The organism is Collimonas sp. (genome assembly GCF_039923675.1).
Classification (GTDB): Bacteria; Pseudomonadota; Gammaproteobacteria; order Burkholderiales; family Burkholderiaceae_D; genus Collimonas.
The window spans coordinates 1-112,998 of sequence record NZ_JBDTCG010000080.1; the positions used below are offsets into that span (position 1 = coordinate 1).

Sequence of the window (112,998 nt, forward strand, 5' to 3'; positions counted from 1 at the left end):
CATATTCTCCCAGCGTGTGTTCGCGCAAGATTTTGAAGTCGGCAAAAAAGGGACTTACGACTACTGGAGCAATCAATACAACACGCCCAAGCCAGGCAGTTGGAGTTTCTGGTCACCGGAGTCACCAGCGGCGGAATATACAATAGGCAAAGGCATAAAGGCGAATACAACTTACTTCGGCAAGGTCATGACGGTAGTGACGTGGCCTATCATGAAAGTGGCTATTGGATTGGCCAACACCCGCATCAATGCGTTGCCACCGAAAGAGTGGTCGATCCCGCTGGACGCGCCCAATCTACCCGAAACCTTTAAGTCGAAAGCTAAGCGTTTCGGTGACGAAAGCGAGAAATTCGACCAGGGTTTCAACGCTCCTGGTCAGTCGCGTGACAAGAATCGCGTGCGCGAGGAAGACGACCCATATGCGGGAGACAATGCAATCAATCCAAAACATACCGAGGGCACGACAGAGCCGAGAGATAAAACCGACGCAGCCCAGGGCAATACGGACAGCGAATCGAGCTTACGTTATGAGTATCACGCGCTGCTACGTATGCAGGCCAAGCGCGAAGGCAAGTATGCGAACGACAAAAAGGTCACGGAAGAAGACAAGCCAGAAACCGCCTCCGATGACTACAAGGCCTGGCAGCAAAAACAAATCAAGACTACGCTGGTGGCGAATGTCAATTCCCACGCCACCGACCATTCGACTATTATGACCAACGGCATGCATGCGCAAAAGGCGCTGGCCTATGATGTGGCGATAGGTAATTGTCATATCTCGCAAATGGATTTGCACAAGTTGCGGATTGTAGCGGACTGGCGTTTCCTGAAAGGGCTGGACGATGATAACGCCCACAAGGTATTTGAGGAGTATTTCTTAAGTGGGAAGTTCGACCGTAAATCGCCATATAAATGGGCACAGACCAAAGGCAGCGGCGGAACAGACGGCAGCATACCGGATACGATCACCGATGAACGCGAATTTGCACGGGGCCATCAATGATGAATAACCTGATCGCTACCCGCAACAAGCGGCTCGGCTTGGCCGCGCTTGTTTTCCTGTTCGCTATGGGCATCGCCTTTTGGTTCAATTGGCACGCTAACGCCGGCACAACACAGATAGTCACAAATGGAGAACTCATGACCCGTATTTTAGTGCTACCAACTCTCGCTGCCGTTGGCGTGCTGGCGTTGCTGACTGCATTCGCCGGCACACCTATTCTTGCTACGGCGAACGCTGCTGCCCCGGCCACAAGTGAGCCGTCCAAGCCGTTCATGGCGCAGGTTGTCGGACTGCAATGGCTCAACCCTTTGCAGCGACGGGACTATTCCACCGAATGGCAGCTCCTTTGGACATTAGGTTTAGCTCAACCAAACAAGAACGATGATATGGTGAAAGCGCAACCCGAGAAATATGCAAAACTTCAAGTGATTGGATCTATTGCCGCAGGCAATAATGGTGAAGAAACCTTCAAGGGTTATCACCATAAATATGTTAGTGAGCTAGTGTTCCAATTTCACGACAACTACGGCGCCGACCCGCAATATTTTTATAACGTCCATTACCGCGACAATAAGAAGACCTGGCGCGAGCTGGCCGGTATCCATGTCGAATACGCGCTGCCAAAAGACATGCTCGACCCGGTTGAGGCGGCTAATTACACGAAGGACAAGATCACTCAGGCATTTGAGATCGGCAATGAAGACTCCCCCAATCTTTGGACTCGGAACACTCCACCGGATGTACGTGTGACGATGGGCGGCCCGAACGCTGGTTTCACGTCACTGACGGCAGCACTGGATTACCTGCAATCACATCCGAACGAAACCGTCTGGGCCATGAATTGGGATGCGCCAAGTCGTCCCAAAGATAAGCAGCTTAACGAAAACATGGTGCTGCTGGTCTTAGCCGGTCCCGGCTACAAGACCGAACGCGCCGCGCTCGCTTGGGTTGGCTACCCGGCCACCAAGGCCGTGGCCGACTTCAATGCGGAGAAGGGCAAGCCGTCCCGCGTCGTGCAAGCGTGGAAGGCTGTGCTGGACGCAGCTACCCACAACGCCGGCAAGCAGGATATCGATATCGGTTACGTGATTCACGACGCCAACAATACTCAGCCGGACTCGGGCGACCGTACCGCCAATCTGGCGCAGACACTCAGCACGGAACTGGTTGAATTCGATTTCAAGAAACAGATGTTCAATACGCCGGCATTGCTGGGGGAAATGGGAGCCGGTACCGCCTTGACCAATGTGGCTCTCGGCATCGCCTATGCTAACCATCTCGGCAAGAATGTGCTGGTTGCCGGCACTAGCGATGCAGCGCATCCGACTGCCGTGCTGGTCGTGCCACCGGCGACGGTCCGCCCTATCGACTCGGAAAAACCATGGTTCCGCGCCCGTGGCGAAGGGAACGCTTATTTGCCATGGTGGGGTATCCGGCACGATGCCGGCGAGCAGCAGCAAGGCTATTCAAAGTAATGTCGTGTCAATTGCGTTTAGCAGGAAAGAACACAGATGGTCAATAGTGGAGAATTCATGACCCGTATTTTAGCGCTACCTACACTCGCTGCCGTCGCCGTGCTGGCGTTGTTGACTGCATGTGCGGGTACACCCATCGTCGCCACGGCGAACGCTGCTGCCCCGGCCAAAAGTGAGCCGTCCAAGCCGTTCATGGCGCAAGTCGTCGGGTTGCAATGGCTTAACCCCTTGCAGCGGCGCGATTACCCGACCGAATGGCAACTGCTGTGGACCCTGGGACTGGTACAGCCAAACAAGAACGACGATATGGTTAAAGCTAATCCAAAGAAATATGAAAAACTTCAACCCATAGGAATCATCGCTTACGGAAATGAGGGTGAAGAAACCTTCAAGGGTTATCACCATAAATATGTCACTAAATTAGTGTTTCAGTTCCGCGATATCTATTTTTCAGATTCCAGCTACTTTTATAATGCGCATTCTCTTGACGACAAGAAGACCTGGCGAGAGTTGGCCGGCATCCATGTTGAATACGCGTTGCCCAAAGATATGCTCGATCCAGTCGAGGCGGCCAATTTCACGCGGGACACTATTATCGGTGCATTCGACATCGGGAACATCCATTTCCCCAAATCTTGGAGTAGAAACACACCACCTGATGTGCGCGTGACGATGGGAGGTGCGAATGCCGGCTTCACTTCACTGAAGGCTGGGCTTGACTACCTACAAGTGCATCCGAATGAAGCCGTGTGGGTCATGAATTGGGACGCGCCGAGTTTTCCACCCAAGGATGAACAGATCAACGAAAATATGGTGCTGCTGGTCTTAGCTGGTCCCGGCTACAAGACCGAACGCGCAGCGCTGGCCTGGGTTGGTTATCCGGCCACCAAGGCCATCACCGACTTCAATGCAGAGAAGGGCAAACCGTCCCGCATCGTGCAAGCCTGGAAGGCTGTGCTGGACACCGCTACCCACAACGCCGGCAAGCAGGATACCGGTATCGGCTACGTGATCCACGACGCCAACAATACGCAAGCTGATTCGGGCGACCGTACCGCCAATCTGGCGCAGACACTCAGCACGGAACTGGTTGAATTCGATTTCAAGAAACAGATGTTCAATACGCCAGCGTTGCTGGGTGAAATGGGCGCCGGTACCGCCTTGACCAATGTGGCTCTCGGTATCGGCTACGCCAATCATATCGGCAAGAATGTGCTGGTCGCCGGCACCAGCGATGCCGCGCATCCGACTGCCGTGCTGGTCGTGCCACCGGCGACGGTCCGCCCTATCGACTCGGAAAAACCATGGTTCCGTGCCCGTGGCGAAGGTAACGCTTATTTGCCATGGTGGGGTATCCGCAACGATGCTGGTCCACAACAGCAAGGATATTCAAAATGAAATACCTAAATTACGTTGGCGTCTCGATTGCTCTTTTTACGAGTATGTTTGTTGGAAGTGCTTCTGTTGAAACAGAAGCCAGCATGCCTGTCGCAAGGGAACTTTCTGCGCAGCCTCTGCCGACGGCCTGCACCAAAGAAGCCCGTGCAACTGTTAAATTGCGGGCAGATGAAGGAGATAAAATGGCCCAATTTTTGATGGGTCTGCGGTTTTTCAGGGGAGTCTGTGAAAGCCCACGCGAAGGTGACGACGAGAAGGAAGCTGTCTATTATTTGTCGAAGTCTGCGGCTCAGTTTCATCCTCCATCCATGTATCTTCTCACCCTTACTCATGGCTATCTGGAGGGCAAGCACGAAGAAGATGCATTGCGTCTGTTACGCGGCGCTGCAGAGCGCGGGTTTCGGAAAGCCGAGTGGGATGTCGGGAGACACTATGCCTTTGGAAAAAAATCGATTCGTAATAATCCCGAGGCATACGCTTGGCTTTCCCTTGCAGCATTACACGATCCGGCATTTCGCGACATGATTGACCCGCAAATTACTGAAGTGAAGGCTCGCATGAGTAAACGTGACATGGCAAAGGCGGAACAACTGAAAGATCAGCTTTTGGAAAAAATGAAACTTGTGCCGAAATACAGTGATGATCTTTGTTGCGGATCAGGTGGTGGGGAGCCAAGGAGAGAATGATTATTCAGCAATAAGCGGAAATTCAAGCTGAAGACCTGAGTACGTTGTTGTCGAATGGAAATAATGAGGAAGCTTGTGAAAATTGAAAAATCTAAAGTCGTAACTGGTGTCATGGCAATGCTGTCAGCTAGCCTGATTGCTGGATGCGCCTCGAATGTCACGATGGACGCTCCGTCAACTTCTTCCTATGAATGTCGCCCAAAACCAGTCGATGGCTTACCGTCGACAGGGAATGGAGCCTACGGCTGCCATTTTCAGCTACACGATACTGTGACAAAAGGAATTCTGGCCAATACTCCTTATTGGCTTGACGTTTACGCGCCATCTAAACCAGGTTCGCCAAAAGGGGAGCCAGTCGCCACGTTAAATGGTGTGACAGATTCCCAGGGACGTTCAGGATTTGTACGGGCACCATTTCCTATTACGCCGGAAATGGTTCGATTTATCAAGGTGATTGGCACCGGGCCGTATGGCAGGTCACCCCGTTTGTTGAGTCCGATAAACGGTTTGGGCGTGCCCGGTGCTCTTTATCAGATTAAATATTGCGGAGGGGAGCTCAGCGGCACCGCTGATGAACAGGGTTATGCCCCGATGTTCAATTCGGAGAGTTCATGCAAGATCGAGGCTAGATTTTACCAAAAAAGATAATGCCCGGCAGGAAATGCGATGCGCAATGAACTATGTAAGACCAAGTTGCGTGATTTGATTTGAACAGGAGAAATGAACATGCGTGGAGTTATCCGTTTGAACGATCCCACAAGCCACGGCGGCAAGGTGACGTCGGCTGCGCCGAACAGCAAGGTGATGGGCTTACAAGTGGCGCGCAAGGGAGATCGTTGCATCTGCCCGATGCAAGGCCATCAAGATTGCGTTATTTCCGAAGGGGATTCGGAGATGCTGATCGACGGTGTTCCAGTGGCCTTCGACGGCCACAAGACCAGTTGTGGCGCCGTGCTGATTTCCACTATGCCGAACAGCGGCCGCAGCTAGTGCGGCACTACGTTACGTTGTCCACAGTGTTATTTCAAGAATCGACGATGCACGCTTGAAGAAATGCAACTTCTTGCCAACGATAGAGGAGGACATTGTTTATCGAAGACCTACGTTGATGCCCATACACATCTCAGATGGCAATGCGGCGCCATCGGATACCTGCGGGAGGACGCTACCGCTGCCACCATGGTCCTCGATGATGGGCAAAACGGAACTGCTCAAATTTTACGACTGGTATGAGACCATGAAAGTGGCGCACCCCGGATGGGCTGATCCGAAAACCGATGCATTCATAGCGTGGCATCGCAACTGGCATCGCGCCCTGCTGATTCCCGGTGCTACAACTCCGCGCCGGTGAAGTAAGCTGAAATTTCCTATAAACTGTTTTTCAGTTGCTGGCGTAGAAGGAAATGTTGAACCGGTCTGGCTCGGCGCCGCTGCTGACGGTTCCAAAAAAATGAAATCTCATCCTGGTCAAAATGGCCAGCATGAGATTTTTAGAGTGCTACCACAATGCGGCGATCGCCCGATTACTGCAGCGCCGGCGCTGGCACGAACCGCCGGTTCTTGAAGTCCGTGAAGGCCTGGGCGATTTCTTCTTCGCTGTTCATCACGAACGGGCCGTGGCCGACGATAGGCTCGTCGATCGGTTCGCCGCTGAGCAACAGCACCACTGCGTCGTTGTTGGATTCCAGCGCGACTTTGCTGCCGCTGCCATCCAGCAGGACCATTTCCGATTCGCGGCCCACCGTTTCTCCGTTCACCAGCACCGTCCCGTGCAGCACGATCAGCGCCGAGTTCCAGCCATCTGGCAGCGCCAGTGCGGTAATACCGCCTGCAGCCAGCCGCAGATCCCACACATTCACGGGGCTGAAGGTGTGAGCCGGTCCGGCGTGGCCGTCGAAACTGCCGGCGATCACGCGTACCGTGCCGGCCTGGTCCGGCAACGCCACCACCGGGATGTCGGCGTTGCGGATGGCTTGGTAGCCAGGCGCCGTCATCTTGTCCTTGGCCGGCAGGTTGACCCACAGTTGCACCATCTCCAGCGCGCCGCCGCTGCGGGTGAACGCTTCCGAATGAAACTCTTCGTGCAGGATGCCGGCGCCGGCTGTCATCCACTGCACGTCGCCGGGGCCGATCAAACCGCCCTGGCCGGTCGAGTCTTGATGCGCTACCTCGCCTTTGTAGACGATGGTGACGGTTTCAAAACCGCGGTGCGGATGCTGGCCGACGCCGCGTGGCTTGACGGCAGGACTGAAATCGATCGGTCCGGCATGGTCCAGCAGCAGGAACGGGCTCAGTTGCTTGCCATGGCTGTCATAGGAAAACATGGAGCGCACAGGAAAACCGTTACCGACCCAATGAGGACGGGGAGCGCTATAGACACCGAGGACTTTCTTCATTTTCATCTCCTTGCAAAGGTTGCAAAATCTGTTGATGCAGGAATGATAAATCAGGAACGATGAAGGCGGTAGAGTGTAAAATTCATATTCAGCGTTCTATAAAGTGAACAATGAGGGTGGGACAATGAAAACGGAACGTTGAGGAGATGACATGCAAGATTTGAACGACCTCTATTATTATGTACAGGTAGTCGACCATGGCGGTTTCGCGCCCGCAGGCCGTGCGCTCGGCATGCCCAAATCCAAGCTGAGCCGCCGCATTGCGCTGCTGGAGGAAAGACTGGGCGTGCGGCTGCTCCAGCGCACCACTCGCCACTTTTCAGTGACCGAAATCGGCCAGACTTACTATGAACACTGCAAGGCGATGCTGGTGGAGGCCGAGTGCGCCCAGGATGCGATCGAAGTCACCCGCGCCGAACCGCGCGGCGTAGTCCGCATCAGTTGCCCGGTTACCCTGCTGCAAACCAATGTCAGCGCCATGCTGGCCGATTTCATGGTCAGCCATCCGCGCATCACAGTGCAGCTGGAAGCCACCAACCGCCGGGTCGACCTGGTGGCCGATGCGATAGACGTTGCGCTACGCGTGCGGCCGCCGCCGATTCCCGATAGCGATCTGGTGATGCGGGTGCTGGCCGAAAGCAGCCAATGCCTGGTCGCCAGCCATTTGCTGTGCGCGGGGCGCGAGCTGCCGCGGGCGCCGGCAGATCTGAACGACTGGCCGAGCCTGGCGCTGGGCGCTCCGCAGCAAACGCATGTCTGGAATTTGTCCGGTCCGGAAGGCGCGCAGGCCGCCGTGCACCACATGCCGCGCTACGTGACCGGCGACATGATCGCTTTGCGCGATGCGGCGCAGGCCGGCGTCGGCATCGTCCAGCTGCCGACCACGATGGTGAGCGAGCAGCTGCGCCAAGGCACGTTGTTACGCTTGCTGTCCGACTGGGCGCCGCGCAACCAGATTGTCCACGCGGTGTTTCCTTCCCGCCGCGGCTTGCTGCCGTCGGTGCGCAGCTTGATTGATTATCTGGCGCAGCGCTTCGATGCGCTCGACTTGCATTGAACCTATGCCGGCTCAAGCGATCCCGAACGGCGGCGGCCGGCGCTTGATCGGTTGCGATTTGACGATTGCCGTATTGGTCTCGGCTTTATCGGCAATGCGGTCGATAATCTTGTCGAGCTCCGCGATCGAGCGCACGAACAGCCGGGCGATATAGCAATCCTCACCGGTCACCTTGTCACACTCGCAGAACTCGGGAGTCTGTTCGATCAGTTTCTGGACGATCTGCAGTTTGCCGGGTAAAGGCCGGATGCGCACGATCGCCTGCAATTGATAACCGAGCGCTTGCGGATCGATGTCGATGGTGAAGGCGCGGATCACGCCGCGTTCTTCCATGCGCTGCAGCCGTTCCGAAACACTGGGCGACGACAGGCCAACTCGCTGGGCCAGGTCCTTCAGCGAAATGCGCGCATCGCCCTGCAGTGTTTCCAGGATGCGCTGGTCGATATTGTTCAGCATTGTCGATTCCTCGATAAATCATCGGTCTTGCCTTATATAGTAAGGCATATTGCGCATATTTCCTTTTGTCGGGTATGGAAAACGCGTTTGTAAAATGCGATTATCAACTCCTGACGATTTCCGGGACGATGCATGGACAAGAAGGTAAGCGGCACGGTCGAGATGACTGCGGCCATGGTGATTTCAGGGACTATCGGCTGGTTCGTCATCGTCTCGGGCCAGCCGGTCCTGGATGTGGTGTTCTGGCGTTGTGTGTTCGGCGCGGCGACGCTGCTGGTGGTGTGCGCCGCATTGGGGCTTCTGCGCGGCGCTTTCACTGTGCGCCTGCTGGCGCTGGCGGCGCTGGGCGGCGTGGCGATCGTGCTCAACTGGCTGCTGCTGTTTGTATCCTATTCACGGGCGTCGATTTCGATTTCCACTGCGGTCTATAACACCCAGCCCTTCATGCTGGTCGCGCTTGGCACGGTCTTTTTCTCCGAGCGCCTGACCATTGCCAAGCTCACCTGGCTGCTGATCGCCTTTGCCGGCATGCTGCTGATCGTGCTGGCGAAACCCGACGCCGCGTCCAGTGGCAGCAATTATTTTGCGGGCATCCTGATGGCGCTCGGCGCGGCGTTTTTCTATGCCATCGCCGCCATTATCACCAAGAAGCTGGCGGGCACGCCGCCGCACCTGATTGCGCTGATCCAGGTTTGCGTCGGCATCGTGATGCTAGCGCCTTTCGCGCATCTGTCGGCCTTGCCCAGCGATGTCCGTTCTTGGAGCATACTGGTGACAGTGGGTGTGGTGCATACCGGGCTGATGTATATCCTGCTCTACGGCGCGATCCAGAAGCTGCCGACCCACCTGACCGGCTCGCTGTCCTTCATCTATCCCATCGTCGCCATTCTGGTCGATTACCTGGCTTTCGGCCATCGGCTGCAACTGACCCAGTTGCTCGGCGCCGCCGCCATCCTGGTCGCCGCTGCCGGCATGAACCTCGGCTGGTCATTGTGGAAGCCGAAAGTCGATGCCGGGGATTCGCGCTCCACCCCCTGAAATCCGGGACTTGGCGCGAAATGTTTGATGGAAGGCGCTGTGCAAGCGCCTGGTTTTTGCTCAATACAGGACGGCGTCAAGCACAGCCTTGCCGGATGCTGGTTTTCAGTCGCGTACGATCAGTCTTCCCAGTAGAAAAGCGCGTCGTACTGCGTATAGGGCGGCTCCGCCAGGATAGTCGGTACTTCGATATCCAGCGGTAGCGAGTCGGAGAGGTCGTCCTTGAACGCCCTTACCAGGCCATGGCTCTCCAGAATCGCCTGCACTTCTGCCGCCAGCGCCGCAACGCCTGGCGTCGGCAGCCGGTCCAGCATGGCGCTTTCCGGCATATAGCTGCTGCCGCCCGTTGTAGTCCAGTGTTTTTCGCCTTCCATGAACACGAAATGGGGCGACAGCCGGCTAAGCAAGACAATCAGGCCTTTGTAGTGCGACCATTTCCTGAATATTCCGCTACTGCCGAATCGCCGCTCGGGTTTGTAGAACCAGGCATCGATAAAGGAGGCATATCCCGAACTGTAATGTCTCCACTCTATGCGCGAGAGCGAAGCGGTGTCACGGCAAACCGAGGCGCAGACGGTCTGGTAGAAATCCTGGATTTTCAGCTCGTCGTTACTGGCCCACGGCTGCCGTTCAGAGATGGAGCGTTGGGATAGCAGTAATTCGATTTGTGCGGGAGATAGCATGGTTATCGGTCAGGCAAAGCAGTTCAGATCCTATCGATACCTGAAATAATACAAGGCGGTGCACAAGCCCGCGCCGACAAGGTACAACATCCACGTCCTTGAAATGGCATAGGGATAAAGCATCAACGCAGCGCCGATCCATTTCGGGTAGCTGAACGAGGTTTTTTTCCCGTAGCGGTAAGCGACAAAGCCGATGATGCTGAAAATAATTACGCCGAAAAGATAGGCCGGGCTCGGCAATGAAAGGCCGCTGACTTGAAGGAGGTCTAGTTCGTCCATGTTATTCGCAGGTTTTCAACCGTTCTTGAAAAAAGCGCAGCTGCAAAATTGCCGCATTAATCCCCATTAATCCGCAATCATCCGGGAAAATTCCCCGCTGTCGATCAGACGCTGCAAGTCCGTAGCGCCGCCCACCAGCGTGCCTTTCACAAAAATCATCGGTAAGGTCGACCAGCCGGTCCACATCTTGAGCGCATTGCGCCGCTTCCACTGGCTTAGATAGCTGCCATATTCAAGATACTTGAAGGGTGTGTTAATCGCTTCCAGCGCCTTGCGCGCCTTTCGCGGAAAGGGATTTTGCGTCATGCCGACGACGACGACTTTGTTGCTTGCCATAGCTTCTTGCACTTCCTGCACGATGTCGGCATGCTTGTCGGTGATGGTCTGGCGGATGGCAGGATGAATATGGGTTTCGTCGAGAACGTTGCGGGTCATGATGGCTTTCCGGTTTGTTATGGTGTGCATGGTGCTACATAAGAGTTGCATAAGAGCTGCATCATTGCATATTATCCGTCGATCCCGGTATTCCGTGAAGAACAATGAAAAAGGCCCGATCGCAGCAGCGATCAGGCCTTTGAAAATAACGGATGAGATAGATTGAATCAATTACATTATCGATAATTATTAGCCACTAATATGTTCATGCTTCCGGCAACTGAATCCATTCATTGTCGCCAGGAACCGGATCAAAGCGCTGCTCGCGCCAGTTCTGCTTCGCGGTTTCGATCAGTTCCGGTTTGCTGGCCACGAAATTCCACCAGATCGAACGCGGGCCGTCGATCGGCGCGCCGCCCAACAGCATGACCTGGGCTGTTTCATTGGCAGCGATCTTTACCGGAATACCGGGCTGCAGTACCGCCAGCACGCCCATTTCCAGCGCTTCGCCGTCGATGGTAACGCTGCCGCCGGCGACATACACGGCTTGTTGCGGGTACTCCGGCGCCAATGTGAATTCCGCTCCTGCGGTCATTTCAGCGGCGACATACAAGGTCGGCGAATTGATCTTGACCGGTGCCTCCTGGCCGAAGGCGCGGCCGGCGATGATACGCAGTTCATAGCCGTCGCCGCGTATCAACGGCAGGCTGGAGGCAGGGTGATGGGTGAAAGCCGGTGCACATTCTTCATCGGCCAGCGGTAGCGCCACCCAGGTCTGGATGCCGTGCAGGCGCCAGCCGCTGGCGCGCTGTGCCGCCGGCGTGCGTTCGGTATGGACGATGCCGCGGCCGGCGGTCATCCAGTTGACGTCGCCGGGAATGATTTCCTGGTCGCTGCCCAGGTTGTCGCGGTGGCGGATCGCACCTTCGAACAGATAGGTCACAGTCGCCAGCCCGATATGCGGATGCGGACGGACGTCTATTCCCTGGCCGCTGGCAAATTCAACCGGTCCCATATGGTCAAAGAAGATGAACGGGCCGACGCTCTGGTGATGGCCCGCGGGCAGCACGCGGCGTACCACCAGTTCGCCCAGATCGCGGGCGCGGCCGGGGATGCGGTATGCAATCGATGAAGTCATGATGTATCCAGTCTGAATTGGCAAAAAAATCGGCTTTAGCGGGGGAGACATTAACATATTTGCATGGGCCGGGCGGTGGACAAAAAAAGGCCGGCTTGTTCCGCAAATGATTGCGAAAAGCCGACCCCAATTCTAATCTCACTGATCGCAGGTTGCCGCTAAGGCAGCGCCGGACCGGTTTGATCCGGATTTCTAGAATGCGCCGCTCAGCAGATAAGCGCCAACCGCCGCAATTGCAATGCCTCCCGCCCGCACAACCTGCGCCGCCATTTTTTGGCCGGCGACCAGCCCGATCGTCAAGCCCAGTAAATGCAGCAATGCGGTTGCGGCGACAAAGCCGGCGCCGTACCAGAGCGCAGATGCGCCATGCGGCAATTCGCTACCATGCGCGTAACCGTGGAGCAGCGCAAATACGGATACTACTGCGGCGCTAGCCCACAGTGGCATGCGAATGGCGAACGCGATCAGCAGGCCGAACACGGCGACCGAGGCGGCGATGCCGGTTTCCACCCCAGGCACGCTGACGCCGGCAAACGCCAGCAATGCGCCGGCCACCATCATCAATGGAAAGAGCAGCGGCAATACCCACAGCGCGGAGCGTTTGTTTTGTGCCGCCCACAAGCCGACCGCCAGCATCGCCAGTAAATGGTCGATGCCGGAGAATGGATGGGCAAAGCCATCGTTGAAACCGAAGGCATCGGGATGGCCGGGATGGGCGAATGCCGATGTGATGCCGCATGCGGCGATGAGCAGTGCGCTGGCGCGGCCGCAGGTTGTGGCGGAAAAACGGGGCATGGCTGGCTCCTTGGCGAAAGTGAAAATTACTGTGTATGTGTGGATTTTATTTAGGCTGGTCCAGCAAGCCTTGCTTGCGGATGAAAGCGATCACTTGCTCCACGCCGTCGCCGCTGCGCAGATTGGTAAAAATGAACGGCCGTTCGCCGCGCATCCTTTTTGCGTCATGCGCCATGACATCGAGATTGGCGCCGACATACGGCGCGAGGTCGGTCTTGTTGATGATCAGCAGGTCGGAGCGGGTGATACCGGGGCCGCCCTTGCGCGGGATTTTTTCGCCGCCGGCGACGTCGATCACGTAGATGGTCAGGTCGGACAGCTCGGGGCTGAAGGTCGCCGCCAGGTTGTCGCCACCTGATTCGAGCAGGATCAGATCGAGGTCGGGAAAGTCCGCGCTCATGCGGGAGATGGCTTCCAGATTGATCGAGGCATCTTCGCGAATGGCTGTGTGCGGGCAGCCGCCGGTCTCGACGCCCATCAGGCGTTCCGCCGGCAGGGCATCGGCGCGCAGCAGGATCTCCATATCTTCTTTGGTGTAGATGTCGTTGGTGATGACCGCCATGTCGTAATGGTCGCGCATGCCTTTGCACAGCATTTCGCAGAGGGCGGTCTTGCCGGAGCCGACCGGGCCGCCGATGCCGACGCGGAGGGGATTAGAGGTTGAGGAAGTGCTCATGTTGAGATCCGTTCAAGAATAGGTTTGTTTTCAGGAGCGATAGAGGCGGCTGTATTGTTCTTCATGCTGCATCGACAGTAGCGACAGCCCCGGCGCCCAGTTGGATAATTCATGATCGGCCAGGTTTTGCGCGCGCTGCGCCGCAATCTGTAGCTCCGGCTGTAAAGACAGCAGCAAACGCTGGCCCGCGACCTGGCCCAGCGGAATCGACTTGACGCACACCAGCACCTGGTTTTCAGCCCAGGAAAACAACATACCCAGCAACGCCGCTTCATGCGGCACCTGCAGCGCTACTGCGGCATACGCAAAAGCGGTAGGCAGCGGCAGTTCCGGCTGCGCCTGCAGGATGGCAAGCAGGGCAGCATCGCCGATCTGCAATTCGATCGCCAGCTTGCCCAGGGAAAATCCCATCTGGATGGTCTCGGCGCGGAACTCGGCGGTGTCGCGCGCGGCGATGAAGCGTTCAGTCCAGAGCTTTACCGCAACGCCGTCACGGCGCTCGAAAGCTTGCAGCAGACGCCACAGGACCGGTGCTTCAAATACCGCAACCACCTGCTGCAAGTTGTCGCAGATCCAGCCACTGGCAGATGCGGGGTCCTTGACCCAGCCTTTGTCGATGGCGGTCTCCAGCCCTTGCGAGTAGCTGTAGGCGCCTATCGGCAGCGACGGGCTGGCGAGTTGCAGTAGATGGAGTAGTGCGGTGGCTTGCATGTCATGTATCGGTTTCAGCTATCTGCCGCGTCGCCCGGACGATGGATTTTCTGGCGCAGCGGCACCGGCGCCAGCAAGCCGTCGCCATGGTGATGATGGCCACCGCCATAGGCTCCGGATTCCGGCTCGAATGCGGCCAGTTCTTCAGTAACCTTGGCGTTGAGACCTTCCAGCATTTCCTTCAGCACCGGATCTCTGCGTATCCGCAAAAAACCGTCGCCGACATGCGCTTGCGTATGGCGGTTACCCAGATGGAAAGCGCAGCGCAGCAGGGCATGCGGGCTCTGGCACTCGATGCGGTAGGTCGCTTCGGCCGCCGCCAGTATCTTGACGATTCGCTCGCGGCCGCTGTCGTCGGTACCCTTGACCAGGTCGCCATGGCGCAGCACCGTGCCGCGCACCGTGAATACGCCCACTTCTTCACCGCTGCTCAGGTTGGCGCGCAGGCGGCTTTTTTCACGCAAGTCGTAGGGCAGGATCAGTTCGCCTTCGACCAGGTCGGCATGTTCTACTTTTGTGTTGAGGATTAACATCTTGTGCCGTCAGGTGAATAGTCAGAATAGGAAATAACGCTGCGCCAACGGCAGCACGCTGGCCGGTTCGCACACCAGCAGTTCGCCATCGGCCCGCACTTCATAGGTTTCCGGGTTGACTTCCATGTGCGGCGTGGCGCTGTTGTGGATCATGTGATGCTTGCGCAGATGGCGCACATCCTTGATCGCCATCACCGACTTGTTGAGCTTCAGGCGTTCGCCGATGCCATCGTCATACGCCGCTTGCGAGACAAAGGTCAGCGAAGTCTTGAGGCCGCCGCCGTAAGCGCCGAACATCATCCGGTAGTGCACCGGCTGCGGGGTCGGGATGGAAGCGTTCGGGTCGCCCATTTGCGCCGCAGCGATCATGCCGCTCTTCAGAATGGTAGATGGCTTGACGCCGAAGAAGGCTGGTTTCCACAGCACCAGATCGGCAATCTTGCCGACTTCGATCGACCCCACCACATGTGAAATGCCATGTGTGATCGCAGGATTGATGGTGTACTTGGCGATGTAGCGCTTGACCCGGAAATTATCGGCCTTGCTGCCGCTATCCTCAGGTAGTGCGCCGCGCTGGACCTTCATCTTGTGCGCGGTTTGCCAGGTGCGCATGATGACTTCGCCGACCCGGCCCATGGCTTGCGAGTCGGACGACATCATGCTGACGGCGCCGATATCGTGCAGGATATCTTCGGCGGCGATGGTTTCGCGGCGGATCCGCGATTCGGCAAACGCTACGTCCTCGGCAATCGCTGCATCCAGATGATGGCAGACCATCAGCATGTCCAGATGCTCGTCCAGCGTGTTGACGGTAAACGGCCGGGTCGGGTTGGTGGAAGAGGGCAGTACATTGCTGTTACCGACCGCGGCGATGATGTCTGGCGCGTGGCCGCCGCCGGCGCCTTCGGTATGGAGCGTATGGATGGTGCGATCCTTGAATGCCGCCAGCGTATTCTCCAGGAAGCCGCCTTCGTTCAGGGTGTCGCTATGGATCGCCACCTGCACGTCCATGCGGTCGGCCACTGTCAGACAGTTATCGATGGCGGCCGGGGTCGAGCCCCAGTCTTCGTGCAACTTGAGGCCGATGGCGCCGGCGCGTACCTGTTCTTCCAACGGCCCGGGCAGGCTGACGTTACCCTTGCCCATGAAACCCAGGTTCATGGGGAAAGCGTCTGCCGCCGACAGCATGGCGTGCAGATGCCAGGGCCCCGAGGTGCAAGTGGTGGCGAACGAACCCGCGGCCGGGCCGGTGCCGCCGCCCAGCATGGTAGTGACGCCGCTCATCAGCGATTCTTCTATCTGTTGCGGGCAGATGAAATGGATATGGGTATCGACGCCGCCGGCGGTGACGATCTTGCCTTCGCCGGCGATGATCTCGGTGGCGCCGCCGATCACCATGGTCACGTCCGGCTGGATATCCGGATTGCCGGCCTTGCCGATGGCGGCGATCTTGCCGCCCTTGATGCCGATATCGGCCTTGACGATACCCCAATGGTCGATGATCACGGCATTGGTGATCACCGTGTCCATGACATCCTTGTGCATGCGTTGCGACTGGCCCATGCCGTCGCGGATCACCTTGCCGCCGCCGAATTTCACTTCTTCGCCGTAGGTCGCGTAGTCTTTTTCAATTTCGATGAATAGTTCTGTGTCTGCCAGGCGGATACGGTCGCCAGTAGTCGGGCCGAACATTTCCGCGTAGGCGTGGCGTGAGATTTTGCTCATAATTTTGCTCGTTTCGTTAATGCACCCATGACCTTGCCATTAAATCCATACACCACGCGGTCGCCCGCCAGTTCGACCAGTTCCACCGTGCGCTTCTGGCCCGGTTCAAAGCGGACCGCAGTGCCGGCGGTGATATTCAGGCGCATGCCGTAGGCTTCTTCGCGCTCGAACAGTAGCGCGGGATTGACTTCGTAAAAGTGAAAATGCGAGCCGATCTGGATCGGCCGGTCGCCGCTGTTGGCCACCGTCACAGAGTTGCAGCGACGGCCGACATTCAGTTCGATGTCGCCCGGCTGGATCAGCATTTCTCCTGGGATCATGAAATTCTCCAGTTATCTCACTATTAAGGAATCGGATGATGCACGGTGACCAGCTTGCTGCCGTCCGGGAAGGTGGCTTCGACCTGGATGTCCGGGATCATTTCGGCGATACCGTCCATGACGTCGGCGCGCGTCAGGATCTTGCTGCCGTAGGACATCAGCTCGGCTACGCTTTTGCCGTCGCGCGCGCCTTCCATGATGGCGGCGCTGATCAAGGCGATGGTTTCCGGATAGTTCAGTTTCAGGCCGCGCGCCAGCCGCCGCTCTGCCAGCAAGGCGGCGGTGAAAATCAGCAGCTTGTCCTTTTCTCTCGGGGTCAAATCCATGTTGTTCTTTCTTTTTGCGATGACTTCAAATATGAGTGGTGAGGCGTTTTATCACGTTCCGCAATGCCCGATGATCAGGTGTTCCAGATACGCGGTATATGCGCTGCGTGTCCAAGCAGTTCCGGCCGGACGATTTGCCATGCCTGCATCATCCATTGCCTTGCCAGTTCGCTGGAGTGTCCCAGCAGGCGCAGCACCAGCAGCGATTTGATCTGGGTCGCGCCGACGCTGGCCTTGCCGCCGGTCAGCTGGCTGGCGAGGTCGCGCAGCTGCTGCACCAAGCTGGCGGGGAAGCTCTTGCCGGCCACGATCAGGGTGGCGCAGACGGTGCAACCAGCCAGGCCCAGACGGCTCTGCATCGCAGCGCCGCCGCCGTCCAGCATGCCTTGTTCAAACCATACTAATTTACCGTCGCGGCGGATGCTGGTCTGCTGTGAGACGCGGCCGCCGTTGAACGATTCGCCCGAGGCGGTGCGGCCGAAACACAGGATTTCGCCGCCGATGTAGCGGGCGTCGCCCTGCAGCTCGACCTGGTGTTCCAGCGTCACATGGGCATGGTCGAAAAAAATCGTTTCTTGCGGCAGCCATTCCAGGGTTGCCGCATCGGCAACCTGCAGCTGTACATGCTGTCCCGATACCTTGCCGTTGGCCCGGTACCACTTGGCGGCGCCGGGCGTCGTCAGGAAGGCATGCGCGCCCTGGTCGACGCTGGCTTTGATTGTCAATTCATCACCACCCACCACGCCGCCGGGCGGATGGACGATGATGGCATGGCAGATCGAAACGTGTTCCGGATACAAGGCTTTTTGCACGCGCAAAGGGCCGTAATGGGCGCGGTCCAGCAGGCGCGTGGTGCCTTGGTCGCCGGCAAAGCGCAGCGATAGCCAAGCCTGGTTGGATGCGCCCTGAAATTGCCCTGCGAGCATAGAAGCAGGCGCCAGATCAGTTGTTGTCGATAACAGCGGTGCAGTGAAATTATCCATGCGGCACTATACCGCCAAGTGTCGTTTCACGCTCTCGTCATCCATGTTTTCATGGCTGCCGGCGGCCACCACTTCACCACGTGAGAGCACCACGAAATTATCGGCCAGTTCGCGCGCAAAATCGAAATACTGTTCGCACAACAGGATGCCGATATTGCCACGCTCGCGCAGCAAACGGATTACGCGGCCGATATCCTTGATGATGGAAGGCTGGATACCCTCGGTCGGTTCATCCAGGATGATCAGCTTCGGTTCGGCCAGCAAGGCGCGCGCAATCGCCAGCTGTTGCTGCTGGCCGCCGGAGAGATCGCCGCCGCGCCGGTGCAGCATTTCCTTCAGCACCGGGAACAGTTCATAGACTTCATCCTTGATCAGCAATGCCTTCTTGCCGGACTTGGTGGCCATTCCCATCAGCAGGTTTTCTTCCACCGACAGCCGGGCGAAAATTTCACGGCCTTGCGGCACATAGGCGATCCCGAGCGCGGCGCGCTGGTGCGGCTTCAGGCTGGTGATGTCGCGGCCTTCCAGCATCACTTTGCCGCTGGCGCTGGGCAGCACGCCCATCAGGCATTTCAGCAAGGTGGTCTTGCCGACGCCGTTGCGGCCGAGCAGGGCCAGGCATTTGCCTTTTTCCAACGACAGGGAAACGCCGCGCAAGGTGTGCGAGGAACCGTAGTACTGGTTGAGTTGGTCAACGTTTAGCATGTCAGCGTCCAAGATAGACTTCGATTACCCGCTCGTCGGCCTGGACTTCCGACATCTTGCCCGCCGCCAGCACCGCGCCTTCGTGCAGCACCGTGACCTTGCCTTGCTGGGCGATTTCGGCGACAAAGCCCATGTCATGTTCGACCACCATGATCGAATGCTTGCCGCGCAGTTCATTGAGCAGTTCGGCGGTACGTGCGGTTTCCGCATCCGACATGCCGGCCACCGGTTCGTCGAGCAACAGCAATTGCGGCTCTTGCATCAGCAGCATGCCGATTTCCAGCCATTGCTTCTGGCCGTGCGACAGCAGACCGGCCAGCCGCCGCTCGTTGCCGTTGAGACGGATCAACCTGAGACAGGCATCGATCTTGTCGACTTGCTCTGACGTCAGCCGGGAAAACAGCGTGGTCTTGACCCGCTTGTCCATCTTCATCGCCAGCTCGAGATTTTCGAACACGGTATGTTGCTCGAACACCGTAGGGCGCTGAAACTTGCGGCCGATGCCGGCGTGGGCAATGTCGTATTCGGTCAGCTTGGTGAGGTCGATGCTCTGGCCGAAGAACGCGGTGCCGGCGGTAGGCCGGGTCTTGCCGGTGATGACATCCATCATGGTGGTCTTGCCGGCCCCATTGGGACCGATGATGCAGCGCAGTTCACCCACAGAGATATCCAGGCTCAGATTGTTGAGCGCCTTGAAGCCGTCGAACGATACCGTGATGTTTTCCAGGTAGAGGATGGCGCCGTGGGTGGTGTCTACGCCATCCGGCTTGATCCGCGCATACGAAGTGCCGTAGTCGGCGTGACGGGTGTTGTCGACATTCTCAGATGGTTGTGCCGGGTTGTAAATAGGGCTGATGCGCTGGCTCATACCGCCTCCTTGCTGCCGTCAGGTTCGGGCGCGGATTTGTTTTTCATCTTGTTCTTCAAATTTTCGGCAAGCCCCAGGATCCCTCGTGGCATGAATAGCGTCACAAGGATGAAGATCAGGCCCAGCGCATACAGCCACAAGTCAGGGAAGGCGCCGGTGAACCAGCTCTTCAAGCCATTCACTGAGAAAGCGCCGATGATCGGCCCCACCAGCGAACCGCGGCCGCCGACTGCCGCCCAGATCACCATTTCGATCGAATTCGCCGGTGACATTTCCGAGGGGTTGATGATGCCCACCTGTGGTACATACAAGGCGCCGGCGATGCCGCACAAGACAGCGGACAAGGTCCAGACAAACAGCTTGAACCAGAGCGGGTTGTAGCCGATGAACATCAGGCGAGATTCGGAATCGCGCACCGCCTGCAACACACGGCCCAGTTTCGACGTCACGATCCAGCGGCACAGCACCAGCGCGCCCAGCAAAAACGCCAGCGTGATCAGATACAGCACCGCCTTGGTCGACGGCGCGGTAATTGAATAGCCGAGGATGCGTTTGAAATCGGTGAAGCCGTTGTTGCCGCCGAAGCCGGTATTGTTGCGGAAGAACAGCAGCATGAAGGCGAATGTCATGGCCTGCGTGATAATCGAAAAATACACACCCTTGATGCGTGAACGGAAAGCGAAGTAGCCGAACACGAAAGCCAGCACGCCCGGCACCAGCACCACCAGCGCCATGCAATACCAGAAATGGTCGGTCAGCGACCAGAACCAGGGATAGGTTTTCCAATCGAGGAACACCATGAAATCCGGCAGGTTGCTTTGATACACGCCGTCGCGGCCGATGGCCCGCATCAGATACATGCCATGGGCATAGCCGCCCAGCGCAAAGAATACGCCGTGGCCGAGCGACAGGATGCCGGTATAACCCCATACCAGATCCAACGCCAGCGCTGCCATGGCGTAGCACATGAACTTGCCGACCAGCGCCACCGTGTAGCTGGAAATATGCAGGGCATGGCCGCTCGGGAACGCCAGGTTGAGGATCGGCAGCAGCGCCAGAATCACGCAGCAGACTACGATGCCGGTCCACGCCGGGCGGGAAAATAACGGCGCTTTCGCCATGGAGATTTGCATGGATGCGGATGTCATTCGACGCTCCTGCCTTTCAGCGCAAACAGGCCTTGCGGGCGCTTTTGAATGAAGACGATGATGAACACCAGGATTGCGATCTTGGCCAGCACTGCGCCCGCCATCGGCTCCAGGAATTTATTGACTTCGCCGAGGCCGAAGGCGGCGATCACGGTGCCTGCCAGCTGGCCGACGCCGCCCAGCACCACCACCATGAAGGAGTCGACGATATAACCTTGCCCCAGATCGGGACCGACATTGCCCAGCTGTGACAGCGCCACGCCGCCCAGCCCGGCGATGCCGCAGCCGAGGCCGAAGGTCATCATGTCGATCTTGCCGGTGGAGACGCCGACACAAGCCGCCATGCGGCGGTTCTGCATCACGGCGCGGACAAACAGGCCGAGCCGGGTCTTGTTCAGGATCAGCCATACCGCCAGCACCACAAACAGCGCGAAGAAGATGATCACGATGCGGTTATACGACAGCACCAGCGAGCCGAGCACGGTGACGCCACCCGACATCCAGCTGGGATTGGCGACTTCGACGTTCTGCGCGCCGAAAATCGAACGCACCGTTTGCATCAGGATCAGGCTGATGCCCCAGGTGCAGAGCAGGGTTTCCAGCGGCCTGCCATACAGCCAGCGCAGCACCAGCCGTTCCAGTACGATGCCGACGGCTGCGGTGACGATGAAGGCGGCCGGCAGGGCCACCAGCAGGTAGCCGTCCAGCGCTGCCGGAAAATACTGGCGGAACAGCATTTGGCACATATAGGTGGTGTAGGCGCCGATCATCAGCAGCTCGCCGTGCGCCATGTTGATGATGCCCATCAGGCCGAAGGTGATCGCCAGTCCGAGCGCGGCCAGCAGCAGCACGCTGCCGAGCGAGATGCCGTAGAACACTTTGCCGATGAAATCGACGGTTGCCAGGTGGCGGTCCAGTACGCCTAGCGTGCGTACCGCTTCGATGCGTACCGCCGGATCGGCTTCGATGTAGCTGCCGTCGGGGTTCTTGTTGAGCAGGTTTTGCAGGGCCGGGCGGATGTTGGCGTTGGTGCTGGCGGCCAGGGTTTGTACTGCGGCTTTGCGGATCGCGGCGTCGGGCGAGTGCAGGTTGGCGGTGGCGATGACCTGCTGCAGGATGTCTTGGATTTCGGGATCGCTTTCCTTGTGGAGGGCTTTGCTGATCAGGGGAATTTGTGCCGGATCGGCGGTTTTCATCAGGTCGGTTGCGGCGGCGATGCGCAGTTTGCGGTTGCTGGAAAACAGCTTCAGGCCCGATAGCGCGCCTTCTACTACGCCGCGCAGGCGGTTGTTGACGCTGACGCCTTCGGCGTCGTCTGGTGTTGCTTCTATTTTGTCTGTGGCGGGGTTGAATGCCTTGGTGTCGTCGACGATCAGCACCGTGCCGTCTGGGCGGGCGTAGAGGGCGTCAGTGTTGAGTGCGTTGAGGATTTTCAGGGCGTCGTCGTTCGCCAAGGCGGCGATCTGGTTGACTGCGGCGATGCGGGCGTCGGGATCGTCACCGGCCAGCGGTTTGAGCAAGGCTGAATCAATCGCAGCATGGGCAAGGATACCCTGCATGCAGAAAACCGCTGCGAGAAGAATTTTTCTTGAGATTTTCATTAGTCTTTTTAGCCCCACCTGAGAAGAAACAGTTAAATGGGGTCGGAGTTTTTTTTCGCGGTTTTTGCGAAAATTACTCTGACCCCATTTAACGGGCTACGGAGTACACGCAGTTGCGTTTGTCTTTATCTAATACGGTTCCTACTCCGTGGACGCAAGCCGGGTGCGGCCCGGCAGCCGCTTACTTTCTTTGCTTCGCCAAAGAAAGTAAGCAAAGAAAGGCGACCGCACAGCCGTTGCCCTCCCTCCGGTCGGGTCCCCAAATGCGGCGCGTGGCAGTCGGGTGGGACACAAACTCGCTGCGCTCAGACATGTGTCCCACAATTCCCGACTGCCACGCGCCATATTTGGCAACGTCAGCATGCGGACTTCAAAAGCAGCGGCAACTTCAAAAACAACAGCGACTTCAAAAGTCCTGATTTTGCTGGCTTTAGAGCTTCTGCTTGCTTTCATTGCCAGGGATATACGGACTCCATGGCTGGGCGCGGATCGTGGTCTTGGTTTTGTTGACGACGTTGAACTGGCCGTCAGCCTTGATTTCGCCGATCATTACCGGTTTGTGCAGGTGGTGGTTGGTCGCGTCCATCTCCAGTTCATAGCCGGACGGGGCTTTGAATTTTTGGCCGGCCATGGCGGCGATGACTTTATCGGTATCGGTCGACTTGGCTTTTTCTACCGCTTGCTTCCACATGTAGATGCCGACATAGGTCGCTTCCATCGGGTCGTTGGTGACCACGGTGCCGGCGTTAGGCAGGTTCTTCGCCAGGGCGTAGGCTTTCCACTTCTTGATGAACGCGGCATTCACCGGATTCTTGATCGATTCAAAGTAATTCCAGGCAGCCAGGTGGCCGACCAGCGGCTTGGCGTCGACGCCGCGCAATTCTTCTTCACCCACCGAGAACGCGACTACCGGCACATCCGTGGCTTTCAGGCCGGCGTTGCCCAGTTCTTTGTAGAAAGGCACGTTGGAGTCGCCGTTGATGGTAGAGATCACCGCGGTTTTGCCGCCGGCGGAGAATTTCTTGATGTTGGCGACGATGGTTTGATAGTCGGAATGACCGAACGGTGTGTACACCTCGTCGATGTCGCTATCCTTGACGCCCTTGCTGTGCAAGAAGGCGCGCAGGATCTTGTTGGTGGTGCGCGGGTAGACATAGTCGGTGCCGAGCAGGACGAAGCGCTTGGCGCCGCCGCCTTCCTTCGACATCAGGTATTCCGTGGCGGGAATCGCTTGCTGGTTTGGCGCGGCGCCGGTGTAGAAGACGTTTTTCTCGAGTTCTTCACCTTCATACTGGACCGGGTAGAACAGCAAGCTGTTGAGTTCCTTGAACACCGGCAAGACGGACTTGCGTGATACGGAAGTCCAGCAGCCGAACACGACCGATACCTTGTCTTGTGAAATCAGCTGACGTGCCTTCTCGGCAAACAGCGGCCAGTTGGAGGCCGGATCAACCACCACCGGTTCCAGTTGCTTGCCCAGTACGCCACCGTTGGCATTGATTTCGGCGATGGTCATCAAGGCCACGTCTTTCAACGAAGTCTCTGAAATCGCCATGGTGCCGGACAAGGAATGCAGGATACCGACCTTGATCGTATCCGCAGCAAATGCGGATGGCAGCCAGGAACTGGCGGCAAGGGCGAAAGCGCCGAGTGCGGTGGCTTTCAACATGGTGCGACGTGACATGATTTTCTCTCCCTGTAGATGAACTATTTAAACTATTTCTATTTGAACTATGCGATGGCAGTAAATCAAGCTATAGAACCAGTACAAAAAAGCGGACGAAGAAAGCAATGCGCCCATAGCAGCAGGCATGAAACCGGAATGCATCGACTACAACTTCTCTATAGCAGAATGCATGCCAATCGCACAGCGCGGCGCGCGGCGTCGGTTTCGCTGCTGAAATTCGGGTTTGTACAATACAAGACGGGTTCGCAGCCCCGGATTTGTGCGCAAATTTGGTGAGATCTGATTTTGGTGCGGGAGCAATGCACCAGTGTGGTGCTAAAAAATAAACAAGCACCAGACTCTAAGGTCGATGGTGCGAATTAGTGCAAAAGTCGGGGAAATTGGCAGGCAGGGCAGGCCGGAGTGACCTGTTTCGGAGCATGGGAAGCCAGGCGGCTTGGGTTGTGCGATGTCAACCCAAGCTGCAAGATGGTGGATTTGATCAGGGGACGATAGTGGTGAACAAGTACACCGCAAAGATCACCAGATGCACCGTGCCTTGCATCACCGTGGTACGGCCGGTGCCCAGCGACAGGGTGGCGACGATGAAGGACAGCAGCAGCAGCACGGTGGACTTGATGTCCAGCCCCAGCGACAAGGTCAGGCCGGTGGTCAGCGAGACGATCGCCACCGCCGGAATGGTCAGGCCGATACTGGCCAGCGCCGAACCCAGCGCCAGGTTCAAACTGGTTTGTAACCGGTTTGCGCGCGCTGCCCGCACCGCCGCCAGGGCTTCCGGCAACAGCACCACTGCGGCGATGATGATGCCGACCAGCGTCTTCGGCGCGCCGATGCCGGCGACCGCTGTTTCCAGGGCCGGCGCCAGCGACTTCGCCAGCAGCACTACGGCACCCAGGCATACCAGCAGCAGAACGCCGCTGATGGCCGCTACTTTGCCGGATGGCGGCGGCGCATGCACGTCTTCATCGGCAACCGCTTCTTGCGGCAGGAAATAGTCGCGGTGGCGGACAGTCTGCACCAGCACGAAGGTGCCGTACAGGATCAGGGAGATGACGGCGATGAACGCCAGCTGGCTCTTGCTGTAGAACGGGCCCAGAGCGCTGGAAGTGTAATTCGGCAGCACCAAAGTCAGCACCGCAATCGCCGCCAGCGTCGCCAGCGAGGCACTCACGCCCAGCAAGCCGAAGCTCTGTTCCTTGTGATGGCTGCCGCCGACCAGCAGACAGATGCCGACGATACCGTTGAGGATGATCATGATGGCAGCGAATACTGTGTCGCGCGCCAGTCCGGTGGTTTCTTCGCCGCCGGCCAGCATCAGCGAGACGATCAGCGCCACTTCGATCAGCGTTACCGCCAGCGCCAGCACCAATGTCCCGTAGGGCTCACCGACCTTGTGCGCCACCACCTCGGCGTGATATACAGCCGCCAATACGCTGCCGAGCAGGCCTGCGACTAGCAGCAGCGTGTAGAAGCCGCCGAAATTAAAGCTGGCGCCGCCAAGCAAAAGCCAGCCGGCTACCGGGGCCGCGATGGCCCAAATGGGGAGTGCAGGGGATATTTTCATACGGCGATTGAACACGCATCGGGCTTTTTTTGCAAGTATTGCGTGAATTGCATGTTTCGCCGCCCCGAGATTTGCGGTCAACATCTGTGCTGACTGCCTGGCATGGGGAGGCCGCCATTGGAAAGCAGCTTTCTGATTTATGAGGCGCAGGCCGCCATGCAATTTGCGTAAATGACGTGGTACAAGGCGCTGATGGTGACTTCATCGCGTCTTTGCGCGGAGAGATTGCTGAAGCGGATATGCGCGATTTTTCTAGCCAGCGACGACATGATGCTGCGCCCGGCGGCATTGTCGTCGATCAGCACCAGCAGCTGCAAGCCCGTATTGCGGACGCTGACAGCATGCACGCTTGCCGCCAGCTGAGCGTCCGCCTGCGATTCATCGGCCGGGATGGCGAACAGAGCCAGGTCGGCGTTCGCCAGCACGGTATGTGAACTGGCGTCGGTGTGTTTCGGTAAATGAACCAGGATGTCGTGATAGCGGGTTTTGGCAGATGCCAGTTCAGCGCCGATATCGTTGGCGGCGATCGTACGGATTTCAGCGCCGGTCTTGATTTCCGTTGCCAGCCAGCCGGCCGCGGCGTCCGGTGTTTGCACCGTTGCCGGATTTTGATAGACCAGCAGTACATTGCGGCCGGCGCGCGCACGCCGCCGCGCCAGCGCAGTCGCCATGGAATCGGCGATAGCGGACGATGCGGTGAGCACATGTTCAGAAGCGATAGTCAGGATCATGAAGCGCTCATCTCACCAGACCCAGCTGCCTTGATTTGCCGTTGATGGAAAATTCCGGCTTTTCTATTTTCATCGCAAACGGCAGCGCCATCAGTTCGTCCAGTGCACGCGCCAGCTTGACCCGGCCCGCCGCCGACATAGGTGTCATCGGCAAACGCAGTTCGTCCTGTATGTGGCTTTGGATGGAGAGTGCGGCTTTTACCGGTCCCGGATTCGGCTCGGAAAACAGCAGTTGTATCACCGGCAGCAGTTGTTTGAAGAGCGTGCGGGCGCGCTCGATCTGTCCGGCCCGCACCAGTTCAAACAAGCGTACGAACAAATCCGGCCGGATATGCGCGGCGGCGGAAATCGCGCCGTGGGCGCCGAGGCAGAGCGTGTTGAACAGCATGGCGTCGTCGCCGCAGAGGATTTTCAGGCCGCTGTGATGGAGCAGCTCCATGGTTTGCGCCAGGTTGCCGCCGCACTCCTTGATGGCGACGATATTGCGCTGGCGCTCCAGCGCAATGACTGTGCCCGGCTCGATGTTGACGCCGGTGCGCGAGGGAATGTTGTACAAGATGACCGGGTTCTCCGCAGCGGCGGCCACTGCTTCGAAATGCAGGCGCAGGCCTTCTTGTGACGGCCGCACATATGCTGGCGACGACACCAGAAAGGCTGTCGGTTGCAGCGTATTGATGTGGGCGATTTTCTCGGCGACGGCGCGCGTATCGCTGCCGCCGATGCCCATCGCCACCGGGCAACGGCCTTGCACTGCTTCCATGACACCGCACAGCAGCTTGTCTTGTTCATGCTCGTTCAGGGTCGCCGCTTCGCCGGTGGTGCCGCAGACTACCAGGCCGTGAACGCCGGCGCTGGATAGAGTGACTGCCAGTTGCTGCGCGCCATAGAGATCCAGCTTGCCTTGGCGGAAAGGCGTGACGAGAGGAACCCAGATACCTTCAAAGGTGGTCATGATGTTCTGATTTCAATAAGAGTTGAGAATGGGTTGCGCTGTAGCGCGCGGAGAATGACGTTTATGCCGGCAGCATCGGCGTGATGCGGCCGAATTCCGCCTGTGGCAGAACCCGCATGATGTTGCCGATGACGGAGTCGATCGATTTCTTGTTGAGGCAGAGCGAGAATTTCATCTTGCTGGCATGTTCCACCGGCTTGACGCGCATGTAGACCATGAGGTCGCCGCAGGTGCTGACGATTACCCGGCGCAAATCGGTCACCGATGCGGTGTCGACGGTGATCTGCATCATGAATTCTTTTTGCAGGGGGAGATTTTTGTGCTGCTTGTTGTGCTGCTTGAAGCGCAGCGGAAAAGGCAAGACCGCCGCTTGCATTTTTTGCGATACTGCTTCGGGAAGCAATGAAAAATGCCATGTCGATGCTGCTGAAATTACCTGATTCATAGAGAGTTCTACTGGTCGTTTTGGTAGTTACAGATTAGCAGCCGGCACGTAAAGATTCTCTAAAAAGGGATGAGCCGCATGTAAACAATGCGTAAAAATTCGTTGCTTGTTTTTACGCCCTCAGCATCAGACCCACATCATCAAGGTATTGGCGGTCGCTTGCAACGCCGGCACGCAACGCGCCGTTGCTTCCGCCCGGGAGCTGTTGGAAATCATCATGGATACGCTCACGGCGCCGATCAGCGTGCCGCGCCGGCTCTTGATCGGCACCGAAATGCCGCGCAGGCCGATTTCATACTGGTTTTCGGTAACGCCGAAACCATCTTCGCGGATCGCCAGCAATTCCCGCAGCAGCTGTTGCTTGTCGAGGATGGTCAGATGAGTGTAGGCGACCAGTTCGATGCGCTCCAGGTAGGCGTGCAATTTCGCATCCGGCAGCGCTGACAGCAGCACCCGGCCGGCGGTCGAGGTATAGGCCGGCAGGCGGGTGCCGGGTTCGAAGCCGGTGGTCAGCAGCCGCGGCGCATTGACGCGGCTGACATACACCACGTCGTCGCCCTCCAGCACCGAGTAGTTGGTTGATTCCTGCAATTGCAAGGTCAGGCGCTGCAGGAAAGGCACGATGGCGCGCGGCAGGCGCGCCGAATCCAGGTACGAGCGTCCCAGGTTGAGTACTTTCGGCGTCAGCCAGAAGCTGTGGCCATCGGTCGCCGCCAGGCCGATATGCACCAGTGTCAGCAGGTAGCGGCGCGCCGCGCTGCGGCTGAGTGCGACTTTTTCCGCCAGTTCGCGGGCGGTCAGCCGCACAGTGTCGTCGTTGAAGGCGGTGATGACGTCGACGCCCTTGATCAGGCCATCGATCAGGTCGCGTTTGGCGACCTCGACTTCCAGTAATTCCGGCTTTTTCATTTGCAGATAATCTCAAAAATGCGCGCTAATCGCGCCAACTGCGCGATTAGCACAATATATCAGATTTTCGACTCTGTTTTTCGCGGCGGCGGCTTCCTATACTTGGCCTGACAATTTCAGCCAAGGACCAGTATGACTGCGCAAGAACACAATCCGGAACCGAATAATCCGCTCGGCATAGATGGCATCGAATTTGTCGAATATGCAACGGTGCAGCCGCTGGCGCTAGGCGCCTTGCTGGAACAAATCGGGTTTGTGCCGACCGCACGTCACCGTTCGCGCGAAGTCACGTTGTATCGCCAAGGGGCGATGAATGTAATCGTCAATGCCGATCCGGCTTCTCTGCCGCAGAGCGAGGGCGAGGTGCAGGCAACTGTCATCAGCGCGATTGCATTGCGGGTACGTGACGCCGATGCCGCATATCGCCACGCGATCGAAAGCGGCGCCTGGGCGATCCAGACCCGTGCCGGCGTGATGGAGCTGAATATTCCGGGCGTGCACGGCGCTGGCGACTCGATCCTGTATTTTGTCGATCGTTTCCGCGATTTCTCTATTTACGACGTCGACTTCAAGCCGATCTTCAACGCCCCTGCGAATCCGCCGGCGCTGGCCGGGATGCATTTCTTCGGCGTGGTGCAAGCCATCGGCCGTGACCGCTCGCCCGAGTGGATCGATTTTTACCAGCAACTGATGGATTTCCGGCCGCTGCCGCAAGGACGCTATTTTGGCGTGCTGCCCAAGGGCGTTTTGCTTGAAAGTCCGTGCCACAGTTTTTACCTGCAACTGGTGGAGCCGCCAGACGGCGCCGCCGGCCTGCAGTGGGACGAACAATTGATACGCGTCGGCCTTGGCGCGCCGGACGTGCTAGACGCGGTGCGGCAGTTGAAGCAGCGCGGCATTGTTTTCGTCGACCGCGAATCAGCCCAGGTGAGCGCCAAGGGCGCGCTGACGCAGCTCTACAAAGGCGGCGTCAGTTTTGAACTGGTGGTCAGCCAGCGGGAGCGGCAACATGCTTGAGATTTCCGGCACTACCCGTATTTTTCCCGTGATCGGCTGGCCGGTGGAGCAAGTCAAGGCGCCGGCTCTGTTCAATGCTTACTTCCAGCAGCACGGTATCGACGCCCGCGTGGTGCCGCTCAAGATCGCGCCGGAGGCGTATGGCGCGGCGGTGCGCATGCTGATGGCGGTTGAGAATGTGGGCGGCATTTTCGTCTCGATTCCGCACAAGCCGATGAGCGTGGCCGCAGTCGATCAGCCGACTGCGCGCGCCGTCCTGGCAGGCGCCTGCAACGCCATTTACCGGACGGCGGACGGGCGGTCGCTGGCAGGCGACCTGATCGATGGCGAAGGCTTCATCCGTGCATTCGACCGCATTTGCAGCGACACCCCGTTCGACTGGCCGCGAGCCAGGGCGCTGGTGGTCGGCAGCGGCGGCGTTGGCTGCGCGGTGGCGGCGGCGCTGGCGGCGCGTGGTATCGGCCATGTGGCGATCTACGATAACCGTCTACCGCAGGCGCTTGCCTTGCAAATGCGTTTGCAGCAAGCTTTCCCGGCGACCCGGGTGGAGATCGGTAAGCCGCGCGCCGGGGGCTACGACCTGATCGTCAATTCGACCCCGCTCGGCATGTATGCCGGCGATCCGTTGCCGCTAGACCTGGAGGGCGTGGCGCCATCCTGCATCGTCGCCGATTGCGGCATGAAAATCGAAATGACCTCCTTGCTGCTGGAAGCGCAGCGGCTCGGCTGCCGCATCCAGAGGGGCAGGGAAATGATGATCGAACAATCGCCTTTGTATCTGGAGCTGTTTGGTTATCCGGGCGTATCTTCGGATGCTTTCCGCGCTTTGGGGGTGCTATGAACCTGAATAATTTCGGTATGGACAGCATCACGCTGGCCGGTCCGCTGGAATCGAAACTGTGCGCGTCCAGGGCCGCGGGTTTTTCACAGATCATGCTGTGGGCCAGAGATCTGGCGGGCCATGCCGGTGGTCTTGATGAAGCGGTGCGGCTGGTGAAGGCCAGCGGCGTGCGGGTTACCGGCATCCAGGTGATGCGCGACTTCGAAGGCTTGTCTGGCGCTCTGCACGAATACAAGCTCGATATTGCGAAGAACTTGCTGCAGGTGTGCAAGGCTGTCGGCGCGCCGCTGCTGATGGTGTGTTCAAGCACATCGAGCCATGCCAGTGGCGAGCTGGCGCTGATCGCGCGGCACCTGGCCAAGCTGGCGACGCTGGCGGTGCCGCTTGGCGTCCGTATCGGCTATGAAGCCTTGTCTTGGGGCCGGCACATCAACCAGTACACGCAATCGTGGGAAGCGGTAGAGCTGGCAGATCATGCCAACCTGGGAGTGGTGATCGACTCTTTTCACATGCTCGCCAACCAGGCCGACTTCGATGGTTTGACCGATATTCCCGGCCATAAGATCGCCATGGTGCAGCTATCCGATTTCATGTGGAGCGATATCCGCAGCGCCGAAGAAAGACTGGAAACCGCGCGCCATTTGCGCGTATTTCCCGGAGAGGGTGCACATTCGAAAGAATTGTCCGATTTGCTGCGCCGGCTGGACCGGGGCGGCTATCGCGGTGATTACAGCTTCGAAGTGTTCAACGACGATTACTTGCAGCTCTCGCCCGAGATCGTCGCCCGCCGCGCGCATTGCGCCGCCAAGTGGGTGACCGACCAGGTGCTGCGGCGCAATCTGCAGGTGCGGCAACCGGCGGCAGACCATCCGGCCATGGCCTAGAGGACTTTCACAGCCCAGCAGACGCCAGACCAGCATAAGAACAGCCGTGAATAACAAAAAGCGCTGCAGGTAGCAAGAAAACAAAAAGGAAACGGCAAGGAGACAGCATCAACCTACACCCAAAATCCGCGCAATTTTTCCACGGCGCGCATGTTCGCCCGCTCAATTCGTGCCTCGCCAAAAATATCGAAGCCGCTAACACCGGCTCGCCTTGCGAAGATATCCCGCTTCGCTAAATACCCGGGAAAAACCGCGGCACGCCCAGGGTGGGCCGCGGCGTGCAGTCAAACATAACAATAAATCCTATGGAGATGTCATGAAGAGAAAGATCTTTGCTGCCTGCAGTTTTGCCGGCTGTTCCGCTTTTGCGCAAGCAGAGCCTAACGTTACCTTGTATGGCGATATCGACCAGTACCTGGGCTACATCCACAGTAGCAGCGGCGCCAGCGTCACCGGCGTGAACGACGGCGCCATCTTGCGCAGCCGCCTTGGCTTGCGCGGTATCGAAGATCTGGGCAACGGCTACCAGACCAAATTCACCCTGGAGCAAGGCTTGAACGCCAACACCGGCGCCGCTGCGGACGCCAGCCGCCTGTTCGACCGCCAGGCCTGGATCGGCATGAATACGCCGCTTGGCGAGTTCCGCATCGGACGCCAGAACACGATTGTGTTTTTCATCGGCGGTGCGATCGACTATACCGAACGCACCACCTATGGTTCGCTCATCAACAGTTTTGGCGTGCCCTCGCGCTACGATAACGATCTTTCCTACAAGTCGCCTCGGCTCGCGGGTTTCCAGCTGGATGTCCACTACGCATTGACTGAAACCGCGGGTGAAAACCTAGGCGCGCGTGGCGTCTACCAGTTCGGACTGGACTACAGCAATGGCCCCTACCGCGCAGGTTATGCCGGCTTGTGGGCCAAGCCGGCGGCGCAGGCGGTATTTGCCGATAAAGTGGTCTATCACAATCTGTATGCCGACTACGATTACGGCGGCGGCAAGCTTTACTTCGCGTATGTGCGTAGCAACAACGTCACTGGCAATGCCAACGGCAACAATGCCGCGGCGATTCTCAATAATGTCAGCATTCCGAACAATGCCTATGCCGGCAATAACGCCAATGTGCAACGCATGTACAACATTTATCAGGTTTCAGCCGATTATCGCCTTAGCCCTCAGCTGCGTATCGGTGCCCTGTATGGCTTGATGAAGGATAGTTCCGGCGGCGGCGCGGGTGCGCGAGGCGGCAATGTCGGCGCCTACTGCGATTTATCCAAACGCACCACGCTCTACAGTTTCGCCAACTACATGAAGAACGATCCCAATGCCGGCTTTCGTTTCAGCGGTTCCGCCGGCCCCACGGCCAATCTGGCAGGCGCGGACATCAATGGCAAGAGCCTGGTCGGCCTGCAGGCCGGCATCCTGCACCGGTTCTGAGGATATTGCCTTCTCTCCGGAAACCGAATATATATCTACAGATCATCGAGGATTGCATGTCACCATCTACCGTATCGCAACAAATTTCTCCACAAACCGCGGCCGCAGCTGCGCCGGCTTCTACCCGTTCATCGCGTAAGGCCGCGCTCGCCAGCTGGATAGGCAGCGCGGTTGAGTACTACGATTTTTTTATCTACGGCACTGCTGCGGCGCTGGTGTTCGGCAAGATATTCTTTCCGTCATTCGATCCCGCGACCGCCTCGATTGCCGCCTTCGCCACCTTTGGCGTCGCTTACATAACGCGGCCGATCGGCGCCGTGGTGCTGGGACACATCGGCGATAAATACGGCCGCAAGAAGGTGCTGACGTTTACCTTGCTGTTGATGGGCGTCTCGACTTTCCTGGTCGGCCTGTTGCCAACCTATAGCCAGGTTGGCATCGCTGCACCGGTCATGCTGGTCATATTACGGATGTTGCAGGGTGTGTCGGCGGCGGGTGAGCAGGCCGGCGCCAATTCGATGACGCTGGAGCATGCGCCGGCGCACCGCCGCGCTTTCTTCACCAGCTTTACCTTGAGCGGCACCCAGGCCGGCCTGATCCTGGCGACCCTGGTGTTCTTGCCGATTTCTGCATTGCCGGAAGAGCAGTTGCTGTCCTGGGGCTGGCGGATTCCGTTTTTCCTCAGTGCCGTGGTGGTGATGGTCGGCATCTGGGTGCGCCGCACCTTGCCTGAAACGCCGGCGTTCAACGATGAAAAATCCCGGCAATCGGACGAATTGCCACTTGCAATCTTGTTCCGTGAGCATAAAGTTGCCTTGTTGCGGGTGATTTTCGCGGCGCTGATTTCGGTGGTGAGCACCATCTTCAGCGTCTTTACGCTGTCATATGCGGTCAACACCATGCATATTCCGCGCGCTACCATGCTGACCGTGCTGATCCTGGCCAATGTGGTGGCGCTGGCCGCGATTCCGGCCTTCGCCATCTTGTCCGACCGCATCGGCCGCAAGCCGGTGTTCATCTTCGGTGCGCTCGGCTCGGCGGCGCTGGTGTGGCCTTACCTGTGGAGTATCCACCAGGCAGACATCCCGCTCATTTTTACTTTCGGCTTGCTATTATCCGGCGTGGTCTATAGCGCAGCCAATGGCATCTGGCCATCGCTTTACGGCGAAATGTTCAATACGCGGGTGCGTTTGTCAGGCATGGCGATCGGCACCCAGATCGGCTTCGGCCTGGGCGGCTTCGCGCCGACCATCAGCGCCGCGATCCAGGGGCCGGGCGCGAACGGCTGGATGCCGGTTGCCATCTTCGTCAGCATCACCGCTGTGATCGCTGCGATTTCGGCCGCGACGGCGAAAGAAACTTATCGCACACCCATGTCGGAGCTAGGCAAGCATTGAACTACAAACGACGATCGCGAATCGTGATGCGTCAGGTATTTACCCTGCGATACGAACAGCGGCGCCCGCATTAGCCGCGCACGTCGGCGCCATTCTGTGGGCGGCAAGAGAATGGCGCTGCCTGAAGCGGAATTTTATTGTTCTGCCGGCAGACACTGAAGGATGCCATTGGCAATCGCGTTTGCCGCACGATCGGCAAACTGCGGCGCCGCCAGGCGCGGCTCCTCGTCGGGATTGGCCAGCACTCCGACTTCGAGCAGCAGCGCCGGCGCTTCAGCGGTTTTCAGCACCACCAGATCATCAAAGCGATGGATCCCCAAGGCACTGTCGATCAAGGGCCGGTTTTCGCCGGCAATCGGCGTCGCGTGGTACAGCGACGGATGTTCGCCGATCGCTTGCATGCCGCGGCCGATGTTTTTTGCGCATGCCAGGCTGCGCGCGTATTGCGGCTTGCCGACGGAAACGAATAGCGCATAGCCGGAAAATTCGCGGCTCCTGCCGGCATCCAGCCACGCTTGCTGCATCGAGTCATGATGGATGGAGATGAACAGCGCGGCGCCGCTGCTGGCTTGGGTGCGCGCTTGCAGAGACTGCGGCGAACCGGCTGCAGCGACATCGGTCACGCTCAGCCCCTTTGCTCGCAAGGCCTTGATCAAGGCGATCGTCAGTTGCCGGTTGAGGTCGAATTCACGCTTGCCGTTGTGACCGATGGCGCCGGGCTTTTCGGTGGTATGGCCGGTATCGACCACCACTTGTTGCGCAGCGCAGGCACTGGCGGAGCTGTAAAGGGAAACCAGGAAAACCAGCGACAGTAGCTGTTGACGGACACTGGTATGTTTCATGGACTGGTCGCCAGCCGCTGCCGTGCCGCTGGTTTCAGGTCTGCTTCCAGATGCTGCGCCAGATAGTCGATGAAGACCCGCATTTTTGGCGCCAGATAACGCGTCGGCAGATATTGTATGTACGCCGTGCCCTGATAGGCGGAGACGAATTCCCAGTCGCTCAGCAGCGCTTTCACCAGGCCCTGTTCGAGCGCGCTGCGCGCCGTGAAATAGGGCAGGCAGCCGATCCCCAGGTGTTGCAGCACGCCTTCCAGCCGCGCGCCGCTGTGATTGACGACGTAGCGGCCGCTGACCTTGACGATGGTGGCTTCGCCTTTGCGCAAGAATCGCCAGTCGGCGTCGCCCGGGTTTTCTCCCAGCGACAGGCAGCTGTGGCCGCACAAGTCTTGCGGCTGGCGCGGCGTGCCATGCCGCGCCAGGTAGGCCGGCGTGGCGCACAATACCTGGTCAACCGACATCAGCGGCCGCGCCGCCAGTCCTTCGGCTGGTTGCTGGGTAATGTTGATCACCAGGTCGGCATCGTCGTTGATCAGGTTGAGATGGCGATCGTTGAGGATCAGCTGCACGTCGACTTGCGGATATTTTTCAAGAAAGCCGGGTATCAACGGCGCCACCACCGATTTGCCGAACGCTTTCGGCATGCCGACCCGCAGCAGGCCGCGCGGCAGCGCCACGAATTTGTCCGCAACTTCGGTTGCCGCCCTGGCGGCGCTGACCATGTCCTGGCAGCGCAGGAAAGTCTCGCTGCCGGATTCACTCAGGCGCAGTTTGCGTGTGGTGCGTTCCAGCAGCCTGATCGCCAGCGCCTTCTCCAGGCGCGAAACCTGGCGGCTGACGGCCGATGGCGTCATGCCCAGCTCCAGCGCCGCGGCAGAGAAACTGCCGGTCTCCACTACCCGTACAAACACCGCCATGTCCGGCATCAACTTGATGTATCGATGATTGCTCATTTATTCCCGTTGGGTACAAGTATTGTTCCGATTCGACAGATTATCGTATTTGTCCTGATAAAACATAATAAGCCTTCATGTCTGACGCCGAATTGACAGAGGCATCAACAGGACCTAGGTAAAACCCGATGACAACATTCTTTTCTGCTTTCTCCGCAAAAAAAATCTGGATTGCCGACTTGCTGCTGTTGTTGGTCGCCGCGGTCTGGGGCACCAGTTACGGGGTTGCCAAGCAGGCCCTGGTTTTCTATCCGGTGCTGGGTTTCGTCGCGCTGCGCTTCAGCATGACGTTTTTGCTGTTGTTGCCGAGCTTGCGCCGGCTGGCACAGCCGCAAGGCAGGGCCGCCTTGTATGCAGGATTGCCGCTGGGGCTGATCCTGCTGGCCATATTTGTATGCGAGACCTTTGGCCTGGCCCAGACCAAGGCCTCCAATGCGGCTTTCCTGATCAGCCTGTTTGTCGTGTTCACGCCTTTTGTCGAGTGGCTGGTGATGGCGCGGCGCCCGAGCGGCAGCGCTTTCCTGATGGCGTTCGTCTCGCTTTTCGGGACCTGGTTGCTGACCTATGGCGGCAGTTCGTCATTCAACCTGGGTGACGGCCTGATGCTGGCCGCAGCCTTGCTGCGCGCCTTCATGGTGTGCATGACCAAGCGCTTGACGTTCAACAAGGACATGTCGACGCTGGCCTTGACTGCGGTGCAATCCGGCGTGGTCGGACTTGGCTGTTTTCTGATTGCGGGCCTGTTCATGCAGAGTGGACTGCCGCCGTTGCCGAGCGCCGCCGGTTTCTGGATCGGCACTTTTTACCTGGTATTGTTTTGCACCATTTTTGCTTTTTTTGCACAGAATTATGGCGTGCGGCAGGGGAACCCCACCCGGGTTTCCTTGCTGATGGGAAGCGAGCCTTTATTCGGCGCCTTGTTTGTTTCGCTCTGGCTGGGCGAGCAACTCAGTCTTTTGTCGTGGATTGGCGGCGGCTTGATTGTTGCCGCAACGTTATGGGCGACTCTACCGCACTCGATATTTTTCGCGCGGCTGGCAAAATAAATCGCCGCCGGCGCGTAACACCGAGACGGGGGCGTCGCCGGGATTGCATTACATTTAATTTCTAAAAAAACGGCTACAGGATATGGCTCGTCAATTTTTCCGCAACCTGCAAAAGACCCTTCAACGCACTGAGGCGCAGGCATTCCCCCTTAAATTTCGAGCGAGAACAGCGCTCCCCCTGATCCCGCCGACATCTCCCCGCCGCGCCAATCACGCAATGCACTATTTGACATTCAAGTGACGGCGTGCACATTCAAGCTTTATCGGATGCCAACTAAATGATTTGAAGAAGGCAAAACGTTCTAATAAATTCTGTTTACTTGTGCAAAAAGCTGTCATATTATTGGTCCAGCAAAAATATACAGACCTGTATGTTTATGAAAGATTTTTCATAGAGCAGTAGATGTTATAGAAGCATGAATTTAATGTTTAGATATTTAATTCATGATTTTTTCAGCCCTTGAAAAATAGATAAATATTAAATAGTAAATTGTTTGCCCGGACTCCGCTTCAAGAGAAGAACCCTTCCGGTTTTTACGGAAATAAAGCAAGCCTTTTACAGAGACTTTGTCAGGCCCAATATCCTCGGTGCTCCCGCCGTTTGTTCCGCCTGCTCCCGCGGGCGGAACGTTTTTTTTCCAACTGTCAGTGCTGCTGGCGCTGATTTGTTTTTTTGTGCATCGGCCTATCATCTCGGCCATGCACGCGATGAAATAAATTTTTTCTGTCAAAAAGCGGAAGCGAAATACGCGCTTCGGTAGAAGAAAATATCAGAACATTTTGTATTGCTATGCAGAAATAAATGATTTACTCTGATTCATCGGAAAAACATATTCAAGTTGTAGAAGCAGGAAGCATAGCTTTGATTTTTTACACGGCGTTCGCTCCAAAAGAGTAATCGACGCCGATGTTAATCCTCAAGAGGGAAGTCCCATGATTTGCGCCAGACTCAATTTGAAATTCCCGCAGTTGCATTCGTCGCCTGACGAAATTTGCTGCTGTAAAGCTTCTCCCATCTTCCGGCACATGCAGCTTTAATGCTGCCGCCAACCCCTTAACGGACTAGTTTCAGGATTACGTTTCTGCACTAGTCTCGTTATCTGTTGCATCACGCTCCGTGATGCAGACACCAGCGCCAAGTCAACCTTTGCATTGCAGATCGCCTTGCAAGGCCGCGGCGTCCCTTATCTGTTCTTTTCAAGAGGAATAAGAGTATGAAATCGGAAACATCAGCAAAGGTAGCAGCAGGGAGAAGCAAGATTCGCCAGATTCCCCAGGTTACGGCGTTGTCGTTAGCGCTGTCACTGGTGTTTGTGTCCATGTCCGCTCATGCAGCTGCGGTGGATAACACGACTTGGGTAGCCACCAAGACGCAGGCGTTTTTGCCGCAGGTGCAAGCCAATCAAAAAAGTGTAGCGGCCGACGCCAGCGTGCAAACGCCGGCAGAATCAGCCGTGCAGCTGGCGCAAGGCGAGCCGGTCCATGTGACGTTGAGTCTGAACTTGCGTAACGAAGCTCAGCTTGATCAATTCCTGCAAGAGCTGCGTACGCCAGGCAGCGCTTCCTACGGAAAATTCCTGACGCCGGCGCAATTCGCTGAAAAATACGCACCGACGGAAAAAGATGTTGCCGCTGTAGTTGCCCATCTGAGCAAAGCCGGTTTCGTCAATATCTCGGTGTCGCCGAATCGTCAGCTGGTGTCCGCCGACGGCACTGCCGCCACGGTGCAAACAGGCTTCCGCACTGCGCTGAAACGCTTCCAGCAAGACGGCCGCAAAGTATTTGCCAACACAGATGCGGCACAAGTGCCTGCGGCCTTGAGCAACATCGTCGGTTCGGTGCTCGGCCTGCAAAACGTTGCGCTCGCCCAGACCCACCATCGCTTCGTACTGGATGCAGAAGGCGGCGTGGCGTTGCAAGCCAAGGCCACGCCAAATGCGACGCCGGTGGCTACGCCGCACAGCCCTGCGGAATTCCCGGCAATCTATAATGCCGGCAGCACGCCAACCGGTTCCAACACTACCGTCGGCATCATCTCCGAAGGCGACATCACGCCGACGATTACCGACCTGAAAGCATTCACGACAGCCAAGGGGCTCGCCACCGTCAGTACTTCTGTGGTGCAAACCGGTCCTTCGGGCAGCGACTATAGCGATACTTCCGGCCAGGTCGAATGGAACCTGGACAGCCAGACCATCACCGGTACTTCAGGCGGCGTCAAGAAACTGATTTTCTACGCGTCGCCAGACATGCAGTTCAGCAGCATCACTACCTCGTACAACAAGGTGGTGACCGACAATGTGGCGAAAGTCATCAACGTCTCGCTCGGCGGCTGCGAATCGGATACGCATAGCGACGGCACCCAGGCAGCGGACGACAATGTCTTCAAGCAAGCTGTGGCGCAAGGCCAGACCTTCTCGATTTCGACAGGCGACGCCGGCACCTACAATTGCCAGACCAGCTCGATTTCCGGCGCGCCTGGCGTACCGAAAAACAAATCGACCTATGACGTCAGCGAGCCAGCCAGTTCGCCATACGTTATCGCCGTCGGCGGTACTACCTTGTACACCAATGCAGGCGCATACAGTAGCGAAACGGTCTGGAATGAAGGGCTGAGCGCCATCGGCGTCTACGACAGCCAGGGCGATTCCGATCCGACCAAGCGCTTGTGGGCAACCGGCGGCGGCTTCAGCAAGTACGAGGCGGCGCCGAGTTACCAGAAGGGCGTGATCACTGCAGGCAAGACCACCCGTGGTCTGCCGGACATTGCCTTTGACGCCGCCAGCGCCAGCGGCGCCACCATCTACTACAACGGTCGTACCGGCACGGTAGGCGGCACCAGCCTTGCAGCGCCGATCTTCACTGGCACCTGGGCCCGTCTGCAATCGGCCAACGGCAACGCACTGGGCTTCCCGGCAGCGAGTTTCTACAAGTATTTTCCATTGGCTGCCAACGCCGCGCTGCTGCACGACGTCACTTCCGGCACCAACGGCGCCAGCAGTTCCTACGGCTATAAAGCCGCCAAGGGCTGGGATGCGACGACAGGTTTCGGTAGCCTGAACATCGCCAACCTGAACACCTTCATCAAGAACACTTCGGATTTTGCGCGTTAATTCGTACGATTCGCATAGCAAATATCCGGGTATTTTGTAGAAGGCATGTTTGACCTCACCGCTGCGGCCTTTCCGGTCTGCTGCGGTGAGCAATGGCACTAGCAAGACTGAGCGCATAAGGTGGTTTGACGGGTGTGATGAGGTACGGAGAACTGACATGAATCAATCGAATCTGGCCTGGCTGATCGCCGCCCTGGTATTTGGCCTTGGCGGCATTTATGCCGTCTGGGCAGCTGACGATGCGAATGCGGGCGACCATGCCGCAGCCGCAATCGCCGCACAAGACCATGGTAGCCATGCGGCTGGCGTGTCGGAAAAACCGAAAGATGCCGTCAACATCAATCCGTTCGGGAAATAGCAATGTCTATGGAAAATTCTGTGTTCCAGCCTGTTGAAACAGGCAAGCAGACAAGTATTTGTAGAAGGAAGAATCAGCAATGACCGCATATCTGCAACGACAAGACCGGCTCGCGCTGGTTACCCAGGCTACGGCAAACGTTACCGGCAAACGATTTTGTTCACATCATCAAGGCGAAGTGGCAGTCGCGGAGGGCGATTTTGTCATGCGCAATAAATCCAGGCGCTGGATTTGCTTCCGCTGCCAGGAACGCAGCCAGGCGCATCGCAATGCGTTAATGACGCGCACGGGATAGCGTTGGCCGGGACAAAAAAATCGCCACATCGTGGCGATTTTCGGGCGAGCGAACTACCGTGCATTTTTCAATGCTTAGCGAAATGCCGCCAGCGGATCGTATTGCAATCCTGAATTGCTGTCCTGCTCTTTGGCCGTCGTGTCATTCCGGATGAAATTTACCGATTTCACCTGCCATTCGCCACGTTGCAGTTTCCAGCCGTGGATGACTTTTTGCCAACCCGGCTTCAAGTACTGCTGGTCGGCACGGTCAAGTTCCCAATGGCCGGCTTCCCATACATACCAGCCATCGACGTAATCCCAGAAACCCGGGCTCCACACCAGTCCGGCGCGCGAGTGCGGCGCAGCTTCCGGCTTGGCCGGCGGCGGTGCGTTTTTCAAAATGACATTGGGATCTCCCTGGCCTTTTAGAGGCTGTTTCACGAAAGACGAAAAGCGTCCGGAGATGATCGCTGCGATGCTGAGTTGAGATTTTAATTTGCTCTCCTGAATGAGTCCAGTGCTATCGATTGTACGAAGCCAGGTCGATAAAAATGTGTCCTGTGCATTTACTTACACTTATCATTATTCATTTACAGAGTAAAACTTTCGCCATCGCCCGCAAAGACTGGCGTTTCTGGTGTGTTTTCTCTATGGGAAAGAAACAATTTACAGTGCGCCGGATGATGATGGAATTTTCTTGTCATTAGATTAATGACATAGAGTTTTGTGCTTGAAAAATAGAGGTTTTCAACTACGACGACAGCGAAATATTCACGGTTTGTTTCTTAATGTGTCATCGATCCATGGGATATATTACGGATTCCCGTCACCGCATAAAATTAAAAGGAAAGCGCCATGACACAAAGCCGCCACGTCACTCTTTTTCATTGCCCGAACACGCGCTCCAAGGGCGCGCGCATTTTGCTGGAAGAGCTTGGCGCAGACTATGAACTGCACCCACTCAACATGAAAATCGGCGAGCAGCGCGGCGCCGCCTACCTGGCCGTCAATCCGATGGGGAAGGTGCCGGCGATCAAGCATGGCGAGGCACTGATTACCGAACAGCCGGCGGTCTACCTTTACCTGGCCGACCTGTATATGGATAAAGGCTTGGCGCCGGCGCTCGATGATCCCTTGCGCGGCCCTTATCTGCGCTGGATGGTGTACTACGGCTCGAGTTTCGAACCGGCGCTGGTCGACCGCGCGCGCAAGGTTGCGCCGTCGTCGGCGACCATGCTGCCTTACGGCGACTTCGACACCATGCTCAAGACCTTGACCGACCAGCTGGAGAAGGGGCCATATATTCTGGGCGACAAGTTCAGCGCCGCCGACGTCTTGTGGGGCACCGCGCTGACCTGGACCACGGGTTTCCAGATCGTGCCGATGTCGCCGGTGATCCAGGCCTATATCGACAGGATCAACGCCCGCCCGGCGGTGCAAAGAGTGACCGCGCTTGACGCCGAATTGGCCGCGCAGCAAACCAAGCCGGCCGAATCAGCGCCTTAGTCCGAATCAACTCAGCTTATTTCCACCACACCGCATCAATAAATCAATAAATTAAATAATAAGGGAGTCTGTTTTGAATACTGTCATCAACCTGCTGATCGCCTTGGTCGCCTTGCTGCATGTGTATTTTCTGGTGCTTGAGATGTTCTTGTGGGATAAGCCGTTCGGCCTCAAGACATTCCGGCTGACGCCAGAGTTTGCGTCGGCATCGAAGGCGCTGGCCGCCAATCAAGGTTTGTATAACGGTTTCCTGGCGGCAGGCCTGGCCTGGGGTTTGTGCCTTGGCGTCGAAGGTTTCTCGATCAAGGTATTTTTCCTGGCATGCGTGATCGTCGCCGGCATCTTCGGCGCGCTCACGGTGAGCCGGAAAATCCTGTTCATCCAGGCATTGCCTGCAGCAATCGCCTTGGGCTTGTTGCTGGCGCTGCGATAGGCCGGCTGTTGGCGTGGTATTCGGGTATTCCGGCAACCCGGGATACCCGTCATTCTTCAGCCGTGCAGCTTCTTGTAATCGTCCGACAGCATCCCGCCGAAGCCCCAGTCATCTTCATTGATTTCCTGGATCACGATGTGCGTCTGCTCGGGCTTTTTGCCTAGCACGCGTACCAGGGATGCGGTGACATCCTTGACCAATTCCTCTTTCTGCTGGCGGCTGGCGCCCTTGGTGATTTGAATATTTACATATGGCATATTGCTGCTTCCTTATGAGGTGGCGATGGGGGAGCTGTCAGCCGGCGCCGGCTGACAGCTGAACCCGATCATACAAGGTAAAAATTATCGGCGCTCTGCGTGGCTGTCAGTCACTGCATCAACTAATGCCGCCAGCGCGGCGCGCAAGGTCGCAGCAATCTCCGGGTGCGCGACAATTTGATCTTCGCTGAGTTTTGCGCCCAGGATGGGTACCGTGACGCTAGCTTCATCAACGATCAGCGCCGACATCATTGTCACGATTTCCCTCAAGGATGCCTGCGCATGCACCGCCCGCGGCGAGGCGTTCAGCAAGGCCACAGGCTTGAGCACGAAAGCCTCGCAACCGACCATCCAGTCGAGTGCGTTCTTCATGGCGCCGGTGATGCCGTGCACATATTCAGGGCTGGCGATAAGCAGCGCATCGGCGGCCATGATGCGGGCGCGCAGGTCCGCCACTGATGGCGGATCGCTGGCTTCGATGTCGGGATTGAACAGCGGTAGGTCACCCAGGCCGCGATAGAGCTCTATGCGCAAGCCGGCCGGCGCCAGGCGGGCCAAGGCGCGCAACAGGTCGGAATTGTGCGATGCGGCGCGCAAGCTGCCTGAGATTGCAAGGAAATTCATGGTGCCCGTGGTCTGTGCAAGGGCATCCATTATGCCGACATGCGTCATCGATTGCCGGCAACGTGTAAAAAACAAGCCCGCGCGAATCGGCTTCGGCGCGGGCTTGCTGTCGGTATTTCGCCAAAGCCTGCTTGCAGCTCCGGCAACATCGAACCATGAATCTGCTGCTTACTTGGCTGGAGCCGGTTGCGCGGCAGGCGCTGCGGCATGTGCGGCCGCAGCCTCGTCAGCGGCTTTTTTGTTGGCCAGGTGTCGTCCGACGACGCAGCCGCCGATTGCGCCCACCACCGCATGGTGCCCGGCATAGTGACCTGCCACGCCACCTACGGCGGCGCCTTTCAGGCAACCCTTGGCGCTGGCTGTACCTGTAGTGCCAGCCAGTGCAAGCGCGCATAACATTACCGCAATGATTTTCGTGTTCATGGTGTTTCCTTATTTCGTCAAGTATTGGTGGTGGCGATTGCGCCGGCTTTCAGCTTGGTTTGCAGCCTGTTAACGCTAGTGGCTGGGCGGTCGGTTGACAGACTTGTAAAAAAACACCCGACAGACACAATTGTTGATCTTTCGGCGGCAGAGATCAAGTGCTCCGATGGAGGATTTTCTCATGCAGAAGAGCAATCCCAGTCAGGTACTTGACCGGACTAGCTCATACAATCGCCCTCATGCCCGGCTGCCGGGCCGTTTGACCTATTTCCATTGGAGACGATATGCGTTATGTACGTGCAGCGATGTTGGTATTGGTGGCGTTATGCAGCGTCTGGATGCAGGAGGCGCGCGCCGGCGCCGCACTGGCGAATGTCGGCATGATCACACTTACCACTACCGGTGATTATGCGGTGCCGGTCGCCATCTGGTACCCGACCAGCGCCGAGCAGGTCGAATGGCATGCCGGACCCTATCTGATCCATGCCACGCGCGATGCGCCGATAACCTCGGGGTTGCATCCGCTGATCATCCTGTCGCACGGCAGCGGCGGCGGCGAGTTCGGCCATGCGGATCTGGCCGAAACCCTGGCCAGGCATGGTTACATCGTCGCCACGCCACGCCATCTCGGCGATAGTTTCGACCAGCCACAGGGGCGCGGCAGCGACCTCCAGGTCATCGGCCGGCCGTGGCAAGTGGTGGCCACGCTCGACACCGTGCTGGCCGACCAGCGTCTCGCCCCGGCGATCGACGCCAAGCGTATCGGCATGGCCGGCTTTTCCGCCGGCGCTTACACTACCATGGTCATGGCCGGGGCCAAGCCGGACTTTTCCCTGTATGCCGCCTATTGCACGGCCCATGGCGATGACAGCGAGGTGTGTTCTGCCGGCGCGCAATCGCGCCAGCGGATTACCCGCCCGGGTTGGAAGGTGCCGGACGATAAGCGTATCCGCGCCGCAGTGGCCATGGCGCCGTTCAGCATCATGTTCGACGCCAAGAGCGTGGCCGATGTCACTATTCCGCTACGTATCTATAAAGCCAGCAACGACCAGGTCCTGCGTAACCAATGGAACACCGATCATCTGCTGAGCCTGCTGCCGGCTAGCGTCGAGCGCGGCGAACTGCCTGGCGGCCACTATGTCTTTCTTGCGCCCTGTAGCGCGGCCTTGCAGGCTGCCGTGCCGTTGATATGCAATGACCCGCCAGGCGTGGACAGAGCCGCATTGCATGCCAAACTAAATGCGGAAATCGTCGATTTTTTCGATCATAAGCTTCCGCCCGCTAACTAATTAACTAACTAACAGGCTAACCAAGAGGCTGACTGGCAGTATCGGCGCGATATTTACAATGCCAGCAGAAAATGCGTGACGGCGTCGGCAAACGCCTGCGGCTGCTCGACTGCGCTCAAATGAGATGCATTTTTGAGCACCGTCAGCTGCGCTTGCGGAATATTATCTGCCAGCGTCTGCGCCATGGCCAGCGGCGTACCCTGGTCCAGTTCGCCGGCGATGACCAGCGTCGGCACCTTGATTTGCTGCAGGCGTTCGGTAGTTTCCACCATGCCGACCGCATGGCAGCAGCCGATGTAGCCGTCGACGTCCGTACTGACCAGGCGTTGCCTGAAGCGCGCCACGGTGGCCGCCTGCGACGTGCGGAAGGTAGCGTGGAAATAACGCGCCATGACGGCATCGGCAATCGCTTCCATGCCATGTTCCCGCACCGTCGCAATGCGTTGCTGCCAGACCGTCCGTACTGTTTCGGGATAGCAGGAAGTGGTGTTGGCCAGCACCAGCGCGCCGACCAGCGCAGGATGACGCAGCGCCAGTTCCTGGCCAACCATGCCGCCCATCGACAAGCCGATCCACACCACCGGTCCGCTATCCAGCTCGCGCAACAGGCGCGCCGCATCGTCGGCCAGATCGGCGATGCCATACAAGGCAGCGGGGGCGTCGGAGCTGCCGTGACCGCGCTGGTCATAGGCGATCACGCGGCAATCACCTGCTAGCTGGTTGGCAAGGCTGTCCCACATGCTGAGGTCGCAGCCGAGCGCATGGCTGAGTACGATAGTATGGCGCGGGGCCTTGCCGTTGCGCGGCGTGCGCACGGTATAGTGCAAAGACGGCTTGCCTGCGCTGCGGGCTTGCCGGCCGATACCGGGATGACTGCTGGCGGCCGGCGCCGCGGGTATCGGCGCATAACCGATTTGCGTGCCGATCTCTGACAGGATTTTTTGCGCATGGCTAAAAGCAGTATTGGCCGCCGGGACGCCGGCATAGATCGCTGCTTGCATCAGCACCTCTTTCAACTCATCCGGCGTCAGACGGTTACCGGCATCGCCGAGCAAGGCTGCGCGCGCATGCAGTTCGAATTCCTCCCAGCGGCCAAGGGTGATGGTGGTGGCCAGCACGATGATGCGGCGATTCTTTTGGTCAAGGCCGGGGCGGCCCCAGATATCGTTCCAGGCGAAGCGGGTAATCAGGTTCTGGAAATCCGCATTGAACCCGGTGGCGTTGGCGAGTGAGCGGTCAACCCAGGCGTCGCCGAGTATCTGGCGGCGATTCACCAGGCCGCGTTCAAAATCATGGTCGATCGGGTCGTAGCTCATTGAGAAGTCTCAGCGTTGGAAGCAGCGGTGGAAAAGCAGGGATCCTCGGCGCGCAGTTGCAGCGCGGCGGCGGCATGGTGCAAGTCATGTAATTGTCGACGCGCCAGGCGCTCGGCGGCTGCAGTGGCTGCAACCGGATCGAACAGCGTTGACAGGCCAGTCAGATCGATCTTGTCGCGCAGATCGGGGCTGTTCTTGACGGCTGCGATCGTCAGCGTTGCCAGGTCCTGGTCGCCGGTAACCACTTGCTGCGTCAATTCTTCCATCAACGCGTGCGCTTGCGGCCGGCCGATCGCAGAAGCCAGATAGGCAGCGACGGCCTCGGCAAAGATCAAGCCGTGCAAACCGTTGATATTGTCCAGCATGCGGGCGCTGTCCACCTGCAAGCCGGCCATGGCTTCGTCCAACGCACCCAAGGCGCCGTCGGCGCTCAGGAACAGCGTCGGCCATTCCGCCAGTTCGGCTTGCCAGTTGCCGAGTCCGCGCTCATGTTGGTGGCCCATGCTCGCCAGCAGGGCCGCTGCGTGTTGCGGCGTGCGAGTGGCGGCGGCCAAGGCGATCATGGCCGATACCGGATTGCGCTTGTGCGGCATCGCCGACGAGCCGCCGCGGCCGTTGCCGGACGGTTCCGCCAACTCGCCGATCTCGCCTTGCGCCATCAGGCTGAGGTCAGTGGCGATCTTGCCCAGGCTGCCGGCCAGTACCGCAACTTCCAGGCCCAGCCTGATCCATTCATCGCGCTGGGTGTGCCAGGCGCCGTGCTCCACGGCCTCAAGTCCCAGGTCTTGCGCCACCCTGTGCGCTACCGCCGTTCCTTGCTCACCCATCACCGCCAGGGTGCCGACAGCGCCGCCCAGTTGCAGACGTAGCGCGCGCGCGGCGACGGCGCGCAATTGCAGGCGCGAGCGCAATAACGGCGCAGTCCAGTTCAGCAGCTTGAACCCGAAACTGGTGACCTGCGCCGGTTGCATCAAAGTGCGCGCCAACACCGGCGTCGCCAGATGCTCGCCGGCCAGATGCAACAATCGAGTGATCAAGCTCTGCAAACGTTGGTCCAGCAATGCCAGCGCCTTGCGCGTGACCAGCACCATGGCCGTGTCGATCACGTCCTGGCTAGTGCTGCCCCAGTGGACGTAGTTGGCGGATTCCGGATTGAAGAGGGCAACCGTTTTGGTGAGTTCCTTGACCAGGGGGATCGCCAGGCTACCCGCGCGGCGGCTGGCGTTGATTAGCACCGCCATGTCGTACAGTTGCGCATTGCAGACGCTGGCGATGGCGCGCGCGGCGCTTTCGGGAATCATGCCTTCCGCGGCCTGGGCGCGCGCCAGCGCTTCTTCAAAGCGAAACATGCCTTGCACGATTTCGGCGTCCTCGAAGACAGCGATCATCTCTGGCGTGGTCAGGAACCTGTCGAAAATCGAAACGCTCACGGGAGCTCCCTTGTTGTGCGCTCAAGCATAGTCGAAGAACACGGTTTCCTGCTCGCCTTGCATCTGGATATCCCAGCGATACCTGCCTTGCGCCTGTTTGCGCGCGATCAGCGTGTGGCGGCGTTCGGCGGGGACTTGCAGCAGGATCTCGGATTGCGTCAGGCCGGAATCGTCTTGCAGGAACACGGCGCAGAACTGGTGCCTGGTAAGGCCGCGCGCGAACACGGTGACGAACATTACCGGCTTGCCGTTGATGGCGGCAGTGGGTAAAGAGACTTCGAGGCTGAATCCGCCATCGTCAGCGCTGGGCACACGGCGGAAGCCAGGAATCGCTTGCGCCTGTTCCGTGCTTACGGCGTCCGGCAGCCAGGCTTCGATGATGGCGTCGTTGATGGGGATGCCGTCGCCATCGTAGATGGCGCCGCTGACGACGATGGTCGCCGCACTGCTGCGCAAGGTGGCGGTGGCGTCAAACGCCCAGCGCCAGGCCTCATGCGAAAACGGGCCGATGGTTTGCGATGTGGTGACAGGACTGCTCATGATTGTTTCTCCTCAAAGGCCCGTGGGTGTGGCGTTACGGCCGCGCAGGACGATGTCGAATTCGTAGCCCAGCATCTGGTCGCCGACGGTCTGTTCCATGCTGAAGCGCGCGATCAGGCGCTGGCGCGCAGCCAGGTCGGGAATACTCTGGAAGATCGGATCGTAATCGAACAAGGGATCGCTCGGAAAATACATCTGGGTCACCAGGCGTTGCGCATAAACATTGCCGAACAGGGAAAAATGGATATGCGCGGGCCGCCAGGCCTTTTCGTGGTTGCCCCAGGGATAAGGGCCGGGCTTGATGGTGATGAAACGGTAGCGGCCATCGTCGCCGGTCAGCATTTTGCCGAGGCCGAAGAAGTTCGGATCGAGCGGCGCATCGTGCTGGTCGCGCTTGTGCCGGTAGCGCCCGGCGGCGTTGCATTGCCAGACTTCCAGCAGCGAATTGCGCACCGGCCGACCGTCTTCATCGAGCACGCGGCCGCTGACCACGATCTTCTCGCCCAGCGGCTGGCCCTGGCCTTGCGCGCTTAGATCCATATCGTGCGGCAGCAGCAGGCCGGCGTCGGCCGCCAGATTGGTTAGCACGGCGTCGGCAGCGTGGATGCGTAGCGCCGGGTGAGTCGGGCCGCGTTTGACGGTGGAGCGGTAGGGCGGGTAAATCAGATCCGGATAGACTCCGCTGGCGATGATGTCGAATTTCACGAAAGCATTCCTTGTCGGTTGGCGGTGCAATTGTGCGTTATTCGCGCAACTGCCCGTTTCATTAGTTGGTGTGGCCATGATAAGTAATCAAAAAAGAGCGAACAAGCAGCCGAATGTCGGGTGTAATCGCATAGCGCCCTTATTGTGCGATAATCGCCCAAAATACCCTTTTATTCTTACAACCTACCTTGGTCTTGTTGGATATGCCTTCCGAAACCGACATGCCAGAGGCCGAAGGGCCATTGAAACGCGACATGATCGCCGGCCTGGAAAAGGGCTTGCAGGTGATCGAAGCGTTCGATCAGGAACGCGCGCGGCTGACCATCAGCGAAGTCGCGCAGCGCACCGGCCTGACCCGCGCCGCCGCGCGCCGTTATCTGATCACCTTGGCGCACCTGGGTTACATCCGCCACGAGCAAAAACTGTTTTCGCTGACGCCAAAGGTGTTGCGCCTGGGGCAGTCGTATCTGCATTCGGCGCGTTTGCCGCGCATTGTCCAACCCTTGCTATATCGCCTGGCCTACTCGCTGGAAGAAGCGGCTTCCGCCGGCGTGCTGGATCATGACGAACTGGTGTGCGTGGCGGCGGTGAGCGCCGGGCGGGTAGTGTCGGCGACCTTGCAGCCGGGAACCCGGGTGCCGGCGTTTTGCACCGCCAACGGCCGGGTGTTGCTGGCCAGCCTGCCGCAGCAGGAAATCGACGCCTTGCTGGCGCGTTTGCAACCAGAGCAGATTACCTCCTTCACCATCGTCAACAAGGAAAGGTTGTTGCTGGAAGTGGCGCGCACCCGTGCCCAGGGTTATGCGATTGTCGACCAGGAACTGGAGCTGGGTCTGCGCACAATCGCCGTGCCGCTGCGTAATTTCCGTGGCGATACCGTGGCGGCAATGAATATCAGCGTGCACGCGGCGCGCATCCCGGTCGAGGAAATCGTCGAGCGTTGCCTGCCGGCGTTGCTGAAGGCGCAGGTTGAACTGGCGGCGCTGCTATAGCTCGTGCGCGAGGGTGCTCACGCGCTTGCCATGATTTCGAATTTGTAACCGACGCCGTAGATGGCGTGAATGACATTGCTGCCATCAAAAAAAGGTGCGAGCTTGCGCCGCAGATTCTTGATGTGACTATCGATGGCGCGATCGGTGACGCTGCGTAAATCGTCGTGCAATTTATCCAGTAGCTGATCACGCGAAAATACCCGGCCGGGTGCGGCTGCCAATACTTTCAACAGACGATATTCTTGCGGGGTCAGATTCAATGTGACGCCATCGATGCTGGCGCAATGCAATTCTTCGTTGATTTGCAGGGTCAGTGGCGACGTACTCGCGCCGCGCCGGCGGCGCAGCATCGCCTTTACCCGCGCCACGATCTCGCGCGGACTGAACGGCGTCTTGCAGATATAGTCGTCGGCGCCCAGTTCCAGACCCTGCAGGCGGTCTTCTTCGCCGATGCGGGCGCTCAGCATGAGAATCGGCACATCGCTGAATTCTCTCAATGCGCGGCAAATCTGCCAGCCATCGCAACCTGGCAGCATGATGTCCAGCAAGATCAGGTCCGGCATCTTGCTGCGCACTTGCGGTAACGCCTGGTTGCCGTCGCTGATCCAGCGCGATTCGTAACCCGCGGCGGTCAGGTAGGTTTGCAGCAGTTTGGCCATCTTCGGCTCGTCTTCGACGATCAGGATGTCGGCGGTGGCCGGTGCGGAAAATGTGAAATTGTCAGTCGGCATGGCAGATACTCAGACCAGGCTGGCGGGCAGCCAGAGGTTGAGACGCAGGCCGCCGAGAGCGGAGTCCTCGGCGCTGATTCCGCCCTCATGCGCGTCGACGATATGCTGGCATATCGCCAGCCCGAGCCCGGCGCCGCCCTTGGCCCGGTTGCGCGACGGATCGGCGCGGAAAAAGCGTTCAAACAGGCGCGGCAGCGCTTCCGGCGTGGTGCCGGGGGCGCTGTCGTCGAATTGCAGCAGCCAGCGCTGCTGTTCGCGCCGGCCGCTGATCCGCAGCGCGCCGCCGCTGTCGGTGTAGCGCAAGGTGTTTTCCAGGATATTCTTGAACAATTGCTGCAAGCGGCCAGCGTCGGCGTGCACCAGCATCGCTTGTTGCGGCAGGTCGAGCGTCACGCTCAAGCCGTGTTCACGGTAGGTTTCTTCGTAGGATTGCAAGCTGTCGCGTAGCAGCGAGCCGATATCGACATCGGCCTTGCGGTAAGTCATGGCGCCGACATCGGTCAGCGATAGTTCATACAGGTCGTTGACCAGTTTATTCAGCGTCGCCACTTCCATCTGCAGCGATTTGACGGTATCCATGTCGGCTTCCAGCAAACCGTCTTCGATGGCTTCCAGCTGGCCGTTCAGAATTCCCAGCGGGGTGCGCAATTCGTGCGATACATCGGCCATGAAATCGCGCCGCATCTTTTCATTGCGCTCCAGCGTCAATGCCAGCTGATTGAAATCGGCGGAGAGGCGGCCGACTTCATCCTGTGTCGCTACCGCAACCCGTGTCGCGTAATCGCCGCCGGCCAGCCGGTGCGTGGCGTGCGTCAGCCGTGTCAGCGGCGCCAGCAGGACGTTGGCGATCTTGATGGCGATGAAGGCCGCGAACAGCAGCGATACCAGGCCTATCAGCAGGTGGGCGAGCAACTGGTTTTGCTGGAAGCGCTGGTCGATGACGGCGATGACGCTCTCGAACGGGGTCAGCGCCACCCAGCCGATGATGACACCGTCGCGCATCAACGGGCGCAGCAAGGCATCGGATTTCATGCCGCGAAAGCCGATCACGAATTTACGCTCTGCATCGAGCAGGGTGAAGCGCAGGTGGGCGCCGGTCAGGTCGGAACCCGATGGCGTATAGCTGGCGGAGCTATCCGCATCGAGTTCGGGGCGGGTGGTTTTCAGCAAAAAATACCATGCGCCAGGGTTCTTTTTCATAAATTCCCAGTTGCCGTGGTCGCGATAGTTTTCCTCAAGATGGGGAATCAGGTCTTCCATGCGCTGTTGCGCCTGTTCATTCAGGTAACCGAGGAAGTCGTGGGTAAAGCTGAGGCGCGCAACCACGCTCATCGCCAGAATAACGGCAAGCGCCATGCCGAGCATGGCGTAAAACAATTTGAGTCTGATGCTGGTTCCTGGCAGGAAATGGCGCACGGCAGGGTCCTTGAAGGCAAGTCGTTGTGCCGGCTAGGGTAGCAAGGAAGTCCGATCTTGGGAAGATTTGGCGGATTGCCTGCTTCTTCAATATTCCTCCACATTTTGTTTTTACCATGGCAGTTCCTACTAATTCGACGATAAACGCCGCACCGCATGCAAGCTGACGGAGCGCGGTTATCCACTGCCATGATACAAAAAAAATCGTTACTCAAGCCAAGTCTGGTACTGATTCTGGCGACTTCGTTGCTTGGCGCCTGTTCAAAATCCGCCGATGCGCCGACATCAAAAGTCGCCGCTGAAGTCGGCTATATGACGGTGCAGCCGGAATCGCAATCGGTATCGACCGAATTGCCAGGCCGGACCGTGGCTTACCTGAGTGCCGATATCCGGCCGCAGATCAGCGGCATCATCCAGCGCCGGCTGTTCACGGAAGGCGCCAATGTCAAGCAAGGGCAGGCGTTGTACCAGATCGATCCGGCCACCTACCAGGCCGCACTGGACAGCGCCAAGGCCTCGCTGGCGAAGGCAGAGGCGACGCTGCGCGCCTCCAGACTGCGCGCCGGGCGCTACAACGAGTTGAATCAGATCGATGCGGTCAGCAAGCAGGATAATGATGATGCCCAAAGCACATTGAGCGAAAACCAGGCGGCGCTCGAAGTGGCGCGCGCGGCATTGAAGACGGCGGCGATCAATCTCGACTTCACCCGTATCACCGCGCCGATTGCGGGCCGTATCGAAACCTCGACCGTGACGCCCGGCGCCCTGGTTGTGGCGCAGCAGAGCGTGGCGTTGACAACGGTGCAGAAGATAGATCCGATCTATGTCGATGTGACGCAATCCAGCATCGATCTGTTGCGCATGCGGCGCGAACTGGCAAGCGGCAAGATCAAGGCGGTCGGCCGCGACGAAGCCCCGGTCAGGCTGATGCTGGAAGACGGCAGCGTCTATGGCAACGAAGGCAAGCTCAAGTTCAGCGGCTTGAACGTCAATACCGGCACCGGCATGATTACCCTGCGGGCCGAATTTCCTAATCCTGACAACATGCTGTTGCCGGGGATGTATGTCCGGGCGCAGCTGGATGAAGCGGTTGACGACCAGGCAATTCTGGTGCCGCAAAAAACCGTCTCCCGCGATGCGACCGGCAGCGCCACGGCAATGATCCTGAACGACGCCGGCAAGGTCGAGCAGCGCGCGCTGAAGATTGTGCGCGCGGTTGGCAACCGCTGGTGGATCGGCGGCGGCTTGCAGACCGGCGACAAGGTGATCGTCGACGGCCTGCAAAGAATCAAGGCAGGTGACAGCGTGCGCGCAGTCGATATGAGCGCGACAGTCTCCAACACCGCGCAGATCAGCGCGCGCTGAGGGCCGATACCATGGCGCATTTTTTCATCAACAGACCCATTTTTGCCTGGGTCCTGGCCATCGTCATCATGCTTGGGGGCGCAATCTCGATCATGTCGCTGTCGCTGGAGCAGTATCCCGACATCGCTCCGCCGAAAGTGAATATCCGGGCAAACTATGTCGGCGCTTCGGCGAAGACGCTGGAAGATTCAGTCACGCAAGTGATCGAACAGCAAATGAAAGGTCTCGACAACCTGGAATACATGTCGGCTTCCAGCAGTTCCGCGGGCCGCACCGGCATCACCCTGAATTTCAAGGCCGGCACCAACCCCGACATCGCGCAGATGCAGGTGCAGAACAAGCTGCAGCAAGCCAGCTCGCGTCTGCCGCAGGCGGTGCAAAGCACCGGAGTCACTGTGACCAAGGCCGCCAGCGATACCTTGATGATCGTGTCGCTGGTGTCCGATGATCCCAAGGTGACGGGCGTCGACATCGGTGATTTCATCAGCAGCACGTTGACAGACCAGATCAGCCGGGTCGAGGGCGTCGGCGATGTGACCGCCTATGGCACCAACTACGCGATGCGGATCTGGCTCGACCCCGGCAAGTTGCAAAAATACGCGCTGATGCCGTCCGATATCAGCCGTGCACTGGAAGCGCAGAACGCTGAAATTTCGGCCGGCCAGCTGGGCAGCCTGCCAGCCATGCCCGGTCAGCAATTGAACGCCACCATTACCGCCCGCAGCAAGCTGAGCACGGTGGAGGAGTTCCGCAAGATCGTTGTCAAGGCGTCCAGCGATAGCGCGGTGGTCCGGTTGCAGGATGTGGCGCGCGTCGAGCTCGGCGCGGAAAGCTACGATGTCAAGGCGCAGCAGAACGGTCGTCATTCTGCCGCATTGGCGGTGCAACTGGGATCGGGTGCAAATGCGCTGGCGACCTCAAAGGCGGTGCTGGCCAAGATGAAGGAACTGGAGCCGTATTTCCCGCCTTCGCTCAAACTCAAGAGCACCGTCAGTTACGATACCACGCCGTTCGTCCGCGTATCGATTGAAGAAGTGGTAAAGACGCTGCTCGAGGCCATGGTGCTGGTGGTCTTGATCATGTACCTGTTCCTGCAGAACGTGCGCGCAACCTTCATCCCGGCGATCACGGTGCCGGTGGTCTTGCTCGGGACTTTCGGCGTGCTCTCCCTGTTTGGCTATTCGATCAATACCCTGACCATGTTCGGCATGGTGCTGGCGATTGGCTTGCTGGTCGACGACGCCATCGTGGTGGTGGAAAATGTCGAGCGGCTGATGGCTGAGCAGCGTCTTAGCGCGAAGGAGGCGACCCGTAAAGCCATGTCTGAAGTGAGCGGTGCGCTGGTCGGCATCGCGCTGGTGCTGTCGGGCGTATTTATTCCGATGGCGTTCTTCGGCGGCTCGACCGGGGTGATTTATCGTCAGTTCTCTATCACCATTGTGTCCGCCATGAGCTTATCGGTGCTGGTGGCGTTGACGCTGACGCCGGCCCTGTGCGCCACCATGCTCAAGCCGCACGCGGCAGGGCAGGGTCTGGCGCAGCAAAAGGGTTTCTTCGGCTGGTTCAACCGGGCTTTTGAACGCAATGCGCTGCGCTATCAGTCGGGCGTCGCCGGCGTGCTGGCGCGCGGCCGCCGTAATATGCTGCTGTACGCGCTGATTGTCGGCGTCATGGCGGTATGCCTGATGCGCCTACCCACCTCCTTTTTGCCGGACGAAGACCAGGGCGTGCTGAATGCGCAGATCCAGCTGCCGGTGGGAGCAACCGAGGAACAGACGACTCAGGTCATGCGCACGGTGCAGCAGTATTTCCTGAAGCAGCCGGAAGTCATCGATGCCTTGTTGTCGATTACCGGCTCCGGTGCTGGCGGCAATAGCCAGAACGGCGGCCGCGCATTCATCAAATTGCAGGACTGGAGCAAGCGCACTGATAAATCGCAAGGAGCGGCGGCGATTGCCAGGAGGGCCAACCAGGATCTGGCGAAGATCCGCGACGCCAGGATTTTCGTGACCTTGCCGCCTGCGGTGCGCGGCATGGGCCAGAGTTCCGGATTCGATGTGCAGCTGAAAGATGTCGGCGGCGTCGGGCACGAGGCCTTGGTGAAGGCGCGCGACCAGTTCATTGCCTTGGCCGCTAACAATTCCAGGCTGGCCAACGTGCGCACCACCGGGCTGGACGATACGCCGCAGTTCCGGGTCGAGATCGACGATAGCAAGGCCGGCGCCTTCAGCTTGAGCACGGCGGATATCAATTCCACCATGTCGACTGCAATGGGCGGCAGTTACGTCAACGACTTCCTCAACAACGGCCGCGTCAAGAGAGTCTATGTGCAAGGCGATGCCGCGTTCCGCATGCAGAGCGACAACCTGAATCAATGGCACGTCCGCAATGCTGTCGGCCAGATGGTGCCATTTTCCGCATTTACCAGTTCTGCCTGGACCTTTGGACCGTCTCTGCTGGAGCGCTACAACGGTGTGTCGTCGTTTGAAATCGTCGGCGAACCAGCCGCCGGCGTCAGTTCAGGCGTGGCGATGCAAGAGGTAGAACAGATCATGGCGCAGATGCCGGCCGGGATCGGCTATGAGTGGACCGGCCAATCCTATCAAGAACGTTTGTCGGGTTCGCAGGCGCCTTTGCTGTATGCGGTATCCATCCTGTTTGTGTTCCTCTGCCTGGCGGCGCTCTATGAAAGCTGGTCGGTGCCGTTCTCGGTGATCCTGATCGTACCGCTGGGTATTGTCGGAACCGTGTTGCTGACCTCGGCCAGCGGCCTGTCCAATGATGTCTATTTCCAGGTTGGCTTGCTGACCACGGTTGGCCTGTCCTGCAAGAACGCGATCCTGATTGTCGAGTTTGCCAAGCAACTGCGCGAATCGGGCAAGTCGCTGCTGGAATCCACCCTGGAGGCGGTGCATCTGCGGCTGCGGCCGATATTGATGACCTCGCTGGCCTTCATGTTCGGCGTGCTGCCGCTGGCGCTGGCCAGCGGCGCCGGATCGGCCAGCCGGCGCGCCATCGGTACCGGCGTGCTGGGGGGCACGATTTCGGCAACGCTGCTGGGGATTTTCTTCACGCCGCTATTCTATTATCTGATCGGCCGGTTGATGCAAGGACGCAAATCCGCAATCACGTCGGTGACACAACAGGACGGTGCATGATGCGCAATACATGGTTCATATCCGGCATGGCAATCCTGTTGGGCGGCTGCGTCAACCTGGCGCCCGATTATGTGCGGCCTGCGGCACCAGTGCCGGCTGCCTGGTCCGCCGCCTCGTCGCAGGGAACCACGCAGCAGGACGCCGGCGCCATCGACTGGCGCAGTTTTTTCATGGATGCCCGTTTGCGTGAAGTCATCGGATTGACGCTGGCGAATAACCGCGACCTGCGGGTGGCGGTGCTGAATATCGAGAAGGCGCGCGCGCAATACCGTATCCAGGACGCCGACAGTTATCCTTCGCTCGATATGACTGCCGCCGGCAGCGTTGCACGCAGCCCCGCCGCCGGCGCGGCTGCCGTCATCAGCCGCAGGCAGAGCGTGCAACTGGGATTTAGCAGCTACGAACTGGATTTTTTCGGACGCCTGAAAAATCTCAGCGAGGCGGCGTTGGCTGGCTATCAGTACAATATCGAGACACAGCGTAGCGTACAGATCAGCCTGGTGGCAGAGGTTGCCGGCATCTGGCTGACGCTGGCGGCCGACAGCGAACGCCTGCAACTGGCGCAGAGTACGCTGAAAAGCCAGCAGATTTCCTATGCGTTGAGTCAACGCAGTCACCAGATCGGCGCGATCTCCGGCCTCGACCTGTCGACGGCCCAGGCCAGCGTCGAAGCGGCACAGGTGGATATTGGCAATTACATCAGCCGCTTGCAGCAAGACGCCAATGCGCTCAACCTGCTGGCTGGCGTTGCCGTTCCGGCCGCTTTGCTGCCAGATAGCATTCCCGCCAGCGCTGCGCTGCTTTTGCCTGTCAAGGGCGGTTTGTCTTCCGACCTGTTGCTACGGCGCCCCGATGTACTGGCTGCGGAACAGGTCCTGATTGCCGCCAACGCCGATATCGGCGCCGCGCGTGCGGCATTCTTCCCGAGCATTACGCTGACCGCGCAAGGCGGCAGCGTCAGCAGTAGCCTGGGCGGCTTGTTCAAGGCAGGCAGCGGCGCCTGGAGTTTCCTGCCGTCGATCGATGTGCCGATTTTCAACGCCGGACGCAATCGCGCCAGCCTCGATGCCGCCAAGATCAGCAAGGACATCAATATCGCCAATTATGAAAAAGCCATCCAGACCGCCTTCAGGGAAGTCGCCGACGCATTGGCCGAAAGAGCCACGCTGGACCAGCGTCTGGGGGCACAGCAACGCCTGACCGGCGCCACCGCAAAAAGCTATCGTTTGTCCGAGGCGCGCTACCGTAGCGGCATCGACAGTTATCTCAATTCACTGGTGGCCGAACGCAGCTGGTATGGCGCTCGCCAAAACCTGATTTCTTTGCACTTGATCGATCAGGCCAACAGGATCGCGCTGTACAAGGCGATGGGAGGTGGATGGAATGGCAATTGAATCGCCGCGGATTTGCCAGGGGAACCGTCGCTTCGGAATTTGTCTATCGGACAAGGTATTACGCTTGCGGCGGCATGAGATAAGCCGTTCAAAGTATCTTTTTCTCGCTTGATGGCTTCCGGCTATAAAATGATGGTTTTCTTGAATGGAATCTGTCATGCCACACTCTACCCACATCGGCGCCGCCGCCGCCATCCAAGGTTTGCCAGGCTGGACTGCGGTTGAAGGCCGCGATGCGATTCAAAAGACTTTCCTGTTTGCCGATTTCAACGCCGCTTTCGGTTTCATGACCCGGGTCGCTTTGCTGGCGGACAAAATGGATCATCATCCCGAATGGTCGAATGTCTATAACCGCGTGGTCGTGCTGCTGACCACGCATGACGCCAACGGCGTCACCGACCTCGATGTCCGCCTGGCCACCTTCATGGATGGCGCCGGCGCCGCCGTCAAGAATTGAAGCAGACCGGGATGAACCAGCCTGTCGCCCTGATCACCGGCGCCGCCAAACGGGTAGGGCGGGTGATCGCCGAACGCTTCGCCGCCGCCGGCTACGCCGTGGTGGTGCACTATGGCGGCTCGCAGCAGGAAGCACTGGAGACGGTACGGGCGATTGAAGCCGGCGGCGTCACCGCCGTCGCGCATCAGGCCGACTTGCAGTCGCCGCCGCAATTGACGGCGATGGTGGCGGCCGCCTATGACCGCTTCGGGCGGCTGGATGTGCTGGTCAATTGCGCGGCGATTTTTTTCCCGGATACGCTGGCGGATTTTACGCTCGATGACCTGGAGCGTTCCTGGCAAGTCAATTGCCGCGCGCCTTTGCTGCTGACCCAGGCCTTTCATCGGCAAGCCGGTCAGCGCGGCCGGCAAGGCGTGGTGATTAATGTCGTCGACCAGAAGGTGCGCGCGAATTTTCATCCTGAAGATTTCAGCTATACGGTGGCCAAGGCGGCGCTCGGTAACCTGACGGCGATGCTGGCGATGTCGGCCGCTCCGGTGCTGCGGGTGAATGCGCTGTATCCCGGTTTGATGACGCCCAGCGGCGATCAGACCCAGGCGGATTTCGAGTATTCCTCGGCACGCTCGACGCCGCTCGGCTATATCGCGCCGACCAAGGAAATTGCAGATGCCATTTTGTTGTTGACCAGGCAATCCTTTAACGGCGCCGAATTCACTGTCGATGCGGGGCAAAATCTGGTGCGGGTGGACAAGGATGTCATCAATCTCTATCGGGCGCCATAGGCTGACAGGACTGAATTCGGCGGCTGTGTAAGGAAGTGAGCTGCGGTACGACCAAGCTTTACATGACCAGCCAGGAGTTTCAGATGCCTATCTTTATCAAGCTTGCAACCCCCTTTGTGCTGAGCGCGCTTGCGTTCGGTATGTCAACCGGCGCCGGCGCCGTCGAATACGCGGCGCAGAGCCCGGCCAACCGGGTGGCGCTGGTTGAGCTGTACTCCAGCGAAGGCTGCAACAGCTGCCCGCCGGCGGATCAGTGGCTATCCAGGCTTGGCGCCGAGGCCAAGCCGGATCGCGTGGTGCCGCTGGCCTTGCATGTCGACTATTGGGATAACCTGGGATGGAAGGATCGCTTTGGGGATCATCGCTTCACCGTGCGGCAGCAGGAACTGGCGGCGTATACCAATAACAAGGTGGTCTATACACCGGAAATTTTTGCCGGCGGCCGCGAATTGCGGCGCTGGAGTTCCGCCGGCGCTTTCGATGCCGCCATCGACAAGATCAATGCGCAGCCGTCGCCGGCCGATATCGCGATCAAACTGTCGGGCAGCGCGGCGCGCAATTTCGATCTCTCCGCCAGCGTCAAATTGCGCCAGGACTCGAAAGACCCCTATAACGCCTATGTCGCGCTCTACGAAAACAAACTGGTGTCGAATGTGGCCGCCGGCGAAAACGGCGGCGTGACCTTGCATCATGATTATGTGGTGCGGCGCTGGCTGGGACCGTTCGCGCTCAAGAACGGCGTGGCGCAGATTAACGAAAAGATCGCCCTCGACAGCATCGCCAAGGATCTCCGTGCCGACCACTTCGGCATCGTTGCGTTCGTGCAGAATGCAAGCAGCGGGGAAGTGCTGCAAGTGGCCAGGCTGCCGGTAGATCATTGAAAAAATGCAAATCGGCGCGGCGCAAGAAGCCAAACTACCTATGCAAAGCCGCTTCTACCGCCAGGCCGATTTCCAGGATTTTCCGGTCCTGGCCGGCGACCCCGGTCAGCATCAATCCAACCGGTGCGTCACCAGCAGCATGGCAAGGCAGCGACAGCGCACAGCCATCCAGGAAGTTGATCAGTGAAGGATTACGCAAGATCATGCCGTTGGCGGCAAAATACGCTTCATCGCTGGCTTCCAGTTCGGCAATCGCCGGCGCCACGATTGGCACGGTGGGCATGATCAGGGCATCGTAGCGCGCGACGCGCTGTTCGACTGCGGCGATCCATTGCTTGCGCGCGGCGATCAGGTCGATCAGGTCCGCTGCGCTGATTTCCTTGCCGCGCAAGATGCGCGAAATCACGCGTGGATCGTAGGCGGCGGCGCGCGCGGCGATCAGGGGGCGATGCCATGCATAGGCTTCGGCAGCGGTAAAGCCGCCTTTGGCATTGATCGCAGCAGCGCTGGAAAATTCCGGAATCTCTATCTCTTCGATCAGTGCGCCGGCAGCTTGCAATCGTGTGCGGGCGCGGGTAAACGCCGCCGCCACCTGATTGTCCATCCCGTCCAGCACCAGTGTGGTCGGCATACCGAGGCGCAGTCCGCGCAATGGGAAAGGCATCAGCACCGGTATTGGCTCGCCAGCGAGGACCGCATCAAGCACTACGCAACAGCTCACACTGGTTGCGATCGGGCCAATCGAATCCAGTTGCGGCGAGAGCGGCAGCACGCCTTCGAGCGAGACGCGGCGCGCGGTCGGCTTGAAGCCGGTCAGGCCGCACAATGCCGCCGGGATGCGCACCGAGCCACCGGTATCGGAGCCGATGCTTGCCACTGCCATGCCGTCGCTGACCGAGACTGCCGCGCCGGAGGATGAGCCGCCTGGTATCCGTCCGTTGGCCCGGTCCCAGGGATTGCGCGGCGTACCGTAATGCGGATTGATGCCGAGTCCGGAATAGGCGAATTCGGTCATGTTGGTGTGGCCAACAATGACCGCGCCGGCCGCAACCAGGCGCTGTACCACGACCGCACTCACGCTGGCGGGTGCGGCGCCGTTCAACGCGACTGAACCCGCACGCGTGGCGCTGCCGGCGACATCCAGCAAATCCTTGACCGAAATCGGCAAGCCGTCGATCGGCGAGCGCACCTGGCCGCTGGCGCGCAACAGGTCGGAGGCCTGCGCCGCCGCACGCGCCGGCGCGGCGTAAATTTCGGTGAATACGCGGTGGCCTTCGCCGGCCGGATCCAGCGCACGCGCCAGCGCCGCTTCGGTCAGCTCGGCCGAGCTGACGCTATTCTGGCGCAGCGCTGCGGATAAAGAGTGCAAGGTGGGCAGCTTGGTAGTCATAGGTTCTCGCAAGTCGGATGAAAACAGGCAGGAGCGCTGCGGCTTACGCCACTTCCGGCAGCACTTCAACCTCGTAATGATGGCGCAGCGTACGTTGCCGGCGCGGATCGAACAGCTCCATTGTAAATGACTGCGCCGAGCGGATGCCGCCGATCGCCGCCACGGTGCCGCAAGTCATGCCGCAGCCCGCCGGCAGCAGCGCGGCGCCATGGGTGTAGCCGGCGATCAGGTCTTGCGGCGTGCGCAGTGATGCCAGCGGGCCTTCCTGGTACAGCAGCTGTGCGCCACTCTCTTCAATATAGGAGCGGATCACCAGTTCATCCCAGTACTCGGCCACCTCGGTCAGGCGCCAGGCGCCGGTCGCCACCGGCTTCACGCACGCCTGCTTCGACAGTGCCACGCTATGCGCTTCCAGCTTGCGGTCGGTGTGGTCGGAGGCAATGCTGACATACAGCTCGCCCTCGGCGGCAAAGACGAAGGTTTCCACTTCGCCGGAAGAATCCGGACCCACTACCTGCACCTGCGGCGCTTGCGTCAGCTGGTTGCTGGCGATGCGGTAATACAGCGGCACTGCGCTTGGGCGCGAGATGCCGAGTGCGGCCAGTTCTTCTATGTGATGTTCGATGGCGGCGTGGTCGCGTCCGGCCCAGCCGGCTACGATCAGGGTATGGATGTCGGTATCGAGCTGGCGCGAGCCTTGTTCGGTTTCTACCTGAAAAGAGATGAGCATGATGATTCCAGCCTTAAAGAAATTGGGCGTGATGGTTCCGGCTACAGCGCCGGCCGGCACGTCGATGAAAGAGATTTAGCGGACTTTTTTGATGAACACCAGGACCAGCACGGTCGCCGTGAATTCCAGCGCGGCGACGAAGTACAGTCCCGCCGACAAGCTACCGGTAGAGGTCTTCAGCGAGCCGATCATGTACGGCGCCGCAAAGCCGGCCAGGTTGCCGATCGAGTTGATCAGCGCAATGCCGCCGGCGGCCGCGGTGCCGGTCAGGAACGCCGCCGGAATCGACCAGAACACCGGGAACGCCGCCAGGATGCCGGTCGCCGCCAAGGTCAGTGCGCACAGCGCCAGCACTGCATTGCCGAGGAAAAAACCCGTCAGTATCAGGCCGATGCTGGCCACCAGCGTGGCGATGGCGCAATGCAGCCGCCGTTCACCGCTCTTGTCGGAATGGATACCGTTCCAGACCATGGCGATGGTGCCCGCCAGGAACGGGATGGCCGAGATCAGGCCGATCTGCAGGTTGCCGACCACGCCGATTTCCTTGATGAGGGATGGCGACCAGAAAGCGATCGTGGCATTGCCGCTGACCACGCAGAAATACACTGCGGCGCAGATCCAGACCCGTGAATTCAGGCAGGCGTCACGCAGCGAGGCGTGCTTGTGGCCATGGTTTTCCTCTGCCAGCGCCTTGCTCACCGCTTGCTGCTGGCTGGCGGTCAGCCACTTGGCGTTGACCGGTTTTTCCGGAAAGTAGATCAGCACCAGGATACCGGCAAGCACCGACGGAATGCCTTCCAGCAGGAACAGCCATTGCCAGTTGGCGAAGTGACCGACGCCATCCATGGTGCTCATGATGAAGCCGGCAATCGGCCCGCCGACCACGCCGGCGATGGCGAACGAAGTCATGAACAAGCCGTTCACGCGAGCTCTGCGCTCGGCCGGAAACCAGTAGGTCAGGTACAGCACCACGCCGGGGAAAAAGCCGGCTTCGAACACGCCGAGGAAAAAACGGATGATGTAAAACGTGGTCGGCGTCTTCACATACACCATCGCCATCGAGGTCAGGCCCCAGAGTATGGTGATGCGCGCCAGCGTCTTGCGGGCGCCGATTTTCTCCAGCAGCAGGTTGCTCGGCACCTCGAACAGGAAATAGCCGATAAAGAAAATCCCGGCGCCAAGCCCGTAGACCGCTTCGCTGAATTGCAAGTCTTGCAGCATCTGCAGCTTGGCGAAGCCGACGTTGACCCGGTCGACCCAAGCCAGCACGAACAGGAACACCAGGAATGGGATCAGACGCCAGGCGATTTTCTTGTAGGTGTCTTCGAGCGCTGCGGCGCCGGTATTGATATTACTCATAGGATGTCACCCGATAATGGATTCTGCTGCGCCGCTGGCGGCGAAGAATGAAGCGGCGTTTCTTTGACGGCCGTCACCGGCGCTTATAAGCAAGTACCGGGTGAATCGAGTATGCGCAAGGGGCTTGCGGCTGTCCAACAAGAAATTGTCAGCGCAATTGATTGGAAAATCTTATGACCAAAAACGGGGCGGATTTGCAGAACTATGGGCGTTAATAGTGCGGTGATGGAATATCACGTATTACATGGCCGGAAACGGCAATTCCAGCGGTTCGGCCGGCAACCTGGCGATTTCCGGTCCCCAGTTCAGTGCGAATTCGGAGGCGGTTTCCTGGGCGATGCTGGCGATGGTTTCGGTCAGGGCGTTCTCCGGATCGTTGCGGAACGAGGCCATCAGCAGCAGTGCAGGGAAATCGGCGTCGACCCGCAACTGCTGCAGGCTGCCATCGTTGAGCTCGCGCTGGATGATCGCCGGTGGCACCACGGCGACGCCGAAGCCGTCGCTGACCAGCCGGATCATGGTGGCGACAGAAGTGATGCAGTTGATATGCAAGGAGCCGCGTTCGCTGTCGGAAAACAGTTGTTCCAGCAGCATGTGGGGGCCGGAATTGCGGGCGAAGCTGACTAGGGGGAAGGCCGCCAGGTCTGACAGGCTCAGGGTTTCGTTGCCGATATCGAGCTTTGCGCTGCCGACCCAGCGCATAGGGAATTCACATAGCTTGAGATTGCGGATATTCGGCGCGATCACCGGTTCGGCCTGCAATACCAGGTCGAGATCGCCCTTGCTGAATTGTTCGCGCAGATGGATCGTGGTGTCGCTGGCGATTTCGATTTCCAGCTGCGGAAACAGCTTGTGGATGCGGCCGATCAGGTCCGGGAACCAGCTATGCACGATCGATTCGATCACGCCTATCCGCAGTATGCCGGAATAGTGGTCCTTGGCCGACATATCGTCCTTCATCTCACGCATCAGCTTGACGATGCGTTCGGCATACACCAGCGCCTTGCTGCCGTCGGTGGTCAGGGCCACTTCGCGAGCGCCGCGGTCGAACAGGCGCACGCCGAAATCCTGTTCCAGCGTGGCGATGCGGCTCGATACCGCAGCCTGCGTGGTGTGCAGTTTTTCCGCCGTCAGCCGGAAATTCTTGAGTTTTGCCAGCCAGACGAAGGTTTCGAGGAAGCGGATGTTCATCGGCGCTGTCGGAGGTGAATGAAGGATTTGGCTTTAGTGTAACGCATTGCCACCGTCCGGTTTATTCGTCGTCCAGCGGCAGCTTGCCCTCGTCCGTCAGGGTGATGAAACGTCGCAGCAGGGTGCGCAGGGCGATGGTATCGACCGCGCCGAGGCTGTTCAACAATTCAAGTTCGGTCTGCTTGCCGCTATCGCCGATGTCCTGCGCCAGGTTGCGGCCGATGGCGGTCAGGTAAAACAGGCCGCGCTCGTTGCGCTCGCCTTTATCTACCACCACTTGCAACAAGCCGCGCGCGGTCATGTCGTCAAGGACATTGATCAGCGGCGTGTGGCCGGCATAGACGAACAAGCGGTTCAGCTCGGCCAGGCCCCGGCCGTCGCGCGCCGCCAGCGTGTTCAGCACGAAAAATTCGGCATCGTTCAAGCCTTTGGCCGCGCCGTATTCGCGCAATTTTCCGTACAGATGAAAATACGCGCTGCCGAGCAGGTAGCTCATCGAATTTTCATCGAAGCTGCTGGAGGCGGCGGTGGCCTTGATCAGCGCTTCGGCTTCATCGGCCAGTTCCTTACGGGTGGCGATGGCGTAGTTGCCGCGCTGGTATACCAGCGGCGCGATATCGGAATGTTCAAAATGCATCACCTCGCCGACCATGATGATATGGTCGCCGCCATCGTAGCGATAGGCGGTCTTGCATTCCATGCGGGTGGTGCAGCCGGCCAGCAGCGGTGCGCCGCCCATGCCGGATTCGACTTGCAGGCCGGCGAATTTGTCGTGGGAGCGTTTGCTGAAGTGGGTGGCCAGCTGGTCCTGGTCGTGCGACAGGATATGCACCGCCCAATGTTCGGCGGCTTCAAAAGCCGCCAGGCTATTGGATGATTTGGCCAGGCTCCACAGCACCAGCGGCGGGTCGAGCGAGACCGAGTTGAAGCTGTTGGCGGTGACGCCGACCAGCTTGCCATCGGCCTGGCAGGCGGTAATGATGGTAACGCCGGTGGTAAAGGTTCCCAGGGCATTGCGGAATTCACGCTGGTCGAACGGGATTGACGGCTGGTGTGCGGTGGACATCTACGTTGCTTTCTAACGAATACTTTTTGGCATCATGTTATCAGGCTCTGCGATGGAACGAAGGATTGTTTATGTATAGCCTTATTGGTGGCAAGGTTTTCGCATGCTACGATATCAATCTACCAATCCGCCGGGCCCTGATGTGCCCGGCCATATACCAAGGGTCGTCCGATGTGGATAGATACGCATTGCCATCTGGATGCAGCTGAATTCGGCGGCGAACAGACGCAGATCGCAGCGGCTGCCGCGCAGCAGCAGGTAAAGTGGATCGTGATCCCGGCGGTGGAGCGCGCCAATTTCGGCACGGTTGCGGCGCTGGCTGCGCGGCTGCCGAATTGCACCTATGCGCTGGGCATACATCCAATGTATGTAGAGCACGCCGAGGAAGCCGATTTGCTGGCTTTGCGTGAAGCCATCAGCGCCGCCATGGCGGATCCGCGCTTTGTCGCGATCGGTGAAATCGGCCTGGATTTCTTCGTCCCCGGGATGGATCGCGGCCCCTTGCGTGAAAAGCAGGAGCATTTCTATGTCCAGCAGTTAAAGCTGGCGCGCGAATTCGGCTTGCCGGTCCTGCTACATGTGCGGCGTTCGCAAGACATCCTCCTCAAGCATTTGCGCCGTATCAAAGTGCAGGGCGGCATCGCGCATGCATTCAACGGCAGTTTCCAGCAGGCGGAAGCCTTCATTGGCCTGGGCTTCCGGCTCGGCTTCGGCGGCGCCATGACGTTTACCCGCGCACTGCAAATCCGCCGGCTGGCGGTCGATTTGCCGCTGGCAGCCCTGGTGCTGGAGACCGACGCGCCGGACATGTCGCCGGCATGGCTGCATCCCGCCGCCAATCAGCCTGAGCAAATTCCCCGTATCGGCGCCGTGCTGGCCGACTTGCGCAGCATCCCGCTGGCCGAACTGGCGCAAGCAACCGCCGCCAACGCCTGCGCGGCATTGCCGCGTCTGGCCACCCTGGTCTAAGTCCGGCAATGCGCTCTCGCAGCGCGATCATTGGCTTCGTCATTGGTATTGTTGTTTTGCAAATGCAGGCTGTCTTGCCTGCGGTATGGGCACTTTGCTGTTTGATGTCATTGGCGCTGTTGTTGATCGTCGCCACCTCTACAACTATTTATTGGCAACTCAAGTTTGCCGCCAGTCTGTTGGCGGGCATGTTATTCGGGATCGTCTGGGCGGCGTTGTTTGCGCACTATTATTTGCGGCAAGAACTGGCGCCCGAATGGGAAGGGCGCAACGTCACCGTGATTGGCACGGTCGATAGCTTGCCATCGGATTTTGAAACAGGAGTTCGCTTCACCTTTGCCGTCGAAAAAGTGCTGGAGCAGGATGGTGAGTCGCCTGTGGTCCCGCGGCGACTGGCGCTGGCTTGGTATCGTACAGGCGACCAGGTGCAGGCGCCGCTGTCCCAACTCGCTGCAGGGGCGCGCTGGCAGTTGACGGTGCGTTTGAAGCGCCCCCACGGCAACGCCAACCCCTACGCGTTCGACTACGAAGCATGGCTGCTGGAGCGCAATTTGCGCGCCACGGGTTATGTCTATTCCGACCGCAGTCTGGATACCAAGAACCAGCAATTACAGCCGTTTGTATTTAGTCTCAGAAATCTGATTGAACGCCTGCGTGGCGGCTTGCGCCAACGTATCCTGAGCGCGTTGCCGGAACATCGCTATGCCGGCGTGCTGGTGGCGCTGGCCGTCGGCGATCAGCGCGCCATCGATCAATCCGATTGGGAAATATTCAATCGCACCGGCATCAGTCATCTGGTGGCGATTTCAGGTCTGCATATCACGATGATTGCAGGCATGTTCGCCGCTTGCATGGCGGCCCTGTGGCGTCGTTCCTTCTTCACCAATGCCGCCTTGCCTTTGTTGCTGCCGACGCAAAAGGTAGCGGCGCTGAGCGGCGCGCTGGCGGCCCTGGCTTATGTGCTGCTGGCGGGCTTTGGCATACCGGCGCAACGGACTCTCTACATGCTGCTGGTGGTAGCGCTGGCTTTGTGGAGCGGCCGCATCGCCAGCGTATCCCATGTGCTTTGCATTGCGCTCGCGGTGGTGTTGCTGATCGATCCGTGGGCGGTGCTGTGGCCGGGATTCTGGCTATCGTTCTGCGCCGTCGGCGTTATCTTGTACACCAGCGTTGGCCGCAGGTTCGCGGTTGCCGATGGCGGCGGCTCTGTCGGCGCCAACTGGTGGCGAGGATTGCGCGCGGCCGGAACAACCCAATATGCCGTGACCATTGGCCTGCTGCCGCTGACGGTTTTATTGTTTGGCCGCGTATCGCTGATTGCGCCGTTAGCCAATGCCGTGGCGATTCCATTAATCGGCCTGGTCGTTACGCCGCTGACGCTGATCGCCAGCGCGTTGCCGGCGCCGTTATCGACCTGGCTGTGGCGCGCTGCCCATGTGCTGGTAGAACAGTTGGCAATCTTGCTCGGCTGGCTCAACGCCTTGCCATTTGCAGTATGGCAGGCAGCCACACCGCAAGCGTGGACGTTTGCATTGGCGTTGCTTGCCACGATCTGGATACTGGCGCCGCGCGGCTGGCCGCTGCGCTGGCTGGCGCTGGCCGGCTGGCTACCGCTGCTGATGGACCATGGCAGCCGTCCGGCCGCCGGCGAGATGTGGGTGACTGCCCTCGACGTCGGCCAAGGCATGGCGGTGCTGGTCGAAACCGCCGAGCATCGCCTGCTGTACGACAGCGGTCCTTCTTATTCTCCCGGATCGGATGCCGGCAGCCGCGTCATCGTTCCTTATCTCAAAGCGCGTGGCATCGACGCGCTGGATGCAATGGTGATCTCGCATGTCCATAATGATCATGCCGGTGGGGCGATATCGATCATGGATGCGGTCAAGGTCAAGACCGTATATTCACCGTTTTCAAAGCCACACCCGATTGTATTGGCCGCAACCCATCACCAGCGTTGCCAGGAAGGACAGGAATGGCAGTGGGGAGACATGAAGTTTGAAATGCTGTATCCGGATATGGAACAATATCAAGCATCGGCAGCGCAGCAAAAAAACAAGCCGCATGCGGTTAACTGTACGCTCAAGATCAGTCATGGCCGGCATGCGATTTTGCTGCCAGGAGATATTGAAGCTGCACAGGAACAGCAATTGATTGCCGCTTATGGCGGCGGCCTGAAGGCGACTGTGCTCTTGGCTCCCCATCATGGCAGCGGGACTTCGTCGACTGCTGCATTTCTGGCGGAAGTCGATCCGCAAATTGCCTTGTTCCAGGTGGGTTACCGCAATCGCTTTCATCATCCGAAGCAGCAGATCCTGGAACGCTATCAACATCTAGGGATTGCCACCTTACGCAATGATGAAGGCGGTGCAATCATGCTCAGATTCGGCACGGACGTGGTCGCTGACAGCTACCGTAACCAGCATCGGCGCTATTGGTACGGCCGCTGACATCCAGTGTAGTGATGGGTTCTGAGCGGCAACTCTAAAATTCCCTTTGGCACACGGGCGCTTTCGGTTTTAAATGAGACCCCATACCGTTACTAGTAACCTTACAGGTTTTCTGCCTCATCTATGACCGATCCGCTCCATCCGATCTTGCACTTTATTCACGGCAATAGTTTTCCTGCCGGTACTTATCGGCAGTTCCTCGAATTGCTGGGGCGTGACTACGACGTCCGTTCTCTGGACATTCACGCCCACAATCCCAAATACCCTGTCACTGATGGCTGGCCGGCGCTGGTGCAGGAATTGATCGATGAATTGGCGGCGCGTTATACGCAACCGGTGATTCTGGTCGGCCATTCGATGGGTGGCGGCCTGGCCTTGCTGGCGGCGCAGCGGCGGCCCGACCTGGTCAGCTGCGTGGTGATGCTGGATACGCCGGTGGTGGTGGGCTGGCGGGCCACCTTGTTGCGCGGCGCCAAGATGCTGGGACTGGATAGTCAGGTATCGCCGGCGAAATTTTCGGTCAAGCGGCGCAACCTGTGGCCCAGCGCCGAAGCGGCTTACCAGCACTTTGCCAGCAAGCAGGTGTTTGCCAGCTGGGCGCCGGAAGTCTTGCGCGACTACATCACCTACGGGCTCGAACAAGAGCAGGGCAATATGGTGCTGCGCTTCCGGCGCGATATTGAAACCGCTGTCTACCGCACCTTGCCGCATAACATCGGCAGCGTACTGAAGAGCGGTTTTCCGGTGCCGATCGGCTTTGTCGGCGGCATCGATTCGGTCGAGTGCCGCCAGGCCGGGCTGGATGCGACCAAGCGCCTGGTCGGGAAATATTTCAAGCAGATCCCGGGCGGCCACCTGTTCCCGATGGAATCGCCGGAACTTGCGGCGGCCACGACGCGTCGGATGATCGAGTCCTTGTTGGCGCCGGGCTTGGCGCGTAACCGGCGTCACCGGAAATAGCCTTCAAGAGCGAAATCTGTCGTCGCGCAGTCGCGGAAGGTTCGGCTGAAATTCAGCTGAATTTCAACCGACCTTCAGCCAATTCGAGGTTTCAGGCTCAGCATGTTGTAGGATACAGGGCTATTTCCATCGAATATTGCTATGTCATCAACAAATAGAACCAAGCAAGAAGCAAACAACTCCCGCTCCGGCAATACCAGGCAAAACGGCAAGGGCAGCGTGGCACATGCGCTGCTACTCACTCTGGGCGGCCTGTTTCTGGCGGGCGTGGTCATCGGCGGGCTGTTGCTGACGTATGTGCTGGTGGTCATGACGCCGCAACTGCCGGACCTGGGCGCCATTACCGACTATCAACCGAAGGTGCCATTGCGCATCTACACCTCGGATCATGTCCTGATCGGCGAGTTTGGCGAAGAGCGGCGCAGCCTGGTCAAGCTGGATGACATCCCTGCCGACATGAAGAATGCCGTGCTGGCGATCGAAGATGCGCGTTTCTACCAGCATGGCGGCATGGACGTCATCGGCATCTTGCGCGCCGGCGTGGCCGACATCATGCATGGCGGCGCCTCCCAAGGCGCCAGCACCATCACCATGCAGGTGGCGCGCAATGTGTTCCTGTCCAGCGAAAAAACCTATTCCCGCAAGATTTATGAAATCCTGCTGGCCTACAAGATCGAGACGGCGCTGAGCAAGGACCAGATCCTTGAGGTCTACATGAACCAGATCTATCTGGGGCAGCGCTCCTTCGGTTTCGCGGCGGCCGCGCGCACCTATTTCGGTAAAGACCTGAAAGACATCACTTTGGCGCAAGCGGCGATGCTGGCCGGCTTGCCGAAAGCGCCTTCCGCCTATAATCCGGTGGTCAATCCGAAGCGCGCCCACATTCGCCAGCAATACATCCTGAAGCGCATGCTGGACCTGCAATTCATCACCCAGCAACAATACGATCAGGCTGTGGTCGAAGACATCCAGGTCAAGACCAAGGGCAACAACTACAGCGTGCACGCCGAGTACGCGATCGAAATGGTGCGGCAGATGCTGTATGCGCAATACAAGGAAGATACTTATACGCGCGGCCTGAATGTGATCACCACGCTGAATTCAGCCGACCAGACTGCCGCCTACGATGCGGTGCGCAAGGGCGTGATGGACTACGACCGGCGTCACGGTTATCGCGGTCCGGAAGCGACTGTCGAGCTGCCGGCCCCGGGCGACGAGCGTGACCAGGCGATCGACGATGCTTTGCAAGACAAGCCCGACAATGACGATATCCTGCCGGCGGTAGTGCTGAGCGCCGATCCGAAGCAGGTACAGGTGATGCTGCGCAACGGCAGCGCCGTCACTATCAGCGGCGAAGGCTTGCGTCTTGCAGCTGCAGCCCTGAGCCCCAAAGCCGGCAAGAACCTGAAGATTCAAAAAGGCTCGGTGATCCGTGTCATCAATACTGCCAAAGGCTGGCAAATCACCCAGCTGCCGCAGGTTGAAGCGACCATGGTGTCGCTGACGCCGCAAAGCGGTGCGATCCGTTCGCTGGTGGGCGGCTTCGATTTCAACCAGAATAAATTCAACCATGTGACGCAAGCCTGGCGTCAGCCGGGTTCGACTTTCAAGCCTTTCATCTATTCCGCCGCCCTGGAAAAGGGTTTCGGCCCGGCGTCGATCATCAACGATGCGCCGGTATCGTTTCCCGGCGGCCCCGGCCAGCCACAGTGGGAACCGAAGGACGACGACCAGCCTGACGGCCCGATGCCGATGCGTACCGGCTTGCAACGGTCCAAGAATCTTGTATCGATCCGCATTCTGGATGCGATCGGCGTGAAATATGCGCAGGAATTCGTCACCAGCCATTTCGGTTTCGATGTCGATAAAACGCCGCCTTACCTGCCATTGGCGCTGGGTGCGGGGCAGGTCACGCCACTGCAACTGGTGGGCGCTTATGCGGTGCTGGCGAACGGCGGCTATCGTGTCAATCCCTACCTGATCGCGCAAGTCACCGATTCCCGCGGCGCCGTGCTGTCCAAGGTCGAGCCGCAGATCGCCGGCCAGAATGCGACGCGGGTACTGGATCCGCGTAACAGTTTCATCATGACCAGCCTGTTGCAATCGGTGGCGCAGCGCGGTACCGGCGCCGGCACCAATGTGTTGCATCGTACCGACCTGGCCGGCAAGACCGGCACCACCAACGATGCGTTTGACGGCTGGTTTGCCGGTTACCAGAACAGCCTGGTGGCGGTAGCGTGGATGGGTTACGACCAGCCGAAGAGCCTGGGCAGCCGTGAGTTCGGTGCACAATTGGCTTTGCCGATCTGGACCGAGTACATGGGGCGCGCCTTGCGTGGTGTACCGGAAACCCAGATGCCGATGCCGGCTGGCATCAGCACCATCAACGGCGAGTTCTATTTCGATAATTTCACGCCAGGAAACGGCTTCATCGCCTCGCTTGGCTTGGGCGCCAGCGCTGCGCCGGTGGAAATCGGCCCGGATGGCGTACCGCTGCCGCCGGCGCCGGCCGCAAATCCGGGCGCTGCGCCAACCACGCCGCAAGAGGATGAGAAGCAGAATATTCTCAAGCTGTTCAGCGGGCATTAACGCTGCATAGAGAACGATGACAATCAAGCCGGCCTTACTCGCGACGAGTATGGCCGGTTTTTTTTGATAATGACAAATCTGGCGTAACCATGCCGGTGCTTGCCATATGGTGTTTTTCAGCAAAGACAAATACACTACAGACGCTTCTATATCCATTGATTATTTGCCGCGCGTTTTTCCTGTTCCCGCTTTTTCACTAGCCGCCCGTCCGAAGGAATGCCTGATGTCTTTTAGCCGTTTGCAAGGAATTCGCTGTTTTCCCGCGTTACTGATGCTGGCGTTGTCCGTCATGTGCGGTGCGGCTGGCGCGCAGGCAGCGCCCGGATTGCCCAGCGTCGAAAGTTTTTTTGCCTACCCGACTCTGGTCAGCGCCCAGTTGTCGCCCAACGGCCGCTATGTGGCGATGCTGGTGCCGACCAAGAACGGCTATGTGCGGCTGGGCGTGATGGATGTCGCCGAGCGCACGCCAAAAGTGATTGCCAGTTTTGAGGGCGCCGACGTCCGCCAGTTCCACTGGGTGAACAGCGAGCGCCTGGTGTTCGATGCAGGCGACAGGACGATAGCGGTGGGCGAGCAGACCCAGGCCAGCGGCTTGTATGTGGTCAATCGCGATGGCACGAATTTCCGTCAACTGGTCTTGCGCGGTCGCCAACAGCAAAACGCCGCAGTGCGCGGAGCCTTGCCGTGGAATACCTTTTTCTATTCTACTATCCGTAATTCGGACGAGATCTATGTCGGTCAGATTGACCATTCCAGCAACGGCAACATCAAGCCGGTGCACCTGCTGCGCCTGAATACCTTGACCGGGCGCGCCGCCATGATTGATCGGCCCGGCCTGACCATCGGCTGGCTCATGGACTGGCAGGGCGAGCCGCGCGTCGCCACCACTCTGGATGGCGAGATGGAGGCGGTCTTTTACCGCGATCCGGAGCAGAACAGCTGGCGCAAGCTGGTTGAATTCAATACCTATACCGGCCATGGCTTCACGCCGTATTTTCTGGGGCCGGACGGTAGTCTGTATGTGACGTCCCGCCAAGGCACGGACAAGACATCGCTGTATCGCTACGATTTGGCCAAAAACAGCATCGATCCGGAACCGATGGTATCCCTCAAGGGCTATGATTTTTCCGGAGGCATTGTGCATGACGATAAAAAATTCCTGGGCGTGCGTTTTGAAACCGACGCCGACGACACCAAGTGGTTCGATCCGCAAATGCAGGCGATGCAGAAAGCGGTCAATGACTTGCTGCCGTCCACTGTCAACCAGATCAGCGTTGCCGATCACGCCGAGACGCCGTATGTGCTGGTGCGATCGTTTTCCGATGTCCAGCCTGTGGTTTATTTTCTGTATGACAGCGCAGCGAAAAAGCTGACGCTGCTTGGAAGTTCCATGCCTCAGATTAATCCGCAGCAGATGTCGGGCAAGGACATGGTGCGTTATAAAGCACGTGACGGACTGGAAATCCCGGCCTATCTGACCATGCCTGTCAACGCTGGCAAGAAGAATTTGCCGCTGGTGGTGCTGGTGCATGGCGGTCCTTATGTGCGCGACGGCGCATGGCGCTGGAGCCGCGAAGTGCAGTTTCTGGCATCGCGCGGATATGCGGTGCTTGAACCGGAATATCGCGGCAGCACCGGTTTTGGCTGGAAGCATTTCAGGGCGGGCTGGAAGCAATGGGGGCTGAAAATGCAGGACGATGTCGCCGACGGCGCCAAATGGGCGATCGCACAAGGTATTGCCGATCCGAAGCGGATCTGCATTGCCGGCGCCAGCTATGGCGGCTACGCGACGCTGATGGGGCTGATCAATGACCCCGACCTGTATCGCTGCGGCTTTGAATGGGCCGGCGTGACCGACATCAATCTCATGTACAGCGTCAGCTGGAGCGATCTCCCCAATGAGTATCTGAAGTACGGCATGCCGGTGCTGGTTGGTGACCAGCAAAAGGATGCGGCGCAATTGAAAGCCACTTCACCGCTGGAGAATGCGGCGCGCATCAAACAGCCCTTGCTGCTGGCCTACGGCGGCTCCGACCTGCGCGTGCCGATCGTACACGGCACCAAATTCCGCGATGCGGTCAAGGCCGGCAATCCGCAGGTCGAGTGGATCGAGTATCCCGAGGAAGGGCACGGCTGGCAGCTGCAAAAAAACAATGTCGATTTCTGGACCCACGTGGAAAAATTCCTGGACCGGCAAATCGGCAAGCCATAGCCTGAGATTCAGGCCGCCCAGGTCCGTTCCAGAATCATTTTCTGCAGATGCGCCGCCGCCAGGGTGCCGTAGACCCGTCCGCCCATCGCTTCGCTGCGGCTGGCGATGAAGGCTTCGGCGATCACCGCCGGCGCGTGCTGCAGCATCAGCGCCGCTTGCACCGTCAAGATCAGGCGCTGGACAAAACGGCGGCCTAGCATTTCGCGCTGTTCCGCCGGGCTGGCCAGATCCTTCATCAGGTCGTCCAGCATGCCGCGCAGGCCGGGATGACCGCTGGCGGTTTCGCCCAGCTGCGCCAACAGCAGACCGAAGCCGGTCGGTTCGCGTTCAATTGCGCGCAGCACGTCCAGGCACATCACATTGCCCGAACCTTCCCAGATTGAATTGACCGGCGTTTCGCGATAGAAGCGCGCCATCGGTCCGGTTTCGACATAGCCGTTGCCGCCCCAGACTTCCATGCATTCGCCGCTAAATTCCAGGGCCCGCTTGCAGACCCAGAATTTGGCGGCCGGCGTAACGATGCGACGCCAGGCCCGTTGCAAGGGATCGTCGGGATGTTCGAAGGTGCTCGCCAGTTGCAGCATCAGCAGAGTCGCCGCTTCGCTTTCCAGCGCCAGGTCGGACAAGACGTTTTGCATCAGCGGCTGTTCTGCCAGGTTGCGGCCAAAGGCGCTGCGATGGCGTGCATGATGCAGCGCCTGCACCAGCGCCTGGCGCATCAGGCCGGCGGAGCCGATGACGCAATCGAGGCGGGTGTGGTTGGCCATTTCGATAATGGTCGGGATGCCGCGGCCTTCCTCGCCGACCATGATGCCGAAGGCCTCCCGGAACTCGACTTCGCTGCTGGAATTGGAACGGTTGCCGAGTTTGTCTTTCAAGCGCTGGATCTGGACCGGATTCTTGCTGCCGTCTGGCCGCCAGCGCGGTACGAAAAAGCAGCTCAAGCCCATCTCGGTGCGCGCCAGCACCATGTGCGCATCGCACATCGGCGCCGAGAAAAACCATTTGTGACCTGTCAAGAGATAGCCGGCGCCGCGTCCGCCGCCGCCTTCCAGCGGTATCGCGACCGTGGTGTTGCTGCGCACATCCGAGCCGCCTTGTTTTTCCGTCATGCCCATGCCGATCAGGATCGAGTGCTTGTATTCCAGGGCGAGGTCGCGACTATCATGTTCACATGACAATAATTTTGTCTGCAAGGCGGCAAACAGCGCAGGCTCCTGCTGCAGCACCGGGATCGAGGCGAAAGTCATGGTGGTCGGGCAGAGCGATCCGGCTTCTACCTGGGCATGCATGAAATAGCCGGCGGCGCGCACCACATGGCTGCCGCTCTGCGGCTTGATCCAGGGCAGGGCATGCAGACCCTCGCGTCGCAGCATGCCCAGCAGGGCATGCCAGGCCGGGTGGAATTCGACCGAATCGATCCGGTTGCCGATGCGGTCGAAGGTATTCAGTTCGGGCTGATGGCGGTTGGCCAGTTCGGCCAGTTGCCAGCTTTCCTTGCTGCCCAGCTCGGCGCCGTAGCGCGCCAGTTCTGCGGCGCGCCATTCACCATGCAAGCGCTGGACGCCGGTTTGCAGGATGGTATCGTCAAGATAGAGATTGTTGCCATACAGTTCAGCAACCTGGTTGGTCACTTCATGGGTTTGTCCTTGCATGCCCGGTCTCCTGATTTTGCGTAAGTCCTGAGAATAAAGGACTGTGTCGTTTGACTTTACCCCTTGCCGTGGCCCGCGGGTAGCTGCTTTCCTGCAATTATTTAGAGGCTATGTTCAGTCCCCGGGCCATTCTGCAACGGACGGATCAAGTGGTGATGGCTGCCGCTGGAAAGTTGCCGGGTTTAAAAAGCATGTTAACTTCGTCTGTCAGGTAAAATGCTGTTTGTACTTCACAACAAGCAGACCCTATTCGCCCTTATGTCCTACCAAGTTCTCGCCCGTAAATATCGCCCCAGAAGCTTCGATACGCTGGTCGGCCAGGAACACGTCGTAAGGGCTTTGACGCACGCCTTGGAGCAACAGCGTCTGCACCATGCCTATCTGTTCACCGGCACGCGCGGCGTTGGCAAGACGACCTTGTCGCGAATCCTGGCGAAATCGCTGAATTGCATCGGGGTCGACGGCAAGGGCGGCATTACCGCGGAACCGTGCGGCGTGTGCGACGCCTGCGTGGCGATCGATGCCGGCCGTTTCGTTGATTATATCGAGATGGACGCGGCGTCGAACCGCGGCGTCGACGAAATGGCGCAATTGCTGGAACAGGCTGTGTATGCGCCGTCCAATGCCCGTTTCAAGGTCTACATGATCGACGAAGTCCACATGCTGACCAACCACGCCTTCAATTCGATGCTGAAGACGCTGGAAGAACCGCCGGATCACGTCAAGTTCATCCTGGCCACCACCGATCCGCAAAAGATCCCGGTGACGGTGCTGTCGCGCTGCCTGCAGTTCAACCTGAAGCAGATGCCGCCCGGCCACATCATCAGCCATCTGGATAATATCCTCGGCCAGGAAAAAATCGAATTCGAAACTCCCGCCTTGCGCTTGCTGGCGCAGGGCGCGCACGGCTCGATGCGCGATGCGCTGTCGCTGACCGACCAGGCGATTGCCTACGCTGCCGGCAAGGTCACGCTGGAGGCGGTGCAGGGCATGCTCGGCGCGCTTGACCAGTCTTATCTGATCCGCGTACTGGATGCTTTGGCGCAGAAAGACGGCCCCGGCCTGCTGGCGGTGGCCGACGACATGGCCAGCCGCAGCTTGTCATATAGCGCGGCGTTGCAGGATCTCGGCACCTTGCTGCACCGGGTCGCGCTGGCGCAAAGCGTGCCCGCAGCGCTGGCGGAAGATTTGCCGGAGCGCGAAGAAGTGATCCGCCTGGCCACGCTGTTCGATGCCGAAGAAGTACAACTGTATTACCAGATCGCTGTCCACGGCCGCAATGAACTGGGCCTGGCGCCGGATGAATACGCCGGTTTCTCGATGACCTTGTTGCGCATGCTGGCCTTCCGCCCGCAAGCCGACGGCAGCATCGTGACGCCGCCGCCGGTCAGCCGGCCGCGGCCGCAGGCTAGTGCGGCGCCAGCAACCCCGGTTGCTGCATCCAGGCCGGCTGCAGTGGCGCAAGCCGCAGCGCCGGCAGCTGTTCCTGCAGCAGCAGCCCGTTTGAGCAGTGCGCCGCAGACTCTCAGCACCAGTGCGCCGGCAGTGCGTCCCGACACCAGCGCCATGAGCCCGGCCAGGGCGGCGCTGGAAGCGGCGCGCGCGGCGGCTTCGTCACGCAAGGGCGGCACGGCGCGACCAGCGCCGGCGCAGCCTGCCGCAGCCCCGCCCGCTGCCACGCCTGTTGTCACCTCAGCGCCTGCGGCGACGGCCAGCCAGCCGGCGGCAGTTGCGTCGCGGCCTGCAGCGCCAGCCTATGAACCGCAAAATTCCTCGGTGCCGCCATGGGAAGAAGAGATCCCGTTGCCGATGGATTTGCCGGATACCGAATTTTCCAGTTCGGTGGCTGAAAAAAAAACTGAATCGTATTTGCAACCAATGCAGCCAATGCAAGCGAAGCAAGCGGCGCCGTCCCGCTCCGCGGGGGGCAATGGCGCCGGTAATGTGCGCCAGTCGCCGCGTCCTGAACCTGTGGCGCAGCAAGCTGAAACGCCACCGGCAGAACCGTTGCCGCCATTGGTGCTGCAGCCCGACGCCAACCTGAACTGGGACGGCGACTGGCCGTTGCTGGCAGCCGGCTTGTCGGTACGCGGGGTGGCGCATCAGCTGGCGCAGCAGAGCGAACTGATCAAATGCGACAGCAGCGGCGTCGCCACGCTGATCTATTTGCGGATTCCTTTCGATACCTTGCGTTCCGCCGGCAGCGTTGATAAATTGGCGACCGCGCTGACTGAACACTTCGGCCGCCAGGTGAAGGTGGAAACAGAGATCGGCACCGTGCGCCACACCGCTAACGCCCAGGCGATGGCGGCGCAGGCAGAACGCCAGCGGCTGGCGGAACAGACCGCGAAAAACGATCCTTTCATACAAAGCATGATGCGTGAATTCGGGGCGTCGATTGTGCCGGGATCAATCAAACCATTGGGTGAAGCAAAGTAGGGCGGACTGAGAGATCGATATCGGACGCTGTTTTCTTTGCAATTGAATTATTCTTTTTTAGGAGAAATACCATGATGAAGGGCCAACTGGCAGGGCTGATGAAACAAGCCCAGGCAATGCAGGACAATATGAAAAAGATGCAAGACCAACTGGCCTTGATCGAAGTCGAAGGCGAGTCGGGCGCAGGCCTGGTGAAAGTCGTGATGACCTGCAAGAACGCCGTCAAGCGCGTGGCGATCGATGCTTCGCTGCTGGCTGACGACAAGGACATGCTGGAAGACCTGGTGGCCGCCGCGTTCAACGACGCAGTGCGCAAGGCGGAAGCGTTGTCGGCCGAAAAAATGTCGGGCCTGACCGCCGGCATGCCGGCCGGTTTCAAGTTGCCATTCTAAGCTGACATTCTGAACACCCTCGTTGTCGAGCGCTGCATGAACCAAGGCCATCCGTGAAAGCTCCTTCCAGTCTCACTTTACTCACAGAAGCCTTGCGTCACTTGCCTGGCGTCGGTCCCAAATCGGCGCAGCGCATGGCGTATCACTTGCTGCAGCACGACCGCGATGGCGCCGCCCTGCTGGGGCGAGCGCTGACCCAGGCGGTCGACCAGATCCATCATTGCGCGCTATGCAATACCTTCACCGAGAACGAGGTCTGTGAAACTTGCCTCGATCCCGAGCGCGATCCGAACTTGTTGTGTGTGGTCGAGACGCCGACCGATCAGTTGATGATCGAACAGACCCTGACATTCAAGGGCCTGTATTTCGTGCTGATGGGACGCCTGTCGCCGCTGGATGGCATCGGTCCCAAAGACATCCAGCTGGAAAAGCTGATCGGCCGCGCCACCGACGGCGTGGTGAAAGAGGTTGTGCTGGCCACCAATTTCACCAACGAAGGCGAAGCCACCGCCCACTACATCAGCGAAACCATGAAAGCGCGCGGCTTGCAGGTGAGCCGTCTGGCGCGTGGCGTGCCGGTTGGCGGCGAGTTGGAATATGTCGACGCCGGCACCATCGCCCGCGCCATGCTGGATCGTCGTTCTACCTAAATAACTTCTCCACGATAGACATCAAAACACGGATAAACCTCACCGTTTTTCTCGTGTTTTTGATGTTTTTCGCGTCTTTCGCAGATAATGTTTTTGAGCTGTCTGCATAGTTTGCCCCCACCCGACGAAAATTCTGTTATTTTGCTTGAGTTAGGCGAAAGATATCGCCAATGGAACTAGGATTGAACCTGAATAAGTATCATGAGGAGACAACATGAAATTAAGCTGGAAGCAGTTCGCTATTGCCCTTTGTTTGTTCCTGGCCGGGTACCTGACATTTAACAGCAATCTGTTTGCGCAGACGCCGGAGAAGACCAAGGTCTCCATCGCGGTCGGCGGCAAGAACCTGTTTTACTACCTGCCTTTGACGATTGCCGAGCAGCTCGGTTATTTCAAGGATGAAGGCCTGGATGTACAGATTTCCGATTTCGCCGGTGGCGCCAAGGCCTTGCAGGCCTTGATCGGCGGCAGCGCCGACGTGGTTTCCGGTGCGTTCGAACACACCATCAGCATGCAAGCCAAGAACCAGCATATCACTGCATTCGTGCTGCAAGGCCGGGCGCCGCAGATTGTCATGGGCGTCTCCAACAAGACCATGCCTAACTACAAGACGATCGCCGACCTCAAGGGCAAGAAGATCGGCGTCACCGCGCCGGGTTCATCGACCAGCATGATGTCCAATTTCGTGCTGGCCAAAGGCGGACTGAAGCCGACGGATGTCTCGTACATCGGTGTCGGCGCTTCGGCAGGCGCCTTGTCTGCGCTGCGTTCCGGTTCGATCGACGTGATCGTCAATCTCGATCCGCTGATCACCATGATGCAGCAGGATAACGAGATCCGGGTCATCTCCGACACCCGCACCTTGAAAGACACCAACGCCGTCTTCGGCGGCCCGATGCCGGCGGCTACCTTGTATGCATCCGCCGATTTCATCAAGAAATATCCGAACACCACCCAGGCCCTGACCAACGCCATGGTGCGCGCGTTGAAATGGCTGCAGAAGGCCGGCCCGGAGGATATTGTCAAAGTCGTGCCGGAAAGTTACCAGTTGGGTGATCGCGCCTTGTACATCGATGCCTTCATGAAGGTGCGCGAAGCCCTTTCTCCGGACGGCATGATCCCGGACGAAGGTCCGAAGGTGGCGTTGCGCACGCTGGAAGCCTTCGATCCTGAACTGGCCGGCAAGAATATCGACCTGTCGCAAACTTATACCAACGAGTTTGTAAAGAAGGCCGACGCCAAATACAAGTAAGCAAAGGCGTCGCGTGTCTGACTTGGGCAGCGCGCGGCGCCGCTATTGCGTTGTGGACGGCTCCCGTTGAAATTTTCTTCGGCTCAGGCCGTATCTCTTATGACTTCCGCTTTAACTCCAAGCCCGGTTCCCGCCCTTTTCCTCGACAACATCAGTTGCACGTTCGTCTCCAAGGACGACCGGTCGCAGCGCTATAGCGCTGTGGCCGACACCAGCTTGTCGATTGCGCCGGGCGAGTTTGTTTCCGTGGTCGGGCCGACCGGCTGCGGCAAATCGACCTTGCTGAATGTCGGCGCCGGCTTGTTGCAACCGTCGTCCGGCAGCGTCAAGATATTTGGCGAGCCGCTGGCCGGCATCAATCGCCGCGCCGGTTACATGTTCCAGGCGGAAGCGCTGATGCCCTGGCGCAGCGCCCTGCAAAACGTCATCGCCGGCTTGCAGTATCGCGAGACCGACGCAGTCAAGGCGCGCCAGCTTGGCGAAGAGTGGCTGGCACGGGTTGGCTTGCAGGGCTTTGGCGACCGCTATCCGCATCAGCTTTCCGGCGGCATGCGCAAGCGGGTGGCGCTGGCGCAAACCTTGATCCTCGATCCCGACATCATCCTCATGGACGAGCCGTTTTCTGCGTTGGATATCCAGACCCGGCAGCTGATGGAAAACGAGGTGCTGGAACTGTGGAGCGCCAAACGCAAGGCGGTGCTGTTCATCACCCATGATCTGGATGAAGCAATCGCCATGTCGGACCGGGTGATCGTGCTGTCGGCTGGGCCTGGCACCCATCCCATAGGCGAGTTCGTGATCGATCTGCCGCGTCCGCGCGACGTGGCTGAAATCCGCAGCGATCCGCGCTTTGTCGAACTGCACCAGCAAATCTGGAGCGTGCTGCGGGATGAAGTGCTGAAGGGCTACCAGCAGCAAAAGAAAATCGCCTAGTGTAGTGATTCGCATTTTTATGTGCCGACAAGTGTGAATCACTACGCTAACAATCACAAGGACTAACAGGATCATGTGGAAATCGATCAAACCGAATTACAAGAACCTGCGGATATACCAGTTGCTGGTGCTACTACTGTTTTTCGGCCTCTGGCACCTGGCGACGCGCAATCCGCAGACCGCGTTTTTCTTCGGTGAACCGCTCAAGGTTTTGCAGCGCGTCTGGCAATGGTTTACGGTTGGCAGCGGCACACTGGAAATCGGTTTCGGCGATCACACCTGGTTCACGCTGACTTTCCCTGCCGAGATTTATTCGCACCTGCTGGTGACCCTGACTGAAACCATGCTGGCCTTCGGCATCGGCACGGTATTCGGCCTTGCCGTCGGTTTATGGCTGGCCTTGTCGCCGCTGACCTCGGCCATCCTGGATCCCTATATCAAGGCCTCCAACGCCATGCCGCGCGTGATTCTGGCGCCGATTTTTGCGATGTGGTTCGGCCTCGGCATCTGGTCCAAGGTGGCGCTGGCGGTGACACTGGTATTTTTCATCGTGTTTTTCAATGTCTACCAAGGTGTACGTGAAGTCAGTCCGGTGGTGCTGGCCAACGCACGCATGCTGGGCGCCAACCAGCGCCAGCTGCTGCGCACGGTGTATCTGCCTTCGGCCACATCCTGGGTGTTTTCCAGCTTGCACACCTCGGTCGGGCTGGCGTTTGTCGGCGTGATCGTGGGCGAATACCTGGGCTCGGCGCGCGGCGTCGGCTATCTGATCCTGCAGGCAGAGGGCGCATTTGACATCAACACAGTGTTTGCCGGCATCCTGGTGCTGACGGCTTTTGCGCTGGTGCTGGATACGGCGGTAGGGATGATCGAGAAACGTTTGATGAAGTGGCAGCCTGAAAGCGGCGAGACGGAACGCTTGTGAAATCCATGCCATCTGGAAATTTTGTGCCCACCCTCCGGATTTGTCCCGGGTTGCGTAAGCCCCGGTAAGGCCAAGTTGCAGCAACAAAAATAGTATTTGTTCAAGACTAAGCAGATGGTGCCGGCTTGCGTTGCGGAGATTGACACTAAATTCTCTTGCGAATGCCGCCAAATCCTCTATTCTCATCATGTCATATTGCTTATGTTGTTTGTTCTTCAATATAATAAAATGCCGACCCCCAGATGAATGCCCGGCAGGGGCTTTTGATGGATCCGGAGAATATCTGTAACAGCCGCTAGTGGACGACGGTTGGGGTATTTCCTGGCTTTTGAGGAGAAACACATGACAAAACTCGACCTTTCGCGTCGCGGTTTTTTGAAGGCCAGCGTTGTGGCCGGCGTATCGGTTTACGTAGCACCGATGGGCGGCAAGGCTTTTGCCGCCCTGTTTGAAGAAAAAATCCTGACGCCCATCCAATGGAACAGCGGCAACGGCCAGTCCGGCGGTCACGTCAAATTCCGTATCGATGGCATCGCCAAGGTCACCGGCGCCAAGGTGTTTGCGCGCGATGTGCGCGCCCGCGACATGCCGCACTGGCCCAACCAGCAGGCGCATGCCTTCATCCTGCGCACTACCAAGGCCGACCGTAGTTTCCTCGGCTTCGATCTCAGCCTGCTGGGCGACGAGCTGAAGCCGGACCGGGTGGTTACAGCTGCGGACCTGGCGCGCGATGGCCTGGCGTTCCCGGCATTCTACGGCGACGATATGTTACTGCCGGCCGGCAAGACCCCGGCCTACCTCGGCCATGCCGTGGCCATCCTGATCTATAACGATTTCGCCAGATTCCGTTTCGCCAAGGACAAACTGCAATTCAAGGATGAAGTCATCCAGTACGGTCCGGTCACCGGGCCGCTGGAGCGCGATCCCTGGGGCACTTTCCGCTTCGTGCGGGTGGGCGGCGCCACTTCCTTCGATGACGATGTGTATTCCAGCCTGAAGGATGCACCGGTATTCCCGAGCATGATGCGCAAGCACCAGCCAGTCTGGCCGGACGGCAAGGAGCACGGCAAGCTGGGCGAGCAGGGCATGTTCTACGCCGCCCAGATCCAGGAACAACTCGATCATCCGCCAGCCGACTGGCTGGTCATGGAGCGCGACTACAACACGCAATCGGTGGACACCGCGGCGCTTGAGCCGGACAACGCCAACTGCTGGTACGACAGCGCCAACCAGGCCCTGCACATGGTGGTGCCGACGCAGTCGCCGGCTGAAATCGTCGACAGCACCGTCGAGATGATGAAGAAGACCAGATTCCCGCTGAAGAAGCTGTTCCTGCATCCTTGCTACACGGTCGGTTACGGCTCGAAGGATCACTATAATTTCCCGTTCTACGGCCTTCTGACCTCGCTGTATGCCGACGGGCCGGTACGCCTGGCCAACGACCGCTACGAACAGTTCCAGACTTCGATCAAGCGCCACGCCTTCAAGATGCATTACCGGATTGCGGTCGACCGCAAGACCGGCTTGCTGCAATCGTTCAAGGGCGAGTTCGAAGCCAACGGCGGCGGCCGCGCCAACTTCTCGCCATCGGTGGCGATGGTGGGCGCCACCGCAGCGCAATCGATTTACTATTTCCCGAAGAACGACCTGGCTGCAGTCGCCATCGCCACCCGCGCCATCGACGCCGGCTCCGCGCGCGGCTACGGCACCTTGCAAAGCATGGCGGCGACTGAAATGATGATCGACGAGATGGCTGAAAAGCTGGGTCTCGATGCGATCGATTTCCGCCTCAAAAACGCACTGCGATCCGGCATGAAGAATACCCAGGGCGCGATCCCTGCCGGTGCGATCCGGGTCGACGAAGTCCTGCAAAAGGCTAAGATTCATCCTTTGTGGATCAATCGCGCGAAGAAGAAGGCTGAATACGAAATCAGCCATCCGGGTTATCGCTACGGCGTCGGCTTTGCCTGCGTGCAGAAGGATTTCGGCACCGGCGCCGAGACCTCGTTCGCCAAGGTTGAAATCAGCGCCGACGGCCAGATCCACCTGTCGCACAGCGCCGCGGAAATCGGCACCGGCATGTCCACATCGCAAGCCATTGCTTGCGCCAAATGGCTGGGCAAACCCGCCCATGAGGTGCGCACTTCGATCACCGACTGGAGCGATCTGCCCGTGATCACCAGCGGCGATCCTTACATCATGAGCCAGGCCGATCAAGACAAGCTGTCGGCCAATCCGCGCTGGTCGCCCGGCTATTCGTCGCCCTCCAGCGCCACCAACTCCGCTTTCTATTTCACCCACAGCACGCGCGAAGCGGCGCGGGTGGTGTTCATGCACGGCCTGTGGCCGGCAGCGATGGCGATCTGGAGCCAGGGCATCGGCGGCGGCCAGGCGGCGCCGTTGGTGGTGCGGGTGGAAGACGCGCGCTGGGTCGACGGCAAGCTGTCGGCCGCCGGCCTGCAAGCGCTGCCTTACGAGCAACTGGTCAAGAAGGCCCATGAGCTGGGGCTGGTGACCGGCGCCACGGTGCATGTCTTCAATCGCTGGCAATGGACCGAAGCCGATTTCGAGATTCTCGGCAATCTGGTGCGGGTGCCGCTGGACGGCCTGTCAGTGCGTTACGGCGAAGGCGCCGGCAAGGCGCAACAAGCCAGGATGACGACCAGCGGCGGCTACGAGGTACTGAACCGCAAGAAGGTATTCATCCCGCCAACCCAGCGCAACAACGCCGCCGTGACATACTACAGCGCAATCGGCACCTTGGTCGAACTGGCGGTGCACGAAGCCAACGGCAAGGTTGAATTGCTGACTCACCATTCGATCATGGAATGCGGGAACATGCTGTCGCCGCAGTTGGTCTCCGGCCAGCTGCAAGGCGGCCTGGCGATGGGTATCGGCCATGCCTTGCATGAGTTCCTGCCGCTGTACGAGGATGGTCCGGGCAACGGCAGCTGGAACTTCAACCGCTATCAGCTGCCGCGCGCCAAGGATGTTGCGGTCTGGACCCAGACCAGCGATATATTGCCGCCACTGACTGAGACCGATCCGCCCAAGGGCATCGCTGAAGTAGTGATGATTCCGGTGGTCGGCGCCATCGTCAACGGCATCGCCCACGCCACCGGCCATCGATTCACCGACCTGCCGGTAACGCAACAACATATTCAGGAGTCTCTGGCATGAGCATGACCACACACCCCATCACCATGCATATCAACGGCAAGCCGGTCGGCCCGGTGCCGGTACCGGAGGGGATCATGATGATCGACTTCTTGCACGAATACCTGGACCTGACCGGTTCGCGCCTCGGCTGCGGCCAGGGCATCTGCCGCGCCTGCGTGGTGATTCTCGACAAGCCGGACGGCACCAGCGAAGAAGTACGCTCCTGCATCACCGGCGCCCATTTTTTCGAAGGCAAGAAAGTCCGCACCATCGAGGGCCACGCCCAGCGCAACGAGCGGGGCGAAGTGGTGGCGCTGTCGCCGATCCAGCAGAAATTCCTGGAGCATTACAGCTTCCAGTGCGGCTACTGCACCCCGGGTTTCGTCAACGCCGCGACAGTATTGGTAGAAAAACTCAAGCGCAAGCCAGTCGCCAAGGCGCAGCTCGACGCAACCATCACAGAAGGATTGAACGATCACATCTGCCGCTGTACCGGCTATGTGCGCTACTTTGAAGCGGTCAAGGAAGTGGTGCTGAGCACGCCGGGACTGGTAAAGGATGTCAAGTGATGACCAAGGCCCGATATCTTCGTAAAACACTGCTCGGCCTGGCCGCGCCGGTGCTGGCGGCGGCGCTGCTTGCCGCTTGCGACGGCGGCAGCAGTCCGGCCGCATCGGCAGCCGGCCAGAACGCGGCGAAACCCGGCAGCGCCGACCAGATCGCCCTTGGCCGCTACCTGACCAAGGCCGCCGATTGCGCTGCCTGCCACACCACCGCGACTGGCGCGCCGTTTGCCGGCGGCGTCGAACTGGCTTCACCGTTCGGTAAATTCTACGGCTCCAACATCACGCCGGACAAGCAGCACGGCATCGGAAAATGGAGCGCCGACCAGTTCTACAAGGCGCTGCATGATGGCGTCACGCCGGAAAAACACTTGTACCCGGCGATGCCGTACACCTCGTACCGCTCGATGACGCGCGCCGACAGCGACGCCATCTATGCCTTCCTGATGCAGCAGAAACCGGTGGCGGTGCCGACCCGCGAACCGGACCTGGAATTCCCGTACAACATGCGCTTTGGCATGATGTTCTGGAACGTGCCTTTCCTCAAGGATCAGCTGAGCGACGCCTCCAGCGGGCAATCGGCCATGTGGCTGCGCGGCCAGTATCTCGGCAATGCACTAGGCCATTGCGCGGAATGCCACACACCGCGCGGCAAGTTCGGCCAGCTGGACTTGTCCCAATCACTGACAGGTTCGACGCTCGGCCGCGTCGCCGCACCGGATATCACGCCGGCCGGCCTGGCGGCAGTGGGCTGGACTGCAACGGACTTGCAGACCTTCTTCGCGACCGGTATCGCGCCCCAGGGCTCGGCTTACGGCGAAATGTTCCCGGTGGTGCACCTGAGCACGCAGTACCTGAGCAAGGATGACCTGAGCGCGGTCACGACTTATCTGATGGGCGACAAGCCGTTGCCGCCGGAGCCAGTCAAGAGCATTACCGCGGACGCCATGGCGCTGGATGCCGGCAAGCGTTTGTACACGGCGGTGTGCGCCGGTTGCCATGGTTTCCAAGGTAACGGCAAGCCGCACGTGGCGGTGGCGATGAAAGGCAATTCGACGGTGCGCAATGCGAACCCGCATAACCTGATCGTGGCGATGCTGGACGGTATCGAGGCGCAGAAATTTCCCGGGACCGAAAGCCTGCAGGATATGCCCGGTTTTGGCGGCCAGTTGAGCGACAAGGAGCTGGCGCAGCTCTCCAATTACCTGCGTGCGACCTGGGGCGGTCAACCGGCCAGCATCAGTGCGGATCAGGTCAAGGCCTTGAGGCTGACTACCACCACGCACTAAGCGATTGCAACTGGTCTTTCGACAGGGTCTACCGCGCCAGCGGTCGATCCTGTTTTTCATTACACTGGTGAGAATTACACAAGGATCAAGCTGGCATGAATGCAGTCGACTATCAAGTACTGAAGAGCGCCGCCGATTGGCTGCGGCAAGGCAAGCGGGTCGCCATGGTGACCGTGGTGCGCAACTGGGGCTCGGCGCCGCGCCCGCTCGGTTCGCTGTTCGCGATCACCGATGCCGGCGATTTTACCGGCTCGGTCTCGGGAGGTTGTATCGAAGACGACTTGATGCAGCGCTTCGCCGCCGCATTTCCGGTAAAGATCGAGCTGGTGCGCTACGGTATCAGCGCCGAGCAGATGCGGCGCTTCGGCCTGCCTTGCGGCGGCACGCTGGAACTGGTGATCGAGCCGCTGACTGACGCCGCAGCGCTGACGCCATTGCTGGATGCCGTCAGCGGCCGCCGGCTGGTGCAGCGCCGGCTTAACCTGCGCAGCGGTGCGGTCAATATCGAAGCCACCGATGCCGATTTCGCGCTGCGTTTCGACGACGAAGAACTGGTGCAGGTATTCGGCCCGCGCTGGCGCTTGCTGATCATCGGCGCCGGCCAGGTGTCGGAATACCTGGCGCAGATGGCGCCGGCGCTGGATTTCTCGGTCTACCTGAATGATCCGCGCGAAGAACAGCGCCGCAACTGGCAGGCCGACGGCGTGACCTGGCTGGACGGCATGCCGGACGATGTCGTGCTGGCGTTCAAGCCGGATCGCCGTAGCGTCATCGTCACCCTCAGCCACGATCCCAAAGTGGACGACATGGCGCTGATGGAAGCCTTGAAAACCGATGCCTTCTACATCGGCGCCATCGGCTCGATGGCCAGCACCGAAGCGCGCAAGGAACGCTTGCTGACGCTGGATTTGAACAGCGAACAGATCGAACGGCTGCATGCGCCGATCGGTTTGCAGATCTGGAGCCGCTCGCCGGCGGAAATTGCGGTATCGGTGCTGGCCGAGCTGGTGATGTTGCGCAATCGCGGCAGCCTGTCGGCCTCACTCTCCAGCTGCGCCATCAACGGCAATACTGTGCGGATGGTCGAACGGCCCTGACTAAGCGTCGAAAGGAAAAGCATGAAAATGGCCGCAAATCCCTGCTGACGCCGAGGATGCGCCATCAGATGGCCGATTGTGCAGAGCCGCATAGATCTTCTACCAAAACCGGCGCCAAGCTATTCGTGGTGGATTGAGCCGTGAATCGTGAAGCGCCACCTTTACTGTCGCGCCTGAGATGCTAGTATGAAAGTAGACGATCCGCCATAAGCGGACATCGTCGACGCCGGGTGCCTCGTCACCATTGCGATATAGGCAAAGCCAGGCGGACAGACAGGAGTCCTTCGATGGATTTCACCATGGATCAGGCGCGGCCGACCAGGAAACTGGTGGGTTTCAGCGTAGTGGTTCTCATGCATATCGTCATCGTATATGCTCTGGTGACAGGTCTGGCCCGCAAAGTCGTGGAGGTGATCCAGGAACCGGTCATCACCAAGATCATCGCTGAAATCAAGCCGCCGCCACCCCCTCCGCCTCCTGACAAGCCGGTGCCGCCACCGCCAAAAACCGCTGCACCGCCACCGCCCTATGTGCCGCCGCCTGAAGTCAAGGTTCAGCCGCAGCCTCAGGAAAATGTGATAGCCGCCGTCACCAATGTCAAGCCGCCGAGCAACGACCTGCCGACCTCCGTCGCCCAGCCGTCTCTCGCTGCGGTTGCGGCAGCGCCTGCCGGACCGGCGCATACCAGTGCGCGGGTAACGGGGAATTGCGAAAAACCGGAATATCCGAGGACGTCCTTGCGTAATGAAGAGCAGGGGACAGTTCACGTGAAGCTGATCATCGGGGCTGACGGTAGCGTGGTTGATGCCGCGATTGAAAAAAGCAGCGGCTTCAAAGAACTGGACCGGGCCACCCTGAAAGCCTGGAGCCTCTGCCATTTCACTCCCGCCATGGCGGATGGCCAGCCGGTGCAGTCGGCCACCAGAATGGAATATGTCTGGAAAATGGAGTAGGCAAAGCCGGGAATGAGAGGCGCTGCAAGGTGGTGAGTTGTGTTTTTGATATTTCTGAAACGTCGTTTGATCCGTTCCTGCCCGTAGTGCCATCCCATTCATCAAAGCCATTCAGAGCGCCATATGCTGGTGCGTCTTTGGTCGCTTTCCGTTCCACAAAATGAATGTAATTCATTGTTTGAATTTGCAAATTGGCTAAGTATAATTGCCTCGCAGTATTTTTCATTCCAGCAACCAAAGCCAGCCAAAGACCAAGGAAACGGTATGCCATTTCTTTCCCTGAACAGGGATGTAGCACGATTGTGTCGCCAAGCCAGCCTGATGGGCGTCATGAGTCTCAGCCTGTTGACCACCGGTTGTTTATCGATGAAGCAATATGTCGACCCGACACTTCCCAAAGTGACGATCGCAGATTTGAAACAGCCCGAAACCAAGCAGACCGTCCAGCTATTTTTAGAGTATCAAACTAAAGGAGCTACCAATCCACAGGCAACGGAACTCGCGCGGCCGATGGTCCTGGCTACTCTGAAAAAATCCAATCTGTTCAGCGATGTCGTGATGGCGCCAACTACCGCAGACCGCAAGCTGTTCATTACCATCAACAACTTCCCGGTCACCAAGGATGTTGGCGGCAAGAGTTTCATGACCGGTTTCACTCTCGGTCTGGCGGGGACCATGATTACCGACGGTTTCCAGATGAACGCTGCCTATGACGTGCCCGGCCAGCCTGAAGTGAAACATAGCTACAAGCATGCCATGTACTCGACCATCGGTAATGCCGACGGCCCCGCCAACCTAGTTCCGGTTGCAAAGGGAGAGGCGATTCCAAGCATCATGAACGGCATGGTGTTGAACCTGCTGAATGACATGAGTCGCGCAGGAGAGTTAAATTGAATGCCGTTTTCAATTCACCGTCAGTCATGGCTTTGCTCCGTCGTGTGGTGATGGCCGGCGCCGGCGCAGTGCTGCTGGCGCTGACCGGCTGTGCCGCGGTAGCGCCAAACTACCAGCCTACCAACGATAATGTGCGTACCTTGCAAGCTCTTCCGGGCGGCAAGGCTGCAGTGGGACAGTTCACGTCGAAAAACAAGTCGCTGGATAGCCTGAGCATACGCGCCGGCTCTTATAGCTCCCCTTACAACGGTTCATATGCCGAATACCTGAAGGCTGCGTTGCGCGCCGAACTGGAGGGAGGCAGCAAGTTTGACGCCGCATCGCCAGTGATCATCACCGGGCAGTTGCTGGAAAATTCGGTTGATGGCGCATCGTTTACTACCGGTACAGCCAAAATCAGCGCGCGCATTCTGGTGACGCAAAATGGCGCCAAGACCTTTGATAAGGTAGTGGTCGGCGCCAGCCAGTGGCAATCTTCCGTCTTCGGGCCGATTGCGATCCCGGCAGCGCGCAGCAACTACATCGACACAGTGCGCAAGCTGCTGACCAACCTGTTTGCAGACCGCGATTTTCAGGCCGCGTTGCGTGGCGGCAGTGGCATCCCCAGCGCGGTCCGGCCGCCGGTTGTTACGACTGTGGCCAGCCCTCGCTATGTTCCGGTTGCAGCCAATCCGAGAGTCATTCCGGCCGTGGCCAGCCGCAGCGTTGCCGCACCCGGCACGATCGCAACCGGTGATTCCCCGCCTAGCGTAACGGCCGGCAGTTGCGAGGGACCTGAGTATCCCAGGGCTTCCAGGGATAACCAGGAGCAGGGCACCGTGATTGCCAGGCTGGTTGTCGGCAGCAACGGTCATGTGCTGGATATCGCCATTGAAAAGAGCAGTGGTTTCACTGCCCTGGACAAGGCCGCGAGGCAAGCCTGGAGCATGTGCCAGTTTGTACCGGCGATGCAAGGCGGCGTTGCGGTGCAGGCGGAGAAGAGAATGCAGTATGTCTGGAAACTGGACGGCGTAGCGCCGGCCAGGCAGGCCGTACCGGCGCCAGCTGCGGCCGACTGGAATTAATCACAAGCGCAGCAGGCTGCCGCGCAAGATCTATTCCTTGATCTTGCCGGCAGCATGGAAAATCCTGTCCCGCACCACGCGGATCGCTTGCTTGAGCGTATACACATCCTGGAAGTAGCGCTGCGGAATCCGGATCTGGCTGGCGTTGGCGTCGATGTTTTCGATGTCTTCGCGCCATTGCACGACCTGTTCCGCAGTGGGCTGCTTGCTCTGCCATATCTCGTCTTCCAGCGATTTGATCTCCCGGTACCACACCACCAGCCGGTTTTTCATGCGCGCTTCGACCATGCGTGGAAGCGCATTCAGGAGGCCGAACAGCAGCGCCATGAAGGGCAGCAGGATCAGCAGGCGCCGCTCGATGAAACTGGCCAGCCAGAACGGCAGGTAGCGCTGCAGGAAAGGGCGGCCGGATTTGAAATAGCGTGTGCTTTCGTCAGAAATCGGAAAATCGTCCGTGTTCAGGTTGGGAAACACGCCGCGCGGCGTGAAATAATCTTCGCGGGCATGCGCGGAATTCGCGGCTTCCAGCAGCAGGTAGGCCAGCGCCGGGTGCAGGGTATCTTTGGAAACCAGCAGCGCGGTGGCCGCCAGCAGCGTCACATCGGCTTGCGGCAGGTCGTTGGCGACGCTGATCGAGGCGCGCGGGAAGATGATTTTTGAGAGCGAGGGAAATTTCAGCACCAGCGCATCGGCCTGGGCAAAGCTCATCAGTTTCAGATCGCTGTTGAGCAGCTTTTGCTGCATAGGCGCATCTGGCCGCCCTATAAAGAAGGCGGCGTCCAGCTTGCCGGCTTCCAGGCTTTGGTAGGCCTTCTCGGCATCCATCTCTTGCAGGGTGGCGTTGTCGCCATTGATGCCGCTATGGCCGAGCAATACGCGTGACACCGTCAGCAGGCCGCTGCCGGGAACGCCGATGGAAATCCGCTTGCCATGCAACTGCGCTAGCCGGTTTATGGTGGCGTCGCCACGATAAAACACCCAGATCGGCTCATACGAGACGGCGGCTATGGTTTGCAGCTGGTCGTCGGGCGACGGCGTGGTGGTACCGGACTGGATGAAGCCGACTTCATACGCGCTGTCGGGATCTTTCAGCCGTTGGTAATTTTCGACTGAACCGGAAGAGCTGCGGATATCCAGGGTGATGCCTTCGCGCTTCAGCAGCGGCGCATAGCGCTCGGCAAAGCCGGCGTAGATGCCCTTGTCGGCGCCGGTGGTGATGACAATCGTGCGCTGGATAGCCGGTTTGAGAATGATTGCCAGGCCCCAGCCCGCCACGGCCAGCAAGACGATCGCAGCGAAGATAAGGAAGCGCAGGTGGCCCGGCGTCATGGGCGGTTTGTGGATGCGATGCAGCGCTGGATTGTGTCTCGGCATGGTGGATGGAAAGCACTAGGTTGGGCAACTCGGAAAACCAGACTGCTCAGATTGCTACGGACGACCCGGAGCCTGGATTAGCTCCATGCCTTCACACCTTTTTGACAAACTCCGATTTCAGGCTCATCGCACCAAAGCCGTCGATCTTGCAATCGATATCATGATCGCCGTCGATCAGGTGGATATTCTTTACCTTGGTGCCGACCTTCACTACGCCGCCGGATCCCTTCAACTTCAGATCCTTGATGACGGTAACGGTATCGCCGTCCTGCAGGATGTTGCCGACAGCATCGCGGTAAACCTTGGCGCCGTCGCCAGCGGCTTCTGCTGAAGCCTGCGCCGACCACTCGTGAGCACATTCCGGGCAAATATAGAGGCCGCCGTCTTCATAAGTGAATTCGGAGTTGCACTTGGGGCAGGCGGGTAAAGCGTTCATGATGTTGTCTTTCGTCAGGCCGTAAAAATGAGACAGTATACTGCCGGAAAGCTAGCCTGCCAGTTGTTTCACGGTCTGTTGCCCAAACAGTTCAACCAGCCCGTCCGCCGCCGCCCGTATTCGCGGCGAGCGGCGCACCTCGGGATGCATCACCAGCCAGACGGTCAGCACTACCGGGCATGCGGGCGCGGCAATCAGCTTCAACAGCTTGTCGTTGCGCGCCAGGAAGTGCGGCAGGGCGCTGACGCCCAACCCGGCGCGCACGGCCTGGAACAGGCTGCTCAGATCGTTCGAACGGAGTGGAAAAGGGCGGCCGGCGGCGATTTTTTCCAGCCATTTCTGCTGCGGCGTGGTCAGCAGGCTTTCTTCGTAGCCGATGAATTCCCACGCTTCTTTCGAATTCTTTGCAAGATAGTCCTTGCTGCCGTAGAGGCCATAGCCGACCTCAATCAGAGGACGTACCGCAAGCTCGGCTGCGGTCGGGCGCGACAGGCGCAAGGCAATGTCAGCCTCGCGCCGGGTCAGGTTGACTTCGCGGCTTTCGCCGACGACTTCCAGGGAAATTCCCGGCAAGCGCTGGCGCAAAAATCCCAGATGCGGCACCAGCAGATGGCTGGCGATCACTGGCGGTGCGGAAATGCGCACCGTGCCCGCCAGCGGCGTAGCGCCGGCCGCGGCACGCTCCAGCGCCAACGCTTCCTGCTCCAGGCGGCGTGCGCTGGGTAGCAGGTTTTCTCCCTCTGGCGTCAGTTTCCACTGGCGTTGCAGGCGCTCGAACAGGCGCAAACCGAGTGCATCTTCCAGCGCCTCGATGCGGCGTGCAACCGTGGTGTGCTCAACCTTCAAACGGCGCGCGCCGGCCGTCAGGCTGCCGCTATCCACCAGCGCCAGGAAGTAGCGAAAATCATTCCAGTTGAGATTTGTCATGGTGCAATTATGCACAATAAATGCGAATTTTTAATGTCTTTTGGTGCGTAAAAATTAGTTTTACCATGCTTCTCAGACGATCTTTTCAAACTGTTCACCAGGAGCCAGTCATGAGCAAGGAATTAGTGATGCGTATTGCTGAAGTTGGCGATGCCGGGGGATTGCAGGCGGAAACCGTTGACCTGGCGCCGCCTGCCGCCGGTGAAGTGCGCGTGCGGCACACTGCCATCGGCGTCAATTTCGCCGACATCTATCACCGCATCGGCCTCTATCGCCTGCCCGAACTGCCTGCAGTGCTTGGGGTCGAAGCGGCCGGGGTGGTCGAGGCCCTGGGCGGCGAGCTGTCCGGCCAGGGGTGTGGCGACTTGCAAATCGGCGACCGCGTGGTCTACGCCGGTTTGCCGGCCGGCGCCTATGCGACTGCCCGTAATGTCGCCTTCCATCGCCTGGTAAGGATTCCTGCAGGCGTCACTGACATCAATGCCGCCGCCACGCTCTTGCGCGGCATCACGGCGCACATGTTGTTCCAGTATGTGCGCAAGGTGCAAGCCGGCGACACGGTCCTGGTCCAGGCGGCCGCCGGCGGGCTTGGCCAAGTGCTCGGACAGTGGGGCGCGGCGCTGGGCGCACGCATGATCGGGACCGTCGGCAGCGAGGCGAAAGGAGAGATCGCCAGAAGCAAGGGCTATCAAGAGGCGATCCCTTATCGGCAGATGGATTTCGTGGCCGAAACGATGCGGCTGACCGGTGACCGGGGAGTCGATTTTGCGATCGACGGGGTGGGTGGAGAGACCTTGAGCAAGACGCTGCAGACCGTGCGCCCGTTTGGCATGGCAGCCAGCGTCGGCCAGGCAGGGGCGGCCGGCAGCGAGGATAACGCTGCCTTGCCGCTCAGCGACCTTGGTCCGTATCGTTCGCTGTCTCTGGCGCGTCCTAGTGTCTTTCGTTTCATGTCGAATATTTCTCGCTATAGGGAGGGCGCCGCGGCGGCCCTGGCACACATGGCGGATGGTCTCGCGATTGATGTCTCGCTCAGGCTGCCACTGGAAAAAGCGGCTGAAGCCCAGCGCCTGCTGGAAAGCGGTAAAACCGCAGGTGGCATCATCCTGCTGCCGGATTGAATCAAGCGCCGCCCGCAACGTGAACTCATCGGCCACGCCATCTTTGGGCTGATCCCACGTGAGCGTCGGCGATTTTTCCTTGCGTGAAATTTAATCCTTGCATAGACTCGCCAATCGATCTCCGCAAACAATTGACTGATTCAGACAAGGATTCAATATCGTGCGCCTGCGACTCAGTAAATTTTTCGGCATTCCAATGATTGTCCTTGCCCTTGCCTGCAGCGTTGCGCAAGCGGCTGCTCCGGTGCGTCCTTATGCACTGGAGGGCACCGAAGTCCAGAGCATTCCCTCCAAGATCCTGCATCGGGATTATGAAATTTTCGTTAGCCTGCCGGCGTCATACGCAACCTCGGCGGCCTCGAAAAAGCATTATCCGGTGTTGTTCATTACCGACGCCAATTACGCCTTTCCACTGATACGCAGTATTGATCGGCGGGTCAGCGATCACGGTACAAAGCTGGAAGAATACATTCTGGTCGGGCTGTCCTATGCGAAAGGTGACGATCCGGTCAAAAGCAGGAACCGCGACTACACGCCAACCGATACCACCAAGAACAAAGTCAACCAGCCGACGGGGCAGGCAGAGCAGTACCGGCAATTTATAGAAAAAGAAGTATTCCCCTTTGTAGCGGCGAACTACCGAGCGGACATGAGCAGGAAGATTTTTTCCGGGCATTCCTATGGCTCGCTGCTGGGGCTGCACGTTCTGCTGACCGAGCCGCAGATGTTCAACCAGTACGTCCTGGGCAGTCCGTCCCTCTGGTATGACAAAGGCGTCATGTTCGATATGGAGCGCAGTTATGCGGCTTCTCACAAAGACATGCCGGCGCAGGTATTCATGTTGGTGGGGGCATTCGAAGCGGTGAACCCGAATGATCCAAATCCGCGCTATAACAAAGAATTCGATATGGTCAAAGACATGCATACTTTCGAGGCGCGGCTGAAATCGCGGCATTATCCCAACCTCTCGATTCATTCCGAAGTCATCCAGGATGAAGATCATCTGACGGTGTTTCCGTCACTGATCACGCGTGGTCTATTCTGGTCCTTTGCAAGCAAGTGATTTGCTCAGCTTTGTTGGTTGTGGCTTGCACTTCATCAAACCCGAAGCTTGGCCGCTTCAGATAGAAAAGATTTCTTCGATAGGCTTTGCAAAAATATGGGCGATAGCGAATGCAAGCGGCAGGCTTGGATCGTAGCGGTCAGTCTCGATGGCGTTGACGGTTTGCCGCGACACTTCGAGCAAGTCGGCCAGATGCGCCTGGCTCCAGCCGCGCTCGGTACGTAATTCACGGAGTATGCTCTTCATCGGTTGATCCAAGTCCGGACATAGCTGAGCATGGCCCAAGCAAAGCCCATGACAGGCCAGACCATGAACATGCTCAAGCGTTGATAGCCATCGTTTTCGAGAAAGCCGTAAGTGAAGGTCCAGCCGGCGGTAAGGGCGGCGGCAATCGCTATGTTTTCCAGCGAGCGCAGATAAACAAATTCATCGCTGCGCCAGATGCCGGGTTCAATTAGCGGGCCGAATTTGAGCGACAGCACCAGCATCGCGGCATAGATCCCCAGACTGCCCAGCAGCTCACGTTTCCCCAGTTTTGCAGCGTCCTTTTTGCTCATCGTATTACTCCTTGCTGTAAAGTATGCTTTACATCATAGGGCGGATAATCTGGATGTCAAGCAAGCTTTACATTTGATCTGGAATTTCACTACAATCGATCACCTGGAACGCACTTGAAATGAAAGCGACCCCTGTGACGGATGACGCAAAGGTCGGCTGGCTGATTCACGCGACAGCGTTTTATGCCGATGTCCTGGATTTTGATATCATCGGTGTGAACCCACACCGCACGATTGGGCGGGACAATCAATGCCCGACCATCCTCGTCACCCGGGCGTCCACGTACAGCGCCTTGGCTCAACCATGATAATGCGGACCGATACGCTCACCGCGCGGATAATAGCGCGCTACCGCATTGCCTTCAGCGGCGTCGTTGTGCAGATCGGGAGGAGTGGCCTTGGACAAGATAGAGGGATTTTTTCTGGCACGCGATGGTCGAAGCTCGGTTGGGTAGAATAATTGTATCCGTTATTTCACGTTTGAAAGTGCCAAGAATGCCTGTAAAACGACGCATGTTAATCAAATCGCTGTTGGCCTTCGGCGCGCTGGGTATCGCTGCCAGCGCCATGGCCGGCTATAACATCTGGTCCAACGAGTACACGTTTACCCGGCAACAGTTGCAGGCCACGATGGAGCGCAAGTTTCCGTTGCGCTTGCGCTATGCCGAAGTGTTCAATGTCGACCTGAAGAGTCCGCAGCTGAGCCTCGACTCGCCGCAGAACCGTGTGGTGACGCTGGTGAATGTCAGCGTGGTGAGCCCGTTGCTGTTGCCGACGCCGTTGGGCGGGACGATTACCCTCAGCAGCCGTTTGAAGTACGACCGTGCCGGGCGCGCCATTCGCCTCGACAGTCCCACCGTGGACACCATCGATTTCAGCAGCGTACCGCCACAGTACAAGCAGCAGCTGAACCAGATCGGCGCAATGGTTGCAGAACAAGTGCTGAAAGATTATCCGATCTACACCTTTACCGCCGATGAGTTGCGGCTGAACGGCAAGACCTTCGAGCCTGGCGCAATTACCGTGCAGACCGACGGCATCGCGGTACAGATCAACGAATCCTAGGGGCTGGTCAAGAACTTGATAAAAGTCGACTTGGTATAAGCCAGGCTGAAGCCTGCGCGCTCGGTATTGCGCGCGCTGGTATTGGCCGGCCTGGCGGTGACGCTGGCGAGAGTGCAACCGGCGTTGCGCGCTGCGTTTAGCCGGGCGCGCAAGAGCGCAAGCTGTATCCCGCGTCCCCGGTATGCAGGCAGGGTGCTGGCGATGTACAAATGCGCAAGTAAGCCTGCGGGCGTTTCGATCAGGCTCATTCCCCCCGTGCCGGCCATCTGGCCATCCACGGTCGCGGAAAAAAGCAGGGTGTCGCTGCGCCGTAGCGCAATCTGCGCCAGCGTTTCCAGCAGAATGCGCGGCCTGTTCACCGCCTGCACCGAAAATCCCGCAACCGAATCCGCTGCAAACGTGGCGCCCACCAGTGCCTGATCGCTGACTACTTCTATTCCGGCGCTGGCCGCAAAGGTATCCGCCGGCGTCAGATAGCGCACGTAGGTATTGCTGAAGGCGTTGACCGTATAGCCGCGCCCGGCCAGAAGCGTTAACGTGCTGCCGTGGGCGTGCGGGCAGATGTCGATCTGCGTTTCCAGTCCCTGTGCGGCGTACATGCTTTCCAGCGCCGCCAGTTCAAATGAGAGTGCCGGCGCAGTCATGCCGAATCCTGTAACGTGATTCAACTTGCGTCCGAAAGCCGGATCGGTCAACGCGGCGATGCCGCCCGCGATGGCGACGGTTCGCGCGTTTTCAGCGCGGCTCAACGCGCGGAAACTGTCGACTTGCCTGCTTAAATGCGTTGCCTCGGCCAATTCAAGAGCGCGAGCGAGTTCGGGGCCGGTCAGGATCATGGGGCGTTTGGATGTGAGGTGATGCGGAGAAGCAAACGTGAAACGATATTACTTCGGCAGGAGGCATCCGGCAAGCTATCGCGTTTTGCTGAAATTATCTGAAAATATCACATCGATGGCACTCCCAATCTGCCTTATTATTTTGTGCGGAGGCGCCGCTGACGCCTACTGACAATCAATGAGAATGGAATCCATGCTTTCGACACTGCGCAATCTTGTTGGCGTTTCGATACTCGTTTGTGCGGCCAGCGCCGGCGCCATGACGGTGCGCCTGGAGCGGCCGGACTCTTCCAAAACTGACGGCCGCGCTGCATCCTGGACCATGAACCTGGATGGGGAAATTGATGCCGGCGCACCCGCCCGCGTAGCTGCCGCCCTGCGCCAGAGCGGATCGGCAGGCGTCGACGTCTACCTTGATTCAACCGGTGGCGATTTGTTGGCAGGCATGGAAATCGGACAGCTTCTAAGAAAGGCCGGCGCTGCAACCCATGTCGGGCGCTATGCGGGCGGATCGGCGCCGACCCCGGGCGTCTGCTACAGCGCCTGTTCGCTGGCTTTCCTGGGCGGCGTCTATCGCTATGTCAGCGAAGGTTCACAGTACGGCGTGCATCGTGTCTCGCGTGCTTCCGGACCGGTGGCCGGCGATCTCGATACAGGGCAAATCGTCTCGGCCGGCATCGCGCGCTACATCCGCGGCATGGGCGTAGGGCAGGGTTTGCTTGACTTGCTGGTGCAAAAGGGCGAGCAGGGCATCTACTTGCTGAGCGACGCCGAGATGAAGGCGCTGAATGTCGTCAACAACGGCCGCCAGACTGCCGACTGGTCACTCGAAGTGGCCGATGGCGGCGGATATTTGCGTGGCATGCAAGACACGGCATATGGGCGAGGAAAGATTGCGCTGCTGTGCGATAAGGGGAAAATCCTGATGTTCACTTTTTATCAGGTCGGCGACCAGGCTGCCGGCATGGCTGGCGGCGGCTGGTTGCATTCACTGCTGCTCGACGGCGATGTGATCCCCTTGCAGGATCCTGACAGCGTGGTCGCGGACAAAGGCGAGATTCAAACCTTCTTCACGCTCACGCAAGGGCAGGCAAGCCGGATTGCAGCGAGTCATGCGGTCGGCCACGCGATGCAAGCCACGCGCGATGCGCCAACCTTCATGGGTTTCAAGCTGGATATTCCCGGCCCGGCTTCTCAAAAAGTGCACGCATTCATCAATAACTGTATTTTGCCGCATCAATAACACAGAGATTTTCCAGCGGCCATGAATCAGCCGGGTTGATATCGGTCCGGCTGATAAATCATCTCCCGCGATTCACCCATCAAGAATGGCCGGTTCGGCTCGATCACTTCACGCAGATAGCGCCATAGCGCGGCTACCCGCGCCACGTTGCGGGTTTCGGTGGCGGCCACCAGCCAGAATGCGCGCTGTATATCGGCTTGTCCATCCAGCACCGGCATCAGGTCTTCGCTTTGCTGGGCCAGGAAACAGGGCAGGATCGCCAGTCCCTGGCCACTGCGCGCCGCGGTGTACTGGGCGATCACGCTGGTGCTGCGAAAGGCGCGGAAGGCGGCGGGGGCGACGTTCTCCTTGTAACGCAGCTCTTCGCTGAACACCAGGTCGTCGACATAGCCGATGAAGGCGTGGTTGTTCAAATCCTGCAGCGTCTTGATCGGCGCATGGGTTTCCAGATAGGAGCGGGTGGCGTACAGCTTGAGCAGGTAGTCGGTCAGCTTGGTGACCACATAGTTGCCGCTTTGCGGGCGCTCGATGGTGACGCCGATGTCGGCTTCGCGCTTGGACAGGTTGACGAAGCGCGGCACCGGCAGCAGGTCGACGGTGATGTGCGGGTGGCGGGCACAGAAATGCGCCAGATGCGGCGCCAGTACAAAGGTGCCGAAACCTTCCGTGGCGCCAAGCCTGACCTGTCCCGACAGCAGTCGGTTGTGGCCGCTCAGTTCCTCGGCGGCGGCATACACCGTGCTCTCGACTTTTTCCGCGTAGTCGATCAGGCGGTGGCCTTCGGCGGTCAGGGTGTAACCCTGGTTGTTGCGCTCGAACAGCTGGCTGCCGACCTGCTCTTCAAAGCGGCGCATGCGGCGCGATACGGTCGAGTGGTCGATCCCCAGTTTCTTGGCCGCTTCCACCAGGCCCTGGCTACGCGTCAGCTCCAGGAATACCCGCAGGTTATCCCAGTCCAGCATGGCATTTGTCGATTTCACATCTTTTGATTTCATCTGATCATTCTCGCTTTGCATAAATGCAAAGACATTGTGGATTATTGTCTATTGTTTCAATAATAATGCACATGCAGAATGTCCATATAGAAATTCAAAAAACGTTTGGGGTTCGCCAAGGCGACCTGAACTAAAAACAGGAGACAACGATGACAAATGCGGGGCGCAAGCTGCTTGCAGGTGGTTCGGCTGTGATCTTTTCATGCATTTTTCCATTGGCAGGTTTGCTGGCCGCCAGCCATGCGCAGGCGCAGGACGGCGACGTGTACAAGGTCGGTATCCTGACCGACATGTCGGGGCCATACTCGGCGATGGGCGGACCGGGCTCGGTAGTCGCTGCCAAGATGGCCATCGAGGACTGCATGAAGGCCGAGTGCAAGGGTATGAAAATCGAGTTGCTTACCGCCGATCATCAAAACAAGGCTGACATTGGCGCCTCCAAGGCGCGCGAATGGATAGACCGCGATAAGGTTGATGCGATCGCCGACTTGACCAATTCATCGGTGGCGCTGGCAGTGCAGCGCCTGATCCGCGACAAAGGCGGCATCGCCATGTACAGCGGTCCGGCCACCACGGTGCTGACCAATGCCGAATGCGCGTCGAACGGCTTCCACTGGATGTTCGACACCTACTCGCAGGCGGCAGGCGCGGCCGCCGCACTGACCAAGATGGGCCAGAAATCCTGGTATTTCGTCACAGTTGATTACGCCTTCGGCCAGTCGCTGGAAAAAGACGCCGGCGATGTCGTCAAGAGCCTGGGCGGCACTGTGGTCGGTTCGATCCGCCATCCCTTGAACGCCAGCGATCTCTCCTCGTTCTTACTGCAGGCGCAGAGCTCGAAGGCGCAAGTGATCGGCCTCGCCAACGGCGGCCAGGATACGGTCAACGCCATCAAGCAGGCGCGTTCGTTTGGCATCGGCACTAAAAACCAGCGGTTGGCGGCGCTGCTGGTGTTCTTGTCGGATGTACATGCACTCGGCCTTAACGATGCGCAAGGCTTGATTTACACCGACGGTTTCTACTGGGATTTCGACAACGACACCCGCGCATTTTCCAAGCGTTTTGAAGCGCTGGACAAGGGCAACAAGCCAACCATGGTGCATGCCGGCGTCTACTCCAGCGTCTATCACTATCTGAAAGCTGCGGCGGTCACCAGATCGCACGACTGGAAAGTCGTTACGCAAAAAATGCGCGACATCCCGATCCACGATGCGGTCATGCGCAACGCTTCGATCCGTCCCGACGGCCGGGTGATCCATGACATGTATCTGTACCAGGTGAAAACGCCGGCTGAATCGAAATCGCCTTGGGATTACCTCAAGCTGTTGTCGACGATTCCGGCGGAACAAGCTTTCAAGCCGATGAACGCTTCCTGTTCCTTGGTGAAGTAAAAAATACGTCCTGCCTGTTTGCACAGGCTTTGTTTTGAATTTTCATTTCCGAGGTTTGATCATGTCCACTACCACTATCCCCAACGTCCCGCTATACATCGACGGCAAAGCCGTCCAATCCGCCAGCACCGAATGGCGCGACGTGCTCAATCCGGCAACCCAGGAAGTCGTGGCGCGTGTGCCGTTCGCCACCAAGGCGGAAGTCGATCACGCGGTAGCCAACGCCAAGCAGGCATTCGCCACCTGGCGCAACACGTCGCTGGCGCAGCGCATGCGCATCATGCTCAAGTTCCAGCAACTGCTGCGTGAAAACATCGCGCCACTCGCCGAGCTGATCACCCGTGAACACGGCAAGACCTTGCCGGACGCCGAGGGCGAAGTCATGCGCGGCCTGGAAGTGGTCGAGCATGCCTGCTCCATCACCTCGCTGCAGATGGGCGAGTTGGCCGAAAATGCCGCCAGCGGCGTCGATGTCTACACCATCAACCAGCCGCTCGGCGTCGGCGCCGGCATCACGGCGTTCAACTTCCCGGTGATGCTGCCTTGCTTCATGTTTCCAGTGGCGGTCGCTTGCGGCAATACCTTCATTCTCAAGCCGTCCGAGCAGGACCCTTCGTCATCGCTGTTCCTGGTCGAGCTGGCGCAGCAGGCCGGCTTGCCGCCAGGTGTTCTGAACGTGGTGCATGGCGGTCCCGATGTGGCCAATATGCTGTGCGACCATCCCGATATCAAGGCGATTTCGTTCATCGGTTCGACCAATGTCGGCACCCACATCTATCGCCGTGCCGGTGAAGCCGGGAAGCGGGCGCAATGCATGATGGGCGCGAAAAACCATTGCATCGTGCTGCCGGATGCCAACAAGGACCAGGCCATCAACAACCTGCTCGGCGCGGCGTTTGGCGCTGCCGGCCAGCGTTGCATGGCGAATTCGATGGTGCTGTTGGTTGGCAAGGCGCGCTCATGGCTGCCGGAAATCGTCGAGCGTTCGCGCTGCCTGAAAATCGGCCCGGGCAGCGACCGTAAAGCCGACCTCGGACCGATGGTCTCGAAGGCCGCCAAGGCGCGCACCGAACGCCTGATCGGCTCCGGCGTGGAGCAGGGCGCGCAGCTGTTGCTGGATGGCCGCAACTGCCAGGTCACCGGTTATCCCGACGGTAATTTCGTCGGCCCGACGATTTTCTCCGGCGTCACCGTCGAGATGGATATTTATACGCAAGAGATTTTCGGCCCGGCCATGTGCGTAGTTGAACTGGAAACGCTGGACGAAGCGATCGCTTTCATCAATGCCAATCCGAATGGCAACGGTACTTCGATCTTCACTTCGTCGGGCTGGTCGGCCCGCAAATTCCAGAACGAGATCGACGTCGGCCAGGTCGGCATCAACGTACCGATTCCTGTACCGGTCGCTTATTTCAGCTTCACCGGCTCGCGCGCCTCGAAACTGGGCGACCTCGGCCCGAACGGCAAGCAGGCGGTGCAGTTCTGGACCCAGACAAAAACCGTGACCGCACGCTGGTTTGCGCCGGACGCAGATGGCGGTGAAATCAACACGACAATTTCAATGAAGTGATCCGGTATCTGACCGGAGCCGAGAGGCTGGCTCCGGCAGGCGATACAACACTACTCAAAAAAAGAGACTTCATATGAACAACGAAATCGTTTTTATCGGGCTAGGCAACATGGGTCTGCCAATGGCCTTGAACCTGGTCAAAGCCGGCCACAAGGTCAGCGGCCATGACCTGGTAGCGGCCAGCATCGAGAAATTTGTCGCCGGTGGCGGCAGTACCGGCAACGACCTGGCCGCCGCAGTTGGCGCCGCCAAGGTGGTCATCACCATGCTGCCCGCCAGCCGTCATGTCGAATCGGCCTATCTTGGCGCCAGCGGCATCCTGGCGCAAGCCGCGCCCGGTACTTTGCTGATCGACTGTTCCACCATCGCTCCCGACGCCGCGCGCAAGGTAGCCGCGGCGGCGCTCGAGAAGGGCTTCACCATGCTCGACGCCCCGGTTTCCGGCGGCACCGGCGGCGCGCTGGCCGGTACGCTGACTTTCATGGTTGGCGGTTCGGATGAAGGCTTCGCCGTAGCCAAGCCTTATCTGGAAAAGATGGGCAAGGCAATCTTCCACGCCGGCGACAACGGCAGCGGCCAGACCGTCAAGGTGTGCAATAACATGCTGCTGGGGATACTGATGATCGGCACCTCGGAAGCGATCCGGTTGGGCATGGCGAACGGCATGGATCCCAAAGTGATGTCGGAAATCATGGCCAAAAGCTCGGGCCGCAACTGGGCGCTGGAAGTGTATAACCCTTGTCCCGGCGTGATGGAAAATGCACCGGCGTCGAAAGGCTATAGCGGCGGCTTCGGCGTCGACCTGATGTTGAAGGATCTGGGACTGGCGGTGGAAAATTCCCTGTCGACCGGCAGCAGCGTGCCGCTCGGCGCCATGGCGCGCAACCTGTACGACATTCACAGTAAGAGCGGCGCCGGCGGCCTGGATTTCTCCAGCATTTTCAACATGCTGGCCAAGGCTGAATAGGTTTGGTGCAAGGTTTGTGATCAGCCCGACGTGAGCAGGCGCTTGCGCTCTGCCGTGTAGGACCACCACGGTAGCGGCTCAGCGCCTTCCATATAGCGCACCACCGACATGAAGACATCGATCACGCATGGATCATGGCGGGTGCCGGTCTCGGCGCACAGCGCTTCATACATCTGTAGCGGCGATTTCCCGATCAGTTGCGCCGGTTGCTGAATCCCGATGCAGCGCAGGTCGGCGGCGCCGGCCTTGCCGATATTCGGTAAATCTTCCAGCCGGGCTATCGCATCTCGTTCCAGGTATTTGGGCATATTGCTTCCGTTAATTGTCTGAATGGCATTCCACGAACGCCAATATCACCATCATAAGCATATGCAAAGATATTCGTTGCACGATTATCTGTATGGAATATACTTACAGTATGAAGTCCAGTCGATTTGCCGTCGCGGCGCATATTTTAGTCAGTGTGGAATACGCCACCAGAGGCGGGGAAGTGTATTTCCCATCCACAGCCATTGCGACCAGCGTCAATACCAACCCGGTTTTTGTGCGTGAACTGTTGCGCAAGCTGAGCAAGGCCAGGCTGGTGGTGACCAAGGAAGGCAAAGGCGGCGGCGTGCAGCTGGCGCGGCCGGCTTCAGCCATCAACCTGGCGGAGATTTACCAGGCGGTGGAAGAGGGGCCGGTGCTCAAGCATAATACGCGGTCGAAAGATTTGTGTTGTCCGGTCAGTTGTGGCATGGATATGGTGCTGGACCCAGTGGTATCGGAAGTCGAGGGCGCCTTGCTGGATATTTTGCGGGGAAGGAAGTTGTCCGAGCTGGTCAACAAGATTGCCTACAAGGTCAGCGAGTAGCCTGTTTTTTTATGATTAACTGTAGTTTCACTGAATACAGTTAATCTCGTTATTTTCCAGTTATTTGTGTATAGGATCAATTCGATCCTATTTTTATATTCTTAACTGTATTAAAAAATAATACAGTTTAATCGTGGCAGTCCGGCCTCGATGCAAATGCAGTACAGCCGGTAGGCAAGTCAATGGCGGCTGGTCGACATTCAATTTACGCATTCAGTCAATTCTAGCGCTGGTGTCAAACCCAGGCGAAGGGGAAATACATGGAAAAAAATCTGGCCGCGCTCAGCGCACAAAACGACAGCCTGCTCGATATGCCGGCCAGCCGTGCCGCGGGCGCAGCATCGCCGCTGCGTTCCTGGCTGTCGGTGGTGTCGGTGGCAATCGGCGCCTTTGCTTTTGTGACGACCGAATTCCTGCCGGTGGGCCTGCTGCCGCAGATCGCCCGCGATCTCGGCGTTTCTCCGGGTTCGGCCGGATTGATGGTCACCACGCCCGGCATCATCGCCGCCATCTCGGCGCCGGGTTTGATGCTGGGAGCAGGGCGCATCGACCGCCGCTTCATCTTGCTGGCGCTGTCGATCTTGCTATTGGCCTCTAACCTGGTATCCGCCTTTGCGCCAAGTTTCGGCGTCATGCTGCTGGGACGTGCTTTGCTGGGCGCCGCTCTGGGTGGCTTCTGGACGCTGGCGCTGGCGACCTCGGGGCGGCTGGTGCGGCAAGAGCAAGCCGCCAAGGCGACCGCCATGATACTCAGCGGCGTCACCTTCGCCACCGTGCTCGGCGTGCCGCTCGGGACGTTTATCAGCGGGCTGTATTCCTGGCGCGCATCGTTTATCGCCACCGGCATCCTGGCTGCCGTCGCCCTGGCTGCGCAAGCATTGTTGTTGCCGGCGTTGCCGTCAAAAGCTGCGATCCGCTTCAGTGATCTGCGCGCCTTGCTGGGACGTGCAACTGCGCGCAAGAGCCTGTTGATGGTAGCGCTGGTGTTCGGCGCGCACTTTTCGTCGTATACCTATATCACGCCATTCCTTGCGCAAAACAACTTCAGCCTGTCGGCCATCACTTCGATATTGCTGGGCTTCGGTTTCGTCGGCTTTATCTCCAACCTGGCGATCTCGACCACCGTAACGCGCCACCTCCAGGCTTCGCTGTTCGGCATCGTCGCGATCCTGCTGGCGGCGCTGGTAGTGCTGCCGCTGGTGCACGCATCGGCCGCCGGCGTCTCCCTGATGGTGCTGGTGTGGGGCATCGCCTTCGGCGCGATTCCGCTGTGCCTCAGCATCTGGCTGCAACTGTCTTCGCCGGATCTGCCGGAAGCCGGTTCCGCACTGTTTGTCAGCATTGTGCAGGTGGCGATTGCGCTGGGGTCGTTCACCGGCGGCGTGGTGGTCGATGCGGTAGGGATTCCATCCACTTTGTGGCTGGGCGGTTTCCTGGCATTGACCAGCCTGGTGGTGATCGCCAGCTTCGGCATGGGGAACAAGAATCTGGCCGAGATATTGGGCAAGTAACGGTTTTTGCGCCGGGTTGTCTTGACCGGCTTATGTATGTAATCTGAAGGACTTATTCACCTCTCTGAGGTGAATAAGCGAAAAAAAACGCTGCGGATAAATCGGCAGCGTTTTTTTTGACAAACGGGAAAGGATTACACCCGTTTCTTGAACTCGTTGGTGCGTGTGTCGATTTCGATCGTATCGTCCGAGCTCACGAACAGTGGCACCATGACGATGTGCTGGTGCGCTTCGATGGCGTTTTCGATCTTGGCTTCTTTCAGGACGTTGCCCGAAGTGTTGCCCTTGACTGCCGGTTCCGAGTAAATGACCTTGCGCGCGATAGTGGTTGGCAGTTCGACTGAAATTGCCTTGCCGTCATAGAACACGGCTTCGCATTCCATACCGTCTTTCAGGTAGTTCAGTGCGTCACCCAGGTTTTCGCCTTCGATTTCAAATTGTTCGAAATCTGCGTCCATGAATACGTACAACGGATCAGCAAAATAGGAATAAGTCACAGCCTTTTTGTCGAGCACGACGACGTCGAACTTGTCGTCGCCGCGGAAAACGTTTTCTTGCGGGCTGTTGGTCAGCAAGTTCTTCATCTTCCACTTATAGGTGAAGCCCGTGCGGCTTGAACCGTTGACGTCAGAGCGCAGAACGATCATAGGCTTGCTGTCGACCATGATGATGTTGCCGACACGAATTTCTTTTGCTGGTTTCATAGCGAATATACGTAAAAAGTAGGTTGCATAAGAATCATCTGTAGCCTACTGGCAAACAACACCGCAAGCCTACGTATGATTGAATTTTAAAATGCGTTAAAAATTAGCCCTATATTTTAACCTATATTTGCTTTGATTCTTGCTTAACTGTTCCGGCGAACTTCAGTAAATTGAATGCCAAGTCGCCATTTGCCAACATTTGTTGCTGCCAATCAATAGACGGATTGGCAATTTTTGATAGATCGGCTTCAAATTGCGGCCAAGTATCGGTCCAGTCGATAGTGTCTTTTGCGGCAGCATTCCAGCCCAGCGAAAAGGCGATCAGACTCGCGGTTTTGGCCGTGGTCGCCTGCAAGAAAGCGTTCAATTTGACGTGATGCAGGTTTTCATCTTGCGGGTAGATGTGCCAGATAAACGGCTTGCCGGCCCATTGGGCGCGGACGAAGGAGTCTTCACCCCGCACAAAATTCAGGTCGCAGGCCCATAGCAGCTTGTCGTAGTCCGGCTGCGGCACAAAGGGCAGCACGCGCATGGTCAGCGCGCCGCGGGTGGCGCTGGCGCCTGCGGTTGCAGTTTGCCCGAGAAATGTCTGGACGGCATCGTTGGCAACCCCTTCCGGCACCAGGCAGGTAATCGCCTTGGCATTGGCCTGCCATGCTGCGAACAACTCGGCAACTGGGGCCTGCGGATAACAGAACAGGGAAATTTTCAGGGCTGCCATCTCTGCCGGCGTTACGCCGAACTGGCCGAGAAAGGCGGCGATCGCGGGCGGATCTTGCTGGAATGCCTCGCGCTGCTGCAGCAGGCCGGATTCGCGCAGCAAGCCGCCGGTACGGCTGGTGAAGCCGGGAAAGAAGAAATATTTTGTCAAAGACAGTGGTTGGGGCGAGGACAGGGCGTGGCAGCCTTCCACCCAGGTTTCCGCGCTCAGGCCTTCCAGGTTGAACCACACCGGGTGCGGCGTTCGCTCTGACATTGCCTTGATATAGCCGGGCGGAATGTCGCAGGCAAAAAATTCGATCACGATATCGGCGATCTCTTCGGCGGCAAACGCGCTGTCCTGATCGCGCCAATGCTTGACCGTCACCGCGTTGATCTGCTGTATCTCGCTGTCGATCGAGACGGCCGGGCAAATCCGCTGGAAACTCCGTAAATCGTCCACCCACAAGGTCACGGCGATGCCATGTTCCTGCTCCAGCTGCCGCGCCAGGCGCCAGCAGATGCCGATGTCGCCGTAGTTGTCGACGACTTTGCAGAACAGGGCGAGCGATGTTTTTGGATGCATGTTGAGAAGGTTCAAGATCATGTTTCAAGAGTGACCGGCGTTTTTTGTCGTCCGGCGGTTTTGCAATTGGCCGGGTAGTGTAATAATGCCGTCCCCGCATGATACCCGACGATACCCGACGATGAGGACGATGAAAGATGACTAACGAGCGCGACCTGATTGCCGACCTGACGCTGGCGGTCATCGATCTGGCAGGCGCGCTGGCGCAGATAGCGGAAACCTTGCCCGCGCATACCAAGGCGCAAATCAACGATTCCCTGAATGTGGCGGTGACCAAGCTGGAGCAGGTGGCCATCGCCATCAGCGAGCCTGGCGACCAGCCCGGCGATCAAGGCCCCGATAACCCGGCCACGGTGGAAGTCATGGCAGAAACCGCGGCCCAAACCTAGTAAACCGGCGCCGGTTTGACTGCTGCGTTTTGTAACAGCGGTGTTCCGTCATTGTTCAATAACTGAACACTCCGCGGAGGGTGCATGTCTCGGAATGTCCCCGGCTATCGCTGCGCAACGGGCCAAGCGACCCGAAAAACGGCTGGCACGTTCATTGCGCCATGTTGGATGTAGTTTGTACGGATCAATCCCTGACAATCACTCCAACCCAGGCAAGAGGACGACATGAATCTCGCAGACATCAGCAAGTTAGCTACCCGCAACCCCTTCAAGCAACGTTACGACAATTTCATCGGCGGCAAGTTTGTGGCGCCGGTCAAGGGCGAATATTTCGAAAACGTCAGTCCGGTGATCGGCAAGACGTTCTGTGAAATTGCCCGTTCCAGCGCAGAAGACATCGAGCTGGCGCTGGATGCCGCCCACGCTGCCAAAGTCAGCTGGGGTAAAACTTCGCCGGCCGAACGCGCCAATATTCTCAACAAGATCGCCGACCGCATGGAAGCCAACCTGGAATTGTTGGCGATTGCGGAAACCATCGACAACGGCAAGCCTATCCGCGAAACAACGGCCGCCGACATTCCACTGGCGATCGACCATTTCCGTTATTTTGCCGCTTGCATCCGGGCCCAGGAAGGCTCGGTGGCGACCATCGACGACCAGACCTACGCCTACCATTTCCATGAGCCGCTAGGCGTGGTCGGCCAGATCATCCCATGGAATTTCCCGATCCTGATGGCGGTCTGGAAACTGGCGCCGGCGCTGGCCGCCGGCAATTGCGTGGTGCTCAAGCCGGCGGAACAGACGCCGGCCTCGATCATGGTCTGGATCGAGCTAGTGCAAGACCTGTTGCCGCCAGGCGTACTGAATATCGTCAACGGTTTCGGGCTGGAAGCCGGCAAGCCGCTGGCGTCTAGCAAGCGCATCGCCAAGATTGCCTTTACCGGCGAGACCACCACCGGTCGCCTGATCATGCAATATGCCTCGCAAAACATTATTCCGGTGACGCTGGAACTGGGCGGCAAATCGCCGAACGTGTTTTTTGCCGATGTGATGGACCAGGACGATGCGTATTTCGATAAATGCCTGGAAGGCTTCGCAATGTTTGCGCTGAACCAGGGCGAGGTCTGTACTTGCCCGTCGCGCGCGCTGATCCAGGAATCGATCTACGACCGCTTCATGGAGCGCGCATTAAAACGGGTCAAAGCCATCAAGCAAGGCAATCCGCTCGACAGCGCTACCATGATCGGCGCCCAGGCATCGCAAGAGCAGCTGGAAAAGATCCTGTCGTATATCGACATCGGCAAGCAAGAGGGCGCCAAGCTGCTCATCGGTGGCGCGCGCAAACAGCTGGGCGGCGATTTCGATGCAGGCTATTACGTCGAGCCTACCGTATTCGAAGGCCATAACAAGATGCGCATCTTCCAGGAGGAAATCTTCGGTCCGGTGCTGTCGGTCACCACTTTCAAGGATGAGGAAGAGGCGTTGGCGCTGGCTAACGACACGCTGTACGGTCTCGGCGCCGGCTTGTGGACGCGCGACGGCTCGCGCGCATTCCGCATGGGGCGCGGGATCCAGGCCGGCCGGGTCTGGACCAATTGCTATCACCTGTATCCGGCCCATGCAGCGTTCGGCGGCTACAAGCAGTCCGGCATTGGCCGCGAAAACCATAAGATGATGCTGGATCATTATCAGCAGACCAAGAACCTGCTGGTCAGCTACAGTCCTGACGCCTTGGGATTTTTCTAAAGCCGCTGCGGTCTTGCTCCGCGTGTAGCGGCGCAGGACCATATCCATCCATCCTTCTGCCGCCATCGACGAGCCCACATCATGCCTTCCATTCTTTCCCGTGTCAGCGCCACCGAAGCCGCACTGGATCTGTTGCGCACGCTCAGGCGCAAACACGGTCCGGTGATGTTCTTTCAATCGGGTGGCTGCTGCGACGGCAGTTCGCCGATGTGCTATGCGCTCGGCGAATTTCAGGTCGGCGATGCAGATGTCTACCTCGGCGA

At 58.8% G+C, this 112,998-nt stretch carries 109 protein-coding genes and 1 pseudogene (1 of these 110 only partly in view); 57 read left to right on the forward strand and 53 right to left on the reverse strand.

Features of this window, described 5'->3' with window-relative positions:
• From ABI171_RS16760 to ABI171_RS16785, 6 genes and pseudogenes are all read left to right on the forward strand, one after another.
• Nucleotides 1-1,003: pseudogene (locus tag ABI171_RS16760) on the forward strand (hypothetical protein); the annotation flags it as partial.
• Nucleotides 1,000-2,478, forward strand: a complete 1,479-nt coding sequence (locus ABI171_RS16765) for a virulence factor (RefSeq protein ID WP_348093669.1) — start codon at nt 1,000-1,002, stop codon at nt 2,476-2,478. The pseudogene ABI171_RS16760 and the gene ABI171_RS16765, both read left to right, overlap by 4 nt.
• Before the next feature lie 57 nt (nt 2,479-2,535).
• Entirely contained in the window at nt 2,536-3,876 is a 1,341-nt protein-coding gene (locus ABI171_RS16770) for a virulence factor (RefSeq protein ID WP_348093670.1), read from the forward strand.
• Entirely contained in the window at nt 3,873-4,562 is a 690-nt protein-coding gene (locus tag ABI171_RS16775) for a hypothetical protein (protein ID WP_348093671.1), read from the forward strand. Before ABI171_RS16770 ends, ABI171_RS16775 begins: the two co-directional genes overlap by 4 nt.
• Before the next feature lie 75 nt (nt 4,563-4,637).
• Entirely contained in the window at nt 4,638-5,210 is a 573-nt protein-coding gene (locus tag ABI171_RS16780; protein WP_348093672.1) for a hypothetical protein, read from the forward strand.
• 78 nt (nt 5,211-5,288) lie between these two features.
• Entirely contained in the window at nt 5,289-5,552 is a 264-nt protein-coding gene (locus ABI171_RS16785; protein ID WP_348093673.1) for a PAAR domain-containing protein, read from the forward strand.
• 533 nt (nt 5,553-6,085) lie between these two features.
• On the opposite strand, the gene ABI171_RS16790 is transcribed toward ABI171_RS16785, so the two are convergent.
• Entirely contained in the window at nt 6,086-6,958 is an 873-nt protein-coding gene (locus ABI171_RS16790) for a pirin family protein (RefSeq protein ID WP_348093674.1), read from the reverse strand.
• Nucleotides 6,959-7,109: 151 nt separating this feature from the next.
• Between ABI171_RS16790 and ABI171_RS16795 the strand changes: the two genes are divergently transcribed.
• Nucleotides 7,110-8,015, forward strand: a complete 906-nt coding sequence (locus ABI171_RS16795) for a LysR family transcriptional regulator (RefSeq protein WP_348093675.1) — start codon at nt 7,110-7,112, stop codon at nt 8,013-8,015.
• Nucleotides 8,016-8,027: 12 nt separating this feature from the next.
• On the opposite strand, the gene ABI171_RS16800 is transcribed toward ABI171_RS16795, so the two are convergent.
• Nucleotides 8,028-8,471, reverse strand: coding sequence for an Lrp/AsnC family transcriptional regulator (locus tag ABI171_RS16800; protein WP_348093676.1), 444 nt, complete (start codon nt 8,469-8,471; stop codon nt 8,028-8,030).
• A 132-nt stretch (nt 8,472-8,603) separates the two neighbouring features.
• Between ABI171_RS16800 and ABI171_RS16805 the strand changes: the two genes are divergently transcribed.
• Nucleotides 8,604-9,509: a DMT family transporter gene (locus ABI171_RS16805; protein ID WP_348093677.1), complete on the forward strand. Its 906-nt coding sequence runs from the start codon at nt 8,604-8,606 to the stop codon at nt 9,507-9,509.
• A gap of 119 nt (nt 9,510-9,628) precedes the next feature.
• On the opposite strand, the gene ABI171_RS16810 is transcribed toward ABI171_RS16805, so the two are convergent.
• The 22 genes from ABI171_RS16810 to ABI171_RS16915 form a co-directional block, all read right to left on the reverse strand.
• The gene (locus tag ABI171_RS16810) at nt 9,629-10,192 is read right to left on the reverse strand and encodes a hypothetical protein (RefSeq protein ID WP_348093678.1); all 564 of its coding nucleotides are present in this window, start codon (nt 10,190-10,192) and stop codon (nt 9,629-9,631) included.
• A 30-nt stretch (nt 10,193-10,222) separates the two neighbouring features.
• Nucleotides 10,223-10,471: a hypothetical protein gene (locus tag ABI171_RS16815; RefSeq protein ID WP_348093679.1), complete on the reverse strand. Its 249-nt coding sequence runs from the start codon at nt 10,469-10,471 to the stop codon at nt 10,223-10,225.
• Nucleotides 10,472-10,537: 66 nt separating this feature from the next.
• The gene (locus ABI171_RS16820; protein ID WP_348093680.1) at nt 10,538-10,906 is read right to left on the reverse strand and encodes a glutaredoxin; all 369 of its coding nucleotides are present in this window, start codon (nt 10,904-10,906) and stop codon (nt 10,538-10,540) included.
• Between the two features lie 205 nt (nt 10,907-11,111).
• Nucleotides 11,112-11,984, reverse strand: coding sequence for a pirin family protein (locus ABI171_RS16825; RefSeq protein ID WP_348093681.1), 873 nt, complete (start codon nt 11,982-11,984; stop codon nt 11,112-11,114).
• Between the two features lie 192 nt (nt 11,985-12,176).
• Complete coding sequence (locus tag ABI171_RS16830) at nt 12,177-12,779, reverse strand: HupE/UreJ family protein (RefSeq protein WP_348093682.1); 603 nt, start codon at nt 12,777-12,779, stop codon at nt 12,177-12,179.
• 46 nt (nt 12,780-12,825) lie between these two features.
• Complete coding sequence (gene ureG, locus ABI171_RS16835; RefSeq protein ID WP_348093683.1) at nt 12,826-13,455, reverse strand: urease accessory protein UreG; 630 nt, start codon at nt 13,453-13,455, stop codon at nt 12,826-12,828.
• 30 nt (nt 13,456-13,485) lie between these two features.
• On the reverse strand, nt 13,486-14,166 hold the full coding sequence (locus ABI171_RS16840) for an urease accessory protein UreF (protein ID WP_348093684.1): 681 nt from the start codon (nt 14,164-14,166) through the stop codon (nt 13,486-13,488).
• A gap of 14 nt (nt 14,167-14,180) precedes the next feature.
• Complete coding sequence (gene ureE / locus ABI171_RS16845; RefSeq protein WP_348093685.1) at nt 14,181-14,699, reverse strand: urease accessory protein UreE; 519 nt, start codon at nt 14,697-14,699, stop codon at nt 14,181-14,183.
• Nucleotides 14,700-14,720: 21 nt separating this feature from the next.
• On the reverse strand, nt 14,721-16,424 hold the full coding sequence (gene ureC / locus ABI171_RS16850) for an urease subunit alpha (protein ID WP_348093686.1): 1,704 nt from the start codon (nt 16,422-16,424) through the stop codon (nt 14,721-14,723).
• A complete protein-coding gene (locus ABI171_RS16855; protein WP_348093687.1) occupies nt 16,421-16,744 on the reverse strand; it encodes an urease subunit beta in 324 nt (107 codons plus the stop codon). Before ABI171_RS16855 ends, ureC begins: the two co-directional genes overlap by 4 nt.
• 23 nt (nt 16,745-16,767) lie before the next feature.
• The gene (locus tag ABI171_RS16860; protein WP_348093688.1) at nt 16,768-17,070 is read right to left on the reverse strand and encodes an urease subunit gamma; all 303 of its coding nucleotides are present in this window, start codon (nt 17,068-17,070) and stop codon (nt 16,768-16,770) included.
• Nucleotides 17,071-17,144: 74 nt separating this feature from the next.
• The gene (locus tag ABI171_RS16865) at nt 17,145-17,996 is read right to left on the reverse strand and encodes an urease accessory protein UreD (protein ID WP_348093689.1); all 852 of its coding nucleotides are present in this window, start codon (nt 17,994-17,996) and stop codon (nt 17,145-17,147) included.
• 63 nt (nt 17,997-18,059) lie between these two features.
• Entirely contained in the window at nt 18,060-18,758 is a 699-nt protein-coding gene (gene urtE, locus ABI171_RS16870; protein ID WP_348093690.1) for an urea ABC transporter ATP-binding subunit UrtE, read from the reverse strand.
• A gap of 1 nt (nt 18,759) precedes the next feature.
• Nucleotides 18,760-19,626, reverse strand: a complete 867-nt coding sequence (urtD, locus tag ABI171_RS16875) for an urea ABC transporter ATP-binding protein UrtD (protein ID WP_348093691.1) — start codon at nt 19,624-19,626, stop codon at nt 18,760-18,762.
• Nucleotides 19,623-20,774 (reverse strand): urea ABC transporter permease subunit UrtC, encoded by a 1,152-nt coding sequence (gene urtC, locus ABI171_RS16880; RefSeq protein ID WP_348093692.1) that lies wholly within the window; start codon nt 20,772-20,774, stop codon nt 19,623-19,625. The genes urtD and urtC overlap by 4 nt, the downstream gene beginning before the upstream one ends.
• A complete protein-coding gene (gene urtB, locus ABI171_RS16885) occupies nt 20,771-22,333 on the reverse strand; it encodes an urea ABC transporter permease subunit UrtB (RefSeq protein WP_348093693.1) in 1,563 nt (520 codons plus the stop codon). Before urtB ends, urtC begins: the two co-directional genes overlap by 4 nt.
• 472 nt (nt 22,334-22,805) lie before the next feature.
• Nucleotides 22,806-24,059: an urea ABC transporter substrate-binding protein gene (gene urtA, locus ABI171_RS16890; protein WP_348093694.1), complete on the reverse strand. Its 1,254-nt coding sequence runs from the start codon at nt 24,057-24,059 to the stop codon at nt 22,806-22,808.
• 484 nt (nt 24,060-24,543) lie between these two features.
• The gene (locus ABI171_RS16895; protein WP_348093695.1) at nt 24,544-25,626 is read right to left on the reverse strand and encodes an ionic transporter y4hA; all 1,083 of its coding nucleotides are present in this window, start codon (nt 25,624-25,626) and stop codon (nt 24,544-24,546) included.
• 137 nt (nt 25,627-25,763) lie between these two features.
• Nucleotides 25,764-26,357 (reverse strand): hypothetical protein, encoded by a 594-nt coding sequence (locus ABI171_RS16900; protein ID WP_348093696.1) that lies wholly within the window; start codon nt 26,355-26,357, stop codon nt 25,764-25,766.
• A gap of 7 nt (nt 26,358-26,364) precedes the next feature.
• Complete coding sequence (gene dapA / locus ABI171_RS16905; RefSeq protein WP_348093697.1) at nt 26,365-27,309, reverse strand: 4-hydroxy-tetrahydrodipicolinate synthase; 945 nt, start codon at nt 27,307-27,309, stop codon at nt 26,365-26,367.
• A 61-nt stretch (nt 27,310-27,370) separates the two neighbouring features.
• The gene (locus ABI171_RS16910; RefSeq protein WP_348093698.1) at nt 27,371-27,754 is read right to left on the reverse strand and encodes a hypothetical protein; all 384 of its coding nucleotides are present in this window, start codon (nt 27,752-27,754) and stop codon (nt 27,371-27,373) included.
• 126 nt (nt 27,755-27,880) lie between these two features.
• On the reverse strand, nt 27,881-28,663 hold the full coding sequence (locus tag ABI171_RS16915) for an IclR family transcriptional regulator C-terminal domain-containing protein (protein ID WP_348093699.1): 783 nt from the start codon (nt 28,661-28,663) through the stop codon (nt 27,881-27,883).
• A 132-nt stretch (nt 28,664-28,795) separates the two neighbouring features.
• On the opposite strand from ABI171_RS16915, the gene ABI171_RS16920 reads away from it, so the two are divergent.
• The 5 genes from ABI171_RS16920 (at nt 28,796) to ABI171_RS16940 (ending at nt 34,240) form a co-directional block, all read left to right on the forward strand.
• Nucleotides 28,796-29,680: a 4-hydroxyphenylpyruvate dioxygenase gene (locus tag ABI171_RS16920; protein ID WP_348093700.1), complete on the forward strand. Its 885-nt coding sequence runs from the start codon at nt 28,796-28,798 to the stop codon at nt 29,678-29,680.
• Complete coding sequence (locus tag ABI171_RS16925; RefSeq protein WP_348093701.1) at nt 29,673-30,521, forward strand: ThiF family adenylyltransferase; 849 nt, start codon at nt 29,673-29,675, stop codon at nt 30,519-30,521. The genes ABI171_RS16920 and ABI171_RS16925 overlap by 8 nt, the downstream gene beginning before the upstream one ends.
• Nucleotides 30,518-31,405 (forward strand): sugar phosphate isomerase/epimerase, encoded by an 888-nt coding sequence (locus ABI171_RS16930; RefSeq protein ID WP_348093702.1) that lies wholly within the window; start codon nt 30,518-30,520, stop codon nt 31,403-31,405. The genes ABI171_RS16925 and ABI171_RS16930 overlap by 4 nt, the downstream gene beginning before the upstream one ends.
• A 316-nt stretch (nt 31,406-31,721) precedes the next feature.
• Nucleotides 31,722-32,843, forward strand: coding sequence for a porin (locus ABI171_RS16935; protein ID WP_348093703.1), 1,122 nt, complete (start codon nt 31,722-31,724; stop codon nt 32,841-32,843).
• Nucleotides 32,844-32,899: 56 nt separating this feature from the next.
• Nucleotides 32,900-34,240, forward strand: a complete 1,341-nt coding sequence (locus ABI171_RS16940; protein WP_348093704.1) for an MFS transporter — start codon at nt 32,900-32,902, stop codon at nt 34,238-34,240.
• Between the two features lie 134 nt (nt 34,241-34,374).
• Here ABI171_RS16940 and ABI171_RS16945 read toward each other — a convergent pair whose 3' ends face one another.
• The gene (locus ABI171_RS16945; RefSeq protein WP_348093705.1) at nt 34,375-35,082 is read right to left on the reverse strand and encodes an N-acetylmuramoyl-L-alanine amidase; all 708 of its coding nucleotides are present in this window, start codon (nt 35,080-35,082) and stop codon (nt 34,375-34,377) included.
• Complete coding sequence (locus ABI171_RS16950; protein WP_348093706.1) at nt 35,079-36,032, reverse strand: LysR family transcriptional regulator; 954 nt, start codon at nt 36,030-36,032, stop codon at nt 35,079-35,081. Before ABI171_RS16950 ends, ABI171_RS16945 begins: the two co-directional genes overlap by 4 nt.
• Before the next feature lie 128 nt (nt 36,033-36,160).
• Here ABI171_RS16950 and ABI171_RS16955 point away from each other — a divergent pair, with 128 nt between their 5' ends.
• Nucleotides 36,161-37,078, forward strand: a complete 918-nt coding sequence (locus ABI171_RS16955) for an EamA family transporter (protein WP_348093707.1) — start codon at nt 36,161-36,163, stop codon at nt 37,076-37,078.
• 437 nt (nt 37,079-37,515) lie between these two features.
• Here ABI171_RS16955 and ABI171_RS16960 read toward each other — a convergent pair whose 3' ends face one another.
• A complete protein-coding gene (locus ABI171_RS16960) occupies nt 37,516-37,779 on the reverse strand; it encodes a hypothetical protein (protein WP_348093708.1) in 264 nt (87 codons plus the stop codon).
• A gap of 513 nt (nt 37,780-38,292) precedes the next feature.
• On the opposite strand from ABI171_RS16960, the gene ABI171_RS16965 reads away from it, so the two are divergent.
• Nucleotides 38,293-40,191, forward strand: coding sequence for a S53 family peptidase (locus ABI171_RS16965; RefSeq protein ID WP_348093709.1), 1,899 nt, complete (start codon nt 38,293-38,295; stop codon nt 40,189-40,191).
• A gap of 157 nt (nt 40,192-40,348) precedes the next feature.
• Nucleotides 40,349-40,549: a hypothetical protein gene (locus ABI171_RS16970; protein WP_348093710.1), complete on the forward strand. Its 201-nt coding sequence runs from the start codon at nt 40,349-40,351 to the stop codon at nt 40,547-40,549.
• Between the two features lie 369 nt (nt 40,550-40,918).
• Here ABI171_RS16970 and ABI171_RS16975 read toward each other — a convergent pair whose 3' ends face one another.
• Nucleotides 40,919-41,266: a hypothetical protein gene (locus ABI171_RS16975; protein WP_348093711.1), complete on the reverse strand. Its 348-nt coding sequence runs from the start codon at nt 41,264-41,266 to the stop codon at nt 40,919-40,921.
• Nucleotides 41,267-41,680: 414 nt separating this feature from the next.
• Here ABI171_RS16975 and ABI171_RS16980 point away from each other — a divergent pair, with 414 nt between their 5' ends.
• The gene (locus tag ABI171_RS16980; protein ID WP_348093712.1) at nt 41,681-42,331 is read left to right on the forward strand and encodes a glutathione S-transferase family protein; all 651 of its coding nucleotides are present in this window, start codon (nt 41,681-41,683) and stop codon (nt 42,329-42,331) included.
• 73 nt (nt 42,332-42,404) lie between these two features.
• On the forward strand, nt 42,405-42,764 hold the full coding sequence (locus ABI171_RS16985) for a DUF1304 domain-containing protein (RefSeq protein ID WP_348093713.1): 360 nt from the start codon (nt 42,405-42,407) through the stop codon (nt 42,762-42,764).
• A gap of 56 nt (nt 42,765-42,820) precedes the next feature.
• Here the strand turns inward: ABI171_RS16985 and ABI171_RS16990 are convergent, their stop codons facing one another.
• The 3 genes from ABI171_RS16990 to ABI171_RS17000 form a co-directional block, all read right to left on the reverse strand.
• Nucleotides 42,821-43,021 (reverse strand): 4-oxalocrotonate tautomerase family protein, encoded by a 201-nt coding sequence (locus ABI171_RS16990; RefSeq protein WP_038487586.1) that lies wholly within the window; start codon nt 43,019-43,021, stop codon nt 42,821-42,823.
• Nucleotides 43,022-43,105: 84 nt separating this feature from the next.
• Nucleotides 43,106-43,645, reverse strand: a complete 540-nt coding sequence (locus ABI171_RS16995) for an NADPH-dependent FMN reductase (RefSeq protein WP_348093714.1) — start codon at nt 43,643-43,645, stop codon at nt 43,106-43,108.
• 168 nt (nt 43,646-43,813) lie between these two features.
• Entirely contained in the window at nt 43,814-44,068 is a 255-nt protein-coding gene (locus ABI171_RS17000; protein ID WP_348093715.1) for a hypothetical protein, read from the reverse strand.
• A 284-nt stretch (nt 44,069-44,352) separates the two neighbouring features.
• Here ABI171_RS17000 and ABI171_RS17005 point away from each other — a divergent pair, with 284 nt between their 5' ends.
• The gene (locus ABI171_RS17005; protein ID WP_348093716.1) at nt 44,353-45,357 is read left to right on the forward strand and encodes a dienelactone hydrolase; all 1,005 of its coding nucleotides are present in this window, start codon (nt 44,353-44,355) and stop codon (nt 45,355-45,357) included.
• A gap of 53 nt (nt 45,358-45,410) precedes the next feature.
• Here the strand turns inward: ABI171_RS17005 and pcaD are convergent, their stop codons facing one another.
• From pcaD to pcaH, 4 genes are read right to left on the reverse strand one after another with little or no spacing between them, the layout of a single operon-like run.
• On the reverse strand, nt 45,411-46,673 hold the full coding sequence (gene pcaD, locus ABI171_RS17010) for a 3-oxoadipate enol-lactonase (RefSeq protein WP_348093717.1): 1,263 nt from the start codon (nt 46,671-46,673) through the stop codon (nt 45,411-45,413).
• Nucleotides 46,670-48,103, reverse strand: a complete 1,434-nt coding sequence (gene pcaB, locus ABI171_RS17015) for a 3-carboxy-cis,cis-muconate cycloisomerase (RefSeq protein ID WP_348093718.1) — start codon at nt 48,101-48,103, stop codon at nt 46,670-46,672. The genes pcaD and pcaB overlap by 4 nt, the downstream gene beginning before the upstream one ends.
• Nucleotides 48,104-48,124: 21 nt before the next feature.
• Nucleotides 48,125-48,643: a protocatechuate 3,4-dioxygenase gene (locus ABI171_RS17020; RefSeq protein ID WP_348093719.1), complete on the reverse strand. Its 519-nt coding sequence runs from the start codon at nt 48,641-48,643 to the stop codon at nt 48,125-48,127.
• A 12-nt stretch (nt 48,644-48,655) separates the two neighbouring features.
• On the reverse strand, nt 48,656-49,348 hold the full coding sequence (gene pcaH / locus ABI171_RS17025) for a protocatechuate 3,4-dioxygenase subunit beta (protein ID WP_348093720.1): 693 nt from the start codon (nt 49,346-49,348) through the stop codon (nt 48,656-48,658).
• Between the two features lie 221 nt (nt 49,349-49,569).
• Between pcaH and ABI171_RS17030 the strand changes: the two genes are divergently transcribed.
• Nucleotides 49,570-50,340, forward strand: a complete 771-nt coding sequence (locus tag ABI171_RS17030; protein WP_348093721.1) for an IclR family transcriptional regulator C-terminal domain-containing protein — start codon at nt 49,570-49,572, stop codon at nt 50,338-50,340.
• Nucleotides 50,341-50,357: 17 nt separating this feature from the next.
• Here ABI171_RS17030 and ABI171_RS17035 read toward each other — a convergent pair whose 3' ends face one another.
• Together ABI171_RS17035 and ABI171_RS17040 are read right to left on the reverse strand one after the other, a co-directional pair.
• Nucleotides 50,358-51,071 carry a response regulator gene (locus ABI171_RS17035; RefSeq protein WP_348093722.1) on the reverse strand — a complete coding sequence of 238 codons (714 nt, stop codon included), beginning with the start codon at nt 51,069-51,071 and terminating at the stop codon, nt 50,358-50,360.
• A gap of 9 nt (nt 51,072-51,080) precedes the next feature.
• Nucleotides 51,081-52,487, reverse strand: coding sequence for an ATP-binding protein (locus ABI171_RS17040; protein WP_348093723.1), 1,407 nt, complete (start codon nt 52,485-52,487; stop codon nt 51,081-51,083).
• A 189-nt stretch (nt 52,488-52,676) separates the two neighbouring features.
• On the opposite strand from ABI171_RS17040, the gene ABI171_RS17045 reads away from it, so the two are divergent.
• The 6 genes from ABI171_RS17045 to ABI171_RS17070 all read left to right on the forward strand — a co-directional run bounded on the left by ABI171_RS17045 (nt 52,677) and on the right by ABI171_RS17070 (nt 60,524).
• On the forward strand, nt 52,677-53,852 hold the full coding sequence (locus tag ABI171_RS17045; protein WP_348093724.1) for an efflux RND transporter periplasmic adaptor subunit: 1,176 nt from the start codon (nt 52,677-52,679) through the stop codon (nt 53,850-53,852).
• Between the two features lie 11 nt (nt 53,853-53,863).
• Complete coding sequence (locus ABI171_RS17050; protein WP_348093725.1) at nt 53,864-57,010, forward strand: efflux RND transporter permease subunit; 3,147 nt, start codon at nt 53,864-53,866, stop codon at nt 57,008-57,010.
• Nucleotides 57,007-58,404 carry an efflux transporter outer membrane subunit gene (locus tag ABI171_RS17055; RefSeq protein ID WP_348093726.1) on the forward strand — a complete coding sequence of 466 codons (1,398 nt, stop codon included), beginning with the start codon at nt 57,007-57,009 and terminating at the stop codon, nt 58,402-58,404. The genes ABI171_RS17050 and ABI171_RS17055 overlap by 4 nt, the downstream gene beginning before the upstream one ends.
• Before the next feature lie 157 nt (nt 58,405-58,561).
• Nucleotides 58,562-58,861: a 4a-hydroxytetrahydrobiopterin dehydratase gene (locus tag ABI171_RS17060; RefSeq protein ID WP_348093727.1), complete on the forward strand. Its 300-nt coding sequence runs from the start codon at nt 58,562-58,564 to the stop codon at nt 58,859-58,861.
• An 11-nt stretch (nt 58,862-58,872) separates the two neighbouring features.
• Nucleotides 58,873-59,643, forward strand: coding sequence for an SDR family oxidoreductase (locus tag ABI171_RS17065; RefSeq protein ID WP_348093728.1), 771 nt, complete (start codon nt 58,873-58,875; stop codon nt 59,641-59,643).
• 83 nt (nt 59,644-59,726) lie between these two features.
• Entirely contained in the window at nt 59,727-60,524 is a 798-nt protein-coding gene (locus ABI171_RS17070; RefSeq protein WP_348093729.1) for a DUF1223 domain-containing protein, read from the forward strand.
• Between the two features lie 34 nt (nt 60,525-60,558).
• Here the strand turns inward: ABI171_RS17070 and ABI171_RS17075 are convergent, their stop codons facing one another.
• The 5 genes from ABI171_RS17075 to ABI171_RS17095 all read right to left on the reverse strand — a co-directional run bounded on the left by ABI171_RS17075 (nt 60,559) and on the right by ABI171_RS17095 (nt 66,260).
• On the reverse strand, nt 60,559-61,914 hold the full coding sequence (locus tag ABI171_RS17075) for an amidase (RefSeq protein ID WP_348093730.1): 1,356 nt from the start codon (nt 61,912-61,914) through the stop codon (nt 60,559-60,561).
• A gap of 43 nt (nt 61,915-61,957) precedes the next feature.
• Complete coding sequence (locus ABI171_RS17080; RefSeq protein WP_348093731.1) at nt 61,958-62,644, reverse strand: DUF2848 domain-containing protein; 687 nt, start codon at nt 62,642-62,644, stop codon at nt 61,958-61,960.
• 75 nt (nt 62,645-62,719) lie between these two features.
• A complete protein-coding gene (locus ABI171_RS17085; protein ID WP_348093732.1) occupies nt 62,720-64,003 on the reverse strand; it encodes an MFS transporter in 1,284 nt (427 codons plus the stop codon).
• 240 nt (nt 64,004-64,243) lie between these two features.
• Entirely contained in the window at nt 64,244-65,194 is a 951-nt protein-coding gene (locus ABI171_RS17090) for a LysR family transcriptional regulator (protein WP_348093733.1), read from the reverse strand.
• 61 nt (nt 65,195-65,255) lie between these two features.
• On the reverse strand, nt 65,256-66,260 hold the full coding sequence (locus ABI171_RS17095; RefSeq protein WP_348093734.1) for a flavin reductase: 1,005 nt from the start codon (nt 66,258-66,260) through the stop codon (nt 65,256-65,258).
• A 171-nt stretch (nt 66,261-66,431) separates the two neighbouring features.
• On the opposite strand from ABI171_RS17095, the gene ABI171_RS17100 reads away from it, so the two are divergent.
• The 5 genes from ABI171_RS17100 to ABI171_RS17120 all read left to right on the forward strand — a co-directional run bounded on the left by ABI171_RS17100 (nt 66,432) and on the right by ABI171_RS17120 (nt 75,437).
• Complete coding sequence (locus ABI171_RS17100) at nt 66,432-67,229, forward strand: TatD family hydrolase (RefSeq protein ID WP_348093735.1); 798 nt, start codon at nt 66,432-66,434, stop codon at nt 67,227-67,229.
• Nucleotides 67,230-67,291: 62 nt separating this feature from the next.
• Nucleotides 67,292-69,676, forward strand: a complete 2,385-nt coding sequence (locus ABI171_RS17105) for a DNA internalization-related competence protein ComEC/Rec2 (RefSeq protein WP_348093831.1) — start codon at nt 67,292-67,294, stop codon at nt 69,674-69,676.
• Between the two features lie 123 nt (nt 69,677-69,799).
• The gene (locus ABI171_RS17110; RefSeq protein ID WP_348093736.1) at nt 69,800-70,636 is read left to right on the forward strand and encodes an alpha/beta hydrolase; all 837 of its coding nucleotides are present in this window, start codon (nt 69,800-69,802) and stop codon (nt 70,634-70,636) included.
• Nucleotides 70,637-70,777: 141 nt separating this feature from the next.
• On the forward strand, nt 70,778-73,225 hold the full coding sequence (locus tag ABI171_RS17115) for a penicillin-binding protein 1A (RefSeq protein WP_348093737.1): 2,448 nt from the start codon (nt 70,778-70,780) through the stop codon (nt 73,223-73,225).
• Between the two features lie 223 nt (nt 73,226-73,448).
• On the forward strand, nt 73,449-75,437 hold the full coding sequence (locus tag ABI171_RS17120) for an alpha/beta fold hydrolase (RefSeq protein ID WP_348093738.1): 1,989 nt from the start codon (nt 73,449-73,451) through the stop codon (nt 75,435-75,437).
• A gap of 8 nt (nt 75,438-75,445) precedes the next feature.
• On the opposite strand, the gene ABI171_RS17125 is transcribed toward ABI171_RS17120, so the two are convergent.
• Nucleotides 75,446-77,092 (reverse strand): isovaleryl-CoA dehydrogenase, encoded by a 1,647-nt coding sequence (locus tag ABI171_RS17125; protein WP_348093739.1) that lies wholly within the window; start codon nt 77,090-77,092, stop codon nt 75,446-75,448.
• 258 nt (nt 77,093-77,350) lie between these two features.
• Here ABI171_RS17125 and ABI171_RS17130 point away from each other — a divergent pair, with 258 nt between their 5' ends.
• The 13 genes from ABI171_RS17130 (at nt 77,351) to ABI171_RS17190 (ending at nt 92,702) form a co-directional block, all read left to right on the forward strand.
• Nucleotides 77,351-79,531, forward strand: a complete 2,181-nt coding sequence (locus tag ABI171_RS17130; RefSeq protein ID WP_348093740.1) for a DNA polymerase III subunit gamma/tau — start codon at nt 77,351-77,353, stop codon at nt 79,529-79,531.
• 71 nt (nt 79,532-79,602) lie between these two features.
• Nucleotides 79,603-79,923, forward strand: coding sequence for a YbaB/EbfC family nucleoid-associated protein (locus tag ABI171_RS17135; protein WP_014006791.1), 321 nt, complete (start codon nt 79,603-79,605; stop codon nt 79,921-79,923).
• A 53-nt stretch (nt 79,924-79,976) separates the two neighbouring features.
• Complete coding sequence (gene recR, locus ABI171_RS17140) at nt 79,977-80,573, forward strand: recombination mediator RecR (protein WP_348093741.1); 597 nt, start codon at nt 79,977-79,979, stop codon at nt 80,571-80,573.
• Nucleotides 80,574-80,787: 214 nt separating this feature from the next.
• A complete protein-coding gene (locus tag ABI171_RS17145; protein ID WP_348093742.1) occupies nt 80,788-81,825 on the forward strand; it encodes an ABC transporter substrate-binding protein in 1,038 nt (345 codons plus the stop codon).
• Between the two features lie 99 nt (nt 81,826-81,924).
• The gene (locus ABI171_RS17150; RefSeq protein WP_348093743.1) at nt 81,925-82,758 is read left to right on the forward strand and encodes an ABC transporter ATP-binding protein; all 834 of its coding nucleotides are present in this window, start codon (nt 81,925-81,927) and stop codon (nt 82,756-82,758) included.
• 73 nt (nt 82,759-82,831) lie between these two features.
• Nucleotides 82,832-83,683, forward strand: a complete 852-nt coding sequence (locus ABI171_RS17155; protein ID WP_348093744.1) for an ABC transporter permease — start codon at nt 82,832-82,834, stop codon at nt 83,681-83,683.
• Nucleotides 83,684-84,025: 342 nt separating this feature from the next.
• Nucleotides 84,026-86,863, forward strand: coding sequence for a molybdopterin cofactor-binding domain-containing protein (locus ABI171_RS17160; RefSeq protein ID WP_348093745.1), 2,838 nt, complete (start codon nt 84,026-84,028; stop codon nt 86,861-86,863).
• Nucleotides 86,860-87,411 (forward strand): (2Fe-2S)-binding protein, encoded by a 552-nt coding sequence (locus ABI171_RS17165; RefSeq protein WP_348093746.1) that lies wholly within the window; start codon nt 86,860-86,862, stop codon nt 87,409-87,411. The genes ABI171_RS17160 and ABI171_RS17165 overlap by 4 nt, the downstream gene beginning before the upstream one ends.
• Nucleotides 87,411-88,694, forward strand: coding sequence for a c-type cytochrome (locus ABI171_RS17170; protein ID WP_348093747.1), 1,284 nt, complete (start codon nt 87,411-87,413; stop codon nt 88,692-88,694). Before ABI171_RS17165 ends, ABI171_RS17170 begins: the two co-directional genes overlap by 1 nt.
• A 95-nt stretch (nt 88,695-88,789) precedes the next feature.
• Nucleotides 88,790-89,791, forward strand: coding sequence for an XdhC family protein (locus ABI171_RS17175; protein ID WP_348093748.1), 1,002 nt, complete (start codon nt 88,790-88,792; stop codon nt 89,789-89,791).
• A gap of 287 nt (nt 89,792-90,078) precedes the next feature.
• A complete protein-coding gene (locus tag ABI171_RS17180) occupies nt 90,079-90,744 on the forward strand; it encodes an energy transducer TonB (protein WP_348093749.1) in 666 nt (221 codons plus the stop codon).
• A 264-nt stretch (nt 90,745-91,008) separates the two neighbouring features.
• Nucleotides 91,009-91,638 carry a hypothetical protein gene (locus ABI171_RS17185; protein ID WP_348093750.1) on the forward strand — a complete coding sequence of 210 codons (630 nt, stop codon included), beginning with the start codon at nt 91,009-91,011 and terminating at the stop codon, nt 91,636-91,638.
• Nucleotides 91,635-92,702: an energy transducer TonB gene (locus ABI171_RS17190; protein WP_348093751.1), complete on the forward strand. Its 1,068-nt coding sequence runs from the start codon at nt 91,635-91,637 to the stop codon at nt 92,700-92,702. Before ABI171_RS17185 ends, ABI171_RS17190 begins: the two co-directional genes overlap by 4 nt.
• Nucleotides 92,703-92,732: 30 nt before the next feature.
• On the opposite strand, the gene ABI171_RS17195 is transcribed toward ABI171_RS17190, so the two are convergent.
• The 3 genes from ABI171_RS17195 to ABI171_RS17205 all read right to left on the reverse strand — a co-directional run bounded on the left by ABI171_RS17195 (nt 92,733) and on the right by ABI171_RS17205 (nt 95,439).
• A complete protein-coding gene (locus tag ABI171_RS17195; RefSeq protein WP_348093752.1) occupies nt 92,733-94,076 on the reverse strand; it encodes a TAXI family TRAP transporter solute-binding subunit in 1,344 nt (447 codons plus the stop codon).
• A gap of 91 nt (nt 94,077-94,167) precedes the next feature.
• A complete protein-coding gene (locus tag ABI171_RS17200; protein ID WP_348093753.1) occupies nt 94,168-94,512 on the reverse strand; it encodes a zinc ribbon domain-containing protein YjdM in 345 nt (114 codons plus the stop codon).
• A gap of 51 nt (nt 94,513-94,563) precedes the next feature.
• The gene (locus ABI171_RS17205) at nt 94,564-95,439 is read right to left on the reverse strand and encodes a LysR family transcriptional regulator (RefSeq protein WP_348093754.1); all 876 of its coding nucleotides are present in this window, start codon (nt 95,437-95,439) and stop codon (nt 94,564-94,566) included.
• 110 nt (nt 95,440-95,549) lie between these two features.
• Here ABI171_RS17205 and ABI171_RS17210 point away from each other — a divergent pair, with 110 nt between their 5' ends.
• Entirely contained in the window at nt 95,550-96,560 is a 1,011-nt protein-coding gene (locus ABI171_RS17210; RefSeq protein WP_348093755.1) for a quinone oxidoreductase, read from the forward strand.
• 196 nt (nt 96,561-96,756) lie between these two features.
• Nucleotides 96,757-97,623 (forward strand): alpha/beta hydrolase-fold protein, encoded by an 867-nt coding sequence (locus tag ABI171_RS17215; protein ID WP_348093756.1) that lies wholly within the window; start codon nt 96,757-96,759, stop codon nt 97,621-97,623.
• Nucleotides 97,624-97,680: 57 nt separating this feature from the next.
• On the opposite strand, the gene ABI171_RS17220 is transcribed toward ABI171_RS17215, so the two are convergent.
• Together ABI171_RS17220 and ABI171_RS17225 are read right to left on the reverse strand one after the other, a co-directional pair.
• The gene (locus ABI171_RS17220; RefSeq protein ID WP_348093757.1) at nt 97,681-97,869 is read right to left on the reverse strand and encodes a helix-turn-helix transcriptional regulator; all 189 of its coding nucleotides are present in this window, start codon (nt 97,867-97,869) and stop codon (nt 97,681-97,683) included.
• Entirely contained in the window at nt 97,866-98,180 is a 315-nt protein-coding gene (locus tag ABI171_RS17225; RefSeq protein WP_348093758.1) for a hypothetical protein, read from the reverse strand. Before ABI171_RS17225 ends, ABI171_RS17220 begins: the two co-directional genes overlap by 4 nt.
• A gap of 119 nt (nt 98,181-98,299) precedes the next feature.
• Here ABI171_RS17225 and ABI171_RS17230 point away from each other — a divergent pair, with 119 nt between their 5' ends.
• Both ABI171_RS17230 and ABI171_RS17235 read left to right on the forward strand, forming a co-directional pair.
• Nucleotides 98,300-98,488, forward strand: coding sequence for a hypothetical protein (locus ABI171_RS17230; RefSeq protein ID WP_348093759.1), 189 nt, complete (start codon nt 98,300-98,302; stop codon nt 98,486-98,488).
• Nucleotides 98,489-98,693: 205 nt separating this feature from the next.
• Nucleotides 98,694-99,245, forward strand: coding sequence for a DUF1439 domain-containing protein (locus ABI171_RS17235; protein WP_348093760.1), 552 nt, complete (start codon nt 98,694-98,696; stop codon nt 99,243-99,245).
• Here ABI171_RS17235 and ABI171_RS17240 read toward each other — a convergent pair.
• Complete coding sequence (locus tag ABI171_RS17240; RefSeq protein ID WP_348093761.1) at nt 99,242-100,081, reverse strand: GNAT family N-acetyltransferase; 840 nt, start codon at nt 100,079-100,081, stop codon at nt 99,242-99,244. The two genes, ABI171_RS17235 and ABI171_RS17240, sit on opposite strands and share 4 nt — an antisense overlap.
• A gap of 193 nt (nt 100,082-100,274) precedes the next feature.
• Between ABI171_RS17240 and ABI171_RS17245 the strand changes: the two genes are divergently transcribed.
• On the forward strand, nt 100,275-101,324 hold the full coding sequence (locus ABI171_RS17245; protein ID WP_348093762.1) for a hypothetical protein: 1,050 nt from the start codon (nt 100,275-100,277) through the stop codon (nt 101,322-101,324).
• A 26-nt stretch (nt 101,325-101,350) separates the two neighbouring features.
• Here ABI171_RS17245 and ABI171_RS17250 read toward each other — a convergent pair whose 3' ends face one another.
• Nucleotides 101,351-102,286, reverse strand: coding sequence for a LysR family transcriptional regulator (locus tag ABI171_RS17250; RefSeq protein WP_348093832.1), 936 nt, complete (start codon nt 102,284-102,286; stop codon nt 101,351-101,353).
• Between the two features lie 182 nt (nt 102,287-102,468).
• On the opposite strand from ABI171_RS17250, the gene ABI171_RS17255 reads away from it, so the two are divergent.
• The 3 genes from ABI171_RS17255 to mmsB all read left to right on the forward strand — a co-directional run bounded on the left by ABI171_RS17255 (nt 102,469) and on the right by mmsB (nt 106,247).
• The gene (locus ABI171_RS17255) at nt 102,469-103,710 is read left to right on the forward strand and encodes an ABC transporter substrate-binding protein (protein WP_348093763.1); all 1,242 of its coding nucleotides are present in this window, start codon (nt 102,469-102,471) and stop codon (nt 103,708-103,710) included.
• Nucleotides 103,711-103,771: 61 nt separating this feature from the next.
• Nucleotides 103,772-105,280, forward strand: coding sequence for a CoA-acylating methylmalonate-semialdehyde dehydrogenase (locus tag ABI171_RS17260; protein ID WP_348093764.1), 1,509 nt, complete (start codon nt 103,772-103,774; stop codon nt 105,278-105,280).
• 73 nt (nt 105,281-105,353) lie between these two features.
• Nucleotides 105,354-106,247 (forward strand): 3-hydroxyisobutyrate dehydrogenase, encoded by an 894-nt coding sequence (gene mmsB / locus ABI171_RS17265; protein WP_348093765.1) that lies wholly within the window; start codon nt 105,354-105,356, stop codon nt 106,245-106,247.
• 20 nt (nt 106,248-106,267) lie between these two features.
• Here the strand turns inward: mmsB and ABI171_RS17270 are convergent, their stop codons facing one another.
• On the reverse strand, nt 106,268-106,555 hold the full coding sequence (locus ABI171_RS17270; protein WP_348093766.1) for a helix-hairpin-helix domain-containing protein: 288 nt from the start codon (nt 106,553-106,555) through the stop codon (nt 106,268-106,270).
• 110 nt (nt 106,556-106,665) lie between these two features.
• Between ABI171_RS17270 and ABI171_RS17275 the strand changes: the two genes are divergently transcribed.
• Nucleotides 106,666-107,100 (forward strand): Rrf2 family transcriptional regulator, encoded by a 435-nt coding sequence (locus ABI171_RS17275; RefSeq protein WP_348093767.1) that lies wholly within the window; start codon nt 106,666-106,668, stop codon nt 107,098-107,100.
• A 260-nt stretch (nt 107,101-107,360) separates the two neighbouring features.
• Nucleotides 107,361-108,611, forward strand: coding sequence for an MFS transporter (locus ABI171_RS17280; RefSeq protein ID WP_348093768.1), 1,251 nt, complete (start codon nt 107,361-107,363; stop codon nt 108,609-108,611).
• Between the two features lie 134 nt (nt 108,612-108,745).
• Here the strand turns inward: ABI171_RS17280 and ABI171_RS17285 are convergent, their stop codons facing one another.
• Nucleotides 108,746-109,315 carry an elongation factor P gene (locus tag ABI171_RS17285; protein ID WP_348093769.1) on the reverse strand — a complete coding sequence of 190 codons (570 nt, stop codon included), beginning with the start codon at nt 109,313-109,315 and terminating at the stop codon, nt 108,746-108,748.
• Nucleotides 109,316-109,436: 121 nt separating this feature from the next.
• On the reverse strand, nt 109,437-110,600 hold the full coding sequence (earP, locus tag ABI171_RS17290; protein WP_348093770.1) for an elongation factor P maturation arginine rhamnosyltransferase EarP: 1,164 nt from the start codon (nt 110,598-110,600) through the stop codon (nt 109,437-109,439).
• A gap of 137 nt (nt 110,601-110,737) precedes the next feature.
• Here earP and ABI171_RS17295 point away from each other — a divergent pair, with 137 nt between their 5' ends.
• From ABI171_RS17295 to ABI171_RS17305, 3 genes are all read left to right on the forward strand, one after another.
• A complete protein-coding gene (locus ABI171_RS17295) occupies nt 110,738-110,989 on the forward strand; it encodes a hypothetical protein (RefSeq protein ID WP_348093771.1) in 252 nt (83 codons plus the stop codon).
• A 225-nt stretch (nt 110,990-111,214) separates the two neighbouring features.
• Nucleotides 111,215-112,735 carry an aldehyde dehydrogenase gene (gene adh, locus ABI171_RS17300; protein ID WP_348093772.1) on the forward strand — a complete coding sequence of 507 codons (1,521 nt, stop codon included), beginning with the start codon at nt 111,215-111,217 and terminating at the stop codon, nt 112,733-112,735.
• Between the two features lie 81 nt (nt 112,736-112,816).
• Nucleotides 112,817-112,998, forward strand: the 5' end (the start) of a protein-coding gene (locus tag ABI171_RS17305; protein WP_348093773.1) for a DUF779 domain-containing protein. The gene runs 217 nt beyond the window's last position; only the first 182 of its 399 coding nucleotides appear in the window; its start codon is at nt 112,817-112,819; the stop codon falls past the right edge of the window.

Excerpts from the sequence above, each read along its gene's own strand:
- ABI171_RS17090 (WP_348093733.1), bottom strand. The coding sequence starts at position 65,194 with ATGAACATCCGCTTCCTCGAAACCTTCGTCTGGCTGGCAAAACTCAAG.
- ABI171_RS17225 (WP_348093758.1), bottom strand. The coding sequence starts at position 98,180 with ATGAGCAAAAAGGACGCTGCAAAACTGGGGAAACGTGAGCTGCTGGGC.
- ABI171_RS17240 (WP_348093761.1), bottom strand. The coding sequence starts at position 100,081 with ATGATCCTGACCGGCCCCGAACTCGCTCGCGCTCTTGAATTGGCCGAG.
- ABI171_RS17060 (WP_348093727.1), top strand. The coding sequence starts at position 58,562 with ATGCCACACTCTACCCACATCGGCGCCGCCGCCGCCATCCAAGGTTTG.
- ABI171_RS17205 (WP_348093754.1), bottom strand. The coding sequence starts at position 95,439 with ATGACAAATCTCAACTGGAATGATTTTCGCTACTTCCTGGCGCTGGTG.
- ABI171_RS16790 (WP_348093674.1), bottom strand. The coding sequence starts at position 6,958 with ATGAAGAAAGTCCTCGGTGTCTATAGCGCTCCCCGTCCTCATTGGGTC.
- ABI171_RS17175 (WP_348093748.1), top strand. The coding sequence starts at position 88,790 with ATGAATGCAGTCGACTATCAAGTACTGAAGAGCGCCGCCGATTGGCTG.
- urtE (WP_348093690.1), bottom strand. The coding sequence starts at position 18,758 with ATGCTAAACGTTGACCAACTCAACCAGTACTACGGTTCCTCGCACACC.
- ABI171_RS16775 (WP_348093671.1), top strand. The coding sequence starts at position 3,873 with ATGAAATACCTAAATTACGTTGGCGTCTCGATTGCTCTTTTTACGAGT.
- ABI171_RS17200 (WP_348093753.1), bottom strand. The coding sequence starts at position 94,512 with ATGAACGCTTTACCCGCCTGCCCCAAGTGCAACTCCGAATTCACTTAT.
- ABI171_RS17020 (WP_348093719.1), bottom strand. The coding sequence starts at position 48,643 with ATGAGCAGTCCTGTCACCACATCGCAAACCATCGGCCCGTTTTCGCAT.
- dapA (WP_348093697.1), bottom strand. The coding sequence starts at position 27,309 with ATGACCACCTTTGAAGGTATCTGGGTTCCTCTCGTCACGCCTTTCCGC.
- ABI171_RS17195 (WP_348093752.1), bottom strand. The coding sequence starts at position 94,076 with ATGCCGAGACACAATCCAGCGCTGCATCGCATCCACAAACCGCCCATG.
- ABI171_RS17065 (WP_348093728.1), top strand. The coding sequence starts at position 58,873 with ATGAACCAGCCTGTCGCCCTGATCACCGGCGCCGCCAAACGGGTAGGG.
- ABI171_RS17160 (WP_348093745.1), top strand. The coding sequence starts at position 84,026 with ATGACAAAACTCGACCTTTCGCGTCGCGGTTTTTTGAAGGCCAGCGTT.
- ABI171_RS17180 (WP_348093749.1), top strand. The coding sequence starts at position 90,079 with ATGGATTTCACCATGGATCAGGCGCGGCCGACCAGGAAACTGGTGGGT.
- earP (WP_348093770.1), bottom strand. The coding sequence starts at position 110,600 with ATGCATCCAAAAACATCGCTCGCCCTGTTCTGCAAAGTCGTCGACAAC.
- ureE (WP_348093685.1), bottom strand. The coding sequence starts at position 14,699 with ATGTTAATCCTCAACACAAAAGTAGAACATGCCGACCTGGTCGAAGGC.
- ABI171_RS16945 (WP_348093705.1), bottom strand. The coding sequence starts at position 35,082 with ATGAAACATACCAGTGTCCGTCAACAGCTACTGTCGCTGGTTTTCCTG.
- ABI171_RS17030 (WP_348093721.1), top strand. The coding sequence starts at position 49,570 with ATGCCAGAGGCCGAAGGGCCATTGAAACGCGACATGATCGCCGGCCTG.
- ABI171_RS16785 (WP_348093673.1), top strand. The coding sequence starts at position 5,289 with ATGCGTGGAGTTATCCGTTTGAACGATCCCACAAGCCACGGCGGCAAG.
- ABI171_RS16935 (WP_348093703.1), top strand. The coding sequence starts at position 31,722 with ATGAAGAGAAAGATCTTTGCTGCCTGCAGTTTTGCCGGCTGTTCCGCT.
- ABI171_RS16925 (WP_348093701.1), top strand. The coding sequence starts at position 29,673 with ATGCTTGAGATTTCCGGCACTACCCGTATTTTTCCCGTGATCGGCTGG.
- ABI171_RS16920 (WP_348093700.1), top strand. The coding sequence starts at position 28,796 with ATGACTGCGCAAGAACACAATCCGGAACCGAATAATCCGCTCGGCATA.
- ABI171_RS17185 (WP_348093750.1), top strand. The coding sequence starts at position 91,009 with ATGCCATTTCTTTCCCTGAACAGGGATGTAGCACGATTGTGTCGCCAA.
- ABI171_RS17120 (WP_348093738.1), top strand. The coding sequence starts at position 73,449 with ATGTCTTTTAGCCGTTTGCAAGGAATTCGCTGTTTTCCCGCGTTACTG.
- ABI171_RS16895 (WP_348093695.1), bottom strand. The coding sequence starts at position 25,626 with ATGAAAATATCCCCTGCACTCCCCATTTGGGCCATCGCGGCCCCGGTA.
- ABI171_RS17165 (WP_348093746.1), top strand. The coding sequence starts at position 86,860 with ATGAGCATGACCACACACCCCATCACCATGCATATCAACGGCAAGCCG.
- mmsB (WP_348093765.1), top strand. The coding sequence starts at position 105,354 with ATGAACAACGAAATCGTTTTTATCGGGCTAGGCAACATGGGTCTGCCA.
- ABI171_RS17280 (WP_348093768.1), top strand. The coding sequence starts at position 107,361 with ATGGAAAAAAATCTGGCCGCGCTCAGCGCACAAAACGACAGCCTGCTC.
- ABI171_RS17130 (WP_348093740.1), top strand. The coding sequence starts at position 77,351 with ATGTCCTACCAAGTTCTCGCCCGTAAATATCGCCCCAGAAGCTTCGAT.
- ABI171_RS17070 (WP_348093729.1), top strand. The coding sequence starts at position 59,727 with ATGCCTATCTTTATCAAGCTTGCAACCCCCTTTGTGCTGAGCGCGCTT.
- ABI171_RS17170 (WP_348093747.1), top strand. The coding sequence starts at position 87,411 with ATGACCAAGGCCCGATATCTTCGTAAAACACTGCTCGGCCTGGCCGCG.
- ABI171_RS17260 (WP_348093764.1), top strand. The coding sequence starts at position 103,772 with ATGTCCACTACCACTATCCCCAACGTCCCGCTATACATCGACGGCAAA.
- ABI171_RS16940 (WP_348093704.1), top strand. The coding sequence starts at position 32,900 with ATGTCACCATCTACCGTATCGCAACAAATTTCTCCACAAACCGCGGCC.
- ABI171_RS17035 (WP_348093722.1), bottom strand. The coding sequence starts at position 51,071 with ATGCCGACTGACAATTTCACATTTTCCGCACCGGCCACCGCCGACATC.
- ABI171_RS16765 (WP_348093669.1), top strand. The coding sequence starts at position 1,000 with ATGATGAATAACCTGATCGCTACCCGCAACAAGCGGCTCGGCTTGGCC.
- ABI171_RS17055 (WP_348093726.1), top strand. The coding sequence starts at position 57,007 with ATGATGCGCAATACATGGTTCATATCCGGCATGGCAATCCTGTTGGGC.
- ABI171_RS17150 (WP_348093743.1), top strand. The coding sequence starts at position 81,925 with ATGACTTCCGCTTTAACTCCAAGCCCGGTTCCCGCCCTTTTCCTCGAC.
- ABI171_RS16800 (WP_348093676.1), bottom strand. The coding sequence starts at position 8,471 with ATGCTGAACAATATCGACCAGCGCATCCTGGAAACACTGCAGGGCGAT.
- ABI171_RS17050 (WP_348093725.1), top strand. The coding sequence starts at position 53,864 with ATGGCGCATTTTTTCATCAACAGACCCATTTTTGCCTGGGTCCTGGCC.
- ABI171_RS17075 (WP_348093730.1), bottom strand. The coding sequence starts at position 61,914 with ATGACTACCAAGCTGCCCACCTTGCACTCTTTATCCGCAGCGCTGCGC.
- ABI171_RS17155 (WP_348093744.1), top strand. The coding sequence starts at position 82,832 with ATGTGGAAATCGATCAAACCGAATTACAAGAACCTGCGGATATACCAG.
- ABI171_RS16955 (WP_348093707.1), top strand. The coding sequence starts at position 36,161 with ATGACAACATTCTTTTCTGCTTTCTCCGCAAAAAAAATCTGGATTGCC.
- ABI171_RS16830 (WP_348093682.1), bottom strand. The coding sequence starts at position 12,779 with ATGCCCCGTTTTTCCGCCACAACCTGCGGCCGCGCCAGCGCACTGCTC.
- ABI171_RS16980 (WP_348093712.1), top strand. The coding sequence starts at position 41,681 with ATGACACAAAGCCGCCACGTCACTCTTTTTCATTGCCCGAACACGCGC.
- ABI171_RS17210 (WP_348093755.1), top strand. The coding sequence starts at position 95,550 with ATGAGCAAGGAATTAGTGATGCGTATTGCTGAAGTTGGCGATGCCGGG.
- ABI171_RS17110 (WP_348093736.1), top strand. The coding sequence starts at position 69,800 with ATGACCGATCCGCTCCATCCGATCTTGCACTTTATTCACGGCAATAGT.
- ABI171_RS16995 (WP_348093714.1), bottom strand. The coding sequence starts at position 43,645 with ATGAATTTCCTTGCAATCTCAGGCAGCTTGCGCGCCGCATCGCACAAT.
- ureG (WP_348093683.1), bottom strand. The coding sequence starts at position 13,455 with ATGAGCACTTCCTCAACCTCTAATCCCCTCCGCGTCGGCATCGGCGGC.
- ABI171_RS17275 (WP_348093767.1), top strand. The coding sequence starts at position 106,666 with ATGAAGTCCAGTCGATTTGCCGTCGCGGCGCATATTTTAGTCAGTGTG.
- ABI171_RS17215 (WP_348093756.1), top strand. The coding sequence starts at position 96,757 with ATGATTGTCCTTGCCCTTGCCTGCAGCGTTGCGCAAGCGGCTGCTCCG.
- ABI171_RS16990 (WP_038487586.1), bottom strand. The coding sequence starts at position 43,021 with ATGCCATATGTAAATATTCAAATCACCAAGGGCGCCAGCCGCCAGCAG.
- pcaD (WP_348093717.1), bottom strand. The coding sequence starts at position 46,673 with ATGAGCTACGACCCGATCGACCATGATTTTGAACGCGGCCTGGTGAAT.
- ABI171_RS17235 (WP_348093760.1), top strand. The coding sequence starts at position 98,694 with ATGTTAATCAAATCGCTGTTGGCCTTCGGCGCGCTGGGTATCGCTGCC.
- ABI171_RS16960 (WP_348093708.1), bottom strand. The coding sequence starts at position 37,779 with ATGGCCGAGATGATAGGCCGATGCACAAAAAAACAAATCAGCGCCAGC.
- ABI171_RS17095 (WP_348093734.1), bottom strand. The coding sequence starts at position 66,260 with ATGTCCACCGCACACCAGCCGTCAATCCCGTTCGACCAGCGTGAATTC.
- ABI171_RS16965 (WP_348093709.1), top strand. The coding sequence starts at position 38,293 with ATGAAATCGGAAACATCAGCAAAGGTAGCAGCAGGGAGAAGCAAGATT.
- urtD (WP_348093691.1), bottom strand. The coding sequence starts at position 19,626 with ATGAGCCAGCGCATCAGCCCTATTTACAACCCGGCACAACCATCTGAG.
- ABI171_RS17045 (WP_348093724.1), top strand. The coding sequence starts at position 52,677 with ATGATACAAAAAAAATCGTTACTCAAGCCAAGTCTGGTACTGATTCTG.
- ABI171_RS17270 (WP_348093766.1), bottom strand. The coding sequence starts at position 106,555 with ATGCCCAAATACCTGGAACGAGATGCGATAGCCCGGCTGGAAGATTTA.
- ABI171_RS16910 (WP_348093698.1), bottom strand. The coding sequence starts at position 27,754 with ATGAATCAGGTAATTTCAGCAGCATCGACATGGCATTTTTCATTGCTT.
- ABI171_RS16970 (WP_348093710.1), top strand. The coding sequence starts at position 40,349 with ATGAATCAATCGAATCTGGCCTGGCTGATCGCCGCCCTGGTATTTGGC.
- ABI171_RS16950 (WP_348093706.1), bottom strand. The coding sequence starts at position 36,032 with ATGAGCAATCATCGATACATCAAGTTGATGCCGGACATGGCGGTGTTT.
- ABI171_RS17255 (WP_348093763.1), top strand. The coding sequence starts at position 102,469 with ATGACAAATGCGGGGCGCAAGCTGCTTGCAGGTGGTTCGGCTGTGATC.
- ABI171_RS16770 (WP_348093670.1), top strand. The coding sequence starts at position 2,536 with ATGACCCGTATTTTAGCGCTACCTACACTCGCTGCCGTCGCCGTGCTG.
- ABI171_RS16795 (WP_348093675.1), top strand. The coding sequence starts at position 7,110 with ATGCAAGATTTGAACGACCTCTATTATTATGTACAGGTAGTCGACCAT.
- ABI171_RS17230 (WP_348093759.1), top strand. The coding sequence starts at position 98,300 with ATGAAAGCGACCCCTGTGACGGATGACGCAAAGGTCGGCTGGCTGATT.
- urtC (WP_348093692.1), bottom strand. The coding sequence starts at position 20,774 with ATGACATCCGCATCCATGCAAATCTCCATGGCGAAAGCGCCGTTATTT.
- ABI171_RS16930 (WP_348093702.1), top strand. The coding sequence starts at position 30,518 with ATGAACCTGAATAATTTCGGTATGGACAGCATCACGCTGGCCGGTCCG.
- ABI171_RS17135 (WP_014006791.1), top strand. The coding sequence starts at position 79,603 with ATGATGAAGGGCCAACTGGCAGGGCTGATGAAACAAGCCCAGGCAATG.
- ABI171_RS16805 (WP_348093677.1), top strand. The coding sequence starts at position 8,604 with ATGGACAAGAAGGTAAGCGGCACGGTCGAGATGACTGCGGCCATGGTG.
- ABI171_RS17005 (WP_348093716.1), top strand. The coding sequence starts at position 44,353 with ATGCGTTATGTACGTGCAGCGATGTTGGTATTGGTGGCGTTATGCAGC.
- ABI171_RS16915 (WP_348093699.1), bottom strand. The coding sequence starts at position 28,663 with ATGAAAAAGCCGGAATTACTGGAAGTCGAGGTCGCCAAACGCGACCTG.
- urtA (WP_348093694.1), bottom strand. The coding sequence starts at position 24,059 with ATGTCACGTCGCACCATGTTGAAAGCCACCGCACTCGGCGCTTTCGCC.
- ABI171_RS17100 (WP_348093735.1), top strand. The coding sequence starts at position 66,432 with ATGTGGATAGATACGCATTGCCATCTGGATGCAGCTGAATTCGGCGGC.
- ABI171_RS16855 (WP_348093687.1), bottom strand. The coding sequence starts at position 16,744 with ATGATCCCAGGAGAAATGCTGATCCAGCCGGGCGACATCGAACTGAAT.
- ABI171_RS16820 (WP_348093680.1), bottom strand. The coding sequence starts at position 10,906 with ATGACCCGCAACGTTCTCGACGAAACCCATATTCATCCTGCCATCCGC.
- ABI171_RS16865 (WP_348093689.1), bottom strand. The coding sequence starts at position 17,996 with ATGCTCGCAGGGCAATTTCAGGGCGCATCCAACCAGGCTTGGCTATCG.
- ABI171_RS17000 (WP_348093715.1), bottom strand. The coding sequence starts at position 44,068 with ATGAACACGAAAATCATTGCGGTAATGTTATGCGCGCTTGCACTGGCT.
- ABI171_RS17295 (WP_348093771.1), top strand. The coding sequence starts at position 110,738 with ATGACTAACGAGCGCGACCTGATTGCCGACCTGACGCTGGCGGTCATC.
- adh (WP_348093772.1), top strand. The coding sequence starts at position 111,215 with ATGAATCTCGCAGACATCAGCAAGTTAGCTACCCGCAACCCCTTCAAG.
- ABI171_RS16810 (WP_348093678.1), bottom strand. The coding sequence starts at position 10,192 with ATGCTATCTCCCGCACAAATCGAATTACTGCTATCCCAACGCTCCATC.
- ABI171_RS17285 (WP_348093769.1), bottom strand. The coding sequence starts at position 109,315 with ATGAAACCAGCAAAAGAAATTCGTGTCGGCAACATCATCATGGTCGAC.
- ureC (WP_348093686.1), bottom strand. The coding sequence starts at position 16,424 with ATGAGCAAAATCTCACGCCACGCCTACGCGGAAATGTTCGGCCCGACT.
- ABI171_RS17245 (WP_348093762.1), top strand. The coding sequence starts at position 100,275 with ATGCTTTCGACACTGCGCAATCTTGTTGGCGTTTCGATACTCGTTTGT.
- ABI171_RS17080 (WP_348093731.1), bottom strand. The coding sequence starts at position 62,644 with ATGCTCATCTCTTTTCAGGTAGAAACCGAACAAGGCTCGCGCCAGCTC.
- ABI171_RS17145 (WP_348093742.1), top strand. The coding sequence starts at position 80,788 with ATGAAATTAAGCTGGAAGCAGTTCGCTATTGCCCTTTGTTTGTTCCTG.
- ABI171_RS17105 (WP_348093831.1), top strand. The coding sequence starts at position 67,292 with ATGCAGGCTGTCTTGCCTGCGGTATGGGCACTTTGCTGTTTGATGTCA.
- ABI171_RS16900 (WP_348093696.1), bottom strand. The coding sequence starts at position 26,357 with ATGATCCTGACTATCGCTTCTGAACATGTGCTCACCGCATCGTCCGCT.
- ABI171_RS17220 (WP_348093757.1), bottom strand. The coding sequence starts at position 97,869 with ATGAAGAGCATACTCCGTGAATTACGTACCGAGCGCGGCTGGAGCCAG.
- ABI171_RS16860 (WP_348093688.1), bottom strand. The coding sequence starts at position 17,070 with ATGGATTTGACCCCGAGAGAAAAGGACAAGCTGCTGATTTTCACCGCC.
- urtB (WP_348093693.1), bottom strand. The coding sequence starts at position 22,333 with ATGCAGGGTATCCTTGCCCATGCTGCGATTGATTCAGCCTTGCTCAAA.
- ABI171_RS17115 (WP_348093737.1), top strand. The coding sequence starts at position 70,778 with ATGTCATCAACAAATAGAACCAAGCAAGAAGCAAACAACTCCCGCTCC.
- ABI171_RS16840 (WP_348093684.1), bottom strand. The coding sequence starts at position 14,166 with ATGCAAGCCACCGCACTACTCCATCTACTGCAACTCGCCAGCCCGTCG.
- ABI171_RS17085 (WP_348093732.1), bottom strand. The coding sequence starts at position 64,003 with ATGAGTAATATCAATACCGGCGCCGCAGCGCTCGAAGACACCTACAAG.
- ABI171_RS16825 (WP_348093681.1), bottom strand. The coding sequence starts at position 11,984 with ATGACTTCATCGATTGCATACCGCATCCCCGGCCGCGCCCGCGATCTG.
- ABI171_RS17250 (WP_348093832.1), bottom strand. The coding sequence starts at position 102,286 with ATGCTGGACTGGGATAACCTGCGGGTATTCCTGGAGCTGACGCGTAGC.
- ABI171_RS16815 (WP_348093679.1), bottom strand. The coding sequence starts at position 10,471 with ATGGACGAACTAGACCTCCTTCAAGTCAGCGGCCTTTCATTGCCGAGC.
- ABI171_RS17125 (WP_348093739.1), bottom strand. The coding sequence starts at position 77,092 with ATGCAAGGACAAACCCATGAAGTGACCAACCAGGTTGCTGAACTGTAT.